The organism is Paenibacillus humicola (assembly GCF_028826105.1).
GTDB classification, from domain to species: Bacteria; Bacillota; Bacilli; order Paenibacillales; family Paenibacillaceae; genus Paenibacillus_Z; species Paenibacillus_Z humicola.
The window spans coordinates 4573052-4688394 of the sequence record NZ_JAQGPL010000001.1 but is presented as its reverse complement, the minus strand read 5'-3'; the positions used below and the strand labels follow the sequence as shown (position 1 = coordinate 4688394).

At 56.5% G+C, this 115343-nt stretch carries 107 protein-coding genes, 3 pseudogenes and 1 riboswitch (2 of these 111 running past the window's edge); of the genes and pseudogenes, 79 read left to right on the top strand and 31 right to left on the bottom strand.

The window, feature by feature from the left end; all coding sequences use genetic code 11:
- The 3 genes in view from PD282_RS21545 to PD282_RS21535 are tightly spaced (at most 44 nt apart) and all read right to left on the bottom strand, a layout consistent with a single transcriptional unit that may run on beyond the window.
- Positions 1-456: the start of a GerAB/ArcD/ProY family transporter gene (locus PD282_RS21545; RefSeq protein WP_274653070.1), read on the bottom strand. Its footprint begins 642 nt before the window's first position; 456 of the gene's 1098 nt are visible here — the first part of the coding sequence; it begins with the start codon at positions 454-456; the stop codon falls past the left edge of the window.
- Between the two features lie 33 nt (positions 457-489).
- Positions 490-2046: a spore germination protein gene (locus PD282_RS21540; protein ID WP_274653068.1), complete on the bottom strand. Its 1557-nt coding sequence runs from the start codon at positions 2044-2046 to the stop codon at positions 490-492.
- 44 nt (positions 2047-2090) lie between these two features.
- A complete protein-coding gene (locus tag PD282_RS21535; RefSeq protein ID WP_274653066.1) occupies positions 2091-2231 on the bottom strand; it encodes a hypothetical protein in 141 nt (46 codons plus the stop codon).
- A 158-nt stretch (positions 2232-2389) separates the two neighbouring features.
- Here PD282_RS21535 and lgt point away from each other — a divergent pair, with 158 nt between their 5' ends.
- Entirely contained in the window at positions 2390-3337 is a 948-nt protein-coding gene (gene lgt, locus PD282_RS21530; protein ID WP_274653064.1) for a prolipoprotein diacylglyceryl transferase, read from the top strand.
- A gap of 58 nt (positions 3338-3395) precedes the next feature.
- Here lgt and pepT read toward each other — a convergent pair whose 3' ends face one another.
- Positions 3396-4637 carry a peptidase T gene (pepT, locus tag PD282_RS21525; protein WP_274653062.1) on the bottom strand — a complete coding sequence of 414 codons (1242 nt, stop codon included), beginning with the start codon at positions 4635-4637 and terminating at the stop codon, positions 3396-3398.
- Positions 4638-4787: 150 nt separating this feature from the next.
- Between pepT and PD282_RS21520 the strand changes: the two genes are divergently transcribed.
- From PD282_RS21520 to melA, 3 genes are all read left to right on the top strand, one after another.
- Positions 4788-6734, top strand: a complete 1947-nt coding sequence (locus PD282_RS21520) for a GTP-binding protein (RefSeq protein ID WP_274653060.1) — start codon at positions 4788-4790, stop codon at positions 6732-6734.
- A 275-nt stretch (positions 6735-7009) separates the two neighbouring features.
- Positions 7010-7939, top strand: a complete 930-nt coding sequence (locus tag PD282_RS21515; RefSeq protein ID WP_274653058.1) for an AraC family transcriptional regulator — start codon at positions 7010-7012, stop codon at positions 7937-7939.
- An 83-nt stretch (positions 7940-8022) separates the two neighbouring features.
- Positions 8023-9531, top strand: a complete 1509-nt coding sequence (gene melA / locus PD282_RS21510) for an alpha-glucosidase/alpha-galactosidase (RefSeq protein WP_274653056.1) — start codon at positions 8023-8025, stop codon at positions 9529-9531.
- A gap of 142 nt (positions 9532-9673) precedes the next feature.
- Here melA and PD282_RS21505 read toward each other — a convergent pair whose 3' ends face one another.
- The 4 genes from PD282_RS21505 to PD282_RS21490 all read right to left on the bottom strand — a co-directional run bounded on the left by PD282_RS21505 (position 9674) and on the right by PD282_RS21490 (position 12309).
- Positions 9674-10147 carry a C40 family peptidase gene (locus tag PD282_RS21505; RefSeq protein WP_274653055.1) on the bottom strand — a complete coding sequence of 158 codons (474 nt, stop codon included), beginning with the start codon at positions 10145-10147 and terminating at the stop codon, positions 9674-9676.
- A 438-nt stretch (positions 10148-10585) separates the two neighbouring features.
- The gene (locus PD282_RS21500) at positions 10586-11356 is read right to left on the bottom strand and encodes a pirin family protein (protein WP_274653053.1); all 771 of its coding nucleotides are present in this window, start codon (positions 11354-11356) and stop codon (positions 10586-10588) included.
- Between the two features lie 19 nt (positions 11357-11375).
- A complete protein-coding gene (locus PD282_RS21495) occupies positions 11376-11765 on the bottom strand; it encodes a DoxX family protein (protein WP_274653051.1) in 390 nt (129 codons plus the stop codon).
- Between the two features lie 94 nt (positions 11766-11859).
- Positions 11860-12309 (bottom strand): MarR family winged helix-turn-helix transcriptional regulator, encoded by a 450-nt coding sequence (locus PD282_RS21490; RefSeq protein ID WP_274653050.1) that lies wholly within the window; start codon positions 12307-12309, stop codon positions 11860-11862.
- A 156-nt stretch (positions 12310-12465) separates the two neighbouring features.
- Positions 12466-12549: riboswitch (ZMP/ZTP riboswitch) on the top strand.
- Between the two features lie 100 nt (positions 12550-12649).
- Here PD282_RS21490 and PD282_RS21485 point away from each other — a divergent pair.
- The 5 genes from PD282_RS21485 (at position 12650) to PD282_RS21465 (ending at position 16556) form a co-directional block, all read left to right on the top strand.
- The gene (locus PD282_RS21485) at positions 12650-13516 is read left to right on the top strand and encodes a bifunctional 5,10-methylenetetrahydrofolate dehydrogenase/5,10-methenyltetrahydrofolate cyclohydrolase (RefSeq protein ID WP_274653049.1); all 867 of its coding nucleotides are present in this window, start codon (positions 12650-12652) and stop codon (positions 13514-13516) included.
- Positions 13513-14160 (top strand): cyclodeaminase/cyclohydrolase family protein, encoded by a 648-nt coding sequence (locus PD282_RS21480; protein WP_274653047.1) that lies wholly within the window; start codon positions 13513-13515, stop codon positions 14158-14160. The genes PD282_RS21485 and PD282_RS21480 overlap by 4 nt, the downstream gene beginning before the upstream one ends.
- A gap of 110 nt (positions 14161-14270) precedes the next feature.
- On the top strand, positions 14271-15305 hold the full coding sequence (locus PD282_RS21475; RefSeq protein ID WP_274653045.1) for a LacI family DNA-binding transcriptional regulator: 1035 nt from the start codon (positions 14271-14273) through the stop codon (positions 15303-15305).
- A gap of 95 nt (positions 15306-15400) precedes the next feature.
- Complete coding sequence (locus tag PD282_RS21470; protein ID WP_274653043.1) at positions 15401-15853, top strand: VOC family protein; 453 nt, start codon at positions 15401-15403, stop codon at positions 15851-15853.
- Between the two features lie 37 nt (positions 15854-15890).
- Positions 15891-16556, top strand: coding sequence for a ThuA domain-containing protein (locus PD282_RS21465; RefSeq protein WP_274653041.1), 666 nt, complete (start codon positions 15891-15893; stop codon positions 16554-16556).
- Positions 16557-16620: 64 nt separating this feature from the next.
- Here the strand turns inward: PD282_RS21465 and PD282_RS21460 are convergent, their stop codons facing one another.
- The gene (locus PD282_RS21460) at positions 16621-17334 is read right to left on the bottom strand and encodes an SDR family NAD(P)-dependent oxidoreductase (RefSeq protein ID WP_274653039.1); all 714 of its coding nucleotides are present in this window, start codon (positions 17332-17334) and stop codon (positions 16621-16623) included.
- A 449-nt stretch (positions 17335-17783) separates the two neighbouring features.
- Between PD282_RS21460 and PD282_RS21455 the strand changes: the two genes are divergently transcribed.
- On the top strand, positions 17784-18569 hold the full coding sequence (locus tag PD282_RS21455) for a TerC family protein (RefSeq protein WP_338045216.1): 786 nt from the start codon (positions 17784-17786) through the stop codon (positions 18567-18569).
- Positions 18570-18676: 107 nt separating this feature from the next.
- Here the strand turns inward: PD282_RS21455 and PD282_RS21450 are convergent, their stop codons facing one another.
- On the bottom strand, positions 18677-19423 hold the full coding sequence (locus PD282_RS21450; protein ID WP_274653037.1) for a hypothetical protein: 747 nt from the start codon (positions 19421-19423) through the stop codon (positions 18677-18679).
- Between the two features lie 349 nt (positions 19424-19772).
- On the opposite strand from PD282_RS21450, the gene coxB reads away from it, so the two are divergent.
- The 11 genes from coxB to PD282_RS21395 all read left to right on the top strand — a co-directional run bounded on the left by coxB (position 19773) and on the right by PD282_RS21395 (position 29721).
- Positions 19773-20816, top strand: a complete 1044-nt coding sequence (coxB, locus tag PD282_RS21445) for a cytochrome c oxidase subunit II (protein WP_274653035.1) — start codon at positions 19773-19775, stop codon at positions 20814-20816.
- A gap of 69 nt (positions 20817-20885) precedes the next feature.
- A complete protein-coding gene (gene ctaD, locus PD282_RS21440) occupies positions 20886-22700 on the top strand; it encodes a cytochrome c oxidase subunit I (protein WP_274655407.1) in 1815 nt (604 codons plus the stop codon).
- Positions 22697-23320, top strand: coding sequence for a cytochrome (ubi)quinol oxidase subunit III (locus PD282_RS21435; protein WP_274653033.1), 624 nt, complete (start codon positions 22697-22699; stop codon positions 23318-23320). The genes ctaD and PD282_RS21435 overlap by 4 nt, the downstream gene beginning before the upstream one ends.
- A 3-nt stretch (positions 23321-23323) precedes the next feature.
- On the top strand, positions 23324-23641 hold the full coding sequence (locus PD282_RS21430; RefSeq protein ID WP_274653031.1) for a cytochrome C oxidase subunit IV family protein: 318 nt from the start codon (positions 23324-23326) through the stop codon (positions 23639-23641).
- Between the two features lie 90 nt (positions 23642-23731).
- Positions 23732-24646, top strand: coding sequence for a cytochrome c oxidase assembly factor CtaG (gene ctaG / locus PD282_RS21425; RefSeq protein ID WP_274653029.1), 915 nt, complete (start codon positions 23732-23734; stop codon positions 24644-24646).
- Between the two features lie 58 nt (positions 24647-24704).
- The gene (locus PD282_RS21420; protein WP_274653027.1) at positions 24705-25166 is read left to right on the top strand and encodes a DUF420 domain-containing protein; all 462 of its coding nucleotides are present in this window, start codon (positions 24705-24707) and stop codon (positions 25164-25166) included.
- A 232-nt stretch (positions 25167-25398) separates the two neighbouring features.
- On the top strand, positions 25399-26124 hold the full coding sequence (locus tag PD282_RS21415) for a hypothetical protein (protein ID WP_274653025.1): 726 nt from the start codon (positions 25399-25401) through the stop codon (positions 26122-26124).
- A 17-nt stretch (positions 26125-26141) separates the two neighbouring features.
- The gene (locus tag PD282_RS21410) at positions 26142-26558 is read left to right on the top strand and encodes a GntR family transcriptional regulator (protein WP_274653023.1); all 417 of its coding nucleotides are present in this window, start codon (positions 26142-26144) and stop codon (positions 26556-26558) included.
- A complete protein-coding gene (locus tag PD282_RS21405) occupies positions 26555-27457 on the top strand; it encodes an ABC transporter ATP-binding protein (protein WP_274653021.1) in 903 nt (300 codons plus the stop codon). Before PD282_RS21410 ends, PD282_RS21405 begins: the two co-directional genes overlap by 4 nt.
- Positions 27458-27494: 37 nt before the next feature.
- Positions 27495-28397 carry an ABC transporter ATP-binding protein gene (locus tag PD282_RS21400; protein ID WP_274655405.1) on the top strand — a complete coding sequence of 301 codons (903 nt, stop codon included), beginning with the start codon at positions 27495-27497 and terminating at the stop codon, positions 28395-28397.
- A complete protein-coding gene (locus PD282_RS21395) occupies positions 28390-29721 on the top strand; it encodes an ABC transporter permease (RefSeq protein ID WP_274653019.1) in 1332 nt (443 codons plus the stop codon). The genes PD282_RS21400 and PD282_RS21395 overlap by 8 nt, the downstream gene beginning before the upstream one ends.
- Positions 29722-29758: 37 nt before the next feature.
- Here PD282_RS21395 and PD282_RS21390 read toward each other — a convergent pair whose 3' ends face one another.
- The 3 genes from PD282_RS21390 to PD282_RS21380 are packed head-to-tail and all read right to left on the bottom strand — an operon-like array spanning position 29759 to position 33247.
- Positions 29759-30847, bottom strand: coding sequence for a Ger(x)C family spore germination protein (locus PD282_RS21390; RefSeq protein WP_274653017.1), 1089 nt, complete (start codon positions 30845-30847; stop codon positions 29759-29761).
- Entirely contained in the window at positions 30838-31923 is a 1086-nt protein-coding gene (locus tag PD282_RS21385; protein WP_274653015.1) for a GerAB/ArcD/ProY family transporter, read from the bottom strand. The genes PD282_RS21390 and PD282_RS21385 overlap by 10 nt, the downstream gene beginning before the upstream one ends.
- The gene (locus PD282_RS21380; RefSeq protein ID WP_274653013.1) at positions 31916-33247 is read right to left on the bottom strand and encodes a spore germination protein; all 1332 of its coding nucleotides are present in this window, start codon (positions 33245-33247) and stop codon (positions 31916-31918) included. Before PD282_RS21380 ends, PD282_RS21385 begins: the two co-directional genes overlap by 8 nt.
- 200 nt (positions 33248-33447) lie before the next feature.
- Between PD282_RS21380 and PD282_RS21375 the strand changes: the two genes are divergently transcribed.
- The 15 genes from PD282_RS21375 to PD282_RS21305 all read left to right on the top strand — a co-directional run bounded on the left by PD282_RS21375 (position 33448) and on the right by PD282_RS21305 (position 51766).
- A complete protein-coding gene (locus PD282_RS21375; RefSeq protein ID WP_274653011.1) occupies positions 33448-34797 on the top strand; it encodes an ABC transporter substrate-binding protein in 1350 nt (449 codons plus the stop codon).
- Positions 34798-34901: 104 nt separating this feature from the next.
- A complete protein-coding gene (locus tag PD282_RS21370; protein WP_274653009.1) occupies positions 34902-35819 on the top strand; it encodes a carbohydrate ABC transporter permease in 918 nt (305 codons plus the stop codon).
- Positions 35819-36655 (top strand): carbohydrate ABC transporter permease, encoded by an 837-nt coding sequence (locus PD282_RS21365; RefSeq protein WP_274653007.1) that lies wholly within the window; start codon positions 35819-35821, stop codon positions 36653-36655. Before PD282_RS21370 ends, PD282_RS21365 begins: the two co-directional genes overlap by 1 nt.
- 821 nt (positions 36656-37476) lie before the next feature.
- A complete protein-coding gene (locus PD282_RS21360) occupies positions 37477-38631 on the top strand; it encodes a Gfo/Idh/MocA family protein (RefSeq protein WP_274653005.1) in 1155 nt (384 codons plus the stop codon).
- A 14-nt stretch (positions 38632-38645) separates the two neighbouring features.
- Entirely contained in the window at positions 38646-39881 is a 1236-nt protein-coding gene (locus tag PD282_RS21355; protein WP_274653003.1) for a DUF6807 domain-containing protein, read from the top strand.
- A complete protein-coding gene (locus PD282_RS21350) occupies positions 39878-40672 on the top strand; it encodes a Nif3-like dinuclear metal center hexameric protein (protein ID WP_274653001.1) in 795 nt (264 codons plus the stop codon). The genes PD282_RS21355 and PD282_RS21350 overlap by 4 nt, the downstream gene beginning before the upstream one ends.
- Positions 40673-40775: 103 nt before the next feature.
- On the top strand, positions 40776-43046 hold the full coding sequence (locus PD282_RS21345) for a helix-turn-helix domain-containing protein (protein ID WP_274652999.1): 2271 nt from the start codon (positions 40776-40778) through the stop codon (positions 43044-43046).
- A 256-nt stretch (positions 43047-43302) separates the two neighbouring features.
- On the top strand, positions 43303-43632 hold the full coding sequence (locus PD282_RS21340) for an ArsR/SmtB family transcription factor (RefSeq protein WP_274652997.1): 330 nt from the start codon (positions 43303-43305) through the stop codon (positions 43630-43632).
- Positions 43629-44150 (top strand): SRPBCC family protein, encoded by a 522-nt coding sequence (locus tag PD282_RS21335; protein WP_274652995.1) that lies wholly within the window; start codon positions 43629-43631, stop codon positions 44148-44150. Before PD282_RS21340 ends, PD282_RS21335 begins: the two co-directional genes overlap by 4 nt.
- Before the next feature lie 86 nt (positions 44151-44236).
- Positions 44237-44656: an SRPBCC family protein gene (locus PD282_RS21330; protein ID WP_338045256.1), complete on the top strand. Its 420-nt coding sequence runs from the start codon at positions 44237-44239 to the stop codon at positions 44654-44656.
- A 135-nt stretch (positions 44657-44791) separates the two neighbouring features.
- Positions 44792-45781 carry a carbohydrate ABC transporter permease gene (locus tag PD282_RS21325; RefSeq protein ID WP_274652993.1) on the top strand — a complete coding sequence of 330 codons (990 nt, stop codon included), beginning with the start codon at positions 44792-44794 and terminating at the stop codon, positions 45779-45781.
- Entirely contained in the window at positions 45778-46617 is an 840-nt protein-coding gene (locus PD282_RS21320) for a carbohydrate ABC transporter permease (RefSeq protein WP_274652990.1), read from the top strand. Before PD282_RS21325 ends, PD282_RS21320 begins: the two co-directional genes overlap by 4 nt.
- A 136-nt stretch (positions 46618-46753) precedes the next feature.
- Positions 46754-48505: a cache domain-containing sensor histidine kinase gene (locus PD282_RS21315; RefSeq protein ID WP_274652988.1), complete on the top strand. Its 1752-nt coding sequence runs from the start codon at positions 46754-46756 to the stop codon at positions 48503-48505.
- 101 nt (positions 48506-48606) lie between these two features.
- On the top strand, positions 48607-49938 hold the full coding sequence (locus PD282_RS21310; protein WP_274652986.1) for an ABC transporter substrate-binding protein: 1332 nt from the start codon (positions 48607-48609) through the stop codon (positions 49936-49938).
- A 214-nt stretch (positions 49939-50152) separates the two neighbouring features.
- The gene (locus PD282_RS21305; RefSeq protein ID WP_274652984.1) at positions 50153-51766 is read left to right on the top strand and encodes a response regulator transcription factor; all 1614 of its coding nucleotides are present in this window, start codon (positions 50153-50155) and stop codon (positions 51764-51766) included.
- Between the two features lie 211 nt (positions 51767-51977).
- On the opposite strand, the gene PD282_RS21300 is transcribed toward PD282_RS21305, so the two are convergent.
- The 4 genes from PD282_RS21300 to PD282_RS21285 all read right to left on the bottom strand — a co-directional run bounded on the left by PD282_RS21300 (position 51978) and on the right by PD282_RS21285 (position 55591).
- Positions 51978-52832, bottom strand: coding sequence for an SDR family oxidoreductase (locus tag PD282_RS21300; RefSeq protein ID WP_274652982.1), 855 nt, complete (start codon positions 52830-52832; stop codon positions 51978-51980).
- On the bottom strand, positions 52829-53920 hold the full coding sequence (uxuA, locus tag PD282_RS21295; protein ID WP_274652980.1) for a mannonate dehydratase: 1092 nt from the start codon (positions 53918-53920) through the stop codon (positions 52829-52831). The genes PD282_RS21300 and uxuA overlap by 4 nt, the downstream gene beginning before the upstream one ends.
- 22 nt (positions 53921-53942) lie before the next feature.
- Positions 53943-54620, bottom strand: a complete 678-nt coding sequence (locus tag PD282_RS21290; RefSeq protein ID WP_274652978.1) for a GntR family transcriptional regulator — start codon at positions 54618-54620, stop codon at positions 53943-53945.
- A 443-nt stretch (positions 54621-55063) separates the two neighbouring features.
- Positions 55064-55591, bottom strand: coding sequence for an HD-GYP domain-containing protein (locus PD282_RS21285; RefSeq protein ID WP_420832321.1), 528 nt, complete (start codon positions 55589-55591; stop codon positions 55064-55066).
- Positions 55592-55628: 37 nt separating this feature from the next.
- On the opposite strand from PD282_RS21285, the gene PD282_RS21280 reads away from it, so the two are divergent.
- From PD282_RS21280 to PD282_RS21260, 5 genes are all read left to right on the top strand, one after another.
- Positions 55629-55916, top strand: a complete 288-nt coding sequence (locus tag PD282_RS21280) for a hypothetical protein (protein WP_274652975.1) — start codon at positions 55629-55631, stop codon at positions 55914-55916.
- Between the two features lie 300 nt (positions 55917-56216).
- Entirely contained in the window at positions 56217-57797 is a 1581-nt protein-coding gene (locus PD282_RS21275) for a spore germination protein (protein ID WP_274652973.1), read from the top strand.
- Positions 57794-58900, top strand: a complete 1107-nt coding sequence (locus PD282_RS21270; RefSeq protein ID WP_274652972.1) for a GerAB/ArcD/ProY family transporter — start codon at positions 57794-57796, stop codon at positions 58898-58900. The genes PD282_RS21275 and PD282_RS21270 overlap by 4 nt, the downstream gene beginning before the upstream one ends.
- Positions 58901-58904: 4 nt before the next feature.
- The gene (locus PD282_RS21265; RefSeq protein WP_274652970.1) at positions 58905-59030 is read left to right on the top strand and encodes a hypothetical protein; all 126 of its coding nucleotides are present in this window, start codon (positions 58905-58907) and stop codon (positions 59028-59030) included.
- A 43-nt stretch (positions 59031-59073) separates the two neighbouring features.
- Complete coding sequence (locus PD282_RS21260; protein ID WP_274652968.1) at positions 59074-60285, top strand: Ger(x)C family spore germination protein; 1212 nt, start codon at positions 59074-59076, stop codon at positions 60283-60285.
- Between the two features lie 78 nt (positions 60286-60363).
- Here PD282_RS21260 and PD282_RS21255 read toward each other — a convergent pair whose 3' ends face one another.
- Positions 60364-61230: an aldo/keto reductase gene (locus PD282_RS21255; protein ID WP_274652966.1), complete on the bottom strand. Its 867-nt coding sequence runs from the start codon at positions 61228-61230 to the stop codon at positions 60364-60366.
- A 249-nt stretch (positions 61231-61479) separates the two neighbouring features.
- Here PD282_RS21255 and PD282_RS21250 point away from each other — a divergent pair, with 249 nt between their 5' ends.
- Positions 61480-62082 (top strand): sigma-70 family RNA polymerase sigma factor, encoded by a 603-nt coding sequence (locus tag PD282_RS21250; RefSeq protein WP_274652964.1) that lies wholly within the window; start codon positions 61480-61482, stop codon positions 62080-62082.
- Between the two features lie 89 nt (positions 62083-62171).
- On the opposite strand, the gene PD282_RS21245 is transcribed toward PD282_RS21250, so the two are convergent.
- The gene (locus PD282_RS21245; RefSeq protein WP_274652962.1) at positions 62172-63881 is read right to left on the bottom strand and encodes a beta-galactosidase; all 1710 of its coding nucleotides are present in this window, start codon (positions 63879-63881) and stop codon (positions 62172-62174) included.
- Between the two features lie 352 nt (positions 63882-64233).
- Between PD282_RS21245 and PD282_RS21240 the strand changes: the two genes are divergently transcribed.
- The 5 genes from PD282_RS21240 to lacZ all read left to right on the top strand — a co-directional run bounded on the left by PD282_RS21240 (position 64234) and on the right by lacZ (position 71669).
- Positions 64234-65040: a hypothetical protein gene (locus PD282_RS21240; protein ID WP_274652960.1), complete on the top strand. Its 807-nt coding sequence runs from the start codon at positions 64234-64236 to the stop codon at positions 65038-65040.
- On the top strand, positions 65037-66500 hold the full coding sequence (locus tag PD282_RS21235; protein WP_274652959.1) for an efflux RND transporter periplasmic adaptor subunit: 1464 nt from the start codon (positions 65037-65039) through the stop codon (positions 66498-66500). The genes PD282_RS21240 and PD282_RS21235 overlap by 4 nt, the downstream gene beginning before the upstream one ends.
- Positions 66500-67228: an ABC transporter ATP-binding protein gene (locus PD282_RS21230; RefSeq protein WP_274652957.1), complete on the top strand. Its 729-nt coding sequence runs from the start codon at positions 66500-66502 to the stop codon at positions 67226-67228. Before PD282_RS21235 ends, PD282_RS21230 begins: the two co-directional genes overlap by 1 nt.
- Positions 67194-68366 (top strand): ABC transporter permease, encoded by a 1173-nt coding sequence (locus PD282_RS21225; protein ID WP_274652955.1) that lies wholly within the window; start codon positions 67194-67196, stop codon positions 68364-68366. The genes PD282_RS21230 and PD282_RS21225 overlap by 35 nt, the downstream gene beginning before the upstream one ends.
- 177 nt (positions 68367-68543) lie before the next feature.
- On the top strand, positions 68544-71669 hold the full coding sequence (gene lacZ, locus PD282_RS21220) for a beta-galactosidase, LacZ type (RefSeq protein WP_274652953.1): 3126 nt from the start codon (positions 68544-68546) through the stop codon (positions 71667-71669).
- Between the two features lie 165 nt (positions 71670-71834).
- Here the strand turns inward: lacZ and yidC are convergent, their stop codons facing one another.
- Together yidC and PD282_RS21210 are read right to left on the bottom strand one after the other, a co-directional pair.
- Entirely contained in the window at positions 71835-72668 is an 834-nt protein-coding gene (yidC, locus tag PD282_RS21215; RefSeq protein ID WP_274652951.1) for a membrane protein insertase YidC, read from the bottom strand.
- A 305-nt stretch (positions 72669-72973) separates the two neighbouring features.
- On the bottom strand, positions 72974-73999 hold the full coding sequence (locus tag PD282_RS21210) for an efflux RND transporter periplasmic adaptor subunit (RefSeq protein ID WP_274652949.1): 1026 nt from the start codon (positions 73997-73999) through the stop codon (positions 72974-72976).
- A gap of 444 nt (positions 74000-74443) precedes the next feature.
- Here PD282_RS21210 and PD282_RS21205 point away from each other — a divergent pair, with 444 nt between their 5' ends.
- On the top strand, positions 74444-74590 hold the full coding sequence (locus PD282_RS21205; protein ID WP_274652947.1) for a hypothetical protein: 147 nt from the start codon (positions 74444-74446) through the stop codon (positions 74588-74590).
- A 383-nt stretch (positions 74591-74973) separates the two neighbouring features.
- The gene (locus PD282_RS21200; protein ID WP_274652946.1) at positions 74974-75108 is read left to right on the top strand and encodes a hypothetical protein; all 135 of its coding nucleotides are present in this window, start codon (positions 74974-74976) and stop codon (positions 75106-75108) included.
- An 18-nt stretch (positions 75109-75126) separates the two neighbouring features.
- Here the strand turns inward: PD282_RS21200 and PD282_RS21195 are convergent, their stop codons facing one another.
- A complete protein-coding gene (locus tag PD282_RS21195; protein ID WP_274652944.1) occupies positions 75127-76221 on the bottom strand; it encodes a GGDEF domain-containing protein in 1095 nt (364 codons plus the stop codon).
- 307 nt (positions 76222-76528) lie between these two features.
- Between PD282_RS21195 and PD282_RS21190 the strand changes: the two genes are divergently transcribed.
- Positions 76529-76651 carry a hypothetical protein gene (locus tag PD282_RS21190; RefSeq protein ID WP_274652942.1) on the top strand — a complete coding sequence of 41 codons (123 nt, stop codon included), beginning with the start codon at positions 76529-76531 and terminating at the stop codon, positions 76649-76651.
- A gap of 172 nt (positions 76652-76823) precedes the next feature.
- On the opposite strand, the gene vrrA is transcribed toward PD282_RS21190, so the two are convergent.
- A complete protein-coding gene (gene vrrA, locus PD282_RS21185; RefSeq protein ID WP_274652940.1) occupies positions 76824-77198 on the bottom strand; it encodes a VrrA/YqfQ family protein in 375 nt (124 codons plus the stop codon).
- A gap of 111 nt (positions 77199-77309) precedes the next feature.
- Complete coding sequence (locus tag PD282_RS21180) at positions 77310-77408, bottom strand: YjcZ family sporulation protein (RefSeq protein ID WP_274652938.1); 99 nt, start codon at positions 77406-77408, stop codon at positions 77310-77312.
- A 228-nt stretch (positions 77409-77636) separates the two neighbouring features.
- Between PD282_RS21180 and PD282_RS21175 the strand changes: the two genes are divergently transcribed.
- Together PD282_RS21175 and PD282_RS21170 are read left to right on the top strand one after the other, a co-directional pair.
- The gene (locus PD282_RS21175) at positions 77637-78089 is read left to right on the top strand and encodes an Hsp20/alpha crystallin family protein (RefSeq protein ID WP_274652936.1); all 453 of its coding nucleotides are present in this window, start codon (positions 77637-77639) and stop codon (positions 78087-78089) included.
- A 169-nt stretch (positions 78090-78258) separates the two neighbouring features.
- Positions 78259-78525, top strand: a complete 267-nt coding sequence (locus tag PD282_RS21170; protein ID WP_274652934.1) for a hypothetical protein — start codon at positions 78259-78261, stop codon at positions 78523-78525.
- Between the two features lie 169 nt (positions 78526-78694).
- Here PD282_RS21170 and PD282_RS21165 read toward each other — a convergent pair whose 3' ends face one another.
- Positions 78695-79861: an ROK family transcriptional regulator gene (locus tag PD282_RS21165; RefSeq protein ID WP_274652932.1), complete on the bottom strand. Its 1167-nt coding sequence runs from the start codon at positions 79859-79861 to the stop codon at positions 78695-78697.
- A gap of 304 nt (positions 79862-80165) precedes the next feature.
- Between PD282_RS21165 and xylA the strand changes: the two genes are divergently transcribed.
- The 7 genes from xylA to PD282_RS21130 all read left to right on the top strand — a co-directional run bounded on the left by xylA (position 80166) and on the right by PD282_RS21130 (position 88458).
- Positions 80166-81479: a xylose isomerase gene (xylA, locus tag PD282_RS21160; RefSeq protein ID WP_274652931.1), complete on the top strand. Its 1314-nt coding sequence runs from the start codon at positions 80166-80168 to the stop codon at positions 81477-81479.
- A 19-nt stretch (positions 81480-81498) separates the two neighbouring features.
- A complete protein-coding gene (gene xylB, locus PD282_RS21155) occupies positions 81499-82995 on the top strand; it encodes a xylulokinase (protein ID WP_274652930.1) in 1497 nt (498 codons plus the stop codon).
- A 273-nt stretch (positions 82996-83268) separates the two neighbouring features.
- On the top strand, positions 83269-83973 hold the full coding sequence (locus PD282_RS21150) for an ABC transporter ATP-binding protein (RefSeq protein WP_274652928.1): 705 nt from the start codon (positions 83269-83271) through the stop codon (positions 83971-83973).
- A gap of 226 nt (positions 83974-84199) precedes the next feature.
- Positions 84200-85501 carry an ABC transporter permease gene (locus PD282_RS21145; protein ID WP_274652926.1) on the top strand — a complete coding sequence of 434 codons (1302 nt, stop codon included), beginning with the start codon at positions 84200-84202 and terminating at the stop codon, positions 85499-85501.
- Entirely contained in the window at positions 85498-86610 is a 1113-nt protein-coding gene (locus tag PD282_RS21140) for an RNA polymerase subunit sigma-24 (protein ID WP_274652924.1), read from the top strand. Before PD282_RS21145 ends, PD282_RS21140 begins: the two co-directional genes overlap by 4 nt.
- A gap of 65 nt (positions 86611-86675) precedes the next feature.
- On the top strand, positions 86676-87083 hold the full coding sequence (locus tag PD282_RS21135) for a hypothetical protein (RefSeq protein ID WP_274652922.1): 408 nt from the start codon (positions 86676-86678) through the stop codon (positions 87081-87083).
- 187 nt (positions 87084-87270) lie between these two features.
- Positions 87271-88458 carry a cytochrome P450 gene (locus tag PD282_RS21130; RefSeq protein ID WP_420832320.1) on the top strand — a complete coding sequence of 396 codons (1188 nt, stop codon included), beginning with the start codon at positions 87271-87273 and terminating at the stop codon, positions 88456-88458.
- A 21-nt stretch (positions 88459-88479) separates the two neighbouring features.
- On the opposite strand, the gene PD282_RS21125 is transcribed toward PD282_RS21130, so the two are convergent.
- A complete protein-coding gene (locus tag PD282_RS21125) occupies positions 88480-89769 on the bottom strand; it encodes a BaiN/RdsA family NAD(P)/FAD-dependent oxidoreductase (protein WP_274655401.1) in 1290 nt (429 codons plus the stop codon).
- 177 nt (positions 89770-89946) lie between these two features.
- Between PD282_RS21125 and PD282_RS21120 the strand changes: the two genes are divergently transcribed.
- The 8 genes from PD282_RS21120 to PD282_RS21085 all read left to right on the top strand — a co-directional run bounded on the left by PD282_RS21120 (position 89947) and on the right by PD282_RS21085 (position 95275).
- Positions 89947-91632 (top strand): ATP-binding protein, encoded by a 1686-nt coding sequence (locus PD282_RS21120; protein WP_274652917.1) that lies wholly within the window; start codon positions 89947-89949, stop codon positions 91630-91632.
- 134 nt (positions 91633-91766) lie between these two features.
- Positions 91767-91916, top strand: a complete 150-nt coding sequence (locus PD282_RS21115; protein WP_274652915.1) for a hypothetical protein — start codon at positions 91767-91769, stop codon at positions 91914-91916.
- A 78-nt stretch (positions 91917-91994) separates the two neighbouring features.
- Entirely contained in the window at positions 91995-92399 is a 405-nt protein-coding gene (locus tag PD282_RS21110; RefSeq protein WP_274652913.1) for a DUF3905 domain-containing protein, read from the top strand.
- A 108-nt stretch (positions 92400-92507) separates the two neighbouring features.
- Positions 92508-92942 (top strand): BrxA/BrxB family bacilliredoxin, encoded by a 435-nt coding sequence (locus PD282_RS21105; protein WP_274652911.1) that lies wholly within the window; start codon positions 92508-92510, stop codon positions 92940-92942.
- A gap of 13 nt (positions 92943-92955) precedes the next feature.
- Complete coding sequence (gene nadE / locus PD282_RS21100) at positions 92956-93765, top strand: ammonia-dependent NAD(+) synthetase (protein WP_274652910.1); 810 nt, start codon at positions 92956-92958, stop codon at positions 93763-93765.
- Between the two features lie 83 nt (positions 93766-93848).
- Entirely contained in the window at positions 93849-94241 is a 393-nt protein-coding gene (gene acpS / locus PD282_RS21095) for a holo-ACP synthase (RefSeq protein ID WP_274652908.1), read from the top strand.
- Positions 94242-94278: 37 nt separating this feature from the next.
- A complete protein-coding gene (locus tag PD282_RS21090; RefSeq protein ID WP_274652906.1) occupies positions 94279-94935 on the top strand; it encodes a FusB/FusC family EF-G-binding protein in 657 nt (218 codons plus the stop codon).
- A 100-nt stretch (positions 94936-95035) separates the two neighbouring features.
- A complete protein-coding gene (locus PD282_RS21085; protein WP_274652904.1) occupies positions 95036-95275 on the top strand; it encodes a hypothetical protein in 240 nt (79 codons plus the stop codon).
- A 47-nt stretch (positions 95276-95322) separates the two neighbouring features.
- Here the strand turns inward: PD282_RS21085 and PD282_RS21080 are convergent, their stop codons facing one another.
- Positions 95323-95682 carry a c-type cytochrome gene (locus tag PD282_RS21080; protein ID WP_274652902.1) on the bottom strand — a complete coding sequence of 120 codons (360 nt, stop codon included), beginning with the start codon at positions 95680-95682 and terminating at the stop codon, positions 95323-95325.
- A gap of 170 nt (positions 95683-95852) precedes the next feature.
- Between PD282_RS21080 and PD282_RS21075 the strand changes: the two genes are divergently transcribed.
- The 3 genes from PD282_RS21075 to PD282_RS21065 are packed head-to-tail and all read left to right on the top strand — an operon-like array spanning position 95853 to position 98867.
- Positions 95853-96725 carry an AraC family transcriptional regulator gene (locus PD282_RS21075; RefSeq protein WP_274652900.1) on the top strand — a complete coding sequence of 291 codons (873 nt, stop codon included), beginning with the start codon at positions 95853-95855 and terminating at the stop codon, positions 96723-96725.
- The gene (mutY, locus tag PD282_RS21070; RefSeq protein WP_274652898.1) at positions 96722-98209 is read left to right on the top strand and encodes an A/G-specific adenine glycosylase; all 1488 of its coding nucleotides are present in this window, start codon (positions 96722-96724) and stop codon (positions 98207-98209) included. Before PD282_RS21075 ends, mutY begins: the two co-directional genes overlap by 4 nt.
- A gap of 25 nt (positions 98210-98234) precedes the next feature.
- Positions 98235-98867 carry a bifunctional 4-hydroxy-2-oxoglutarate aldolase/2-dehydro-3-deoxy-phosphogluconate aldolase gene (locus PD282_RS21065; protein WP_274652896.1) on the top strand — a complete coding sequence of 211 codons (633 nt, stop codon included), beginning with the start codon at positions 98235-98237 and terminating at the stop codon, positions 98865-98867.
- Between the two features lie 880 nt (positions 98868-99747).
- On the opposite strand, the gene PD282_RS21060 is transcribed toward PD282_RS21065, so the two are convergent.
- Positions 99748-100641, bottom strand: coding sequence for an AraC family transcriptional regulator (locus PD282_RS21060; RefSeq protein WP_274652894.1), 894 nt, complete (start codon positions 100639-100641; stop codon positions 99748-99750).
- Between the two features lie 420 nt (positions 100642-101061).
- Between PD282_RS21060 and PD282_RS21055 the strand changes: the two are divergent.
- The 4 genes and pseudogenes from PD282_RS21055 to PD282_RS21040 form a co-directional block, all read left to right on the top strand.
- Positions 101062-101367 (top strand): annotated as a pseudogene (locus PD282_RS21055) (Gfo/Idh/MocA family protein); the annotation flags it as partial.
- Positions 101368-101439: 72 nt separating this feature from the next.
- The gene (locus PD282_RS21050) at positions 101440-102408 is read left to right on the top strand and encodes an ABC transporter permease (protein WP_420832319.1); all 969 of its coding nucleotides are present in this window, start codon (positions 101440-101442) and stop codon (positions 102406-102408) included.
- Between the two features lie 13 nt (positions 102409-102421).
- Positions 102422-103282 carry a carbohydrate ABC transporter permease gene (locus tag PD282_RS21045; RefSeq protein ID WP_274652892.1) on the top strand — a complete coding sequence of 287 codons (861 nt, stop codon included), beginning with the start codon at positions 102422-102424 and terminating at the stop codon, positions 103280-103282.
- Between the two features lie 86 nt (positions 103283-103368).
- Complete coding sequence (locus PD282_RS21040; protein WP_274652890.1) at positions 103369-104976, top strand: extracellular solute-binding protein; 1608 nt, start codon at positions 103369-103371, stop codon at positions 104974-104976.
- Between the two features lie 308 nt (positions 104977-105284).
- Here PD282_RS21040 and PD282_RS27475 read toward each other — a convergent pair.
- A pseudogene (locus PD282_RS27475) lies at positions 105285-105467 on the bottom strand (transposase); the annotation flags it as partial.
- Between the two features lie 252 nt (positions 105468-105719).
- The gene (locus tag PD282_RS21030) at positions 105720-106556 is read right to left on the bottom strand and encodes an AraC family transcriptional regulator (RefSeq protein WP_274652886.1); all 837 of its coding nucleotides are present in this window, start codon (positions 106554-106556) and stop codon (positions 105720-105722) included.
- A 267-nt stretch (positions 106557-106823) separates the two neighbouring features.
- On the opposite strand from PD282_RS21030, the gene PD282_RS21025 reads away from it, so the two are divergent.
- The 5 genes from PD282_RS21025 (at position 106824) to PD282_RS21005 (ending at position 114142) form a co-directional block, all read left to right on the top strand.
- Positions 106824-108251 carry an alpha-L-fucosidase gene (locus PD282_RS21025; RefSeq protein ID WP_274652884.1) on the top strand — a complete coding sequence of 476 codons (1428 nt, stop codon included), beginning with the start codon at positions 106824-106826 and terminating at the stop codon, positions 108249-108251.
- Between the two features lie 34 nt (positions 108252-108285).
- Entirely contained in the window at positions 108286-109968 is a 1683-nt protein-coding gene (locus PD282_RS21020) for a type 2 periplasmic-binding domain-containing protein (protein ID WP_274652882.1), read from the top strand.
- A 155-nt stretch (positions 109969-110123) separates the two neighbouring features.
- Positions 110124-111098 (top strand): ABC transporter permease, encoded by a 975-nt coding sequence (locus PD282_RS21015; RefSeq protein WP_274652880.1) that lies wholly within the window; start codon positions 110124-110126, stop codon positions 111096-111098.
- Positions 111099-111116: 18 nt separating this feature from the next.
- Positions 111117-112022 (top strand): carbohydrate ABC transporter permease, encoded by a 906-nt coding sequence (locus PD282_RS21010; RefSeq protein WP_274652878.1) that lies wholly within the window; start codon positions 111117-111119, stop codon positions 112020-112022.
- A 98-nt stretch (positions 112023-112120) separates the two neighbouring features.
- Positions 112121-114142: a beta-galactosidase gene (locus tag PD282_RS21005; protein WP_274652877.1), complete on the top strand. Its 2022-nt coding sequence runs from the start codon at positions 112121-112123 to the stop codon at positions 114140-114142.
- Between the two features lie 1164 nt (positions 114143-115306).
- On the opposite strand, the pseudogene PD282_RS27470 reads toward PD282_RS21005, so the two are convergent.
- Positions 115307-115343: pseudogene (locus PD282_RS27470) on the bottom strand (AraC family transcriptional regulator); its annotated part runs 119 nt beyond the window's last position; the annotation flags it as partial.

The window sequence follows — 115343 nt, the reverse complement described above, 5'->3', positions numbered from 1 at the left end:
CATGATCAGCGGCGCGACCAGCTCGGAGAGTCGGCCGATGACCTCGATATCCTTCGAGACAGCGTAGGCGCAAACGAGCGTGAGCGATACGGCGAAGAAGAGGATCGGCGTTTCCGGCATGATGGCCGTCGTCAGAAACAAATCGAATTGGGCCAGCGTAATCGCCGTGAAATGAATGAAAAACCAAATATAAAGCAGGCCGACGATCCGCCCGGCTTTACCGAGCAGAACCTGGCTGTATTGAACGATCGTCAAATCCGGGAACCGTTTCCAAAGCAAATAAACGGGCACCGCGAACAGGAGGTGAAACGGAAAATTAAGGAGCTCGGCTATCCAGAAATCCCGGCTTTTCGGCGGGGAGGTCAGACCCGGAAGATAGGTCAGCGTAATAACGATCCGGCTTAAAATCAGCAAATAGACAAGCTGCGCGAAGCTGATTTTTTTCGAGACTTCCATATGGACGGACGTTCCTCCCTTCGGGCCCAGAATTCAATACGATGCGTCGTCTTCGGGCGGACGGGGCATCCGGCCTTTTGTCTGCCTGATTTTGTCCTTCGTTTCCAAGCCGAGAGGCCGCTTGCGCATCGCCCACCAGGGAGCTCTTATCCAGACATCCTTCATGTCGGATAATCTCGCAGGCGTCAGGGGAGTCAAATAAGGAACCCCGACGGAACGGAGCGAGCACAAATGCGTCAATATGCCGGCGATGCCGAGCATAATGCCGAATTGTCCGGCAAAACCGGCCAGGACGATCAGAATGAGCCTGGCGATCGACAGTGCGTCCGTAAGCGCCGGCACTACGAAGGACGAGATTGCGGTAAGGGATACGACGATGACCATCGGCGCCCCGATCAAGCCGGCCGATACGGCGGCCTCCCCCAGCACCAAAGCGCCGACGATGCTCACCGTTTGACCGACCGGCCGCGGCAGCCGAATGCCCGCTTCTCTCAGAATTTCGAAGATGATCTGCATCATGAGCGCTTCGATGATCGCCGGGAAAGGCGTGCCTTCCTTCGAGGCTGCGATGCTGATCAGCAGTCTTGAAGGCAGCAGCTCTTGATGAAAGGTCGTAACGGCCACGTAAGCTGAAGGCAGGAAGACCGAGAGCATGAAAGCGAACCATCGCAGCGACCGGATGAAGGTGGCGTAATACGGCCTTGAGTAGTAGTCCTCGCTGTTCTGGAACGCCTCGACGAACAAATAGGGAACGGTCAAGACGAACGGCGTTCCGTCGATCAGGATGGCGACCCGTCCTTCAAGCAGCTTCGCGCTGACGATATCCGGTTTTTCGCTGTTGCCGACCGTGCCGAATAAAGAAAAGGGAGCGTCCTCAATAAAGGATTCGACATAGCCGGATTCCAGGATGGAGTCCGTCTCGATCTTCGCCAGCCGCTGCTTGACCTCCCGCACAACGCCGTCGGCAGCGATGCCTTTCAGGTAGACGACATAAATGTCCGTCTTCGTAATCGTGCCGATACGCATCGGTTCGAATTTCAGGTCGGCGCTCTTGATTTTTCTCCGCAGGAGGGTCGAATTCGTCTGGATGCTCTCCACGAAGCCTTCCCGGGGACCTCTCACGGTCACCTCAGTATCGGGCTCGCCGACGTTCCGGGTTTCGCTGCCGCGAATCGATGCGACGAGGGCATTGTCCGTGCCCTCGACGAACAGCGCGGTATCCCCGTTTAATACCGCCAGCACCGTTTCCTGCAACGTTTTCGCTTCATAAAGGCCGGCGACGGTCAGGACCGATTCCTTGATATGGCGGAGCGGGTCGCCCCTGTCTTTGTCAAGACGGAGCGGGGCCTCATTCATATCCGTCATCAAGGCTCCGAGAAAATGCTCGTAAAGCAGCGATTGGTTCACCAGACCGGCGATGAAAATGACGAAGGCTTCGATTTCCGCGCCGATTTTGAATTCCCGGATGACGATATCCCCGGCGTCCTCAAAAACGGCCTGAAGTGCCTCAAGGTTGACCCGCAGGCTGCGGGAAAGGGGCTGTCCCGGTTCCGCGGAGCCGTCCTGCGACTCCCGTTTGGAGCCGTGCAAGCCCGAACCGCTTCTTTTATCCTGCCATCCTGAGAACCGCCCCATCAAATCCGCGTCAATTCCTTCCGCTTCGGCGGCTGCGGCGGATCCTCCATCCGTCCGTTCGCGATCATCCGCTTCTTGTTGTCCACCGCAAAATTTGCCGCCTCCGCCACCAGCCGGATGTCCCGAGTGCTTTTTTTCATCGAATGACAGCTCCTTCAAAATAAGACATCCTTTGCAATTTGTTATGCCCGATCTAATTTCAACCTATGCGGCGGCCCCGTGCCGGGTTGGACGCATTCCGCTTCGCGATGTGCTACAATAAAAATAAAACCGCTATATTGCGAAGGAGGTTACCGTTTTGCCTGCCGCTCTTAACCCGATCGCGTTCACTTTAGGGGCCATCCAGGTTCATTGGTACGGCATCATCATTGCCGGCGGCGCGCTGCTCGGCCTGGTCCTTGCCATCCGAGAAGGCAAACGCTTTAAGCTGACGCCCGATTTTTTCATGGATCTGGTGCTGTTCGGAATCCCCTCCGCCATCATCGGCGCGCGGATCTATTACGTGGCGTTCGAATGGGAGAATTACCGGAACAACCTGTCGGAAATCGTGAAAATATGGCATGGCGGCATCGCCATCTATGGGGCGCTGATCGGCGCCGTCATCGCGGCCGTCTTTTATACCCGGCGAAAAGGATACAGTTTTTGGCGGATCGCCGATATTTGCGCGCCGAGCCTGATCACGGGGCAGATGATCGGACGGTGGGGCAATTTCATGAACCAGGAGGCGCACGGGGGACCGGTATCGGAATCGTTCCTGCGCGGCACGCTGCATCTGCCGGACTGGATCGTGAACCAGATGTTTATCAACGGCACGTATTACCATCCGACGTTCCTGTACGAATCGGTGTGGAGCTTCGCCGGACTGCTGCTGCTGCTGGTTGTCCGCCGCATTCGCGGCCTTCGCGCCGGCGAGCTGTTTGCGGGCTACTTCATCTGGTATTCGCTCGGCCGCTTCTTCGTGGAAGGCGTGCGCACCGACAGCCTCGTCTTCAAAGGGCCGGACTGGCTCGCTTCCCTGCTGAAGACGCTTTGGTCGCCGATGAGCCCGTTCGGCTGGGGGGTCATGGAGGCGGGGAAAAATATCCGCGTCTCGCAGCTGCTGGCCGTTCTGATTATTTTGGCGGCTGTGGCGTTTATCGTGATCCGGAGACTGACGCAGAAAAATCCGGTGTATTACACCGATCCGATCGAGCCCGCCGCAAAAGCGGCGAACGAAAGCGCGGCGGCCGAAGAATCGACGCTGTAACGAAAAACCGGGCGGCCCTTCTTGCGAAGGTACGCCCGGTTTTTTGCGTGGTCATCCGTTACCGTTCGGCGCTCCGCTGCTCGAACAGCTTGACGATCGCGATGATGACCTGGACCGCTTTCAGCATATTGTCGGCCGAAACGTATTCGAATTTGCCGTGATAATTTTCCCCGCCCGTGAAAATATTCGGCGTCGGAAGCCCCATATAGGACAGCTGCGAGCCGTCCGTTCCGCCGCGGATCGGACGGATGACCGGCTCGATCCCGAGACTCTTCATCGCGTCGTAGGCGACGTCCACGATATGCTTCACCGGTTCGATTTTCTCCCGCATGTTGTAATATTGGTCGGCCATATCCAGCACAATGCGGTCTTCGCCGTATCGCTCCCGGAGCTCGCCGGCAATCGATTCGACCTTCGCTTTGCGCGCGTTGAAGCGCTCCCGGTCGAAATCCCGGATTATGTAGTACAGCTCCGCTTCCTCGACATTGCCCTTCAAGGAGATCAAATGATAGAACCCCTCATAGCCCTCCGTCAGCTCCGGCGCTTCGTCCGCGGGCAGCCGCCGGTTGAATTCCATGGCGATTTTCACGGCGTTCACCATTTTGTTCTTCGCCGTTCCCGGGTGGACGTTGCGGCCTTTAAACGTGATTTTGGCGCGTGCGGCGTTAAAGCTCTCGTACTCGAGCTCGCCGAGCGGCCCGCCGTCCATCGTATACGCATATTCGGCCCCGAACGCGGCGACGTCGAAGCGGTGCGGACCGCGTCCGATCTCCTCGTCCGGCGTAAACGCGACCCGGATCCGGCCATGCTTGACGTCCGGATTCGCCGCCAAATACGCCATGGCCGTCATAATTTCGGCAATGCCCGCTTTGTCGTCCGCGCCGAGCAGCGTCGTGCCGTCGGTCGTGATGAGCGTATGCCCTTTGTAGCCGCCCAGCTCGGGAAAATCGCGCGGCGACAGCACGACGCCGAGCTGCTCGTTCAGCACGATATCGCCGCCGTCGTAGCTGTCCACAATTTGCGGATTGACGCCCGTGCCGGTAAAATCGGTCGCCGTGTCCACGTGGGCCAGGAAGCCGATCACCGGCACCGGCTTGTCCGTATTGGCCGGCAGCGCTGCCATGACGTAGCCGTTATCGTCGAGCGTCACCTCCTGCATGCCGATCGCCTTCAGCTCATCCGCAAGCATGCGGGCGAGCGTCAGCTGTCCCGGCGTCGAAGGGTAGTCCTTGCTGTCATCGTTGGACTGGGTATCCACTTTGGCGTAAGAAATGAAGCGCTCGATCAGTTCGTTTTTCATTTTTTCCAGCATCTCCCTTCGGGATCATCTATCGTCATCATACCACGATTCGGGTCAAACTGCGCCCGCAAGCTTGCGGCCGCGCCGCGGCGAATTATGATAGTATTAGAACGGCGGATAATTTTTACTCCGACTCATGAGGTGTCAGCAATGAATAAAACGATCGGCATGTTTGCGCATGTGGACGCCGGCAAGACGACCTTCGCCGAGCAGCTCCTTTATCATACGAACAGCATCCGCCGCCGGGGGCGGGTGGATCATAAGGACGCCTATCTGGACAGCCACGAGATCGAGAAGGAGCGGGGCATTACCGTATTTGCGGACCAGGCGGTCATGGACTACAACGGCTCGGCTTATTTTCTGATCGATACGCCGGGTCACGTCGATTTTTCCCCGGAAATGGAGCGGGCGATTCAGGCCATGGATGCCGCAGTCGTGATTGTGAGCGCCGTCGAAGGCGTGCAGGGCCATACGGAAACGGTCTGGCGCCTGCTCGAGCGGCACCGGGTGCCGGCCTTTCTGTTCATCAATAAAACCGACCGTACCGGGGCGGATGCGGAGCGGACGCTTGCCGAAATCCGGAGCGAGCTGAGCGCGGAAGCCTGCGACTTCGCCCGCTTCTTCAGCGGTCCGATCGACGAGGAGACGGCCGCCTTCCTGGCCGAGCGGGACGAGCAGCTGCTTTCGCTGTATATGGAAGAGAATTTCGCGGCAGCCGACTGGTTTGCCGCCATCCGGCGCATGGTCCGGGAGCGACGGCTGTTCCCATGCATGAGCGGCTCCGCCCTGCAGGATATCGGCGTGACCGAATTTATGGCGCTGCTGGACGCGCTGACGGTGACCGAATACGACGAACAGGCGCCTTTCGCCGGACGGGTGTATAAGGTGCGTTACGACGAGAACGGCACCCGGATCACGTTCGTGAAAGCGCTCGGCGGCACGCTTCGGGTGCGCGAAGAGGTCCTGTGCGGCAGCGGTGACGACCGGGCGGAGGAAAAAGTGACGCAGATTCGCTTCTACAGCGGCAGCCGGTTTCAGCAGGCCGACGCCGCTGCGGCGGGCCAGCTGTTCGCTGTGACGGGGCTCATCTCGGCGTCGGCAGGCGACGGGATCGGGGCGCTGACGGACAAGGCCGGCTATGAAATCGTACCGACGATGATATCGAAGGTTTCGTTCGATCCGAAGCTCGGCGCGAAGGACGTGCTGCGCTATTTTCGCATGCTGGATGCGGAAGACCCGTCGCTTCGAACGGAGTGGGACGAGCAGCTGCAGGATATTCACATCCGCGTCATGGGCGCGATTCAGCTCGAGGTGCTGCAGCGGGTCGTCAAGGAGAGGTTCGGCCTGGAGGTCGAATTCGGCAGTCCGGATATTTTGTACAAGGAAACGATAACGGCGCCGGCCGTCGGCAGCGCGCATTTCGAGCCGCTCGGCCATTATGCCGAGGTGCATCTGCGGCTGGAGCCGGGCGAGCGCGGCAGCGGCATCGTGTTTCATAACGAGTGCCATCCCGACCAATTGACAACGAATTACCAGCATCTGGTTCGCCAGCATCTTTTCGAAAAGGAGCACCGCGGACTGCTGACCGGCTCGCCGGTTACCGATCTCGTCGTCACGCTCTTGAAGGGACGCGCGCACAATAAGCATACGAGCGGCGGCGATTTCCGGGAGGCGGCCTTCCGGGCCTTGCGGCAGGGGCTGGAAAAGACGGAGAGCGTGCTGCTGGAGCCGTATTACACCTTTCGCATCAAGGTCGGGATCGACCAGATGGGCAAGGTGCTGTCGGATTTGCAGCAGGCGCACGGAAGGTTCGACCCGCCGGATACGGCGGGCGGCAAAGCCGTCATTACCGGCACGGCGCCGGTGGCGACGATGCTGAACTACGGCCGCGAACTGGCCGCCTTCACGCAGGGCAGGGGAGCGATTGCGCTGGCGTTCGCCGGCTACGACCGCTGCCATAATGCGGAAGAGGTCATCCGCCGGCGGGGCTACAATAAGGATGCCGACCCTTCGTCTACGTCCGCGTCGATTTTTTGCGCGAAAGGGCAGGGGTACACGGTTCCATGGGACGAGGCGGACCGCTTGATGCACGTCTAGGCGGCAAAGCCAAGCCCGCAGCGGCAGGGTTTTGCGATTACGCTTATGAAGCGGTTCTCTTTGTCGCCTTCCTTTCGCCTATAGATTCTGAAGAAACATGTTCCGCCGCCAATAGCCGGGACAACAGCCGAAACCGGCTGCCCAAAAACTGGACTCCACATTGGCTGCAACCTTTTCGGCGTAGATGCAGTCTGATTTATCAAACAAACCATTGCGGTTATGCCGCCCATTTCATGGTGCGGGCGCAAGAACGTAGATACGGGGTGAGGGGATCGATGCAGGTTCACAGCTTGTTCGATTCAACATGGGTGACGGGCGATTACCGCCCGAGCATTAACGCCTATTATTACCGGCAGTGGGTCGACTACCAAATGGCGTTTCATGCCCATTGCGAGGTGGAAATCATGTACGTCATTTCCGGCACGTGCACCGTGGAGACGAGAGACAAACCGTTCGCGATGCGCAAGGGCGACGCCATCCTGCTTGATGCGGGCGTGCCGCACCGGCTTCTGGTCGGCAAGGACAGCCCGTGCCGGATGCTGAACGTCGAATTCACTTTCAGCGAATGCGAAGGCATTTATCCGTCGGTGAAGCAGCTGGCCGCGGCCAGCCCGTCCGTAAACGAGCTGCTTGCCTGCCGCAAGCCGTATATGCTGCTGCACGATCCGACGGAAACGCATCAGACGCTCAAAAGCCTGGTTATGGAGCTGGATGGCGCCCGGCGGGACGACGGGCTGATCAACCTGCTCATTTCCCAGCTGCTTGTGCGGGTGGCCCGACTCGCCGCCGAGAAGGAGCGCAGCGGAACGGCCCGGCAAACCGAGCAGTATGTGCGCGCGGCGATCGAATATTTGCACCAGCACTATGACTGCGACATTCAGGCGAGGGACGTCGCAGCCGCGGTCAATCTGCATCCGGTATACCTGCAGCGCATTTTCAAACGGAGTCAGCAGGTTACGATGACGGATTATTTGATCCATCTCCGGATGGAGAAGGCGAAAATGCTGCTTGCCCGCACGGAAATTCCGATCGCGGAGATCGCCGATTACGTCGGCGTGAGCAGCCGGCAATATTTCAGCGAGCTGTTCAAAAAGTCGACCGGCATGACGCCCGCCGCCTACCGGAAATCGATTGAAACGTTCCAGGGCTTCGATAAACAAGTTTCGATTCCCGACAATCCGGGGAAAGAACGGTTGCAAAAATGAAAACGCCTTCCGTCCGCCCCTGCTACAATGGGGGTATCAAGCGGTCCGATGTCCGCGGGATGAATCGAGAAGGAGGGTTTTTCATGTCGTTCAAGGTAACGTTTATCGGGGCGGGCAGCATCGGCTTTACGCGCGGCCTGCTTCGCGATCTGCTTGCGGTTCCGGAGTTCCGGGGGATCGAGGTTGCTTTTACGGACATTAATGCGCACAACCTGGACATGGTGACGCAGCTGTGCCAGCGCGATATCGACGCGAACGGGCTCGATATCAAGATTCAGGCGACGCTTGACCGCAGGGAAGCGCTGAAGCGGGCGCGGTACGTCTTCTGCGTCGTCCGCATCGGCGGGCTGGAGGCGTTCCAGCACGATGTCGACATTCCGCTCAAATACGGCGTCGACCAATGCGTCGGCGATACGCTGTGTGCGGGCGGAATCATGTACGGCCAGCGCGGCATCCCCGAGATGCTGAACATTTGCAAGGATATCCGGGAGGTCGCGGAGCCGGATGCGCTGCTGCTCAATTATGCGAACCCGATGGCGATGCTGACCTGGGCGTGCAACAAATACGGCGGCGTACGCACGATCGGCCTTTGTCACGGGGTGCAGGGCGGACATCGTCAAATCGCCAAGGCGTTCGGCCTCGAGAAGAAGGACGTCGATATCATTTGCGCGGGCATCAACCATCAGACCTGGTACATTCAGCTGAAGCATAACGGCGAAGACTTGACCGGCAAGCTGCTGGAAGCCTTTGAGCGTCATCCCGAGTTCAGCAAAACGGAGAAGGTCCGCATCGACATGCTCCGCCGCTTCGGCTACTATTCGACCGAATCGAACGGGCATCTTAGCGAATACGTGCCGTGGTACCGCAAGCGTCCCGATGAAATCATGGACTGGATCGATCTGGGCACGTGGATCAACGGCGAAACGGGCGGGTATCTGCGTGTCTGCACCGAAGGCCGCAACTGGTTCGAGACCGATTTTCCGAACTGGATGAAGGAAGATCCGGTGAAATACACGCCCGAAAATCGCGGCGAGGAGCACGGCTCTTACATTGTAGAAGGCCTCGAGACGGGGCGCGTCTACCGCGGCCACTTCAACGTCGTCAATCGCGGCGTCATCTCGAACCTGCCGGACGATGCGATCATCGAAGCGCCCGGCTACGTCGACCGCAACGGTATCAGCATGCCGCATGTCGGCGATTTGCCGCTCGGCTGCGCGGCGGTCTGCAGCGCCAGCATTTCCGTCCAGCGATTGGCGGTGGAAGCGGCCGTTACCGGGGACGACAAGCTGCTGCGCCAGGCGTTTATGATGGATCCGCTGGTTGGCGCGGTCTGCAACCCGAAAGAAATTTGGCAGATGGTCGACGAGATGCTCGTCGCCGAAGCGAAGTGGCTGCCGCAGTACGGCCCGGCGATCGAGGAAGCGGACAAGCGGCTTGCGTCCGGCAATCTGCTGCCGACGCGCGAAGGGTACCGCGGCGCAGCGCGGCTGAAGACGAAGTCGGTCGAGGAAATGATGGAAAACCGCGAAGCGGCCAAACGCAACGCGGGCGAATCGGACAAAGCGGCCGAGCGTCCGGCTGCGGCGCATTAAGCATTCGGGAACGCTCGTCATCAGGTTCTGCCGCAGCTTCTCCATGATGCGGCCAAGCGATTTCGCGCTTAAACAAAGGCAAACCTCCCGGTTCGTCCGGAAGGTTTGCCTTAATAAGCTCGTCTTGTACGAGATGTTTCGTTTAGCCGACGCGGCGCGCCGTCGTATAGTGTTTGCTCCACCAGCCGGATCTGATGCTCGAAATCGTCACGCCCGGCTTGCCGTACGTGTGCATAATTTTACCGTTGCCGATATAGACCGCGACATGGTGAATCGGCTTGTAGAAAAAGACGAGATCCCCAGGCTTCAAATTGCTGCGCGACACATAACGGCCGGCCTTGGACTGCGCTTTGGATGTGCGGGGCAGATAAATGCCTTTTTTGCCGTATATATATTTGGTAAACGAAGAGCAGTCGAACGTCCTCGTTTGGCCGACGGATGCGCCGAATCTATAAGGTGTCCCCAAATATCGTTTGCCTAAGGAAATAATACTGCTGGCTTTCGATGCGGTTGTCGCGTGCGCTTTGGGGGCTTGTCCGACCGCCGCACCTACTATCAGCATCATAAAGCTCAGCGAAAATACAATTGCGCGTGTTGTCCACTTCTTGGTGTTCATCGTTTTCCTCCCATGTTGTTATACTTGCATGCAAGTTATGAAAAACGTATCAGCGCTTGCAAAAATAGTATAACATGGGCTATGTTTTCCATGATTTACCGATGAGCGCCCCATCCTGCTTTTGACAAGGCTTTCATAGCGATTATTAGAAAAAGATTAAAAAACAGCCTTTAATTCTAATGGACAAAAGCTGGAGCTGCCATTATAATAATGGCTTTTTGGCGAAAATTTTCCTGCGGATATTCGGCTGCGCCGGGAGAAGGCATGGAGCACCTGCTTGCGGATGCGTTGCAGGCAAGCGCAAAATGGGCGTAATCCGGGGGTGAGCCTGCGCGGACGGAACGGAGAGCGAGAGACCCGGAGTTATATAGAAAGAAGGCTTCAGACCCTTGGACTGGGCCTGAAGCCTTCTTTTTCATTTACGGGGTGCAAGCCGGTTTATCGTTTCGGATACAGCGGATAATCGACCTTGGCCGGAACGTCGATCAGCAGCATGCGCACGGCGTCCGAACCGCCGGCTTTCACTGTGACTTCGGCGGTTTCGCCGGCGTTTACGACGATAAAGTCGCGGTGCTTGAAAGGCGTCGGCTCGGCTTCGCCGTTCGTCCACTTGCCGCCGCCGCGGACGGCAAGCGCCGCGAGCGTACGGCCGGCCTGGACGGGGTGGCGCCAGCTGTGGCCGGACTCGATCGTCACATCCCACATCCGGGCGTCGACCGCCAAGCGGATGGGAGAATCCCCGCCCAGCACGGTTTTGACGACGGCGCCGTCCCGCTCATCGACCGGGAACGCTTCGTGTTCGTATTGGCGGTACGTCGGCTCCGTCTGCAAGGCCTTCTCGATGTGCGGCTCGAACCAGATCTGGAACCCTTCCATATCCGGACCGATGAATCGTTCTTCGTGGCTGACGCCGGAGCCGGTCTGCATGACCTGGGCGCCGCCCGCGCCGACCGTGCTCCGCGTCCCGAGCGTGTCGCCGTGCTGTGCCTCGCCCCCGATCACATAGGTCATAATTTCGAAAGCCTGATGCGGATGGAGCGGAATGTAGCCCTCTTTGTCGGCCTCTGCCCAAGCCCAGTAGAAGAGCGGGCCGATGCGCTTCACGGCCGAGCCTTCGCCCGGGAAGCCGATCGGTTTCTGTTCGCGGATTTTGCCGCCGTCAAATGCGCCTTTTGCTTGCAGCGAAGGACCGTAAATTAACGTTTGCATGGTGCTTTCCCCCTATCGATCAGCCGATCGCGTACTCGCCTGCACCGATAAACGCAAGGGCGAGCGAAATTGCGATCAGGACCAGATTGTATTCGATGCCGTTCGAAGTGACCCAGAAGCCGTTTTTGCCGTGAACCTTCACAATCGCGCCGAGCATGAGGATTACGATCAGCGCGGCGGCCACCGGCATCCATAGACCGAGAAGGAACAACAGACCGCCGGCCATTTCGAACAAACCGACGACGAATGCAGCCATGACGCCGGGCTTGACGTTGATCGAATCGAACCAGCCGCCCGTTCCTTTCAATCCGTAGCCCCCGAACCAGCCGAACAGCTTTTGAGCGCCATGCCCGATAAACAGAATGCCCAAAATAACTCGAATGATCAATAAACCGATGGAAAGACCCATGATAAACGACCTCCAATAAATTAGTTTTAAGTTTCTTAAATTTAAGATATTTGGTCTGAAAAAGGAAGCAGCCGCCGGCCGGTTTCGTTTCCGGCTACGAGAAGCTTCCCTGGGCGGCAAGGCCCAGCTTTTTGAGCAGCGCGATCGCTTCGGCTCGTTCCTGCGGCGTCAATCCTTCCGTCGCTTTGCGTATGGCATCGGTATGCTGCGGGAACACATCGTCGAGAAACTGCCTGCCCTGCGCCGTTATTTCCGCAAAAATAACCCGGCGGTCCGTGGGGCAAGCGACGCGGCGTACGAACCCTTTTTTCTCGAGCTTGTCGACGACATACGTAATGTTGCCGCTCGACATCAAAATTTTCTCGCCGATCTGCTGCAAAGGCTGTTCGCCTTTATGGTACAGCAGTTCCAGCACGCCGAACTCGGTGGGGTTTAGGCCGTAGCTCTTAATATCCTTCTGTGCATGCGCCGCGACCCACTGATAGGCTCTCGATAATACGACGAACAGCTGCAGCGCGTTGTCCTCGGCATCCGGAGTCGCCATGGTGATCACCTCCAAACATCTTTAAATTAATTATCTTAAATTGAATATAATTCAATCCAGGAAAAATGTCAAGCGTATTTTTAATTGTCCGGTCCATTTATTATTTTGTCAAACGGTTGAATCGTAAATCGAGCTTCTATATACTAGGAGCAGATACACGTCGTATGTGACTGGCGTAACGTGGCGAACCACGGGGGAGCATACGAGCGGACGAACGTGCCGAACGCCTGGGCGAAGTATCCGGTTCAAGCAGCATTTGCGCTGCCGCCGGGTGCTTTTTTTCGTCTATAGGAATGTTTTTTGCTCGACTGATTACGCACACGTCCGGGAGGGAAAAACGATGGTTGACATGTTGAAAGCAAAGCCATTGGCCGATGCTGCGCAGTCCGAAGTCGCCGCAGGCGCAGCCAGGTGGAGGGAGAAAGGCGTCGTGCCCGGCGTCGGGGCGCTGCTGGTCGAAGGCGATCCCGCTTCCGCTTATTATGCGGGGGCCAAGCGGAAAATGGCGGAGAAGCTCGGCATTCGCTTCGAGCTGCTTGCCTTTAACCGCGGCGTGACGGAGGAGGAGCTGCTTGCGGAAATCCGCCGCTTGAACGAGGACGGCGGCGTGCACGGCATCATGCTGGAGCTGCCGCTGCCGAAAACGGTAAACCCGCGGAGGCTCGCGGAGGCGATCGACCCGCTGAAGGACGTCGACGGCATTGCGCCGGCGAACGTGCAGGCGTGTTTAACCGGAGAGCCGGGGATCTATCCGGCGACGCCGCAATCGTGTATTCGCCTGCTGCACGGTTACGGTTATTCGCTGCAGAGAGCCGATGTTGTCGTCGTCGGCCGGGGCGAGACGGTCGGCCGGCCTCTCGTCCCGATGCTGCTGCGCGAGCAGGCGACGGTGACCGTCTGCCATTCGCGCACGAAGGATCTGGCTTCGCATGTCCGCCGGGCGGACATCGCGATTGCCGCCGCCGGCGTGCCCAACCTGATCACGCCGGAAATGACCCATCCCGGGCTCGTCCTCGTCGATGCGGGAATTAATGAGAAGGCGGACGGCGGCGGGATCACGGGCGATGTCGCGCCGGAAGCGGCCGCGCTGGCTGCCGCGGTTTCGCCGGTGCCCGGAGGCGTCGGCACGCTGACAACCGTCATTTTATTCGAAAATGTGCTTCGGGCGCTGGAGCTGCAGGAGCTTGCGGGGAGGCTGGCGAAATGAGCGATACGAAGGCGGCAAGCGAATTCGATTGGACCGTCCGGACCTTTTTGCAGGAGGCGGCATCGTCCTCGCCGACGCCGGGAGGCGGAAGCGTTGCGGCATTGGCGGCTGCGCTCGCCGCATCGATGGGCTCGATGGTCGCGAGGCTGACAAGCGGCCCGAAATATGAAGGCGCACAGGAGACGGCGCAGCGGATCGCCCGCGATATGTCGCAGGCGATCGTCCGCTGCGAAGCGCTGTCCGCCGCCGATATCGCGGCCTTCGGCGGATATATGCAGGCGCTCGGGCTGCCCCGGTCGACGGAGGCGGACAAGCAGACGCGCAAAGCGGCGATCGCCGCGGCGGCGCTGACCGCGACGGAGGCGCCCATGGCGCTGATCGATCTCTGCCGTCAAATGCTTGAGGCGCTCGAGGAAGCCGCGCAGCTCGTGAACCGGAACGCGATATCCGACTGGGGCATTGCCGCCCTGCTGGCCGAATCGGCCGCCCAGTCCGCTTGGCTGACGGCACTGATCAATCTGCCGTCGCTTGCAGACGCGTCCGCAGCGGCAAATTTCCGCAAGCGCGGTGAAGAACAAGTCGCCGCATGCGTCCGCCTGAAGGATGCGGTCGTCTCGGCAGTCAAGGGGAGGCTCGCGCTGTAGAGCCGCTTCCGGCAATATTCAAGATTGACATTGGCAAATCGCGTTGCTACGATGGTGTAAACACGCGTTCGCACTAGGAGAGGCCGAATACCGAGGTGAAAGATTAGCACATGAATGCGGAACAAATCGCAAAGCTGGCGGGCGTCTCGCGCAGCACCGTCAGCCGGGTCATCAACAACTATCCGAACGTTCCGCCGGAAACGCGGGAGAAGGTCATGCGCGTCATTAACGAGCACAATTACGTGCCGAACGTGTCGGCGCAGGTATTGGCCGGGAAGAAAACGCGCACGATCGGTCTGTTCATGATCGAAAAGTCCGGCCGCGTTGCGGGGGACATCCTGACGAATATGCTGATCGCAAGCGTCATCGAGGAAGCGTCGTCCCATAACTACTTCGTGCTGACGTACATCATCCGGGGCGCAGGCTCGGAGGAGAGCGTCAAAAATGTGACCGACATGTTTTACCAGCGGCGCGTCGAAGGCGGTCTGTTCATCGGGGCGGCGAGCCGGGAGCCCTTCATCTGGCAGCTGGCGGACGAAGGCTTTGAGGTGGCGATCGTCGACCAGCGCCTGTCCGAAGCCGGCGAGAGCAACCGGATCGTCGCCGAGTTCGACAACGAGAAGGGAATGTCGCTTGCCGTACGTTATTTAGCCTCGCTCGGCCATACGGAGATCGGCGTCATCAACGGCGACATGAGCCGGCTTTCCGGGGTGACCAAATACGAAGGATTCCTTCACGCGATGGAGAAATGCTCGCTTCGAGTCCGGCCGGAATGGATCGTGCAGGCGGATTTCAACGAGGAGGCAGGCTATCGGGAGATCGGCCGGCTCGCCGATTCCGGGACGCCGCTGCCGACCGCCTTCATTGCGGCCAACGACAGCGTGGCGTTCGGCGCCATTCGCGCGCTGAATGAGCGCGGGCTGCAGGTGCCGGGCGATATCTCCATCGTCGGCTTCGACAACCATGGGCTAAGCGCGCGGTTTAATCCGTCGCTGACCACGGTCGGCGTCAAGTTCGAATCGATGATGAAACGGCTGACGGCCAGCCTGATCGGCTCGATCGAAGGCACATACGACGGCAGCCGCGTAATCGTCATCGATTGCGAACTGATCGTCCGCGATTCCTGCTCGCCGCCGAAAAGCTGACTCCTGATTCGCCCTGTACCGCGCCTCACTCGCTTGGCCTGCGCGCGTCCGTTAGGCAATGCAACGATATTTCAATCCGGAGGGTGAAGGCAAAAATGGCTAATCCGTTCGTCAATTCGCACGTCATTACGCAAATCGGAATTTTGGTTCACGATATCGAGAAAACGTCGCAGGCGTATGCCGATTTTTTCGGCATCGACAAGCCGCAGTGGTTTTGGACGGATACGGCCGATAAGGCGCAGACGGAATACCGGGGCTCCGGATCGGAAGCACGGGCCAAGCTGGCTTTCTTCAACATGGGCTCGCTGCAGCTTGAGCTGATCGAGCCGGACCGCGAGCCGAGCACGTGGCGAGAGCATCTCGACGAGCACGGCGAAGGCGTCCACCATATCGCGTTTAACGTTAAAGGAATGAAGGACACGGTTGCCGGGATGGAGCAGGGCGGAATGCCGCTGCTGCAAAAAGGCGAATATACCGGCGGACGCTACGCGTATATGGATACGTCGGACTCCCTCAAAGTGATCCTGGAGCTGCTCGAGAACGATTAAACGGTTGTGTACCCATGCGAAGGAGGCATCCGGAACCATGAAGCATATTGCAGCGATTGTCGGCGATTATTACCACGATCCCGCGCTGATCCGCGAGTCGATGGCAGGAGCGCTCGCGCCGTTTGAGCAGGCGGGGCGGATTCGTCTTACGTTTCACGGCGTCGAACAGTTTGAAAGCGTTCTATTATCCGATCCCAGGCCGGACGTTTTCATCTTGTTTAAAGAAAACCGGCTCAATCCTGCGGATGCGCAGGTTAACGAATGGATGACCGCCGCGGCGGAGGAGACGGCGTGCCGGTTCGTCGAGGAGGGCGGCGCCTTCCTGAACTGGCATTCGGGACTGGCCGGCTACGATAAATTCGAACTGCTGAACGACATGCTGAAGGGCTATTTTCGCCACCATCCCGAGCAGGTTTCCGTCCGTTACGACGGCGCGCTCCCGTCCACGATGCAGGAGGACGGCGGCCGGCCGGTGTCGTTCGAAGCGGTGGACGAGCACTATTTCGTCCATTGCCGCGAAGCCGAGACGCAGGTGTTTCTCCGGTCCTCGTCGATCCACGGCAGCGAGCCGGCCGGTTGGCTGCACCGTCATGGACGCGGCAAAGTCATCTGCCTGACGCCGTCGCACACGCGCGCGGCGCTGCTGAGCGGCGGGATGCGCAGCCTTCTGGCCAGCGCGGTGGAATGGTGCCTCGAAGCATAAACGAAAAAGGCGGCGAATCGTCACGATTCGCCGCCTTTTCGCCGGCTAGAGGAGCCCTTGCGGATTACCATGGCATCGGATTGCCTTTATAGTCGAGGTAGATCGGCGTATCCGGCCGGCCCAGCCGCGATTCCAAGACGCTCCAGATCCCCGCTGCCGAATCCGTAGGCTCAACGGTGGCATCCGTGTTCAGCCGGCCGAGCATGTACGAGCGGACGTAACCGGGATGAAAGGCAAACACCTGCACGCCGCGCGGCGAAAGTTCGTTATGAAGCAGCTTCGATTGCATGTTCAGAGCGCTTTTCGACATCGTATAGCCGAACTCGTGCGTCCGTGCGCTGTTCGCGATGCTCGCCGCCTCGGAGGAAATGTTGACAAGCTGCTTCCGGCTGCCGCCGAGCAGCAGATCGATTACCGAATGCGTCACCCGGAGCGGGCCGAAGGCGTTCGTATCCATAATGCGGCGCATATCGTCGAAATACAGCTCGCCGAAAATCGTTCCCGAGCGGTCGAGGAAAATCGCCGCATTATTGACGACGATCTCAAGACGATCGGTTTCGCGCCGGATCGTTTCCGCCGCTTCCGCAACTGACCGGTCGCTCGTTACGTCGAGCGGAACGATGCGCAGGCAGTCCCCGCTTTCCGCCTTCAATTCCCCAAGCTCGTGCCATTCGGGCATATAGCTGCCTGCAAATACGGTAAAACCGTTCCGGATCAAAATCCGGCTCAGCGCAAGTCCAAGGCCTCTGTCGGCACCGGTGACGTAAACATAACGCAAGGCTTCCCAACTCCTTCTTTCGCATCATTGATTTTATGGTAGCCCTTACATCCGCGGACGGTCAACCGGTTTTCGCAAAATACATTCGCCGTACCGGAAACGTCGGCAGCCGGGGCGTTCCTAATCCCGGCTAAGATTAATCCGCGCCGATATATAATGAAGAAACGGTAAAAGGGAAGATGGGCTGACGCTGTCTGCAGAGCCGAAAGCGCTGGGGAGAAGAAGGGACGCGAAGCGGCAGAACGAAGATTCATCATCGGAATGCCGCGGCCCATAGATCAGATGGAAAAGAGTCGAAATGCACGCTCGGAGAGAAAAAACATTATAACGGAATCCCCTTGGGCATCCAACGTTTCTTTTGGAAATGACTGCCGATCTGTGTTTTGATTGTTGTATTCGACCCTTCAGTTGAGGTATTGTTAGTTTATGAGGTTTATCCGGGAGCCGTATTGGGCAAGACAAGCCGTCTCCGGCAGGGGACGCGCTTTCACCTGCTCCGGCTGAAGGCGTTTGCGAAACGGGCGTCATCGTTCGCGGGAAGGTCGGGTGTTTCCAAACAGATGGAATTGTTTTTATTGCTGCTCGAAATCATACTGGTCAATTTGGTGCTGAGCGGGGACAACGCGGTCGTCATTGCGATGGCCTGCCGGAACCTGCCGATCGAAACGAGGCAGAAGGCCGTCTGGTGGGGGGCGCTCGGAGCCGTCATTTTGCGGATTATTTTGACGGTTGTCGCGCTTTATTTGCTGCAAATCCCGTTTATCCAAATTATCGGAGCGGCGCTTCTGTTCTTTGTGGCGGTGCAGCTGCTGAAGGACGACGGTGAAAGCAAACAGATCGAAGGAGCGGCATCGCTCTGGAAGGCGATCCGCATCATTTTGACGGCCGATTTCATCATGAGCCTGGACAACGTGCTTGCCGTCGCATCCATTGCGAAAAACAATATTTGGATTATTGCCGCGGGGATCGCGATCAGCATTCCGCTCATCGTATGGGGAAGCCAATTGATCATGAAGCTGCTGAACCGTTTTCCGGTGCTGGTCTATGTCGGAGCCGGCATTCTCGGGTATACGGGGGGCGAGATGCTGGAAGAGAGCGAACGGCTGCTGAACGGTCTGCAGGCGATCGCCGGCGGGTGGGCGGAATATGCGTTTCCGGTCGTTTGCGGCGTGGCCGTCATTGTGACGGGTTATCTGCTCCAGAAGCGGGCGCACCGGCATGTGGCGCAGGAATAGGATTCCAGTCAAAAGCAGATATATAATAGAAGAGATTTTTTTTAGCCGGCCGTCCGGGACCAAGCGCACGTTTCACGAAGCGCTTGGTCTCTTTATTTTGCTGACGGCTAGGGCGTATCGCCGATGCGGCGGATCGCTTTCCGTTTCTGGACGTCCAGCGGCTCCGGGACAAAATCACCGCCTGCAAACTGGTGCTTCACGAGCGTGTTAAACGAATCGAGCCATGGGGTCAGGGAATGGCCGAGCCTGGCTTCCTGCTGATATTGGACCAGATGATTCAGAAACTCCATGTTGGCGGAAATATGCACTTCCTGGACGACGGGAGCAAGCCGTCTGATGGTGGTGGCGATCGTCTGCTTCAGCTCGCCGGACAGCTGGTTATGATCGTTCACCGTCAAATTCGAATTGTACGGGGTGGCGATCCGCTGGTTGTTCCAATACGGGCTGCCCGTATCGTTATTGTAAACGCCCTCGGTCGTCCCGGTATTGTCCTGCTCCCGCGTGCCCGGGCCGCCGGTTCGCTTCGTTCCGACCGCCGTATGGTCGAGCGTGATGCCGACGTAAGCATTTTTGTCGGTCAGAAACACGAGCGCGCTGGCGACGCCCGGCAGATCGTAAACGTCCGTGGACAGCTGCGAGCTGTATTCGAACCAGGCGTTGTCGTGCTGGCCAGGAATGCCGCTCATCGTTCCGTACATGCGCGCGCCCATCGTTTTCGGGTCCCGTTTCTGCTGCGACCCGTAATCGAACGTGCTGTTCTGCGACCACCGCTTGTAATTGCAGCCGCTCGTGCCGACCGCCGCCGCAACGGCCAGACAGACGGCAAGCGCGCGGACTGCTGCTCGCTTTCTCATGCTGATTGGCTCCTTCCCTGATAATACTCTTAGCATGAACGGCAAATGATGAAATATGCGCCTTTCGAACATACATAAAGAACCATGGTTTTTGCGCACAATGAAGGGTAGAGATGGAGGAAAAACGGAGGAGAAGGGCAACCGAAAAAGCTGATAAAATAAGGAGTTTGACAGCTTTGAGAACAATTTGTGAACTCTTCTAGGAACATTGACAAAAAGCACCTGCAACTTTATATTTAATAAGGTGATTGGATTGCGGGAGTTGTCTGCACATCTGTGAATGAACGCAGCTGGCCTTAATAAAAGCCATCTTGGACTGCTGCGAAAACGTCTAAAGTGGGGTTGATTGATGATGAATCGGTGGCGCGTTCTAAAACGGCTTCTTCCTCTTCTGGCCGGAATGGTGTTGCTGCTGTCGGCTTGCGGACGAGCCGACTTGTCGGTGCTCAGGCCGCAGGGGCCGGTTGCCGAAGAACAATTTAAACTAATGAAACTGGCGATAATTATTATGGTTATTGTCGTCGTCGTCGTGTTTGCAATCGCTTTTTATGTTATCGTCCGTTTTCGCCGCCGTCCCGGCGACAAGACGATACCGAAACAAGTGGAAGGCAATCACAAACTGGAAATTATGTGGACCGTCATCCCGATCATTCTGCTGATCATCCTCGGCGTGCCCACGATTCAGTCCGTTTTCGGACTCGCGAAAGACTACTCGAAAGATCCGAACGCTATTCAGGTCAAAGTTACAGGTCATCAATATTGGTGGCAGTTTGACTATACAAAGCTGGGCATACATACTGCCCAGGAGCTTGTCATTCCGAATGACGCCGTGATCTCGGTCGAAACGGAAACGGCCGACGTGCTTCATTCCTTCTGGATTCCTTCGCTGGCCGGCAAAACGGACGCCAACCCGGGCGGCTCGGTGAACAGGATGTATTTCAAAGCTCCGAATACGGGTGTTTACCTCGGCAAATGCGCCGAGCTTTGCGGACCTTCTCACGCATTGATGGATTTTAAAGTGAAAGTCGTCGACCGCGCTTCCTTCGATCGCTGGGTCGCTGCCATGAAGACGCCTACACCGATGCCTTCGGATCCGGCTGTTGCCGATGTGCTGACGCAGCAGTGCCTGACTTGCCATGCCATTGACGGAACGCAGGGAGGCGCTTTCCCGAACCTGGCCGGAATCGGCGGCAAACAGGCGGTTGCAGGCATTCTGCTCAATACGGATTCTCCGAAATACCAGAACGAGGGCACCGTTGAAGACAATCTGAAAAGATGGATTCGCGATCCGCAAGCCGTCAAGCCCGGCGCAAAAATGCCGAAAGTGGACTTGACCGAACAGCAGATCGACGGCCTTGCCAAATATTTGGCGAGCTTAAAGCTTAATTATTAATTCACTTGCGGACTGAAGGGGGTACCTACCTTGGCTCATGCTCATGAGGTTAAACGGTATCGCGGCCTGATGGATTGGCTGACGACCGTTGACCATAAAAAAATCGGCATTCTGTACTTGATTTCGGGCGGCTTTTTCTTCCTGGTCGGCGGCTTGGAAGCGATTATGATCCGGATCCAGCTGTGGCAGCCGGAAAATCATTTCGTCAGTGCGGACACATACAACGAACTGCTTACGATGCACGGTACGACAATGATCTTCCTTGCGGCGATGCCGATGATTTTCGCGTTGATGAACGCGATCGTGCCGCTGCAAATCGGAGCGCGCGACGTCGCCTTCCCGTTTGTCAACGCCATCGGTTTCTGGACGTTTTTCGCGGGCGGCGTGCTGCTGAACGTCAGCTGGTTTACCGGCGGCGCTCCTGACGCGGGCTGGACGTCTTACGTACCGCTTGCAACGGATGCGTTTAACGGCGGGAATGTACACGGCGTCGATTATTATGTCGTCGGGCTTCAGATTGCCGGTATCGGGACGCTGGTCGGCGGCATTAACTTCCTTGCCACGATTATTAACATGCGTGCCCCGGGCATGAGCTTTATGCGCCTGCCTTTGTTCACTTGGACGGCATTCATTACGTCGGCGCTCATTCTGTTCGCTTTCCCGGCGCTTACGGTCGGTCTTGTGGCGCTTATGTTCGACCGGTTGTTCCATGCAAATTTCTTCGAAGTATCAAACGGCGGTAATGCCGTATTGTGGGAGCATATCTTCTGGATCTTCGGACACCCTGAAGTTTATATTCTGATTCTGCCCGCTTTCGGCGTTATTTCCGAAGTGGTCAGCACCTTCTCGAGAAAGCGGTTGTTCGGTTACAGCTCGATGGTGTTCGCCACCGTCCTAATCGGGTTTCTGGCGTTCATGGTTTGGGCGCACCATATGTTTACCACCGGTCTCGGCCCGGTTGCCAACTCGCTCTTCTCCATTGCGACCATGCTGATCGCGGTGCCGACCGGCATTAAGATCTTTAACTGGCTGTTTACGCTCTGGGGCGGATCGATTCGATTCACAACCGCCAACCTGTTCGCGGTCGGTTTCATTCCGACCTTCGTTATGGGCGGGGTTACAGGCGTTATGCTGGCTTCCGCGCCGGCCGACTACCAGTATCACGATACGTATTTCGTCGTTGCTCACTTCCACTACGTCATCGTCGGCGGCTTGATTCTGGGCCTCTTCTCGGGCCTGCATTACTGGTGGCCGAAAATGTTCGGGCGGATGCTTAATGAGACACTCGGCAAATTGACGTTCTGGTTTTTCTTTCTCGGCTTCCACCTGACCTTTTTCGTGCAGCATTTCCTCGGCTTGATGGGGATGCCGCGCCGCGTATGGACCTATTTGGACGGTCTCGGCTTTGACGATTTGAATATGATCAGTACGGTCGGCGCCTTCCTGATGGGGCTCGGCACGATTTTCTTCCTGATCAACATCGTCACTTCGGCGGCGAAGCCGCGGGACGCAGCCGACGATCCGTGGGAAGACGGACGCACGCTGGAATGGACGATTCCTTCTCCGGCGCCGGAATACAATTTCGCGCAGACGCCGCTTGTCCGCGGGTATGACGCCTATTGGAAAGAAAAAATGGAAGGCAAAAATGCGATGACGCCTGCGGAACCGCTCGGACCGATTCATATGCCTTCCCCGTCGATTCTTCCTTTGATTTTGTCGATCGGCTTGTTTATCGGCGGTCTCGGCTTTATGTATCATCACACGATCGTCGGCATCATCGGGCTGCTCATCACGTTCGGCTGCTTGTTCACGCGCTCGTTGATCGACGATCACGGATTTCATATCGAGCCGGATGAGCTGCATGACAAGGGGGTAAAAGCATGAGTGCACACTCGCACGCAGACGGACAGTGGCCCCATGAGCCCGAGAAAGCGACGCTGGAAGGACGCAATAAAGTGCTCGGCTTCTGGTTGTTTCTGGGAGCCGAAACGGTTCTGTTCGGAACCTTGTTTTCCGCCTTCCTGGCGCTTCGCCATCAGGTAGGCGAAGGCAACCCGACACCCAATGAATTGTTTGAGCTGCCGATGGTTGCCGCAGCAACGGTTATCCTGCTCGTATCCAGCTTGACCAGCGTCTTCGCCGTTCAAGCGATGCATTTGAACAAGGTTAAACCGATGCTGATCTGGCTGCTCGTTACGATTGTGCTCGGACTCGGATTTCTGGGGCTTGAGATTTACGAGTTTACCAATTACGTGAAGGAAGGCCACAAGTTTACGACCAGCGCGTTCAGCTCTTCGTTCTATACGCTGGTCGGCTTCCATGGAGCCCACGTGGCATTCGGGGTTCTCTGGATCGGCTTGCTCATTATGCAAATCGCCTTTAAAAAAGGTCTCACCGTAACGACCGCTTCGAAGGTGTATGTGGCCGGAATTTATTGGCACTTTATCGACGTCGTGTGGGTATTCATCTTCACCGTCGTTTACTTGATGGGAAAGGTGGGCTGACCGGTGGCAAACGAGCATACGGCTGCTGAAGAGCGGAGCCGGCATCAAAGGCATGAAGGCCCGCAAAAGCATATCATCTCGTTTATTCTGTCGATCATCCTGACGGTCATCGCATTCTCGGCGGTTGCCGCAGGCGAAGTGAACGAAACGTTTACGTATATTATTCTGATCGGCATGGCGATCATTCAAGTCTTCGTCCAAATGGCATTCTGGATGCACATGAAAGACCGGGGCCATGTTTTCCCGATCTTCGGCATTCTGATGGGTGTCTGCGTTGTCTTTACGATTGTCATAATGGCAGAGTATTGGGTTTGGTGGTAAACCGCATTCGAAATTGAAGAGAGGGAGGTCCTTTACGGCCCTCTCTTTTTTGCAAGTCACCAGTCTATATGGCGGAAGGGGGAATCCAGGATGCTTGGATTGCAATATTTCAGCTTTGATGCAATCTGGAGCCCGATCTTTTTGTTTGTTATGGTCGCGATTGGGATCGGCTATTTCTACCTGGCCGGACCGTGGAGGCTGAAGCATGCACCTGAAGCGCCTGCGGTAACCGCCGGCCAGAAGATCTGGTTCGTTTGCGGCGCGACGTTGTTTTATTTTGCGCAGGGCGGACCGCTCGATTTGCTCGGGCATCTGTTGTTTTCGTTCCATATGACGGATATGGCGATCTCCTATTTGATCGTGCCGCCGATGCTTTTGCTCGGCATACCCGAATTTATGTGGAGGGCCGCCTTTGGAAAGCCGTTTTGGCGAAGACTGAATCTGCTTATGCATCCCATTCTGACGCTGCTGCTCTTTAATATGCTGTTCTCGGTCTATCATATGCCGCAAATCCACGATTACGTCATGGTTCATTTTGCGGTACACCGCTTCTATTACGGCTTGCTGCTTGTCACTTCGGTTATGATGTGGTGGCAAATCGTATGTCCCGTGAAAGATTGGAACCGGTTGACTGATTTGCGGAAAATGGCTTATGTGTTTGCCAACGGCATGCTGCTCAGTCCAGCCTGCGCATTGATCATTTTCGCAGGTTCGCCGATGTATTCAACGTATAATGACCCCGAAGCATGGGCGAAAGCGATGGGATATTGCGTTGCCGGCGATCCGAGCGCGCTGCTGGCGCTATTCAAAGGCCCTTCATTCTTCAGCCTGATGTCCCCGCTGGAAGATCAGCAACTCGGCGGAATCATCATGAAGCTGGTCCAAGAAATTATGTACGGCGCGATTCTGGCTTATGTGTTCTTTCATTGGTTCAAACGGGAGCACCGCGATTCGGACGATGTATTGCCGGAGCACGGCACGACGGGTACGGCCGGCGCGAACTGACCGTTTAGTGGCTGAAAGCCGCAGCATTTTACTCCGAAAGTGAATTGGTGGGATTGGGATGTCGATTTACACCGTTTTGCCAACCATTAGTACGTCCTTCATCGTCATCAGCGCAGTGCTGGTCGCGATCGGGTGGAGCTTGGCGATTCGCAGGAAGCTGGATGCGCATAAAAAAGTAATGCTGACGGGCGCTGTCTTTGCCCTTTTGTTTTTCATCGTATATGCGTCGCGCACGGCCTTTGTCGGGAACACGGATTGGGGCGGTCCGGAAAGCCTGAAGCCCTATTATATGACGTTCCTGTTTTTCCATATTGTATTGGCAACGGTCGGAGCCGTCTTCGGCATCACCACCATTACGCTCGCCTTTCGCAGCCGGTTTGCGCGGCATCGTAAATGGGGCCGCGTGACGTCGATCATTTGGTTCTGCACGGCCATTACCGGTGTGATGGTTTACGTGCTGCTGTACATGCTTTATCCGGGCGGACATACGAAGCCGATGCTGGACGTTCTGTTCGGCTGACTTGGAATCGGGAGAATGGCCGGATGATAAGGTTTTGAAAAAGAAAGCTGCTGAGCTGTCGGGCGAATGCCCGGCAGCTTTTTTGCTTTCGGCGGCGGTTAACGAGTCCATGCTCATTACTTCGGCGGTAAAATGCGGTTAGTTAAGACATTTACCCGTTGACAAACGGAAGGGAGCGTCCTTATACTGTGTATAAGGATATATACAGTATAAAGACTGGAGTGAAGCCGGCATGACCGATTGGCAGGGCGCTTGGGCGCTGTTCAAGCACGAGCTGCGCCACTCACTATTGGGCTTGCTCATTACACTGCTGTTTTTCGTTTATATGGCGGTTGTCGTCTCGCCGCTGCTGGACGGGATTGCGGAGCATAGCGACTATTTGCGCGGGTTTGGATGGGCGGGCGATTTTGTTTATTTGACGCTCCTCCCCAACATGGGATTTATGATGAGCGCAAACCGGATGCGGTATTGGAAGACGGACTTTTTTTCCCGCAAACTCGCTTATTGGAGGATTCTTTCAATTGGGATGAACAGCATCGTAATGGCTCGGATTCTGATGCTGCTGGCTGTGATGGTAACGGTGGGCCTGTTCTATTTCACGCTTCAATATGCGATACTGAGCGAGCTGCGAAGCTTGATGAGCATGGGAGAATATGCGGCGTTTGCTTGTACTTGGCTGGGGTATGCACTGCTTGCCGGTTCAACCTATATGTATTTCGAGCAAACGTGCAAAGGCAAAGTGTATTTGATCGTTTGTTTCAGTTATCTCGGTTTATATGTCGTATTGACGGGAATATTCGCCTTAACGGGCACGTCCGTTTTGGAATGGACGATAGAGGCGGTCAGGGATGGCAACCGGGTGCCGTCGATCGTGATGCCGCTCGCGGGGTTCGCTTTCTTGGCCATAACGGGCGCCATGGTTCGAAAGCGGCTCGCGGCACGAAGCCTGTTGGACTAAAAAAGTAGGTGAGCGCGGTGTGGATACCGATCCAAATTAACGAGCAGAGCGCGGAACCGCTGTATTATCAAATCGAGGTGCAGCTGCGCGCGCTGATCGTCAGCGGACAGCTGGCGGAAGACACGCTGCTGCCTTCGATCCGAGAATTGGCGCAAGGGCTCAAATGCAGCGTCATTACGATTCGCCGGGTTTATCAGGATCTGGAAGCGGAGGGGCTGCTGCGAACGCGGCAGGGAACCGGAACGTTCGTCGCCAAGGTGGGAGGCGAGCTGCGGGATAAACACCGGCTGGCAGCCGTGACGGAGGCGTTCGAAGCTGCCGTCGACGCCGGGCTCAGGGTGCAGTGCTCGGATGAAGAGATGCTCGGCATTTTGCAGGAGCTGCTTCGTCGTAAGCGGAATCCGGATGCGGGTATGCCGGGAGGAGGGGGATGAACGTGGAACCAATGGCGGTACGTCTCGAAAACGTGAGGCAGTCGAAGGCGCATTTCGAACTCGGTCCGTTCGATCTGGAGATCCCGAAAGGAATCATTACCGCGATCGTCGGCCCGAACGGCTCGGGGAAAAGCTCGCTTTTCCGGCTCATGCTCGATTTGACGAAACCGGACGCCGGGCGGATCGAGCTGCTTGGAGAGACGGTGGGGAGCGGCGACGACCGCCTGCTGAAGCGCGGGTATGTGCCCGAACAGGCCGACGATATGGAGGATCATCTCCGGGGCGAGCAGAAGGCGGCGTTCATCCGGCAGTGGTATCCGGGATGGGATTCGGGGCGTTTTCGGGAGCTGCTGCGGTTGTTTGAAATCGATCCTTCGATCCGGCTCGGCAAAATGTCGAAAGGGATGCGCCGGAAATTCGATCTTGCGCTCGCGATGGCGCATCATCCGGAGCTGCTGCTGCTTGACGAGCCGTCGTCCGGACTCGATCCGATCGCCTGGAAAACGATGATTGGGCTGCTTCATCGCGATATGGAAGGCGGAGAACGAACGGTTCTGATGAGCTCGCATATCGTGGAAGAGGTGCGCAGACTGGCCGATTATATCGTCTTTATCGTGCAGGGACGCGTGCTGGGCCTATTCGAGAAGGATGAGCTGCTCGAATCGTGGTACGCGATCTATGCCGAGACGGACGCGGCGCCGGATTGGACGGATATGCCGGGTTATTGCGAGGCGGAGCCTGCCGGCGGCACGAGGTTCCGGCTGGTGACGAGCGAGGCCGCCCGGGCGGAGGAGTGGTTAGCGAGCCGCGGCGTTCGGATAGCGGGCAGACAAAAGCTCGAGCTCGACGAGATTTTGCTCGTTTTGCAAGAACGGGAAAGGCTGCGTATCCGCTCGTGAGCTGCGTTTTGGAAACGAGAGAGAGGGGAGAACGATGATGAAGACTTTGAAGGTGGAGCAAATTGTGAAGCAGTACGGAGACAAGACGGCTGTAAACGGCATCAGCTTCGAGGTGGAGGAAGGAGAAATATACGGCCTGCTCGGCGCGAACGGTGCCGGTAAAACGACGACGATGCGGATGGTGCTGGGCCTTATTTATCCGGACGGAGGAAGGGTTTTATACGGCGGGAAGCCTTACGGGAAGGAGCAGCTGCGAAGCCTCGGTTATTTGCCCGAGGAGCGCGGGTTGTACCCGAAAATCAAGGTCAGCGAGCAGATCGTCTATCTCGGCCGGCTGCGCGGCATGACCCGCAAGGATGCGGAGCGAAATTTGAAGCGCTGGCTCGAACGGTTCGGCGTGCCGGAGTATTACGACAAGCGGGTCGAGGAGCTGTCGAAAGGGAATCAGCAGAAAATCCAGTTTATCGCTTCGGTCATTCACGAGCCGCGCATCGTCATCATGGACGAAGCGTTCAGCGGGCTCGATCCGGTCAACGTGGAGCTGCTCAAATCGACGGTAAAGGAGCTGCGGGACGCGGGAGCGAGCATTCTGTTCTCGACGCACCGGATGGAGCATGTCGAGGAGCTGTGCCGCAATATTACGATCATGCACAGATCGAACCCGGTGCTGCAGGGCAATTTGAAGGCGATCAAGAAACGTTTTCCGCGCGAGCGCGTCATGCTGGGAACGGAAGGGGAAGTAAGCGGGCTGGAGTCGATTCCGGGCGTACTGCGGACGGTAAGGCACGAATACGGCTACGAGCTGTTCATCGAGCGGGAGGACGCCGGGCGGCGGATCCTGGAGCTTGCCATGCAGCAGACGGAAATCGGGCGGTTCGAGATTATGGAGCCGACGCTGAATGAAATTTTCATTAAAACGGTAGGTGAAAACCATGAATAACAGCTTCCGGACGGTAGTCGGATTCACGGTTCGCAGCAAAATCAAAGGAAAGCCGTTTATCATCACGACGATTATTTTGGCCCTCATCATGACGATCGGCATCAATCTTCCGTATATCATTTCCCAGTTCAGCGGCGAGCATAAAGCGGCCAGCGTAGGCTATGCGGACAACCCTGCGGACAAAGCCGGTTCGCAGCTGTTTACGGTATCCAGAATGGCGGCTTTACTCGGTGCCTATTACAGCAAGCAGGAAAAGCCGGATGTCCGGCTCGTGCCGATCCCCGCCGGCGGCACGGCGGGGGCGCGGGAGCAGGCGCTGAAGGCGGCGATCGCGGACGGGCGCATCGACGGCTATCTCGATTTCGAGTCCGGGAACGGAGGCTTCCCGGTCGTCCGCTACAAGTCGGAGGACGTAATGGAAAGCCGCATTTCGCAATCGCTCAAAACCGCGCTGCAGGCGGTGAAGACCGAGGCCGTCCTGGACGGGGCGGGGCTTACGGATGAGCAGAAGACGCTGCTGCTCGCACCGGTCGATTTCGATTCGGTGCAAATCTCGACGGCTGCCGGAGCCGGCACCGTAGGCAGCGGGAAGACGACGTCCCAGCAGGGAATGGATATGGTGGTCGTATACGCGATCGTAATCATGCTGTTTATGGCGATTATGACAACGGGGCAAATGATCGCCAGCGAAGTAACGGCGGAGAAAAGCTCCCGCGTCATGGAAATTCTGATTACGAGCGTTTCCCCGCTTACCGGCATGTTCGGCAAAATATGCGGCATGTTTATCGTCGGCATGACCCAAATCGCGATATACGCCGTCGTCATTGCCGTCAATCTAAGCATGCCGCAAAACAACAAGGCGCTCGGTAACCTTAATTTCCATGTGAGCGACATCGATCCGCTGCTGCTCGTATACGCCCTCATTTTCTACCTGACCGGCTATTTCCTGTTCTCGACGCTGTTCGCGGCGGTCGGCTCGATCGTCAGCCGGACGGAGGACCTCGGTCAGGCGGTCATGCCGGTGACGATGCTGGCGCTGGCCGGCTTCTACATCTGCATGTGGGGCGGCTTGCAAAACCCGAACTCGCTCCTTGTCAAGGTGACGTCGTTCATTCCCTTTTTCTCGCCCTACGTGATGGTCACCCGGCTCGGAATGTCGGACCCGCCGGCGTGGCAGGTATGGCTGTCGATCCTCATTTTGCTGATCTCGATTTATATTGCAGGCTGGATCTCGGCCAAAATCTATCGTGTCGGCGTGCTTATGTACGGCAAGCGTCCGAGCATCAAGGAGCTGCGCAAAGCGATGAAGGCCTATAAGCTGTAAGCTTGAACGGACATTCAGGCGTTCTCAAACGATTCCATTATGCCTTCAATTTGAGAAGCCCATCGTCCTGAATGATCGTATTGACCTTCAGGTTCAGCTGCATGCCCGGATAATAGTCCGTTCTCCAATCTTTCAGGCGGTCGCGCGGAATCCGGGTTCGGAAAAATTGACCCAATCCCAAAATATCGGCTTTTTCGGATTGGATTTTGCGGAACATCCGATTAAACCTGGCCGTCAGCAGCTCGTTGAGCTCGCGGTTGATCACGACCGCGTCAGGGGCTCCTTTGGTCTCCAAAATCGTAACTTTCAGGGTCAGCCTGCTGTTCAAAACGGCTTGTTTCCCCTCGAAAGAAGTGTGGTGTCGCAGGCTTTCCGAGACAATCATGACCGATGCGTGATTCATCACCTCGATTTTGCCCTGCGTGCTGATTCCATTAAAAGCGTTATACAGCAGGGTTTCGTCCGAGTTGATTCTGCCGACCATCTTCCCGTTTTTAATCACGGCCGAGCCGGTGCTGTCAAGGGTTGTCGTTCGGCCGGTCTTGATGATGGGAATGACCACGTCGTGCGTGTAAGAGCCGAGACTTCTGAAAATTTGCCAAACCCGCGTTTGCGCCACCTGCGGGGACCAGCCGGCGTTTTTTCCGAAATAATTATAGATCTCGAGTCCGCTGGTCGTCGAAGTAGACTTTAAGTGATCGAACAGATGCTCCAAATTTTCGTCCGTGACGGCAACGATCGTTTTTGGGGGAATGAAGCGGGAGCGCATAAAGCTCGACACGCTGTCCCCCAGCCCTCGTTCCGCGATTCCCCGTTCGAACACGACGACCTTCAAATGAAGCAGATCGACCTGCATCTCCATATTTTTGCCGATTTGATCGATAATGTCGTTGATGGTCGGTCCCGTTCCGGTAACCACTTTCGTTTCCTCCCGGCCTTGAGTCTTTTGCGGGATCAGGAGATAGATCTTATAACCTCCATCGTTATTTTCTAATCCCATCGCAATCGGCAAGGCGCGGTGATTGATATCCTTGATATCCCAGCATCCGCATAATACGGTCAGAAGTCCCGCCATCAGCAGCATGTTCAGCCCATGGCGAAGAGAATGCTTCGTCATTATGGGCATGCCGCTTCCCTCCGAACATGACGCATTCCCAGAACAAGCGTGGCAACCGGGATGACGGTGACGACATACAGGCGCAGAAACGAATTCCACCACAGCCAACGCTCGATGGAGCTCCAGTCCGGAATTTGCAAGCAAACGATAAACATAACGAGCGTCAGCAGCAGGACGGCCGGTACCGGCCGGACAAACGAAAAACCGCGCCGGAACAGCAGCGTCGTCTTCCATAGAAGCAGGGAAAGGAAGATCAGCACGAAGCCGATCAGACTGATCAGAAAAAACATCGTGACCCGATCGAACATCAGCCAGCTGACATCCACCGTATCGACCGCCGCGATGAATGGAAATTGAAACCGGGATGCTGTGCTTTCGCCGAATGTTAAAAGCGGAACATAGACCGAAATTAAAAACAAAGGAAGAAGCAGCGTGCTGGTCCACATTAGGCTGCGCCGGTTGTAATGCACGTAGGGCGGGATAAAGCCCATGAATAAGAATCCGCCCGTAAAGGCGAATTGGCTGAGCAGGAAAGGACGGCTGATCACGAACGACAGCGCAGCCGTCTTTTTGTCCATTAGCGGAAATATATAGCGCCAATCCGCATTTTGAAAGGAAAGGCAGAAGACCAGCAGCAGAACGGGAAGAAACAGAACGGCGACCAGAAGCGCCGTTCGGAAAAGCGCTTCAACGCCTAAAGCGGAAATAAATGCGGTCACGGCCAGCAGAAGCGCCATAATCGCCCAAAGCGGCGTATTCGCCAGAAATATAAGCGTCACGATTTCGGAGTAAGCGCGGACCGTTATGGTCATGACCACCAGGAAATAGATCGCGACCGGAAGCAGCAGAATAACGGCCAACATTTTGCCGGCACCGAGAAAAATTTCGATGACGCTCCGGTCGCCGAAATAGCTTAGCCCTTTCAAATAGATGCCGATCAAGGCGACATGGCTCGCATAGCCGAGCAGGATCGCGCTCCAGTGGCCGACGTCCAAGCTTGCGATGATATCCATCGGATACGTGAAATAGATAAGCCCGATATGCACCAGGAGATACATGACCATCACCTGCAAACTTTTATCCATGTTTATTCTCCCTTGCTCTCCACCAATACAGATAAGGAATACCGAACGAACGTACGCTGGCCAAATAAGCGCACACGATCACCATGCCGATGAATAGGCCGAGCACGCCGTAGATCGCCGCCAGAACGAGAAACAGATATTTGGGAATGCGGATGGAGATCGCATTATGGAACCCGATGACCGTAAAGCTCGCGATTGTCGTTGCAGCCAAAATAATAATCAGGATATTGCTGACGAGCTTGGCTTGGACGACGGCTTGCCCGAGGATGATGCCTCCCACCATCGTGATGGTGGGTCCGATCGTTTTCGGGAGGCGGATGCTGGCCTCGAGTATCAGCTCCAGGATGAGGAGAAGCAATAGCGTTTCGATCAAGGCCGGATAAGGAACGCCTTCGCGGCTGCCGGCGATCGACATGGCGAGCTCGATTCGCAGCGCCTCGGGATTTACCGATACGAGCGCGACATACAAGCCGGGCATCAGCATATTGGCCAGGACGGCCAAAACGCGCAGCAGCCGAACGGCCGACATGAGCAGCAGCGGGTAATTCCGGTCGTTCTCCGACGCGAACAGGTCCGTTGCCAAGCTCGGCAGGACGATGGCAAACGGAAACCGGTCGAGAAATAAGACCGCCTTTCCTTTTCCGAGCGCGGAGGCGGCATCCTGGGGCATTTCCGTCGTGTTGAAGCGGGTAATGAGCGTCCATACGTTGAACCCGAGCATTTTGGACAATGCGCAGAGGTCGGGAACGTCCCGGTCCAGGCAGGATTCGATTCTCCGCGTCAGCGCATTCAGCAGTGCGGCGTTTGTTTGGCCTTCCATATAGAGCAGCGTGGCGCGCCTGCGCCGGACTTTCCCGAAGCAGTACGACCGGGTGCGAAGCTTATCCGAAAGGAGGTGCTTTTTAAGCATGCCGAGATTGGTATCGAGATCTTCGTTGAAGGCGCTGACTGCGCCGCGCAGCACGTTTTCGGTCATTGGCGCTTCGATGGAACGGGACAGCGTGCGAGTGACGGGTATGATCTTGATGCATAAGCCGGCGTGTTCGGCAATAACGATTACATGACCTTCGGATATCGCCTCGATGACCGCCTGCTCGTCCGGCTCGTTCATACATTCGCCGATGCCGCTTTCCAGCGCGAACAAGGGCCGGTCTGCGGCGATGGCATTCCGGGCCTGCTGTTCAAGCAGCATTACGGTGCGCGGCAAATCGATCAGCGAGGTGTACCCTGCAAGGGTAACCGGATGATGCGTAATGAACATGCGCTGAAGAAACAAATCGGCATCGTGCCGTCTTCTTTCCCGCAAACGGTCGAGCAGCAGCAAGCAAGGTCACATCCCGGATTTTGATAATGCTTCAAGTATTTCCCGTTCACATCCCCGTTAAACTGAAAAACTCCCTTCCGCGCCGCCGAGTAGTTACGATAAGTGCAGAAATGTTGACTTCGTGTCATAGCCTTGCCGTTTGCCAGCCCCCATAATGAGTACTGTAGTACGGAATACTTTGAACTCATGGGGGTTACGAGATGAAAAGCAAACGATTGTTGACCGGGTTGATGATTGTGGCCATGTCGGGATCGATCCTGTCCGCCTGCTCGTCTTCGAAGAACAGCTCGCCTGCAAGCGGCGAAGGCCAGACGAACGCAAGCACCGGCAGTACCACATCCGGAGGAGCGGCAGCCGATCTGAAGGGCGAGATTTCGATCGCGGCCTGGAACGACGCTGCCGATTCGCTTGACGGGGAAATTGCCGGGTTCAATAAAAAATATCCGAACGTCAAAGTGACGGTGCAGCACGTGGACAGCAGCTATACGAAAATCATCCCGCCGCTGACCGCCGGCATGGGCGCGCCGGACATTATCCAGATGCAGCAGCGGGATTTCCCGAACTTCCTGCTCAAATTCCCCGACCAGTTCGTCGATCTGTCGGACAAGCTGATGGCGCACAAGGACGACTTTGCGCAAAATGCCTGGAAGACGGTCGAACAGGACGGCAAAGCTTACGCCATTCCGTGGGATATCGGTCCTTCGGCGGTTTGGTACCGGAAGGATTATTTCGAACAGGCCGGGATCGATCCGAAGACGCTGACGACGTGGGACAAGTTCATCACGGCCGGCAAGCAGCTGCAGTCGAAGCTGCCGAAGGTGAAGATGACCACCGAGGACTTCACGGCAACGGGCGACATCGACGTTTTTTACCAGCTGATGAACGAGCTGAGCGGCGGCTTCTACAACGAGAACGGCGACGTCGATTTCGCCAAGCCGGCCAACATTCAGGCGCTTGAAATGGTGAAGAAATTCAAGGATGAAGGCATCGCCCTGAACACCCCGTCCTGGGACGAGCGAGTAAGGGCGGTCGTTAACGGCGACGTGGCGACGGTCATCTACCCGGTATGGTACGCCGGCACGATCAGCCACCAGGCCGAAGACCAGAAGGGCAAATGGGGCGTCATGCCGCTGCCGGCCTTCACCGAAGGCGGGCCGAACCAGGCGAACTCCGGCGGCTCCGTGCTGGCGATCAGCACGCAGTCCAAAAACAAGGATGCGGCATGGGCGTTCCTCGAATATTCGCTGATGACGAACGAAGGCCAGGACGTTCAGCTGGAGCACGGCCTGTTCCCGTCCTGGAAGCCGTATTATAACACCGCAAACTTCAAAAAAACCGATCCGTTTTTCGGATTTCCGCTAGCCGATTTCTTCGGAACGGTGTCGACCAACATCCCGCCGCTTGATTACGGCGCGCATTTCCTGGAAATCAACACGCCGCTGCAGAGCGCGATCGGTTCCGTCCTGAGCGGCAAAGCCGACATCGAGTCGGCGCTCAAGAAAGCCGACGCGGATGCGGCCAAAGCGTCCGGATTGAAAGCCGCGCAATAACCGGCCCGGCTATGCCGCAAGTTTATTCCCCGGGGAATGGCTGCCTCGGGGAACCTTTTTTAAAGGCGACATACGTTCTTCGTGTCCAAAAGGAGGTCTCCGCGTTGCACACCGATCCGAATCAGCTGACGGCTGGCATACATCCCGCGGCAAAGCGGCGCAAAATCGGTTCGATCCTGATTCCTTATGTATTTATTCTTCCGTTTTTCATTATTTTCGCCGTCTTTATTTTGTATCCGATGATTTATTCGCTGGTGCTCAGCTTCAGCGAGTTCAAATCGGGAGCCACGACCTTCGTCGGGTTCGCCAACTACAAGCAGCTGTTTACGACCGACCTGTTCTGGAAATCGCTCCTGAACACGGGCGAGGTGCTGGTCGTCCAGGTTCCGATTATGCTGATTTCGGCCACCATCATCGCCTCGCTGATTCATTCCAACCGGCTTCGATTTCGCGCCTTGTTCCGGCTGTTCTTCTTCCTGCCGGTACTGATCGATCTGGTCACCTACTCGATTGTCTTCTCGCTGCTGTTCAGCGAAACGAACGGGCTGATCAATTTCGTGCTGCACGCCGTCGGCATCGGCGACATACCATGGCGCTCAAACCCATGGGCGGCAAAGGCGCTCATCATCATCGCCATTACGTGGCGCTGGACCGGCTACAACAGCATCATTCTGCTGTCGGGCCTGCAGTCGGTATCGCGGGAATATTACGAGGCGGCCAATATTGACGGGGCGGGGCCGATCCGGTCGTTCTTCTCGATTACGCTGCCGATGCTGAAGCCGGTGCTGCTGTTCTGCATGATTTTGTCGACGATCGGCAGTCTGCAGCTGTTTACCGAACCGTTTATTTTAACGAGCGGGGGACCCGACAATTCGACCATCACGGTCATTCAATATTTGTATCAAACGGCGTTTACGTCGTTCAACTTCGGCCTTGCGTCGGCGGGCGCGTACATCCTTACCTTTATCATCGCCGCCCTGTCCTATATTCAGATCCGGGTCACCAAGGGAGGGGAATACTGATGGTCAAAGGCATGCGCAGCCAATTTGCCGGACTCGTCACGTATCTGTTCCTGGGCCTTGGCGGCCTCGCGTCCATTTACCCGTTCTATTGGATGCTCACGGCGTCGACGCTGAAGGAAACGGATATTTTCAAAACGCCTCCGCGGATGCTGCCGGAAGGTCGGTTCTTCGCGAACGTCCACAATTTGGCGGAGCAGTGGCCGATTTGGCGGGCGCTGTTCAACAGCTTGTTTACGGCGGGCGTCGTGACGATCAGCATGATCCTGCTGTCCGCCCTCGCCGGCTATACGTTCGCCAAGTTCAAATTTAAAGGCCGGGATATGCTGTTCTATATCGTGCTTATGACGATGATGCTTCCGACGCAAATCTCGCTGATCCCGCTGTTTATCATCATGACGAAACTGGATTGGATCAATACGTATTACGCTTTGATCGTGCCGTTCATGGTCAGCGGCTTCGGCGTGTTCTTCATGCGGCAGCAGATGCTCGCATTCCCCGACGAGCTGATCGAATCGGCCCGGATCGACGGCGGGCGGGAGCTGTATATTTTCGTCCGGATCGTGCTGCCGACAATGAAATCGCCCGCGGCGGCGCTCGGCATCATTACGTTCCTGAACCAATGGGGGAACTTTATCTGGGCGCTCATTACGACGAACGACAAGGAAATGTACACGCTGCCGCTGATGCTGTCGACGATGGTCAGCCCGGGCAACGTCGTGAAATACGGCTCGGTCATGGCCGGTGCGGTAATCGGCCTTGTTCCGATCATCATTCTGTTCCTGTTCTTCCAGCGGCATTTTATTTCCGGCGTATTCAGCGGCTCCGTCAAAGGATAACGGCGGCGCACTTCCGTTCGGTCGGGAACGTCGCCGGCGTTATCGGAAGCGCGCCGCAGCAGGGCTTACGGCAGGAGGAAGATTGCGCGTTCTTCGCCGATGCGCCCGAAATTTGGATGACAGATGAAGCGTTGACCGTCAGTGAAGCTGTGACGGATCTAACCGCCCGCCTTCTTTGCGAAGCCGGGCGTTTTGGCGTTTTGGCGCGATATTCGAAAAAAGATTCCGGAAAAGTATTGATCTCATTTTCGCTCAACATGTATACTAGTCTTATCAGTGAATGAGTAAGCGGTTCCATTGCCGCTCCAGTTCAGCCGACGGGAGATGATGCTGCCAATTGCGGCGGAAAGAACGAATTGCCGAAGCGGCCGGATCGCCCATAGGCGGGCGAATTCTGTTATAACGAACGATCAGCTGTCGTATGCTTTTAAAGCGAGTTTTTGCTCGCAGGATGTTCTTCAGGAAGTATCGCAAAAACTTAAGCGTATGCTTCCGAAGCGAGTTTTTGCTCGCAGGGTGTCATTCAGGAAGTATCGCAAAAACTTAAGCGTATGCTTTCGAAGCGAGTTTTTGCTCGCAGGGTGTCATTCAGGAAGTATCGCAAAAACTTAAGCGTATGCTTTCGAAGCGAGTTTTTGCTCGCAGGATGTTCTTCAGGAAGTATCGCAAAAACTTAAGCGTATGCTTCCGAAGCGAGTTTTTGCTCGCAGGGTGTCATTCAGGAAGTATCGCAAAAACTTAAGCGTATGCTTTCGAAGCGAGTTTTTGCTCGCACGGTGTCATTCAGGAAGTATCGCAAAAACTTTTAGGAGATGAAAAAAATGATCCGAGTAGCCATTATCGGGAGCGGTTCTATTTCTTCCGCCCATATCGATGCTTATTTGACCTTCGGGGAACGGTGCAAAATCGTTGCGGTGTGCGATCTTTTCAAGGAAAGCGCCGAGAAGAAGAAAGCGCAGCACCAGCTTGACTGCGAAGTGTACGACGATATCGACAAGCTTCTGTCGCAGGATGATATCGATCTCGTCTCGGTCTGCACGCCGCCTTATACGCATGCCGATCTTGCCATCGCCGCGCTGAAAGCGGGCAAGAACGTCATCGTCGAGAAGCCGATGGCTTCCTCGCTGGCCGAATGCGACCGTATGATCGAAGCGGCCGACGCTTCCGGCAAAATTTTGTCGATCGTCAGCCAGAACCGTTTCGGCGACGCGATCAACAAGCTTAAAACCGTGCTCGATACCGGCCTGGCCGGCCGCATCGTCCATGCCCAGGTCGACTCGTTCTGGTGGAGGGGCTATACGTATTACGATCTGTGGTGGCGCGGAACATGGGAGAAGGAAGGCGGCGGCTGCACGTTGAACCATGCCGTCCATCATATCGACATGTTCCAATGGATGATGGGCATGCCGGAGAAGGTGACGGCAATCATGAGCAATACGTCCCACGATAATGCCGAAGTCGAGGATTTGTCGGTCGCTATTTTGTCCTATCCGCGCGCGCTGGCGCAAATTACGAGCTCTGTCGTCCATCACGGTCAGGAGCAGCAGCTCATCTTCCAGGGCGAGAAGGCCCGCATCTCGATGCCTTGGAAGGTGACGGCGTCTTCGGCTCAGGACAACGGCTTCCCGCTGCCGAACAATGAGCTGGAGAAGGAGCTGCAGGATGCGGCCGACAAGGTGGCTCCGCTGCCTTACGTTGGACATAAGGGTCAGATCGACAACGTCATGACCGCGATCGAGAACGGCACCGGCGACGTGATGGTCAACGGAAGGGAAGGCCGGAAAACGCTGGAGCTGATTACGGCGATTTATCAATCGGCCAGCACCGGCCAATCGGTCAGCCTGCCGCTTGAGCCGGACAGCCCGTTCTATACGCGCGAAGGCATTATGGCCGGGGCCACGCATTTCTACGAAAAGAAAAACTCGGTTAAGGCTTTCGGCAAGAACGAAATTACGGTCAGCGGCGAGTCCAAATAATGGCGGATACGGTCATGAAGACGAATTTCCGAATCAAACTGTCTCTTCCCGCCGGTACGGTGCTGCCGACGATCGTCAGGGCGGAGCTGGATGAAGCCCTGTTCGCCGGGCTCAGCGCCTTGTCGGCGGACGGAGAGCTCGTTGCCGTCAGCGAGACGGCAGGCCTCGAACTGGCCTGCCAGCTGAGCGGGGATGCCTTAACGGCGTCCCCGCAAGGGACGGACCGGGAAGCGGCGCTGTACGTGCTAGCGAAGGACGTTCCTCTGCCGCTGGACGCCGAGCTGTCGCTCGCCGTCCGGCCCCGCAGCGAAGCCGTTCCTGTCGACCGGCGCTACAACCCGTGGAGCGAATTGCCGGGAGTGCATCTCGACCATCAGGAGGACCGGGAGCGGGTCATCGTCAGCATCGAAGGCCGGCTGTTCACCCGTTATCTGTATTCGGCCGGACTTGCCAAGCCGTATTATTATCCGCTGATCGGACCGCACGGCAAGACGCTTATCCAGGACGGGCCGGACGATCATCTGCATCATCACGGCATCTGGTGGGGACATGACGATGTCAATGGGCACAAGCTGTATCATGAGTTTCGCGGCGAAGGGAAGCAGGTTCACCGCACATTTCTGACGCTTGCCGGCGGACCGGTTTTCGGCCAGATCACATCGCTGATCGATTGGCTGGACGAGGACGGGAACCTGCTGCTGCAGGAGACGCGAACCGCCCGGGTATACAATCTTCCGCCGGAATCCCGTTATACGGATTTCTCGACGCAGCTGTTCGCTTCCAGCGGCGGCGTGACGTTCGGGGACACAAAGGAAGGCGGATTTCCGTTTATCCGGGTCAACGAGCAGATCAACGGGCATCATACCGGCGTCATTACGGCGGGGAACGGAAAAGCGGGCGAAGCCGAAATATTCGGCACGACGGCGGAATGGGTCGATTACAGCGGCAGGCTGTTTGTGCGCATCAACCGCGACGGCGAGTCCCCTGAAAAGGAGTATGCCGAAGCCGGCATCGCCGTATTTACGCACCCGTCGAATGAAGACTATGCCTCGCAATGGTTCGTGCGCGACTACGGGCCGTTTACGCCGGCGAACTTTCACTTCTGCGGAGGCAAGACGATGCAGGCCGGCGATTCGCTCGCGATGCGGCACCGGGTTTACGTTCACGCCGGCGACTCCGCAGCGGGGAACGTAAAGGAACGATACACCGAGTACGTATCTCCGCCGGCAGCGGAGGTTGTATCCTCGTGAAGCCGACGGTTCAGGCTGTGATCGACGCGCTGATCGAACCGGTCGGCACGCTCGAAAAAACCGTCGATACGCTCAAGATCGGAAATCCGCATGCTGAAGTAACCGGAATCGCAACCGTTTTCATGCCGACCCAGCGTGTCATCGAGCAGGCTGTCAGCCTGGGGGCGAATTTGATTATCGCGCACGAAGGCCCGTTCTTTTCGCATCACGACCGTTCCGGGCTGGCAGAGGACGATCCGGTTTATTTGACGAAGAAGCGGCTGCTCGAAGCATCGGGCACCGCTCTCTTCCGCTTCCACGATTACATGCACCGTTACAAGCCGGATGCCGTCATGCTGGGCTTGGTCGAGGAGCTCGGCTGGGAGCCGTACGTGCGGGAGCATCAAGCGGTATCGACCGTCGCGGTTATTCCGCCGTCAACGGTGCTGGAGGTAGCGGAATATGTCAAGCGAAAGCTTGACATTCCGTTCGTCCGCATCGTCGGCGACCCCGGCATGAGCTGCGAAAAAATCGGCCTGCTGGCAGGCTACCGGGGCGGCGGGGCGACGGCGATTCCGCTCTACGAGAAGGAGCGGCTGGACCTGATCCTGTGCGGCGAGGGGCCGGAATGGGAGACGCCCGAATATGTTCGGGATGCCGTTCGGCAGGGGAGCCGCAAGGCGCTCCTTGTATTGGGCCATGCGGAAAGCGAGGAACCGGGCATGAAATGGCTGGCCGGGCGGCTCCGGACGATGTATCCCGGCCTCCCCGTCCATTACGTGAAAGAAAGGCCTTTATTTCAGGTAATCTGATCCGGCGGGCAGCCTGGAGTCGTTGTAAACGCTCCGGCTGCCCGATTTCCACTCAGGCGGAAGCATCCATTTCGCCATCCTTTCGTCAGGAGCGTGCTTCGCAATGAAGATGAACTGGTATTGCCGCATGCTGCTTTCGTATACTCCGATCTTCCTCGTGGTTGGCTCCTCCGTTATTTTTGTCCTTTTCACGGTGCTGAACAATGATTCCGAAAGCCGGTCCTCGGGTACGAACCGGACGATTGCCGAACAGGTGATGCGCAATACCGATGCCAATCTGAAGCTGATCGAGCGCAGCGTTGTAAGTGAGCTGGCGAAGGATCAGGCCATCCGGGATTTTTTCTCCGGCCAGCCCACAACGGTCTACGATGATTACGTGACGCAAAAAAACCTGGTCGATATGCAGTCGCTGTTTCCGTTCGTCAATTCGGTGTATTTGTACAACGCCTCCAAGCAGCGGGTGTTGACGGAGACGGGCGTTTACCCGATCGAATCGTTCGCCGACAAGCCGTTTCTGCTGTCCGCCTACAAGCATCCCGCCGACGGCTGGACGAACCCGCGCGTTTATGCCCAATCTCCGTTCGATAAAAGCGGGCAGAAGGTGGTTTCGCTCGCCCTATATGTACCATACGCCGCAATGAAGCAGGGCGCCGTCGTCGTGAATATTTACGCGCGCTCGCTCGAGCAGTATCTGGGCACGTTCGCCGACAGCGGCACCGGGACGATTCATCTGCTCGATTCGTCCAAAACGGCGTTCGACACCGGCGCCATGACGGACAGGCTGCCGCAGCTGTTCGCCCAATCCCCGTACACGGGATGGTATTTCTACGATGACAGCGTCCATGCAATGCCGTTTCATCGATTGTCCTTCCTCTCCAATGCGTGGGTCGTCGTCATGCTCGCCATGATCGGTCTGGCCATCGCCGGCTCCACCGTCATCACGCATATGCATTACAAGCCGATCAAGGCCATCTTCGGCAAGGCGAGCGGTTATATGGCCCGCAAAAGCGAGGAGCTCAGGCTGATTCGGCCCCGAAACGAGCTTGCTTTTATCGAAACGGCGCTTGACCATTTACTGAAGAAGTCGCTCGATTACCACAACCTGCGCAAGGAAAACCGCCTGCTGAGACAGCAGCGCCTGTTCCAGGACCTGCTCGCGGGGCATCGCATCCTAAGCGAAGCCGAATGGGAGAAAGAAATGGCTGCGCTGAACTTGCCGTATCGATTTGACCGGCTGGGCGTCGCGGCGCTCGAAATCGACCATTACCGCACATTCACGAAGACATATAAGCCGGGCGACCAGCGTTTATTGAAATTTATTTTGGAAAGCGCTTTCCGCGAGCTTGCGCAGCAGCGGGATCTGTTTGTATGGCACGCCTGGTTAAAGCCATGCCAAATCGTTTTTATCGTCCATTTGTTCAAAACGGATACGTCCACCGGCGCCGAGATGCGCGAGCTGTGCGAGGATTTCCGGACATGGGTCAACCATCACCTGCAGCTGACGGTAACGGCGGGGATTGGCGCGGAGTCGGATGCCGTTGACACGCTTGTCGAATCATGCCGGAGCGCGCAGGAGAACGTTTCCTGTAAAGCGGTATTCGGAACCGATACCGTCATCGATAACCGCCTGCGGCAGGCGAAAGCAAGCGGGGATGCCGATTTCGTCGATTTTCAGGCGATTCGCGAGTTGGCCCAGGCGTTCCGGATGGACGACAGACTGTGGAAAGAGAAGCTGACCCGCATGTTTGAGGCGATGAACGATACGCTGATGACGAAGAGGGCGATGGCGGAGTTTATCCGCGGCGTCACCCGGCAGCTGGGCAAAGAAATCAGCGTGCTGTCCGCGGATATCCGCTTCCTTTGGATGGATCAGTATCAATACCGGTTCGAGGAGCTTGCGGACGATACGGAAACATTGGCGGAGCTGAGCGAGCGGCTTACGGCCCTGATGGGAAAGCTCGAAGATGAGCTGAAGCGGGAGCGCGTCAGCCGTAAGCATCACAGCGTCGCCCTTCAGGTCAAGCAATATATCGACGAACATTACGCGGATCCAAAGCTTTCGCTCCTGCATGTAAGCGGCCGATTCGGGCTGCAGCCCGCAACCTTGAGCCATCTCTTCAAGGAAGAGCTCGGCGAGAAATTTATCGATTACGTGCTGAAGCTCAGGTTTGGCCACGCCCGCCGGCTGCTGGTGGAATCGGACGAGCCGATCCAGAGCATCGCGGAGAAGGTCGGATACAACCATGCCATCTCGTTTCACCGGGCATTCAAAAAAATGTACGATCTACCGCCGGGGGAATATCGCAGCTTGCACCGCCCCGGGCAATTAACGCCTGTATCTTCCGAGAAAATGAAGGCAAACATGAAAGGGTAAGCCGCCGCGCCTTAAAAAGGTTAAAAACGGTTCGGCACCCGTATTTTTTGGCCTTCGGCTCAAGCAGCCGGCCGGCGGATCAAACGAAATTCGGGGAACATGCACCGGTGCAGGGGGATAATGGCCAAACATACGGCTTCTCCCCCGTTCGCGCATGCTTTTTTATCCGTAAGAAATCCCGTTCAAAGCCTTTATATGCCTTTACAGTTATATAAACGGTAGGTTATAATAGCGTCAAAAAGGAGGGCAAGCCGCGATGCTCGATACGTATGCCGTAGTGGCGGAGCCTTCACGACGGCGCATTCTCGACCGGCTGCTGCGGTCCGATTCCACCGTCACGGAGCTGACCGAGGAGCTCGGTCTGTCGCAGCCCTTGGTTTCCAAGCACCTCCGGACGCTCCGCGAGAGCGGCCTGGTGCGGGTTCAGGTTAAGGCCCAGCGCCGGATTTATTCGCTGGACGCCGCACCGCTTGCCGAGATCGACGAGTGGCTGAGCGCCTACCGGACGAAGTGGAACCGGCATGCGGACGCGCTGGCCAGACACCTCGACCGGACAAAATCATTACGGGAGGAAGATGAACGATGACGTCACGCGAATTGGCAAATGTCCGCTTGTCCGAACAGGACGGCGGCTGGGTGCTTGTACTCACTCGCACGCTGGAGCACCCGCGCGAAGAGGTTTGGAACGCTTTGACGCGGGCCGACCGGATCCCCGACTGGGGACCGTTTACGACCGACAGGGATCTGACCGCCGCAGGGCCGGTGAAGCTTGCACATATCGATATGCCCGAGGCGGAAGAGGTGGAAGGCTTCGTGCTGGAAGCCGAAGCGCCGCGCCTTCTGGTTTTCAAATGGGGGACGGATATCCTGCGGTGGGAGCTGAAGGACGAGGGTGAGCGGACCCTGCTCGTTCTGCGCCACCGCTTCGCCGACCGCCCGCAGGCGCCTTCCTATGCAGCCGGATGGCATCTGTGCCTGGATGGTCTCGCCGGCACGCTGGCCGGGGAAAAGCTGCCGTCCATGGTCGGGCGCCAGGCGATGAAGCATGGGTGGCAGGAGCTTTACGAACGGTATGCGGAGAAGCTGGGAATCGACATTTCATGAATTAGCGCTCCGCTGCCGCCTGGAGGCTTTGAATCTTCTTTATTACATTCAGAGGAAGGAGAATTCTCCTGAACAATTTGACGAAAATGAGCATTCGCAGGCCCGCAGGCGATGTGTTTGAAGCGTTCGTCGATCCGGAGAAAATCGGCGGTTTCTGGTTTTCTTCGAGCTCCGAACGATGGGAGCAGGGGCGAACGGTCATTCTGCGGTACGAGGAATATGATGCGGAAGGGGAGATCGAGATCGTCGAACTGATACCCGGCAGGAAAATCGCGTTTCACTGGGGGAGCGGCGACGAGCGCCATCTCGTGACCATTACGCTGAACGACCGGGAGGACGAAAGCACGGTCGTCGAGGTCAACGAAGAAGGCTTTCGCGAGGACGATGCCGGGCTGATCCCGAAACTGGTCGGCAACAAAGAAGGATGGGTTTATATGCTGACCTGTCTCAAAGCTTATCTGGAGTGCGGCGTGACGACCTTGAGGGCGGGACTCGTCCACGGGTAAGCACGCTCGCCGCTGCATCCGATCCTTCATTTCGGATTATTTTGAAAGAATTCGTGGTTTTCTCCTCTACTTCCGGTCCGGCTGCGCTTTTATACTGGGGATACGATAAAGACATTCCGCAAAGAGGTGACCTTTATGAACCTTCCCCAAGACGCAGCCGCCGGGCGCACCGGCCGCAGCGGAGCGCAGACAAGCCTCGGCGCAGGCAGCCGCAAACGTTCCTTCCTCAGCCGGTGGGATTCGCCGATCGCCGGTTATCTGTTCATTTCGCCGTGGCTCATCGGCTTTCTCGTCCTGACGCTGTATCCGATGCTGCTGTCGTTATATTACTCGTTTACCAACTACACGCTCCTGAGTCCGATCAAATGGGTCGGATTCAACAACTACGCCCGGATCTTCACCTCGGACGACAAATTCGTACAGTCGCTCAAGGTGACGTTCGAATTTGTCGCCGCCTCGGTGCCGCTCAAGCTGATCGCCGCACTGCTTGTGGCGATGGTGCTGAATAAGGCGGTCAAAGGCATTTCCGCCTACCGGATTGCGATCTATTTCCCGTCGCTGATCGGGGGCAGCATCGCGGTTTCGATGCTGTGGCGCAACATTTTCGGCGTGGACGGGTTCATCAACAAGGCGCTGGGGGCTTTCGGCATTCAGGGCGTGGGCTGGGTCAGCGATCCGCGTACGGCGCTTTGGACGATTATTCTGCTTACCGTATGGCAGTTCGGCTCGTCGATGGTCATTTTTCTGGCGGGGCTCAAGCAAATTCCGAAGGATCTGTACGAAGCGTCCTCGGTGGACGGCGCAAGCCGATTCGTCCAGGCGATCCGTATTACGCTGCCGATGCTTTCGCCGACGATCTATTTCAACCTGATCATGGGCATCATCAACGCCTTCCAAATGTTTACGTCCGCCTACGTCATCACGAACGGCGGGCCGCTTAACTCGACGATGGTATACGCCGTGTACCTCTACGAGCGCGCGTTCAACCGGTACCAGATGGGCTATGCGTCGGCGCTCGCCTGGATTATGCTGATCATGATCGCGGTCGTGGCGGGCGCAATCGCCCTGACGTCGAAATATTGGGTGTTCTACGAGTCGGAGTCGGGAAGGGGGCGAGGGCGATGACGTCAAGCGCAAGAGGCGCGGTCCGTCACGTGCTGATGATCCTGTTCAGCCTGCTCATGATGTATCCGGTTATCTGGTGGATCGGGGCATCGCTGAAGTCGAACGCGGAGCTCAGCTCGCCGAACATATTCCCCAAGAGTCCGCTGTGGCGCAATTACATCGACGGCTGGACCGCAATCCCGGGGCATTCGTTTACCGATTTCTACGCCAACACGTTCCTGCTGGAAATCGGGGTGCTGGCGACGACGCTCATCGCCTGTACGCTGGTGGCGTTCGGCTTCGCCCGGCTCGATTTTCCGCTGAAAAATTTCTGGTTCTCGATCCTGATGCTGACGCTGATGCTGCCGTCGCAGGTGCTTATTATCCCCCAGTATGCGATGTTTTACCAGTTCGGCTGGGTCAACACGTATTTGCCGTTTTACGTACCCCACCTGCTGGCGAGCGGCGCGGGCGGAACGTTCTTCGTCTTCCTGCTTGTCCAGTTTATCCGCGGGGTACCGAAGGAGCTTGACGAGGCGGCGAAAATGGACGGATGCTCGTGGTTCGGCATTTATAGGCGCGTCATCATGCCGCTCACGAAGCCGGCGATCGTCACGGTCATGATTTTCTGCTTCCTGTGGAACTGGGACGACTTCCTCGGCCAGCTGCTGTATATCAACTCGGTGGACAAATATACGATCGGCCTTGCGCTCAAAATGTTTAACGACTCCGAGTCGGCCCAGCAGTGGGGGCAAATGCTCGCGATGTCGCTCGTGTCCATCATTCCGGCGACGCTCGTATTCGCTTTCGCGCAGAAGCAATTGGTGGAAGGCGTTGCGACGACGGGCATAAAGTAATACACTGAATACAAGATTCGGCAAAAAGCGACGAATTTCGTTGCTTTTTTGCTGTTTGAAGGGACCGAAAGGGGAAGGCGGTCGTCGATTACGTGCGATTTTAGGGTGATCGTTTTCAGGAGGGGAAGCGGCGTCGATGAAAAATCCGTTTAAAAAATACCGCGTCGATTATTTGTTTTTCGGCAGCTTCGCCGTGCTGATCATCGCCATTTTGGCGGCGACGGCCTTGACGGGCTACGGCCTGTCCTCGAAGGAGCTGGCGGAGACGACGTCCGTCAACCAGCGGAACCTGCTGGACGAGCTCAACAACGAGATCGCGTCCCGGCTTCTGACGATCGAACAGATCTCGCTGTCCACCTCGCGCGACAATAAACTGACCTCCTTTCTGACAGACTCGGACGAATTTCTGCGCTTCAAAAATTTCCGGGACGTTCAGCAGTCGCTGTCCAGCTTGACCTATTCCATCCCGCTGATCCAGGGGATCGATCTGTACATGAACAACCCGCTGTACGGCGATTCGCAGAGCTACATCCAGTTCCATCCGCTGAAGGAAGCTTACAGCCAGCGCTGGTTCGACGCGGTCCGCCGGAGCGATTCCGGCTGGTCCGACGAATATTTGATCCATGCGTTCCAGGGCGACGTCCCCGTACTCAGCTTTGCGCGGTCGATCGTCTACAACAACAGGCTGCTCGGCTATTTGGTCATCCATGTCAAGGCGGATACGCTAAAGGATATGCTGGGCGGACGTTCGGCCGACGCGAGCCGGATGATGCTGGACGGCTTCGGCCGCCCGCTGCTCAAAATCGGCACCGTGCCGACGGCGGCGGAGTGGACCCGCTGGAAAAGCGAGATGACGGGAAGCTCCGGCGTATTCCGGATCCATGAGCACAGCGGCGATTCGGGCCTGCTGCTCGTCTATTCCCGCATTCCGGATTCGGACTGGACGATGGTCGAAATTACCCCTTGGTCGCAGATTACGAAGGGCAGCCTGCGGCTTGCGGCGGCCATCGCCGCCATCGGCGCCGCCGCGATCCTGCTCACGCTCGGCGTGACGCTGATGCTCAGCCGGCAGTTTACGAAGCCGATCAAGAAGCTGGTGACCGCAATGAACCGTTATTCGCTGGACGGACGGAACGAGGAGCTGCCGCTCGATTACGAGAACGAGTTCGGCTATTTGTTCTCCGGTTACCGGAAGCAGAACGAGCGGATCGAAGAACTGATCCATTCCTTGCGCATCCGCCACGAGCAGCAGCGCAGGGCGGAGATCGAGGCGCTGCAGGCGAATATTAACCCGCATTTCCTGTATAATACGCTTGACCAGCTCAACTGGATGGCCATCAAGGCCGGGCAGAGCGAGATGAGCCGCATTCTCGAGCTGATGGGCCGCATGTTCCGGATCGGGCTCTCCAAAGGCGAAACCTTCATCACGATCGCGGAGGAAATCGAGCAGCTGACGTGCTACATCGAGATTCAGCAGCTTCGCGGCGGGCCGTCGATCGAATATGCGATCGAAGCGCCGGAAGAGCTGATGGAGCTGTACATGCCGAAAATGATTTTGCAGCCTTTTGTGGAAAATGCGGTCGTGCACGGCTTTCATCTGCGCGAGCGGGGGCGGATCGAGATCCGGATCGCGGCCGCCGACACGAGGCTGCGGATTACCGTCGACGACGACGGGGCCGGTCTGCGGGGCGGCGCCGGATTGACGCCGAGGCGGAAAACCGGCGGCTACGGCATCCGCAACGTAAAGGAACGGATCGCGGCCTATTTCGGCGGCGAATACGGCGTCCGGATTGGCCCGCGCGAAGGAGGAGGAACGAGCGCCGAGATCGTCCTGCCGCTGCTGGCCGAGAAGCCCGGAACCGCAGCCAAGGAAGCGGGGATCGGATAATATTAAAATAAATTGTGCATTTCTCTCCTATAACCGGTCCCTCCCGCTTGATACGATAAACGAGTAGAAAACGATTGCATCTAAGGGAGATGAACAAAGGGATGGTTTTTTGGAAACGAATGGCCGGTCTGACGGCGACGGCGGCGCTTGCCTTCTCCTTGGCGGCATGCGGCGGCGGCAGCGGCAGCAGCAACGGCGGCGGCTCGTCGGACGCAGGCGGCGGGAATTCCGCGCAGACGACAGACGGCGGATCCGCGCAAAACGTCAAGCTGCGCATTATGTGGTGGGGTTCCCAGCAGCGTCACGAAGCGACGCTTAACGCGCTGAACGCGTATACGAAGCTGCATCCGAACGTAACGTTCGAGCCGGAATATTCGGGCATGGACGGTTATCTGGACAAGCTGTCCACGCAGGCGGCGGCGAAAAACGCGCCGGATATTTTCACGCTCGATCCGGGCTGGGTCGCCGATTGGGCGCAGCGCGGCCAAATGCTGGACCTGACGCAGGCGATTGACCTGTCGAAGGTCGATAAGAAAGTAACCGCCGTCGGGAATGTCGGCGGCAAACAATACGGCATTCCGCTCGGCTCCGTCGCGGAAGGCATGATCTATGACAAAGCCGCGCTCGACAAGCTGGGCGTTCCCGCTCCGAAGAACGGCTGGACGTGGGACGATTTCTTCAAGCTGATGGAGCAGATCAAGTCGAAGCTTGGCAAAAACCAGTATGCGACGAAGGATTATGCCGGCGACTACTTTGCTTACAGCGCGTATCAGTATGCGCAGGGCAAAGGGCAAATCATTACGGACGACGGTAAATTCAATCTGGACCAGGCGACGTTCATCGCGTGGGCGACCGAATGGCAGAAGCTGCGCCAGGAAGGCGTTGTGCCGCCGGCTGACGTCAACGCCTCGGACAAGGAGCTCGATCCGACAGGCGACCTGATGGTGAAAGGAACGATCATTTTCCGCCTCAGCTTCTCGAACAACCTGGTCAGCTGGGACAGCATCAAGCCGGGCGCGTACGCGCTCGTCACGATGCCGCGCGCCGCGCAGGCCGGCGGCTGGCTGAAGCCTTCGATGTTCTTCGCCGTTTCGCCGACGTCCAAGAACGCGGCAGAAGCGGAGAAATTCATCAACTGGTTCATTAACGACCCCGATGCGGGTAAAATACTCGGTACGAGCCGCGGCGTTCCGGTCAACAATGATGTCGCCAAGGCGCTCCAGCCGACGCTCAGCGCGGCGGACAAAGCCGGCATCGACATGTACAACGCCACGCTGCCGGACGGCCAGCAGTGGTCGCCGGGCGCTCCGGGCTGGACGAACTGGATCGACAAGGATTGGCTGCTGGTCCGGGACGAGCTCAGCTTCGGCAAGAAAACGCCGCAGGGAGCGTTTGACGAGCTGAAGAACGCGGCCAAGGACTACGAAAGCTAAGCGGCTTTAGGTGCCCGCAGGATTGACTGGGCGTTCATCCTGCAGACGCAGGAGCGCCGGCGCCCCCGCCGGCACGCGAAGGCCGCGGCGGAACGCAGGACCGCGAAAGCATTTGCATAGCATTCCACGTAATAAGCCCGGCAGCGGTTTTCGCTGCCGGGCATCTTGGTTGCCGGGCGCACACCGGGAACAGACACCGAAGGAGGACCGGAGCATGTGGAAAATCGCAATCATCGATGACGATCGGCAGGTTCTTCAGGGAATGAAGATGGCGATTCCATGGGAAGAGCTTCGTGCAGAATGGGCGGGAGAGGCGATGAACGGCGAGGACGGCCTCCGGCTGGTCCGCGAGACGCGCCCGGATTTGATCATTACGGACATTTATATGCCGGTCATGAACGGCCTTGATATGATCGAGAGGCTGCGAGACCTCGATTTTCAGGGAAAAATCGTCATTTTAAGCGGGTATTCGGATTTCGAATACGCCCGTCAGGCGCTGCGGCTGAACGTGACCGATTATTTATCCAAACCGGTCAGTCTCCCGACCTTGAAAACGGTGCTCGGCCAGACGCTTGCGCTCATGGAGGAAGAGGACGCGAAGCGGATGGAGCGGAACGAGCTGGAGGAGAAGCTGCGGCTGTACCAGCCGTTTATTGAGAAGGAATGGGTGAAATCGGCCGTTTCCGGCACGCTGGATGTCTCGTACAAGCAGGAAAACCTGCTTCCCGAGCCGTTTCGCTTCTGGCTGGGCGTGCGGCATGTCGTGGTTGGCATCGAAATCGTGCGCGATGCCCGCGTCGAAGAAATGTCGCTATCGGATATGAATTTGTACCGCTTTGCGCTTAGCAACATCGCGCTTGAACTGGCCGCCGACATTTTTCCGTCAGCCGAATATACGGAGCTGTACGGAACCCGCTCCGCGCTCGTCCTCCATCCCGCCCCGGACGACGCGGATGGGGAGGAGCTGCGCATGCGGCTGCGGCAGCTCGGCGCCGCGCTCATCGACAGCGCAAGAAGCTTCCTGAAGCTGACGATCCATGTCGGCCTCGGCAGCCTGAAGGGCAGCTGGCGCGACATTCCCGATTCGACGGAGGAAGCGTTCCGGGCGATCGAGCTGAAGGAGCGGGCGGCAGTCAAAGGCTACGATCTGTATACGCTGCCGGAAGGCGGACGGCGGGCGACGCTCGCCAGGCCGGTGAAATTTTACCAGGAGCTGGCAGGCGCCATTAAGGCGGGCCAGGAAGCGCTCGCTCACGAAATCATTGCGGATTATTTGGAACGGCAGGAGCGGGAGGGCCTGACGGCGCCGGCCGATCTGCAGATGCTGGCGGGCGAGCTGTGGGGCGTCATCGCCTACAGTCTGTACGAGGTCGGCATCGTGCTCGACGATTTGTTCCCCGGCCGTCACGTCCAGAGCGAAATCGGCGGGCTTACGCGGCCGGGAGCGCTGTCCGTCTGGCTGAAGGAGAAAGTGACGGTCATCTGCAACAGCCGCGAGTGGAAGGGCAGCAGCAAGCACCGGCAGGCGGTCGATTTTATGCTGCAGTACATCCACGATAATTTCGCGGAGGACATTACGCTCGCCGAGCTTGCCGACAAGGTGTCCATTTCGCGCAACTATTTGTCCAATATTTTCAAGAACGTGACCGGCGATACGTTCAACAACTATTTGACCCGGGTTCGCATGGAGAAAGCGAAGGAGCTGCTCCTGGAGAAAAAAATGCTCGTTTACGAGGTGGCCGAACGTGTCGGCTACAAGAACGTCCCGTATTTCAGCACGCTGTTCAAAAAGTTCACCGGCATGAATCCGACGGAACTGGCAAAATGACGAAATGACCGGCAAGGGACAACTCCCTCGCCGGTCATTTCTTTGTCTCAACTTTTTTATCGGGACGATGCTCCGTTTCCAAATCAATCGGCGGCGGGTTCGCTTCTTCCCGCTTCCCGCCAAACAGCTCACCCGAGCGCCATCGAAGGCGGCAACAGCCCCGGCGGACGCGGCCCTGGCAAAGCGGCCCAGGCGGGAAGCGGCCCGGAAGCTACACGCCCGCGTAAGAGAGAAAGCCGCCGTCGACCGGAACGGTCGTGCCGGTGACGAAGCCGGACGTCGTGCTGTCGACGAGCCACAGCAGCGCGCCGAGCAAATCCTCCGGCTGGCCGAAACGCCGCATCGGCGTATGCGTAATGATTTTGTTCGAGCGTTCGGTCAGGGAGCCGTCCTCGTTCAGCAGCAGCCGCCGGTTCTGCTGGGTGAGGAAGAAGCCCGGCGCGATGGCGTTGACGCGAATGCCCGCTTCGGCCATATGGACCGCCAGCCACTGCGTGAAGTTCTCGATCGCCGCCTTGGCCGCGCTGTAGGCGGGCACCTTGGTCATCGGCGACGGGGCGCTCATGGACGAGACGTTCAGGATGACGGCGCCTTCGCGGCCCAGCATCTGTCTTGCGAACACCTGCGTCGGAATCATGGTGCCGACAAAGTTCAGATCCATGACATTGCGGAAGCCCTCGACGCTCAAATTGAAAAACGTCGTGATGTCCGGGTTGTCCAAATCCTCGGATTTGAAAATTTCGTTCGTCGTGTTGGCGCTCGGATGGTTTCCGCCTGCGCCGTTGATCAGAATATCGCACGGCCCGAGCTTCTCCAGCACGACGCGCCCGGCTTCGTGCGCGCTTTCCGGGTTCGTGACGTCGCAGGCGACGGCGATTGCCGTTCCGCCTGCCGCCTTGATTTCGTCCGCGACGGCGATGCCTTTGTCGAGCGTGCGGTTCAGAATCGCGACGCGCACGCCCTGGCGCGCCAGCTCGAGCGCCATGACCCGGCACAGGACGCCGGAGCCTCCGGTAATGACCGCCGTTTTTCCTTGCAGCGCATCGTGTTTCGGCAGCTGTTTCATTTCGCAACAACCTTCTTTCTTTGTTTATGTTCCACCCTTTTCAGGGAGTCCCACAAGCCCCACAAATACATGATGCCGAGCGCGCGGTCGTACAGGCCGTAGCCCGGCCGGCACTGCTCTTCCCAGATGTGCCGCCCGTGGTCCGGACGCGCGTAACCGTTGAATCCGGTCTCGTAATAAGCTTTCACGATGCCCGCGATATCGACGGTACCGTCCTCGGTGCGGTGCGACGTTTCGATAAAATCGCCGTTGTCGAACACGCGCACGTTGCGGATATGGGCGAACGGAATGCGGTCCGTAAATTCGTGAATCATCGAAACGATATCGTTGCCGGTGTTGGCGCCGAGCGATCCGCTGCATAACGTAATTCCATTATAAGGGCTGTCGACCAGCTTGAGAAACCTTCTGAAATTGTCCTGGCTCGTCATGATGCGCGGCAGACCGAAGATCGGCCACGGCGGATCGTCCGGATGGATCGCCATTTTGATGCCGTGCTTGGCGGCGACAGGGATGATCTCCTTCAGAAAATAACCGAGGTTGTCCCAGAGATGCTCCTCGGTCACTTCTTTATAAGCTTCGAACAGGCCGGCCAAATGCTGCATCCGCTCGGGCTCCCAGCCCGGCATCGTCAGCGACGGATTGACGTTGATCTTGTCGACGAGCCGCAGCGGGTCGACATCCTCGATCCGGCTTTTCTCATAAAACAGCGCGGTCGAGCCGTCGGCCGCCTCCTTGAACAGGTCGGTGCGCACCCAGTCGAACACCGGCATAAAGTTGTAGCAGATCACCTTGACGCCGACCTGGCCCAATTTCTCGATCGTTTTCTTGTAATTGTCGATATAGACGTCGCGGGAAGGCAGGCCCAATTTAATGTCCTCATGCACGTTAACGCTTTCAACCACGTCGATGTGAAAGCCGGCCCGATGCGCTTGATCGCGGATGTGCAAAATTTTGTCCATCGGCCATTCTTCCCCGGCAGGAACGTCGTGCAGCGCCCATACGATCCCCTCGACGCCCGGGATTTGTTTGATCTGGTCCAGCGAGACGGTATCATTGCCCTCGCCGAACCAACGGAACGTCATTCTCATCTTCTTTAATCCCCTCCACCTATCATTTGAAATAGTTCGGATACTTCTGCTTCAGCACCGCCAGATCCGCAATGTTCTGACTCAGGTGCTCCTTCATCAGCTGCTCCGCTCGGTCCGCGTCGTGCGTTTTGATGGCCTCCGTCATCTGCTCGTGCTGCGTCTGCAGATTGCTCCAATGATGGTCGACGGCGAGCCTCAGCACGCGGCTTCGGTTCAAATGCACATTCATCTGCTGAATGACGGCCCAAGTATTCTGCTTCCGGCATCCGTCGAAAATCGTGCGGTGAAACGCTTCGTCCAGCTCGAACATCCGTTTGTCGTCCTGATTCAGGACGCATTCGCGCTGTTCCCGGAGGTTGGCCTCCAGCTCGGCCAGCGAGGCGTCCGGAAAATGCTCGCAGGCGAGCCGGATCACCGACTTCTCGAGCTGTTCCCGCATGAAACGCGCTTCTTCGACAAGCTCGGTATCGATCAGGGAGACATACGTGCCGCGCTGGGGAAGCACCTGCACGAGCCCCTCCTGCGCGAGCCGCATGAAGCTTTCCCTGACGGGCGTGCGGCTGACCTGGAACGCGAGCGAGCTTTCTTTCTCCGAAAGCGGAGTACCGGGCGGCAGCTCCAGGCTGAGAATCTGCTCTCTCAGCTTGTAATAAACCGCGTCTCTGGCGGAAGGCTGCTGCGGGCGAAGAGTGAAATCCATCACGCACCTCCTCTCTCCTCATACTACCACACTAGTATGGTAGTTTGGAACATCGAAATAATCGATTGAACGGGCGGAAACCGGCGATTATAATAATTTTTTAATATGACTAGTGATATAAGCGAGGGCAGCGCTGAGCGGATCCGTGCGGCAGCACGCATTTCCGTTCCCCGCTTCGCCGTAGGCGGCGGCCCATGGCCATGTCCGATCAGCAATCGAGCGGGTTATGCGCAGCCACCTGAACATGTTCATCGTGGAGAAGGACGAGCTGAAAGCGAACTATCCGGGTTATTTCAAATAACCGGACGGACCGGCGCGCGGCCGCCGAGACAAGTCCATCTAGCGGGCCGCCTTCCTCTTGACCTTGACGGTCAGGGGAGGGCGGCGTTTTATTTTGTGCAAATCGCAGCTCAGCTCCGTTTTTGGGCCCCGTTTGAGCCTCGTTAAATATAGTGCGGGCGTTTAATGGAAGCATCCAGGTCGTGAATCAGGATGTTTTCCCTTTCCTCTTCCAAAATCCCGAGAAACACGTCGGCAACGACGGGATCGAACTGCGTGCCTCTGCATCTCCGGAGCTCCTCGATGACGTCCTGAAGCTCGAGGCGGTTCTCGCGGTATACCCGCTTCGAGGTCATGGCGTCGAACGAATCCGCAACGGCCATAATGCGGGCGGCGAGCGGAATTTGCTGCTCCTTCAGCCCTTTCGGGTAACCGGTGCCGTTATACCGTTCGTGGTGATGCAGCACCATATCGAGCACGCCGTTTTTTTTGAACTGCGGAATATGTTTAATAATTTCGTAGCCGATGACCGGATGCTGCTTGATGATGTCGAATTCGCTTTCGGTCAGCTTGGACGGCTTCAGCAGCACGCTTTCGCTGATCCCGATTTTGCCGATATCGTGGAGCAGTCCGCCGATGTAAATCGACTCGCGCAAACCGGGGGGCAGGTTCATCGCCCGGGCGATCTTCAAGGCGTAGCGCAACGTTGGACGAATGGGAGGAGGTATAGTGGTCCCGTTTGTCGAGGGAATTGGAAAGGGCGAGTATGAGATCGATCGAGCCCAGCTTGTTGTTGATGTAGCCTTTCATCAGTTCCTTCGCAATGATGCCGATCGCGGCCGTAAGCAAAATATGAAAAAACGTCGTTTTGACGTCTTCCATCAGCGTCCAGTTAATCGTCAGCTGCACGGCCAGAATGAGCAGGCTGATCGCAATGACCACCTCGATGCGGCGGTTCCAAAAAGAGATGCCGGCGAGGACGACGGTCAGCGTATAGAGGGAGCCGGTGGCCAATGAGGAGGAATCGTGAACATTTAATAAAACGCTTAGTAGGAGTGAAATGAGTGTGACATATCGTAAATAATTGATATTTTGCAGCCATAATCCCAACGTTTGGTACACGTTCCAATCCCTCCAAATTCCCGTTCCTATGCAGATATTCACTATTAGGCTATTATAATCGCTCCCTCGAGAGAAGTTCAATATATTGATATGTTCGCAGGGAACGCCCTTTGAGTTCGCCGAATGAAAAGAAACATTCTGGGAAATTTATAAAAAGATGCCTTGATTTTCAATGGACCGGAGGGGTGGAAGGCGATGAAATGGACCCGCAAAGGGAAGCAGCCGAAATCGGTGCGGACGCCTGATCTTTCCTTGCCTCAATTCGAACATGCCCGCTTCGGTCCGGACCTGAAGGCAAACGAAAACATGCTGCGGGAGCTGTTTCGCAACTGCTCCGACATTGTATTCCGGCCCGTTCGGATCGAGGATCATCCGGACAGGCTGCTGGTCTATGCCGAGGTGCTGGTTAACGCGGAATCGCTCGAGCCCGAGCTGCTGCGGCCAATGCTGGTAAGCGGAACGGCCGACGCGTCAAACGGGAACGAAGCTGCGGGAAATACGGCGGACGGCGGGCTTCTGAACACCCGAAGCATGAAACGGGAAGAAAGCGTGATGAGCGCGGTAAGCGATATCCTGAGAGGGTTCGCCGCCGTGCTGACGGACGGTGAGAGCAGCGTGACGCTCGTGGACCGGAGAGCGGTCAAGACCCGCGCAATCGAGGAGCCCACAACGGAGATTTCGCTCCGCGGCCCGCGCGAAGGGTTCACGGAATCGGTTCGTACCAATATAAGCATGGTGCGCCGCAAGCTCAAAACGCCCCGGCTCAAAATGGAGCACCTGGTACTCGGAAAACTTTCGCAAACGGATGTCGTGATCGCCTATATCGAAGGAATCGCGAAGGATTCCATCATAGAGGAAGTGCGGCGCAGAGTCGGCCGAATCGAGACCGACGCCGTGCTGGAATCGGGCAATATCGAAGAATTTATTCAGGACCAGCCGTTTTCCGTGTTCCCTCAGGCCTTGAATACGGAACGCCCGGACGTGGTGGCGGGCAACCTGCTCGAAGGGAAGGTGGCGATCCTTGTGGACGGCACGCCGTTCTCGCTTGTCGTCCCTGTCACGTTCTGGACCGAAATGCAGGCGCCGGACGATTATTACGAGCATTTTATATTCAAAACGTTCATCCGGTGGCTGCGTTACCTGCTGCTGACGATGTCGCTGCTGCTGCCTTCCCTGTACGTTGCCGCAACGACCTACCATCCTCAGCTCATCCCAAGCTTTCTGCTGATCAGCATCGCGGCCTCCCGGGAGGGCATTCCGTTTCCCGCCATGGTGGAAGCGTTTTTGATGGAGTTCATGTTCGAGGCGCTGCGGGAAGCGGGAATCCGGCTGCCCAAGTCGGTCGGACAGGCGGTCAGCATCGTCGGGGCGCTCGTCGTCGGCGAAGCTGCCGTCCGGTCGGGCATCGTATCCGCGCCGACGGTAATCATCGTATCGACAACCGGCATTTCGTCCTTCGTCATCCCACGGTACAACTTCGGATTTTCCGCGCGGCTGCTTCGTTTTCCGCTGCTCTTGCTCGCCGGAACGCTGGGGCTGTACGGCATCGGGCTCGGGCTTATCCTGATCGCGATTCATCTGGTCAACCTGACGTCGCTCGGTTTGCCTTATATGTCCCCGCTGGCCCCGCAGGTGGTCAAGGATTTGAAGGACGTATTGATGCGTGCGCCGATTTGGGCGATGAACCGCCGGCCGGCCGAGACGACCGGCGTCAACGAGAACCGCATTCCCGCAGGCCAAATGCCGGGAGCAAGCAAAGGGGACAACGCAACATGAAACAGCTGACGAGCTTGCAAATCTATTGGCTCAATTTTTCGTTTCAAATCGGAATGACGCTGACCGTTCTGACGACTACGATCGCCAAAGCGAAGCAGGACGCCTGGCTGTCGGTCCTGATCGCCGGACTGATCAGCATCGGGATTGCGTACATCGTCGTCCGGGCCAGCCTGCTTCACCCCGGCCAAACGTTCGTCCAGTTGAGTCAGACCATATTGGGAAAATGGCTCGGAAGGCTCGTGGTGCTTCCCTATATTCTGCTTTGGTTCGGCATGACGGGCACGGTGCTGCGCTACGGCATCGAATTTATTCATACCGCGCTGTTCCGCAATACGCCGCTGTCCGTCCTCATGTTCACCATGCTGCTGCTGGTGGCGCACGTCGGTTATTCGGGCGGCTTACGGGCTATCGCAATGTGCAGCGAATTGATGGGGCCGTTAATTTTGCTGACGATCGCCGTGCTCCTTCTGCTGAATACGACGAATATCGACTGGCGGCTGCTGCAGCCGGTGCTGGCCGAGCGGGATATGAAATCGATGGCGCTGAGCGTATTGGCGCCCATTTCGCTTATGGGCGAAGTGATGGCGATGCTCGGCATCACGGCATTTGCGGCAAAGCCCGCCAAGGTGATGGCCAGCATCATGTGGTCGATGATCAGCGTCGTCCTGCTCATCAGCATCACCGTCGTCATGATCATCGTTACGTTCGGGCCGGTCCTTTCGGCACGCATGTGGTTCGCCTTTTACGATATGGTCCGGCTCATTTCCATCGGCGAATTTATTCAAAATGTGGATGTGTTCATGCTCATTATCTGGATGTCCAGCGTCTTCATCAAGCTGTCGCTTTTCTTCTTCCTGACGTGCCATACGACGGCGCAATGGCTCGAGATCCGGGATTGGCGCAAGCTCGTATGGATTGCCGTGCCGGCTGTGTTCGCCAGCTCGCTGTTGTCCGAGAACATGCTCACGATGCTCGATTTCAATCCGAAATATCATGTCCCGTTCGGGCTGCCGATCAATTATTTTATGGTGCCCCTGCTGCTGCTCGGAGTCGGCCTGCTGCGCGGCAAAAAAACGGGAAAATCCGGACCCGGCGGGAGATGAACCGATGAAACGCAGAACGGTCAAGGCCTGGACGATCTTCGGCTCGCTCATCCTGCTGGCGATGTTCGCCGCATTTTTTTATTGGTGGAGAATCGACTTCCCTTCGCCCCTTGCCAATATGGCAAAATGACGGGCGGAGGCTAATCACGAAGCGAGGAGCAGGGATGCGAAAGATGAATCCGGTACGAACAATCGTTCACATCTTGCTGATGTTGTCCCTGCTCGTCCTCCCGGGCTGCTGGGACCGCAAAGAGCTCAACGATATTGCCATTATGCTGGCCTTCGGGGTCGATTTGGCGAAAAACGGCCAGTACCGGGGAACGGCCCAGTTCGCCGTGCCCTCCAAGCTCGCTCCTTCGGAAGGGGGCGGCACGAAGGAAAACGCCTTTTTCACGGAGTCGGGTATGGGAAAAACCATTTACGAGTCGACCGATTTTTTGCAGTCGAAGCTGTCCCGCTCCTGGTTTGCGGGTCATCGAAGGGCCTCCGTCTTCGGCGAAGAGATGGCCAGGCACGGCCTCAGCGAGCTGCTGGATGCTTACAGCCGGACGCCGGAAATCCGGATGCGGTCGGACATGTTTGTCGTGAAAGGCGGGACGGCGGAGCAGCTGCTGAAGCTTCCGTATCCGCTGGACCGCATTCCGGCCATCGCTTACGTGAAAATTCACGAAAGCCTTGGGGTCAGCTCCACGCTCATGATGAGGGATTTTCTGCTGGCCGCCACAAGCGACGGCAGGAGTCCGATCCTTCCGGCGCTGGAAATCCTTCCGGGTGCCAAGCCGAAGACGGAATCGGACGGGGACGGGCAGTCCAAGGACCCGGACGGGAAGGTGAAAATTGCCGGCTCGGCCGTTTTCAACAAATCGTTGAAGCTTGTCGGGTATATCAATAACAAGGAATCCGTCACGAGACGCTGGATCATGGGCGAGCTGCGGGCGGCTAACCTGACGGTTCCCGTGCCGGATGAAGGGACCGTCGTGCTGCGGACAAGCCGCCTGAAGAGCCGGGTCACCCCCATTCTCTCCAAGGACGGCGTGGCGTTCAAGGTGTCTCTTTCCGGGCAGGGAATGATCGTGGAGAACAATACGAAGCTGGATCTTTCCTTGCTGAAGAACGTTCGGAAGCTGGAGGAAGCACTGAAGAAAGAAACGGAAAAACAAGCGCTGCAAACGATCCATCACGTGCAAAAGCAGTTCAAAACCGATATTTTCGGCTTCGGCGACACCGTCCGCCGCAAGCATCCGTACCGCTGGAAAACGATGAAAACCCGGTGGCAGCAGATTTTTCCGGAAGCGGAAATGACGGTTAACGCGGACTTGAAGGTGAAAAGCGTAGGCCTGACAGGCCCGCCGCTTATGCTGGAAGAGGACGAAATCGAAAAGTAACGAGAGCTTCAAGGCCCGGCAAAGTCAAAACGGCCGCGCTGCTCTAGGCATGCGCGGCCGTTACATGGACGGTGACGATTATACGGCGCTGGACAACGCGGCAAAATCTTCTTCGCTCAGCTCGATGCCGGCGGCGGCGATATTTTCCTCGAGATGGGGGGTGCTCGACGTGCCGGGTATCGGCAGCATGACCTTCGAACGCTTCAGCAGCCAGGCAAGTGCGAGCTGGGACGGCTTCGCGCCGAGCCGCTTCGCCATTTCGTCCAGCGGACCGCCTTCTTTGGCCAAGGCGCCCGTCGCCAGCGGGAACCACGGGATAAACGCGATATCGTTCGCTTCCGCATATTCGAGCACCGCTTCCGAGTCGCGTTTCGCCACGTTGTACAGGTTTTGCACCGATACGATCGGGGCGGTCTCGCTTGCGGCCTTGATTTCGTCGACGCTGACCTCGCTCAGGCCGATATGGCGGATTTTGCCCTCCTCGCGCAGGAGCGCAAGTTCGCCGATCTGCTCGGCAAGCGGAACCTGCGGGTCGATGCGGTGCAGCTGAAGCAGGTCGATCCGCTCGAGCCCGAGATGGCGCAGGCTGAGCTCGACCTGCTGCCGCAAATATTCGGGACGGCCGACGGGGCGCCATACGCCCGGAGCCGGACGCGTCAGGCCCGCTTTCGTCGCAATCACGAGGTTGTCCTTGTACGGGTGGAGCGCCTTCTTGATGAGCAGCTCCGAGGTGAACGGACCGTAGGAATCCGCAGTATCGATAAAGGTGACGCCAAGCTCGACCGCGCGCTGCAGCACGCGGACCGCTTCCGCGGGGTCACGCGGGTCGCCCCATACGCCAGGACCGGTAATTTGCATTGCGCCGTAGCCCAGACGGACAACCGGCAGGTCGCCGCCGATTCGGTACGTTCCGGACGGCGCTGCGGACAGATTGGAATTGGACATCGTTTTCTCAGCCTCCTATGATTTGGACTCCAGGTTCAGTATAATCAATTGCAGGCGATCGGACAAACCTTTTGTTAGCGGCTTACAATCTGTCCTGTAGATCCGGGTGTTATCAGGCGGCTCGGCCGGGCGGTTCATAGCGGCTGAAAAAGCGCCGTGCCAGCGCGAAGTTGCGTAATGCGGCGGTCCGATTTTCCTGTTATAATGGTGAAAAGAGGATCTCACGACGGGCGGTAAAGGGGAATCGCGGTGAACGAGGCTCAATTAGTTACGCTGTCAAGGCAGGGCGATCAGATCGCATTCGGCAAGCTGATGGAAATGTACAAGGACAAAGTGTATTTCATGGCGCACCGAATCCTCCGCAGCAAGTCGGAATGCGAAGACGTCGTGCAGGAAACGTTTCTGAAGGTGTATTTGAATCTCAATCGTTTTGACGAGAACAAACGCTTCTCGACATGGCTGTTTCATATCGGCAAAAACATCTGCCTCGATCTGCTGCGCCGCCGCAAAACGCCTCCGCTTCCGCTCGACCAGCCGGTCGTCTCGCAGTCGGACAATAAGCTGTCGCTGCACGAGGTTATCCCGGCCGGCGAACCGACGCCCGAGGGCGAAGTGATCGAGCGCGAGCTGTCGCACAAAATGGCGGAGATGATCGGCAAGCTGCCCGAGAAATACCGGGACATCGTCTACCAGCGGTACGTGCTCGACATGTCCATTGAAGACATCGGACTGAAGAATAATTTGCCGGTGAACACCGTCAAGTCGAGAATTCACCGCTCCAAGGATTTCATGAAGAAACGCTGGGGCAAAACGCTGCTGATTTATTCGCTACTGATGTTCAGCTTTTTCTAAACTTTTTAAGAACGCCTGTCCGTCCCGCGGATCAGGCGTTTTTCTTGTATCGGCGGGAACGTCTCGCTTATCGCCGGGGGCTGCTCCCTTCAGCGGAACGGTTCCTTCCTGCCGAGCAGCACGTCGTAAATATCCCCGTTCGCCGCCATGACTTCGTTCAAAAACGTTTTATACGGACGATCGGCGACATTGACGAGCCCGGTATTGTAATGTTCTCCGTACAAGCCTTCGAAGAAGCGTCCTCCGGCCGCCTGGTCGACATAATCGAACCAGTGTGCGCCGACAACAAAGCCGAGCGCCGCCGCGCCTTCCACGTAACTGCGATACCGCCGGCCCCGTTCCTGTTCGGTTGCGCCGGGACCCAGCACGATCGGAGCCAGCCCCTGCACGTTAGTGCCGTAGCTCCATTCGGACAGCAGAATCGGCCGGTGGCCGGACTTTTCGTAGACGTCGCTCAGCATCGCGGTATCGAGGGTGCGGGAATAATAGTTGATGCTGATGACATCCATATATTTGCCGGCTTCTTCCGACAGGATGGCGCGTAAGTGCGGGTTTTGCACCGGATGCGAGAGCCATCTGTCGCCAAGAAGCAGATGGTTCGGATCGTATTTCTTGAACTCGGCCCGAACCGTTCTGTAGAAGGCGTCCAAATAGAGGCGGAAGTACTGCTCCAAGTCGTTTTTTGCCTGCTGCGTACGAATGGGAAGCGGCGTTTCGTATAGACCGGAGAAGCTGGTGAATTTCGTATTCCAGCCCTTGTTAAAGGAGTCGAGCGTACCGTACTCGTTCAGCAGCATCTTGACCAGCCGTTTCTTCAGCCCCGAGGTGCTGGCCTTCATTTTCGGCACGGTGCTCATGAATAAATCGTATCGATACTCGTTGTCCACAAAATAACCGATCAGATTCGGATCGTCCTTATGGGCGGGAAGCGTCTTCTTGAAGGCGTCGTCGATCGCCTTGGCCGCACCGTCCGCGAAAATGTCGAAGACCTTGATTTCCTTCGGCTTGGCCATTCCGTTAAGCGGCAGCATAAGCGTATAAGGCATGCCGCTCGCCTCCGCCTGCGGAGCGGGCGTCCATACGCCGATACTGTTGAAGCCCCATTTCTTGATCCGGTCCGCCGCCTCCGCAAAAAACTGGTTAAACGTCGGCATGGAGCCCGTTTTCCGATATTTATTGGCCATGTAGAACGAGAAACTATCTTTTCCGATAAAGGCGCCTTTGTACTCCCCGTTGATGTCCGGCACCCATTCGAACAGTTTCCTGCGTTCGCTGGAGCCGGTTACTTTCGTATACGTTTCGTTATTCGTGACCCCGTTCACGCCCAGGCTGAAAAAAACGTCCCCCTCAGGTGTCACGAGCCTCGGCTTGCCGTCTGCCCACTGAATATTGAAAAACCTCGCCGCTTTGAGATGCATGGCGGAATTGCTGTCCGAAAGCCCTCCCAAACGATCAAAATCGGAAGGCGGCTTCAGGCTGTTATAATAGGCCCGGTCGAGAGCGGCATCTTCCTGCAGCTGCCGATCATCCGTTACCTTATCCGGAAAATTGACGCCGACGACCTGACCGTAGCGGTCGATCTTGATGCCGGATTTCGGGTCGAACGGATTGCCGCGGCCGACATCCCCGTCCGGCTTCTTCCCCGGGATCGTCTGCGCCGTTATCGTTTGGGCGCTTTGCGGATGGTGGTCGTGCAGGATGAAGCGGCTGACGATCAGCAGCGCCGCTGCGAGCGGCAGGACGGCCAGCAGGCAGGACAGGATGATCTTGGTTGTACGCGGACCTTTGAACAGCTTCATCCCCCCCTTTCGTTTTGCTGGAATCCGTCGAAATGGAACGCTTCTTAATTATTGAAAAAGCTGCCGGTCAAGTTGGACCAGGCAGCCTTTCCCGCTTGTTATGAATTCGTAGGACCGGCACGGTACGAACCCGCGACCCGGCGAGAAACGTCTGTTTCGACATCCTAAGCTGCTGTCCCAAATAAAAAAAATTATAGCACGCCTGGACCGGTTTGCAAAATCGTCCCGGGACGGCAAGCGCCGCCCGTCGTCGCCGGCTTGCAGGCGATTTTTTCCGTGCGTTCATCACACATTCATATTGACCTGCTATGCTGGGAGCCGGAGAACTTGCAGAGAGGGTGAGCTTGTACCTATGAAACATTGGACATGGAAAACGGCCGCTGCCGCCGGGGCGCTTGCCCTGCTGCTTGCCGGCTGCGGGAGCAAGAACGCGGACACGGCGGCCACTGCGGGACAAGCGGGAACGGGACAAGCCGGAACCGGCCAGACCGCGGCCGGAGGCGATAATCAGGCGGCCGGCGGCGGAACGGGCCAGGCGGCAGGCGGAGCGGATCAGGCGAGTGCGGACCGTCCGCCAAGCCGGACGGCGGATATGATCGCGAAGGTCGTCAAGGCGAGTGACGGATCGCTCGTCGTGCAGGCGTCCAAGACGCCGCCGAGCGCGATGATGCGCGGCGGCGGACAGCGCCGGATGCGGGGCGGCCGCCAAGGCGGCGGGGCCGGAGGTACCGGCGGCGGGTCGGGAGCCGGCGGCAGCCAGTCGGGCGGCGCGGGCGGCGCCGGAAGCCAGTCGGGCGGTACGAGCAGCGCAAACGGGCAGTCTGGCGGCACGGGAGCCGGAGCGGGCGGAACGGGAACCGCCGGAAGCGGCGGGAATTCGGGATCCGGCGGCGGCGGACGCGCGCTCGGAGGCAGACGTCCGGGCGGCTTTTCGATGGCGTTCAGCGATACCCAAACAACCGTCGCGGTCTCGGCCAATACGAAGATCGTCTCCATGTCCTTTGGCAAGAACGGGAGGACGACCGATCATTTGAAGCCGACGGACCTGAAGGCGGGCGATATCGTCACGATTTGGCTCGACTCGGACAAGAAAACGGCACAGTACATATCCGAAAGACCGAATCCGGCGAATTTCAGAAAGGCGGGTAATCAGCAATGAAGAAATGGTGGGTGCTTGGCATCGGCGTACTCATCGTCGCAGCTGCGGTGGTCGTCTATTTTCGTTACTATCCGAAGGAAACGCAGGCTGCCGCCGGGCCGGCCGTTCAAACGACGCAGGTGCGCAAAGGCACGATTGCAGTGACGGTCGACGGAACCGGGAGCATCTCGCCGGCAGACACCGAAACGGTAAAAAGCGGAGGTCAGGGAACGATCGACACCGTCAACGTCAAGGTGGGCGACAATGTGAAGAAGGGCGCCGTGCTCGCGACGATCGAAGGGGAGGACAATTCAAGCCAGATCAAGAGCGCACAGCTCGATCTCGAGAAACAGCAGCTGCAGCTGCAGAATACCGAGGATCAGCTGAAGGGCGAAACGGACGAACAGCAGATCGCCAATATCAAGCTGAACATTCAGCAGACGCAGCTCGACATGGAGCAGACGCAGGAGCAGATCGCCGACCTGGAAGACAAGGCGAAAAATCAGACGATCGTTTCCCCGATCGACGGCACGGTGACGACCGTCTCGGCCGCTCCGGGCGACATGCTCGGCAACCAGGCGTCCGATCTGTTCACCATCGCGGACTACAAGCATTTGGAGATCGTCGTTTCCGTCGACGAGCTCGATATCGCCAAGGTCAAGACCGGCCAGGAGGCGGCCATTTCCGTCGAGGCGCAGTCGGATAAGGCCTATACGGGCAAGGTCGTCCAAATCGCCGATGAAGGCACGTCCAGCAACGGCGTCGCTTCCTTCGACGTGACGATCGCCATCGACAATCCCGACGGGCTGAAGAGCGGCATGTCCGCCGAAGCGACGATCCAGGTCGACAAGAAAGACAATATTCTGATGCTGCCGATCGATGCGGTGCAGTCCTTCGGCGGACGTTACGTCGTGTTCCTGCCGCAGGGAACCTCAGCAACCGGCGGCCAATCCGCACAAGGCGCAACCGGCGAAGGCGGCGCGAACGGCCGGGGCGAAGGCGCCCAGGCAAACGGCCAAGGCGGCGGAGCGAACGGCCAAAACGGGCAGAGCGGCGGCACGAACGGCCAAAACGGGCAGGGTGGCGCGAACGGCCAAGGCGGCGGCCGGGTCGGCGGCGGTCAGGGCGGCAGCCGCCAGGGCGGAGCCGGCGGCGCAGGCCGGGCGCGCGGCGCGAACCGTTTCGGCGGCACGCCGCAGCCGATTCAGGTCGGCATCCATAACGACGATTTCATCGAGGTCGTGTCCGGCTTGACGGAAGGCGAGCGCGTCATCCTGCCGACGGTAACCGTGCCGACGACGAACACGAACCAGCAGCAGAACGCAAGGCTTGGCGGCGGCGGCTTTGGCGGTTTAGGCGGCGGCTTTGGCGGCGGCGGAGCCGTTCGCGCCTTCGGAGGAGGAGGCGGCGGCTTCGGCGGCGGCGGCGGCCGCGGCGGCGGCGGTGCGCGTGCTGCCGGCGGCGGCGGAGGTCGGGGCTGATGGAAGCGAACCAAGAACTGATCCGCATCGATACGCTGTCCAAAGAATATAAAATGGGCGGGGAAACGGTCCACGCCTTGAGCGAAATCTCGCTTACGGTGTACCACGGCGACTTCCTGGCTATCATCGGACCGTCCGGCTCGGGCAAATCGACGCTGATGAATGTCATCGGCTGTCTGGACGCTCCGACGACGGGCAACTACTGGCTGGACGGCGAGGAAGTGAGCAAGCTGCGCGAGAGCAAGCTGGCCGAAATCCGCAACCGCAAGATCGGCTTTATTTTCCAGGGCTTCAACCTGCTCAATAAGCTGTCCGCGCTGGAGAACGTCGAGCTCCCGCTGATCTACCGGGGCGTGCCGTCGAAGAAACGCCGGGAGCTGGCTGTCGAGGCGCTCGGCAAAGTCGGGCTCGAGGGCAGGGTCGGCCACAAGCCGTCCGAGCTGTCCGGAGGCCAGCAGCAGCGCGTCGCGATCGCCCGGGCGCTGGCCGGCAATCCGCCGATTCTGCTCGCGGACGAACCGACGGGGGCGCTCGATACGCGGACCGGCGTAGAAGTGATGGAGCTGATGAAGCAGCTGAACAAACAGGGGCATACGATCGTGCTCATTACGCACGACCTGAAAATTTCCGAGCAGGCCCGGCGGGTCGTGCGCATTCAGGACGGACGAATCAGCGAGGAAGGCGGTGAGAGACGTGAACGTCAGCCAAGCCTTCAAAATGGCGTCTAAAAGCATTCTGGCCAACAAAATGCGCTCGCTGCTCACCATGCTCGGCATTATTATCGGGGTGACGGCCGTCATCGCTCTTGTCGCCATCGGACAAGGAACGACCAAGTCGGTCACCGATCAGGTGCAGAGCCTGGGCACCAATTTGCTGACCGTAAGCATTATCGGACGCGGCGCGCAGACGACGCTGGATTACAAGGACGCGCAGGACATGACGGACAAACCCGACATCGAATACGCTGCGCCGATCAACCAGCAGACCGGTTACGTCAAGACGACCGGAGATGCCATCAGCGTGAGCGTCGTCGGATCGACGCCGGATTATATGGACGTAAAGGAATATAATTTGGCGGCAGGCCGGTTCGTCTCGCAAATCGATCTCGATTATTACCAGAAAATCGCCGTGCTCGGCGCGACGACGGCGACGGATCTGTTCGGCCAGCAAAATCCGGTCGGACAATCGTTTCTTATAAACGGCGTCCGGTACAAGGTCGTCGGCGTCCTCGCTCCGAAGGGCGATTCGCTGACCGGCTCGAACGACGAAGTGGTGGTCATCCCGATCACATCGAGCGAACGGCTGTTCAAAGCGAAGGGCGTGCGGACCATCAACGTGCAGGTCGCGTCCTCCGACCTCATGGACCAGGTGACGAACGAGCTGGAAGCGGACCTGAACAAAAAATTCCGCGGGGACACGGACAGCTACCGCGTGTTTAACCAGCAGGACCTGCTCAACTCGTTCAGCAGCATATCCAATACGCTGTCGATCGCGCTTGGCGGGGTGGCGGGTATTTCGCTGCTCGTCGGCGGCATCGGCATCATGAACATCATGCTCGTATCCGTCACCGAGCGAACGCGGGAGATCGGCATCCGCAAGGCGATCGGCGCCAAGAAGCGCGACATTCTGACGCAGTTCCTGATCGAATCGATCGCCTTAAGCGGCCTCGGCGGGCTGCTCGGCATCGCCATCGGCATCGGGACCGCGCAGGCCGTCTCGAAGGCGCTGCACATGGCTGTCGTGCTGTCGGTGCCGATCATCGTGCTCGCGTTCGGGTTCTCCGTCTTCATCGGCGTCGTATTCGGGCTGTTCCCGGCCAACAAAGCATCCAATCTGAAGCCGATCGAGGCGCTGCGGTTCGAATAGTCCGGACCGCCGGCCAAATCGGCATTTCCCGAAGCCCTTTCCCGAGCCCTTTTCCGGACCTGGAAGGGGCTTCGCACTTTTTCCATATCGGGATGCGAAAATATTGCATTTACGGCGAGGGGTCTTTCCGCTACATTACTAAGGAAGAGATTCCTTCAGAAAGAGGTGGGCTTCGTTTTGAAAAAGTTTGTGTACACGCCGCCGGCCAACGGGTACCCGGAATGGAACAATAACCCGGATATTTTCCAGTTGAACCGGATGGACGCGCATGCGACGCTCGTTCCGTTCGATTCGGCCGAAGAGGCGCTGAAGGGCGACCGGGCCGCTTCGCGCAGCGTGCTGCCGCTGAACGGAACATGGAAATTCTCGTTCGCCGAGACGCCGGATAAGCGGATCGCGGATTTTTATAAAGACGATTTCGACTGCTCCGGCTGGAACGATATCGCCGTTCCCGGCCATTGGCAGCTGCAGGGCTACGACTACCCGCAATATACGAATATCCGTTACCCGTGGGAGGAATCCGAGCCGGATCTGATGCCGCCGTTTGCGCCGACGAAATACAACCCGGTCGGCTCGTATACCCGCACGTTCACGGTGCCGGACGACTGGCGGGGACAGCCGGTGCTGATCAGCTTCCAGGGCGTGGAGTCGGCTTTCTACGTCTGGGTGAACGGCGAGCTTGTCGGCTACAGCGAAGACACGTTTACGCCGGCCGAATTCGATCTGACGCCGTATTTGCGCAGCGGCGAGAACAAGCTTGCCGTCGAGGTGTACCGGTGGTGCGACGCCAGCTGGCTTGAGGACCAGGATTTCTGGCGGATGAGCGGCATTTTCCGCGACGTTTATTTGATGACGACGCCGAAGACGCACATCGCCGATTTTGCCGTCACGACCGATTTGGACGAAGCGTACCGGGACGCCGAGCTGCGCGTACGGGCGAAGGTGACGAATTATTTCGGTCAGGCGCTCGGCGGCGTAACGGTCGAAGCGCAGCTGTACGACCGCGGCAGCAGTCCGGTGCTGGCGAGCCCGCTAACGATGAAGGCGGAGCTTGGGGAGGGTGAAGCTTCAGCTGCGGTCGAAGCCGCCGCCGCCGTAGCGAATCCGCTCAAATGGAGCGCGGAGAAGCCGAATCTGTATACGCTCGTGCTCAGCCTGAAGGATCGGGAAGGCTTACTGCTGGAGACGGTCTCCTGCCGCATCGGCTTCCGAAAATTCGTGCTGAAGGACGGACTGATGCTCATCAACGGCAAACGCATCGTCTTCAAAGGCGTCAACCGGCACGAATTTTCATGCCATACCGGCCGCGCGCTCGGGTACGAGGATATGGTGAAGGACGTCAAGCTGATGAAGGCGTGCAATATTAACGCCGTCCGCACGTCCCATTATCCGAACAACCCGCTCTGGTACGACCTGTGCGACGAATACGGCTTGTACGTCATCGACGAGACGAATCTCGAGACGCACGGCAGCTGGATTTACGGCGCGAAGGAGCTCGGCCCCAAGTTCGTGCCGGCCAGCAAGCCGGAATGGACGGCGAACGTGCTGGACCGGGCGAATTCGATGCTGCAGCGCGATAAAAACCATCCCAGCGTGCTCATCTGGTCGCTCGGGAACGAGTCGTTCGGCGGCGACAACTTTATCGCGATGCACGATTTTCTGCGCGAAGCCGATCCGACACGGATCGTCCATTACGAAGGCGTTACCCTGTGGCGCGCGTCGGATGCCGCGTCGGATATCGAAAGCCGGATGTACACGCGCCCGGCGCAGGTTGAGGAGTACGCGCTTAGCAACCCCGCGAAGCCGTTCATTTTGTGCGAATACAGCCATGCGATGGGCAACTCCTGCGGCGGGCTGCATCTGTACTGGGAGCTGTTTGACAAATATCCGGTGCTGCAGGGCGGATTCATATGGGATTGGGTCGACCAGGCGATCTGGACGAAAACGGCGGATGGAGAGGGCTACATGGCATACGGCGGCGATTTCGGCGAAAAGCCGCACGACGGCAACTTCTGCGGCAACGGCCTGCTGTTCGCAGACCGATCCGTATCGCCGAAGCTGTATGAAGTGAAAAAATGCTATCAAAACATACAGCTGTCCGGCTTCGATCCGGCCAATTGCACGGTTCGGGTTCACAACCGGTTCCTGTTCACCGATCTGTCGGACTATGAGCTGCAGTGGACGGTCGCGGTCGACGGTAAGGAACAAGCCTCCGGATCGCTTGAGGCGGCGGTCACGCCGGGCGAGACGAAGGATATTGCCCTTCCGCTGCCCTCCCTCGGCAGCGTCCGCGGCGAGGCGGTGCTGACCGTCTCCTTCGTCATGAAGGAGCGGACGGAATGGGCGGAAGCCGGCCACGAAATCGCCTTCGGGCAGTTCGTGCTGCGCCCGGCCGGTCTCGCCGCGCCGGAAGCGGCCAAAGCCGAAACTGCGGCAGCAGCCGTTCGCGCCGAGGACGACGGCTCCCGGTTGAAGCTTTCGGGCAGCGGCTTTGCCGCACAATTCGATAAGGCGACGGGCGGACTCGTCTCCTTGGCAGCAGGCGGCACGGAGCTGCTGCGCGAAGCGCCGGCACCGAATTTCTGGCGGGCGTATACGGACAACGACCGCGGCAGCAGGCTCCACGAGCGGTGCGCGGTTTGGCGCTCGGCCGGCGCGGAGCGCAAGCTGGAGCGGCTGACATGGGAGACGCTGTCGGACCGCGCCGTCGTGCGTACCGTCTACACGCTTCCGGCCGCCGGCCATTCCGTTTGCGAGCTCGAATATACCGTGCGCGGAAGCGGTGAAATTGACGTTTATGTACAGCTGACGCCGGCGGAAGGATTGCCTGTAATTCCGGAATTCGGCCTTATGCTGGTGATGGACGGCGGGTTCGATACGGTGGAATGGTACGGAAAAGGACCGCATGAGTCGTATTGGGACCGGCAGAGCGGAGCCAAGCTCGGCTTATATAAGGGCAAGGTAGCCGATCAGCTGGTGCCTTATTTGCGGCCGCAGGAATGCGGGAACAAGATGGAGGTGCGCCGCGCGTCGATTACGAATGCCGCGGGAGCGGGCCTTGCGATTATCGGATCGCCGTCCTACGAGCTGAACGCCCTGCCGTATGCGCCGGCCGAACTGGAGGCGTACGATCACTTCCACCAGCTGCCGGGGAGCGATAAAACGGTTGTCCGCATCAACTGGAGGCAGATGGGCGTCGGAGGCGACGACAGCTGGGGGGCGCTGCCTGACCCGCAATATATGCTGCCGGCGAACCGCCCCTATGCGTTCCGGTTTACGCTGAACGGATTCGTATCATCTTAAAGAAGACCGCCAGCAATACGAAAAGCCACGGGAAACGGGCCGGCATTTCAGCCGGCGCCGTTTACGGGGCTTTTCTTATCGTAGCGATGGCCTCATCTTCTCATCGATTTCGATTGCGTTGAAGGTGTGCTGGATTTGACGCTTACTTGTACAACGGGTTCAATTTTATAAATCTTCTACACCGGCTGGTAATTTTTGACTCGCTGCTTTTGGCTTCGCGTACATTTTGTTGAGTATGATCGTTTGCACGATAATGAATATACCGCCAACCGCCCAATATAATGGCAGCGCGGCGGGTGCCGCAAAAGAAAATATACCCATCATGACCGGTGACAACAATCCGATGAAAGCCATTTGATTATTTTGATTTTGCTGATACTGCACGGAAACGGATTGAGACACGCGGAACTGAACGTAATACACCGCAGCGGCAATAAATGGCAAAATCATATCTGGTTTTCCCAAGCTAAACCACAGAAATTCGTGAGCTGCAATCTCTGGGGTACGACGAATGGCGTAGTAAAATGCGAGGGTGATCGGCCATTGGAGAAGCATCGGTAAACACCCCATGTTCAAGGGATTAAATTGATGCTTCTGGTAGAGCTGCATCATCTCGACTTGCTGTTGTTTTTTAGCATCCGCACTGACGTTATTCTTGTACTTCTCCTTAAGTGCGGTTAACTCCGGCTGGAGGACGGCCATCTTTTCTCTCATGACCATTTGTTTCTTGGTTTGATTCATCATGAGCGGCATGATCGCAAGTCTGATGATGAAAGTCATCAGCACGATCGATAATCCGTAGTCTCCGTGAAATGCATTGGCGAAGAATTTGATTAAGATCGAAAATGGATAAATAAAATAGTGGTTAAATATTCCTGGTGAATCGGCATTAATCGAGTGTGATTGGGATGGTGTCGAACACCCGCTGAGCACAATGATCGGAATAACCCCGATCAACATGACGAGAATGGGCTTCGCCCATTTCTGGAGCTTTTTCATCCTTGTCCTCCCTAATTGAAAGTATGGAATATCAATTTAGGGAGTCGTCTTCATCAGGTGCTTCTCTTCGTCTGGCGGTACGTATTATCCACCGCTGAATGCTGTTGGGCTGCGACAGTCTGACAGCAACAAACCAAGTTGAACCGGCTGCAGCAATTTCATGACCCCATCGTATCTCTTGTAAAGAAAAATAGGTAAATGGAAGTAACACTATGGAAGAGATGAGAGCGATCGAGAATGCCAATAGAACCAAGTCATAAAAATGCTCCAGTACAGTTCACCTCCGCATGAGCAATTAGACGGCGTCAGCCGTTCAGCACGACCTGCATCCCTTCCTCGAGCCCTTGCACGATCTCGACTCCGTCCGTCGTGCTGAGTCCGGACTCGACATCGAGTTCCTTGATCCGGCCTTTGTCCAGCACCTGGACGTAAGTGCGCCCGAGAAAATTTTTCAGCCCTGAACGGGGGATGATCAGCACGTTGTCCCGCTTCTCCACAAACAGCTTGATATCGGCGGTATCGCCGATCGGTATCGCCGGCTTCGGACCGACGAAATCGATCACGAGCGCCTTGGCGTATTTTTCCTTATCCGCCTCGCTGGCGTTTGACGGCACGGTAGCCGGCGTCTGAACCACTTTTCCTTGGTAGGTATGCTTGTCGTAAGTAATCGTAACCTCGGCGCCGGGCTTCACGGGCGCGAGCGAGTCGGGCTCGATTGTCGTATACAGCAGATGAATGCGGCTCGGATCGTCGATCGCGGCGATCGTGGACTGCGCTTCAACGGTATCGCCCGGCTTCAGGCTGGCGGCATACGTCACGAGGCCATCGGCGGGCGAATACAGCAGCGCCTGCCCGTATTGCGCTTCCAGTGAGCTGAGCACCAGATTGGCGCCGCTCAGGTCGAGCTTGGCCAGCTTTTGCGCCTCGGTATCGCCGCTCCGGAGCGTGTCCTGAAGCTCGAGCTTCTTCTGCTCGACCGTCAGCTTCTGCAGCCGGATTTGAAGCGGCAGATCGCCGGTTTCCAGCTCCGCGAGAAGATCGCCTTTTTTCACCCGGTCGCCTTCCTGCACGTTCAGCTTCTTCAGCTGGCCGCCGGCATCGGGAAAAGAAACCGAAACGCTTCGGTCGGACTCCGCCGTTGCCGTCGAGTCGATGTATCTGGCCAAATTTCCCCGCTTTACCGCCGCCGTCTCGTAGGTGTCTTCCTTCTTCTGAAAAGAGGGCGGGTCGAGCAGTTCCTCTTCCTTCGGAAGAAGCGAGCAGCCGCTTAGCAGCATGATCGCGATACCGGCCGCCGCGCACGTCCGCAGCGCTTTTCCCGTCAGGTGCAACATATTCCCTCCCATAAGCTTAAAACGAGTCTACCCTCAGGATAACGGGCCGTCCGATTCATGTCAACGTTTTCATTTCCAGATTCTAGAGCGTTTTGGGGTATCAATTAAATTTCCATAAATTGAAAATAATAGAAAAATGTATACTGTAGCTAAATCCAAGCGAAGCGTTTCAGGAGACGAGGGAACAACGAGCTTTGAGTGAAGGTGAAATCTCCCCGCGGCGTTCGATCGCGCTGCTTACGCAGATCGGGAATTCGATACTGGTCGGCTGTTCCCCGGGCTCGGCCAGCTGTACGTCGCGCGGCTGGATCTGGCGCTGTTCAATATGGTGTGGTGGTGGATTTTCGTCTGGAAATCCCGCCTGTACGATGCGGCGCTCGCCCTGCTCAACGGTGACGCAGCAGCGTCGACATCCGGCTGAACCCGCATTGGATGCAGTTTATGCCTTCCGTCTTCTCGGGGTCGGTCTATCATGCTTATTTTATCGCGAACGAGCATAACAAGCTGTTCCGGCTGGAGCAGCGGCAGTTTATGCAGGAGAGCTACCGGACGGTCCGGGTGGATAAGCTGCTCAGAATGGAGGAATAGCCATTGCTCAATCGTAGGCGCTTTTCAACATACGCTTGAGCTTGAGCACGCGCTGATATCGCTTGACAGGCTCGGGCTCGGGCCGCATTCCGTGCTGGCCGTCCCGATGGAGGCGGGCGACTCCTTTCATTCCGGCGCGCTGCTCGAGAAGCGGGACCGCAAAGCCGGGGCGTTCGAGACGGGCATGGCCTTTGCCACCGGCTTTGCGGTGGTCGGCATCAGCCGCGGCTTTCTGCTGGCGTGGGGACCGATCATCTGGGGCATCATCGCCGGCTCGTCGGGGCTTCTGCCTCGGGCTGCTGGCGTTTACGGCCTTCGCCCGGATCCGCGGAGGACGAAAGCCGGGCAGGGGAGGCAAACAGCTGCCGGAGGTTACGGTCATTGTGCGCTGCCCGGAGGACCGCAAGGAGCAGATCGCGCGGCTCCTGTGGGAGCATCAGGCGCTGACGGTCGGCATGCTGGCCGTACCCCCGCTTTCTTCGTACGATGCGATGCCGCAGCGTACGCGGGAGGCTTGACCCGCCGCAAAGCCGCGTTCAATTCGGCCTTGTCCACACCTCGAGCCGGTCTTTGCCTTCCCGTTTGGCGGCGTACAGACGGTCGTCCGCACGCTGAAACCATTCCTCCCTGGACAGGCCGGGCTCGTAGGCCGCGAGTCCGATGCTCGTCGTGATTTGCCTACCTGGCATGTCCGGAATTACGAGGCTTCGCACCGCCTCCAGGATTGCGAGGCAGTCCGCCTTCGCTTCCGCTTCCGTCTTGCCCTGCAGCATCACCGCGAATTCTTCGCCGCCGTACCGGAAGACGATATCGTCCGGGCACAGCACCGATTTTATGGCCCGTCCCATAGCGATCAGCACCTGGTCGCCGGCACGGTGACCGTATGTATCGTTGATGCTTTTGAAATTATCAATATCCAGCAGCGCGAGCTGAAAGGTCAATCCGGCAGGCACGCCGTCGACGATATAATCGGCATGCTCCTGGAACGACCGCTGGTTCAAGAGGCGCGTCAGCCCGTCCATCCGGGACAGCTGGCCGTTCAAAATATTGCGGACAAGCAGGCTCTGCTCGCGTTCGTGCGCTTCCTTAAGGCTTTCGAAGAGCGCCCGGCCCCTGCCCGTGACGATCCCGCCGATCAGCGAGGTTGCCAGCAGCGCCGCGAACGCGACGGCCGCTTCGCGACCGGTGACCGGCACGCCGCTTATTGCATTCAGCAGAAGCAGCAGCGCCGTCAGGACGAGGGACAGCAGCGTGCAGCTGAGGAGAATGCGCCGCCTGTAATAGAGGGATGAGAGCATGAGCGGCAGGCACAACAGCTCGTAGCTGTTATGCAGCCCGGGCAGCGAGACGAGCAGTGCGGTGACGATCGCCGCAGCCCAGGCGGGAACGATATCGTCGTGATTTCGCGGCGCCAGGCGGAGCGCGAGATGGCCCGCCCCCATAACGCCAAGCAAGGCGGCAGTCGGGATCAACTGATATCGCGTCAGGCTGTCGAGCCACGCGTCATTTTTCAGCAGCAGCATGATGACGTGCCCCAGCGCCGCGAAGATTTCGTAGGCCGCAATCAACCGCCAAAACATTCGAACCAGTTGACGATTCCATTCTGTGCCGTTCTCAAGATGCAGGTTCACGAATGCAGCCGGCCCTCCTTCGCAATCACGCTGTACGATTACTATAAGTGGATCAGGCCCCGTTTTCAACAGAAAAATGCGGCCCGCGAGCGCGTTTCACTAGGCTTTCCGGCGGTTCGTTCCGGCCGCTGACTCCCTTGGAATAATTTATCATATTTTAGGAAAGGGTTGGTCAATTTTGAACAAAAAGACGTACGGCGGACGAGCGGCCGGCAGGGCGTTTTCATTGGAGGGTCAAACGCACAGTCAAGACGGATGCCCCCTTCATACGATGTAACCAATCCATAATGGAAAGGAGCGCTGCAGCATGTCGTATTTGGGCGGCTGTGACTGCAAAGGCATTGGCGGTTACGGAGGATTCACGTCGGCCGGCGTCATCCTGGTTCTCTTTATTTTGCTCGTCATCATCAGCCGTTCGATTCTCTATTGAAGCGAAGCGGCGGCTTCGCGTTACCCGCAAACGCAAATCTGCGGCGAACGTCCCGGCAGCGAGCCGGCAGGCGGTCGCCGCTTTTTTGTCGCAGCCGCTGCCGGATGAGGGCATGAAAAGGCAAAAGCCCTGCGCCGGATGCTCCGTCCGTGCAAGGCTTCCGTTCCATCCGTCAGCGCCGTCCGTTCCGCTTGACCGCCTTTTTACGGGGACGGTTTGCAGCCGGACGCGGCGGATGATGCGGCTGGGGACGCGGTTTGTCGCCTGCGCTGCCCATGGACCGCGCCGGCACGTTCTGCACGGTCGCCTTCGAACCGACGAAGCTGCCGAACAGCTTGAACATCGGGGTCATCTGCTGGATAAAGCCGAATACCCGCTGAATTTTGCTCATCATCGACAGGATGCCGTCGATGCCGCCGAAGCGGTCGATCGCCGACAGCGCGCCCGAAACAGGCGAGGAAGCCGAACCGGCCGCTGAACCGGGACCGCCGGCTCCGCCTTCCGCCGGCAAAAATGCGCGTGTGTGCGCTTTTTTTTGCTGCTGCACTACGATTCACTTCCCTTTGCGATTTAGTTTCCGTCCGGTGAAAAGCGATGCGGCTTGCAGCACCGGCGCTGCAAGCCGCATCGTTTCGCTAGCCGCTTGCGGGCACGGCAATCAATAGCCGCCGATCCAGGAACGAGACACGATGACCAGCAGGATGAATAGAACGAGTATAACACCCGCGCTCGTAAATCCGCCGTAAGCTCCTCCCATGGCAAATCCCCCTTTCGTGCAACCTCATGACAATATATGACGAGCAGCCCCGATCGGTTTGGACGATCATCCCCCCATGACGAATTTGCCGGCTTAAATCGGGGGCCGGCTGCCGGGACGCCGGCGGACAAATGAAGAAGCCCGGATTTCCTCCGGCAGCCCGGGGAGGTGTGGCGGCGGTTCCGGCCTGGGCATACGATATGGAAAAGACGTAACGGAGGACCCGGGATGAATGACAATCCGAATCCATTGTTCGACTGGGGCAAGTTCATCCGGTCTTTCACCGGAGAAGAGTCGTTATTTTCGTCCCTGCACGATGACGGCAAGGTCGATGCGTATGTCGAGCAAATCGGGGAGACGGTTCGCACGGCGATGTCGAAGGCGTTTCCCGTCCGCGAGCCGGCCGTCAAGACGGCAAGCGTGTTCGAGTCCCACCGGTCCGTTTTTATCCGCTGGAAGGTTCCGAAGGATGCCGATGCGTATGCGATACGCATCCATGTCAACAGCCGGCGGGTCCGTCTGTCGAACATCAAGGGCCATCCGGATTTCTCGGTGCCGCTGCCCGTCCCGGTGACAACGAAAGGCAGCCGTGCCGGTATCCGCGGGGGAATTCTCGAGATTCGCCTGCCGAAATCGTTCAGGCGTTTGAAGGAAAAAGAAATTTTCATCCGCGACCTGTAGGCGGAGCCCAAATCCCGCATGCCGACGGCGCCGAACCCTGTCCAAACGGCCATTTCTATGAAAATCCAATCCTTTCAGCCGGAAACGCATAGATTGATAGAACAGCAGGCTGGCGGATCGCCATAAGATTGGCAAGCCTGCTCGACATCCGGGCAAGGAGGAATGGACAATGGCCGTCAGCAGAGAAAAGGCCGGCAAACTTTGCGGAAAGCGGATTTATGCGGTGAAGAAAGACGGAACGGTCGTAACGGGCAAGCTGGTCCGAATTCAGGGCAACCGGCTCGTGATCGAACAGGAAAAAGGCAAACGCGTCAAAACGAAAGCGCTGCTTCCGCTGGTGCTCTTCGATTTGCTTGCAATCGGCACGGCGCCCTATTACGGCGGCGGATATTACGGCGGATACGGACCGTACGGCGGGTATCCGGGCTTCTTCTAAAATCGCCTGCTGCCGCTGAACCGGCGGGCGCATGACGAAATGAGCCGCGCAAAAAACCTGACATCAAGTCGTCAGGTTTTTTGTCTTGCCGCCGATCGGTATATCCAAGAGAGCTCGTCCATGCGGATTTTCGGCAGGACCTTCTTTCCGGCGAGAAGCTGCCGGTCCGTTATTCGCCGCTTTCAAGCTTCGCGAAGAAGCGGCTGAGCGCGTAATAGGCGGCGCCGCGGACGGCGGACCGGTCCGCAAGCTCGGCGAACAGGATCCGCAGCTTCTCCCGGTGGTACGGCAGCGTGCGGCGCGCGACCGTCTCCCGCAGCGGCTCCCGGAGCCATCGCTCCGCCAGGCTCATCCGGTTGCCGATGATCACGACCTCCGGATTAAACACGTTGACGATGTTGGCGATGCCGACGCCGAGACATTCGCCGATCCGCGCGAGCAGTCCGGCGACCCGTTCGTCGCCGCGCTCCGCCGCCGCAAGCAGGCTCTCGAAGTCGCCGTAGCCGAGCGGCCCGGCCTGCTCCAGCAGCGCGTTCTCGGAGGCGTACAGCTCCCAGCAGCCGCGGTTGCCGCACCGGCACGGCTTGCCGTCCATTTCGATCGAGAGGTGGCCGAGCTCGCCGGAAAAGCCGGAAGCGCCCTTATAGAGCTCCTTGTTCAAAATGATGCCGGTCCCGATGCCGATCCCGACGCTGACGTAGATCTGGTTGTCGATGCCGCGGCCGGCTCCGTATTTCTGCTCGCCCTGCGCGCCGGCGTTCGCTTCGTTGTCGATGGTGACCGGCACGCCGAACCGGTCCGCGAGCAGCCGCTCCAGCTGGACGTGCGACCAGTCGAGGTTCGGCGCAAACAGGACCGCGCCTTCGCCGTTGACGATGCCCGGAACGCCGACGCCGATGCCGACCAGCCCGTAAGGGCTCGCGGGCATCTCCGCCCGCAGCGCTTCGATGCTGGCTTCGAGCTGCGGCAGGACGTCGCCTGGGCCGTGCTTGCGCAGGGCGAGCTCGCGGCTCGCGACGACTGCGCCTTCCAAATCGGTCAGCACGCCGCGGATATAGTTGACGCCGAGATCGATGCCGATCGCATAGCCGGCGTTGCCGTTGAACTGCAGCATGACGGGCTTTCGCCCGCCGCTCGATTCGCCGGGACCGTTCTCGACGACCAGATGACTGTCGATCAGGTTCTGCACAAGACTCGATACGGTCGCTTTGTTCAGCCCGGTATGCTCGGAAATTTGCGCTCTGGAAAGCGGCGCGCTGCGCAGCACCGATTCGAGCACGATGGCGGTGTTCATTTTTTTGATCATGGCGAGGTCGCCGGTCGGTTTCGGTTTCATTCCGCTTCGAAAGCTCCTGTCTGTAGGTTCGTGTCGTTTACATATACATGCCGCATCCGGAAAGGGCGGGGGCGGACGATTTTTGCGGGATAACGGTTTTTCGGCTGTGGAAGCCGATTTGCGCGAGCCGCCGCTGCCGGGGCCCGGTTCTTCTGACAGTTTACCATAAATACTTAGTTTGTTTAATAGACAAACGAAGTTTTGGTGTGATATGCTTGTGGCAGAGCGCGTGAAGAGAACGTTTTCATTTTCATGTGCCGACCAAATTTGTCTATGAATTCATATTCAAGGAGGCCGTTATTCAATGAGTTATTTCGGTTCGATCGGCAAAATTTCGTACGAAGGCAAGGGTTCCGACAATCCGCTCGCTTTCAAGCATTACAATCCGCAGGAGGTTGTGCTCGGCAAAACGATGGAGGATCACCTCCGTTTCGCCATCGCTTACTGGCACACCTTCACGGGAACCGGTACCGACCCGTTCGGCGTCGGCACGGCGGTTCGCCCCTGGGATTTCGCCAATCCGATGGATACGGCGAAAGCGCGCGTCGAAGCGAACTTCGAATTCCTTGAGAAAATCGGCGTTCCTTATTACTGCTTCCACGACCGCGACGTTGCTCCGGAAGGCAGCACGCTTCAGGAAACGAACAAAAATCTGGATGTCATCGCCGACATGCTGGAGCAAAATATGAAATCGTCCGGCAAGAAGCTGCTGTGGAACACGGCGAACATGTTCACGCATCCGCGCTGGGTGCACGGCGCGGGCACGACGAGCAACGCCGACGTCTACGCCTATGCCGGCGCGCAGCTGAAGAAAAGCCTCGAGATCGGCAAACGGCTCGGCGCGGAAAACTACGTGTTCTGGGGCGGCCGCGAAGGCTACGAAACGCTGCTCAACACCGATATGGCGCTTGAACTCGACAACCTGGCTCGCCTGTTCCATATGTGCGTCGCCTACGCGAATGAAATCGGCTTTGACGCCCAATTCCTGATCGAGCCGAAGCCTAAGGAGCCGACGAAGCACCAATACGACTTCGATGCGGCGACGACGATCGCGTTCCTGCAGAAATACGACCTGCAGAAGCATTTCAAGCTGAACCTCGAAGCGAACCATGCGACGCTTGCCGGCCACACGTTCGACCATGAAATCCGCGTGGCGGCGATCAACGGCATGCTCGGCTCGCTCGACGCGAACCAGGGCGATCTCCTGATCGGCTGGGATACCGACGAATTCCCGACCGACCTGTACGCGACGACGATGACGATGTACGAAGTGCTGCAGGCTGGCGGCATCGGCAAAGGCGGCGTCAACTTCGACGCGAAGGTGCGCCGCGCCTCGTTCGAGGACGAGGATCTGTTCCTCGCCCACATCGCCGGCATGGACAGCTACGCGTGGGGCCTGAAAGCCGCTGCGAAGCTGATCGAAAGCAAGGCGCTGTCCGGCTTCGTCGAGAACCGCTACCGCAGCTTCCGCGAAGGCATCGGCGCCGACATCGTCGCCGGCAAAGCGTCGCTCGCTTCGCTCGAGCAGTACGCGATGCAGAACAACCCGATCAAGAACGAATCCGGACGCCAGGAACGGCTTAAGGCAATCGTGAACGAAATTATTTTCAGCGTGTAAGAAGGAGGTCCTCCATCAGATGGCTTATGTGATCGGGATCGACCTCGGCACCAGCGCGGTCAAAGCGCTGCTCCTTGATAGGAGCGGCGCCGTCGCCGCCGAAGCGTCGCGCAGCTACCCGCTCTTTCACGAGCATTCCGGCTGGAGCGAGCAGCGCCCGGACGACTGGGTGGAAGGGACGATCGAGGCTCTGCAAGAGCTGACGCGGACTTCCGGCATTGCGGCCGAAGAGATTGAAGGAATCAGCTTCTCCGGCCAAATGCACGGTCTTGTGCTGCTGGACGACAAAGGAAATCCGGTACGCAACGCGATATTGTGGAACGACACCCGCACGACGGCGGAATGCCGCGTCATCGAAACGGTGCTCGGCGAGAAGCTGCTCGACATCACCCGCAATCCGGCGCTGGAGGGCTTCACCCTGCCGAAAATCTTGTGGGTGCGCAAAAACGAGCCGGCGGCGTTCGCGAAAGCGGCGCTGTTCCTGCTGCCGAAGGACTACGTCCGCTACCGGCTGACCGGCGCGCTGCATATGGATTACTCCGACGCCGCAGGTACGCTGCTGCTCGACGTGGCGGGCAAAAAGTGGAGCGCCGAGGTGCTGAACGCGTTCGGCCTGCCCGACTCGTTCTGCCCGCCGCTCATCGAGTCGCACGGGCTCGTCGGCACGCTGCTGCAAGCGCAGGCGGAGCGCACGGGTCTGTCCCCGGCGACCAAGGTATTCGCCGGCGGCGCGGACAATGCGTGCGGCGCAATCGGCGCCGGCATTTTGCAGGAAGGGCTGACGATGTGCAGCATCGGCACGTCCGGCGTCATCCTGTCCTACGAGCAGGGCAGCGCCAGGGATTACAAGGGCAAGGTGCATTTCTTCAACCACGGCAAGGAGAACGCCTTCTATGCGATGGGCGTTACGCTTGCCGCCGGCTACAGCCTCAGCTGGTTTAAAAACGCGTTCGGCAAAGGCGAATCGTACGACGAGTTTCTCGCCGGCGTCGGCGAGGTGAAGCCGGGCTCGAACGGGCTGTTGTTCACGCCGTACCTGGTCGGCGAGCGGACCCCGCATGCGGATTCCGCGATTCGCGGCAGCTTCATCGGCATTGACGGCGCGCATGAGCGCGTTCATTTCGCCCGTGCCGTCATGGAAGGCATCACGTTCTCGCTGAACGAATCGGTCGACCTGTTCCGGCAGGCCGGCAAAACGGTCGATACGATCGTTTCGATTGGCGGAGGCGCGCAGAACCCGGTCTGGCTGCAGATGCAGGCCGACATTTTCGGCGCCGACGTCGTCGCGCTGGAGAACGAGCAGGGGCCGGGCCTTGGCGCGGCGATGCTCGCTGCATACGGCTGCGGCTGGTTCGACAGCCTGGAGGCGTGCGCGGACAAGTTCGTGAAGCGCGCATCGGTGTACAAGCCGCAGCCTGCGGCCGTCGAAACGTACGCGGGGCTGTTCCGCATTTACCAGCAGGTGTACGCGCAGACGCGCGGCATGAACGAAGCGCTCAAGGCTTACCGGGGTTAACCCGCTCCCCGTGAAGGAACCGCATTGGCTGAACGATACGTATCATTCCCCGAGGGGCGACCCGCGGGGATCTTTTTTTCTCTCTGCCATCGATTGTCAGCATGAAAAATAAAGGGGATTGGCGGACGGACGTCGAATTGAAGGGATACATTTGATAAAGGGCTTTCCAGTGAAAAGGGCGGCTCACCATCCCGTGAAGCGGGGCGCCGAATCACGTCTGCGGCAGGCGCGGCCATCCGCCGTCTTCCGTCCGTACGAACGAGGAGCTTGAACATGAACAACGTACTGAGCGTCAATATCCGGAAGGCCGGCTATGAGGCGGATGCCCCCGTCATCCGCGATATCGCCTTCCAAGTGGAGGAAGGGGAGCTGGTCGGCCTGATCGGCCCGAACGGCGCCGGAAAAAGCACGACCGTCAAGTCGCTGCTCGGCATGCTGCGTCATGTCGATGGCGATATCGAGGTCGGCGGAAGCCGCAAGCGCTGGGCCTACGTCCCGGAGCAGCCGGTGCTGTACGATTATTTGACGCTGTGGGAGCATCTTCAGCTTGCCGCGTCGGCTTATGGGCTGGGCGAATCGACGTTTACCGAGCGGGCCGAGCGGCTGCTGGAGCAGTTCCGGCTGACGCACGACCGGCACCGGCTGCCGGCGGGCTTCTCGAAGGGCATGCAGCAGAAAATGATGCTGATCGTCGGCTTTATGCTCGAGCCGGACGTCTACGTCGTGGACGAGCCGTTCGTCGGCCTCGATCCGCGGGCGACCCGCGATTTTCTGGCGCTGCTGGAGACGGAGCGGCGGCGCGGAGCCGGCGTCTTGATGTCGACGCACGTGCTCGATACCGCGGAGCGCATCTGCTCGCGGATTATCCTGATCGACGGCGGCTCCGTCGTCGCCCGCGGCACGCTGGCCGAGATCCGCGAGCAGGCGGGCTGCGCGCCGGGCGCCCCGTTGACGGAATGCTTCTACGCGCTGACGTAACGCGGACCGCTATAATTGAAAGCGGATGCATGCGAGCGCACAGCGGATGCTTTCGAAACGGGTTTGACTGACGCGGTTGAGCTTCACCCGAGCATATACTTCGCAAACGAGGCAAGATTAGCTGAGATCATGTTCCACCTAAGTTTATGCTCTGCAAACGAGGGAAGATTTGCTGCGATCATGTACCACCCGAGCTAATGCCTCGCAGCACTTTCAGGAGGCCCCTATGAATGGAATACGTACGGCGGCACGCAACCCGGGAGCGGGCCGCTTGATGCAATGGACGGTGAACGGGCTGTTCCGCCGCAGGCTCGCCCGTTTCTGGACCGAGCAGTGGCGGGTCTGGCGCACGGCGCTCGATTGGACGGTTTGGCTGTATCTGATCATCCCGGGACTGTGGATCGGCGCTGCGATGTACGCCTGGCAGTGGCATCATCCGGCCGAATGGATCACGCACGTGCCGCTGATTACGATCGAACGGGCTCCGTTCGTACTCGTTTTCGCCGGCCGGCTCCGGACATTCGCCGAGGAAGCCGACGTCCTGTTTCTGCTGCAGCGAAGGGAATGGACGCGGGGACTGTATTTGCGCGGCATGCTCTATACCGCGGCTGCGCTCGCTTTCGTCACGGCGCTCGCCTACGGGCTGCTGCTGCCGTATTTGTCGGCGCTGCATCAAGTGCCGCCGGGGCGGGTCGCGCTGATGGCGCTGTTCACGGCGGAGCTCGCCTTCCTGGCGGCGGTGCAGCGCAGCCTGGTTGAGGCTCGTTACCGCGGATTCCGCCGGTATGCGGCCAAATATGGCTGCGGAATCGCGCTAGCCGTGCTTTTTGCGGCGGCGGTCGTGCCGTCCGGCCTCCCGGAGCTGCTTCCCGGCGCCGCCGCAGCGGGGCTTGCCGCCGCGCTGTGGATCGGACGGGCGAAGCTTCGCGCACGTTATACGTTCGAGAGTGACGTGCAGGCGGAGCACCGGGCGCGGCTCGCCAGCACGGAGCTGCTGCTGCGCAATGTGATTGAGCGCCGTCCGCGCATTCCGCTCGGCAAGCCGGCTGTGCTGAGGCGCTCGAAGCGGCTGTTCAAACGGTTCGACGGCGGCACGATGCTTGCGGAAGCGGCGTTAAAAACGTTCGTCCGGCGGTATGCGCTGCTGCGTATTTGGCTGCAGTATACCGCAGTCGCGGCGATCGCGGTGGCGCTGACGCCGTTTGCGCTCAAGCTGGCGCTGATCGTCGTCCTGCCCGTGCTGCTCTCCCTTTGGGCGCAGTCGCATTGGCGCAGCTTCGCCGGCGAACCGTTCATCGCCCAATTCTCTTGGACGGATGAAGACCGTAAAAGGTCGGCGGAGCTGACCCGCTTGTGGATGATTGCGCCGGGAGTGCTGCTGCTCGCCGTCATTGCCGGACTGCAGCGGTACGGCGTTTGGGGACTGCCGCTTGCCGTCCCGTCGCTGGCCGTCTGGTACGGCATCAACAAAATCATGTCCGATATTCTGCTGCTTCGGAACCATCGGGAAGGGAGGAAACCATCGTGAACGATCAATATGTGCACATTACGAATGGAGATGCCGCCGCGGAGCGGATTCGCGCAAGCGGTATTCCCGGCGAGGTGCTGCCTTGGCGGGAAAGCTGGCTTGACGGCCCGGCGGAGCCGATCTGGGAAAGACCCGACGCAACCGCCCGAAGGGCGTCCTGGCTGGAGCGGGAGCTGGGCATTCCCGCTCCGGTCTATGCGCTGCAGCGCCGGGAGCTGCTGACCGCGCTGGACCGGGCCTGGTCGGGCGAAGCCGAGATCGTGCTGTGGTTCGAATACGACCTGTTCGATCAGGCCATGCTCGCCTCGCTGCTGCATCTGCTCAGCCGCAAGGCGGAAATTCCCCGCTCCTTCGGCCGGGCCCATACACCGGCCGCCGGGCGACCGGCCGGCGCTGTAAGCGCTGCCGGTACCGGAATGCCCGGCGGCGAAGCATGCCCACGGGAGCCGGTGCCTGGCTTGTCGTGGGTGATCGCCGATTCGTTTCCCGGCGTGACGGATTTTCGCGGTCTCGGGCAGCTGACTCCCGCCCAAATCGACTCGTTATGGCCGCAGCGGACGCCCGTCCTGACCGGACAGCTTGCCGCGGGCGCGAGAGCCTGGACCGCCTTTGCTTCGCCGGACCCGTCGGCGGTCGAAGACTGGCTGGGCCGGGACGCGGCGGTGCTGCCGGTGATGGCGGAGGCGCTGCGCGTTCACCTGAAACGGCTGCCGGCGAAGGAGGACGGCCTCGGCATCGTCGAGCGCACCGTGCTCCGGCTGCTGGAGCGGTCCGGCGCCTTTACGCCCGACAAATTGTTCCAGGCCGCATCGGCCGAGCTCGCGATGCTCGGCATGGGAGATCTTACGTTCTGGGCGGAGCTGAAACGAATGGCCGGCCGGCCGGTCCCGCTGATCGAGATCGAAGGCGCGGAGCCGCTCCCGTCGTTCACGGCGCCGCATCCGGCGGACTGGTCCATGTGGCAAATCCGCGCTGCCGGCGCCGGCCTGGAGGCGCTGAAAGGAAATCCCGTCCGCCGGAAGCGGGGAGACGGCGAATTCCACGGCGGAGGTCGCTGGCTGGGCGGTTATTTCGCAGCCGATTCATTTCCGAAGCCGCCGCGGGCATGACATGTCCGGAGATGGGATATTCTAATCGGGATAGGAACATTTTAGCCCGAAAGGAAAGAACCCGCATGAATAACGAAACCGCATTATGCTTTCATTTCAACGATGCGTCGGCCGCATCGGTCGCCTCCGGTACGCTGAAGGAGCTCGGCTTCGAAGCGGTCGTGCGTCACGGCCACGATCTCCATATCCGAATGAGCGGCGACGATCTGACCTCGGCGCTGGAAATCGCCCAGGCGCACGGCGGCCGGCTGGCCGTTCCCTCCGCCGAGGGCGAGCTGACGGGCATCGCCTACGGGATGGACGGAATCCGCATCCCCGCCCATGTCGTCAACGAGGACTGGATCGCGAGCGAGGAAGGGCTGGAGCAGGACGACCCGGGGCTCCGCAACCGCGACGACGATGCCGCGGGCGAGGACGATTTTTTCCCGGACGGCGGAACCTACAATTATCTTTCCGGCGACGTCCATACGTAAGGCGTCGATAATCGCGAACGACGGCCGGGATTCCGCATACGCGGCTTTTTGGACGGCGGTTCGCCCATGCAGTCACAAAAATGACACTCCATCCGGTTTGGGATAGGAGTGTCATTTAGCTTATAATGGAAAGGAAGGGGATTTGAAGCAGCCGAAACCGTGAACCAATATAAAGGAGATGAAGCGTATGCAGGAGGCCAAATTTGCGAGCTTGCTGATCATGCCGGAGCTTGACTCCGCCGAGAAGCTGCTGCAGCCGTTCGGCATTTTGTCGGAGCTGAGAAGGAAAGGCCCGGTACGATACGATGAAGCAAGAGCTTGCTGGGTCGTGTTAGCGTACGACGAGGTGCATCGGGTGCTCAAGGACCCGAAAACGTTCTCGTCGATCCGGGGCACCGCTGCAGGGCAAAACATTTTGTTCATGGACCCTCCCCGGCATACGCAAATGCGCGATCTGGTGAACAAAGCGTTCACGCCGAGAGCCATTCAGGAGCTTGCCCCCCGGATTCAATCGATCGCGGAGGAGCTGCTGGACCGGGTCGACGGAGACGAAATGGATATGGTGCACGATTTTGCCGCGCCGCTGCCCGTCATCGTCATCGCGGAGCTGCTGGGCGCTCCGGCGGAGGACCGGGACGATTTCAAAAGGTGGTCGGACGCGCTGGTCGAAAGCGCAGAGGATCTGACGGACGAAGCGTTCCGGGCCTTGATCGAGAACCGGAAGCGGACGTTCGAGGAACTCTTCGTCTATTTCAAAAGCATTCTCGAGGTGCGCGCCGCAGTGCCGCGGAACGACCTGATCTCCGCTTTGCTTGCAGCCGAAATCGACGGGATCAAGCTGACCGAGCAGGAAATTATCAGCTTCTGCATTTTGCTGCTGGCTGCGGGCAACGAGACGACGACGAATCTCATCACGAACGGCGTGCGCATCCTGACGGAGCAGCCGGCGCTTCAGGACGAGCTTCGCCGGACGCCGGAGGCCATTCCGGGGTTCAATGAGGAAGTGCTTCGGTACTATCCGCCGGTCATCGCGATCGGCCGGGTTGCCGCTCAGGATACCGAGCTGGGCACTCACCAAATCAAGGCCGGCGAACAGGTGGTCTCTATGGTGGGGGCGGCCAACCGGGATGAGAGCAAATTCCCGGAGCCCGACCGGTTTGATATGCACCGCAAGCCGAATCCGCATCTGTCGTTCGGCTTCGGCATCCATTTCTGCCTGGGGGCGCCGCTTGCGCGGCTTGAAGCGCAAATCGCGATGCAGGCGCTTCTCCGGCGGTACAGCCGGCTCGAACGTATTCCGGACCGGCAGCTCGTTCCGATCCAAAGCGCCTTCGTTTTCGGCGTGAAGCATTATCCGGTATCGATTAACAGGTAAAGAGGCGGGCGCGGCAGCGCTTTAGGACGATCCGGATAAGCTGCCGCGCTCCGCACCAAGCTTTGCGGCGCTCATGCCGGCCGTATAACCGGTCGTAAAAGCCGCCGTAATATTGTAGCCTCCCGTATAGCCGTGGATGTCCAAAATTTCCCCGCAAAAAAACAGGCCTTCCATCAGGTTGGACTGCATCGTTTTCGGGTCGACCTCCTTCAAATGCACGCCGCCCCCGGTTACGAAAGCTTCCTCGATCGAAAGCGTGCCCGAGATTTGCGCCGGGAACGCCTTCAGCAGCGACGCCATCGCGTGCCAGGGCTGCTTGGCGATGTTCGCGAACGTCGTTTCTCCGCCGATGCCGGATTTTTTGAGCAGAATCGGGATCATGCGCTCGGGCAGCATCGCTTTCAGCACGTTTTTGACGGCTTTCTTCGGCTCGTTCGCGGCAAGCGCCAGCGCCCGGTCGAACAGCTCTTCCGCCGTCTCTCCGGGAAACAGATCGATCGTGATTTTGACGCCCGGCACGCCGAATTTCTTCTTGATCTGATGCACGAATTGGCTGCAGCGCAGGGCTGTCGGCCCGGACAATCCGAAATGGGTGAACAGCAGATCCCCTTCGTGGCGGACGGCTCTCTTGCCGCCAGGATTCCAGACCGTCACTTCAATATTCCGCAGAGACAAGCCCTGCAGTTCCTTGCTTTGGATAAAAGCATCCTTCGAGACGAGCGGCACCTCTGTCGGAAACAGCTCGGTAATCGTATGCCCCGCTTCCTCCGCCCATTTGTAGCCGTCGCCGGTCGAGCCTGTATGCGGAACGGATTTTCCTCCCGAGGCGGCGATCGCGGCGCGGCAATCGATTCTCTCGCCGGACGCAAGCTCGACGCCGGCTACGGCCCCGTTTTCATAGAGCACGCGCTTCACGGGCGCGTTCACCTTCATGACGACCCCGAGCGATTTGGCTTTCCGGATCAGCGCTTCCACAACCGTCTTCGCTTTGTCGGACACGGGAAACATGCGGCCGCGGTCCTCCTCTTTCAGGCGGATGCCGAGCTTTTCAAAGAAGTCGGCGATGTCCTTGTTGCTGAAATTGGCAAGGGCGCTGTACAGAAACCGGCCGTTCCCCGGAATATTGCGGATCAGCTCGTCCAGTTCCTTGTTGTTCGTTACGTTGCAGCGCCCGCCGCCGGAAATCGCCAGCTTCCGGCCGAGCCGGTCCCCCTTGTCGAGCAAGAGGACGCTTGCGCCGTGGATGGCGGCGGCAATGGCGGCCATCAGCCCGGAAGGGCCTCCGCCGATCACGATTACATCGTATTTTATCAATTTACCAGTCTCCTTCTCTATGCTGTAAGTTTACCCAAACACGGAATAAAACAAAAGAGTTCGGCGGCAGGCGGAGACGATGAAAACGGCTGGTATCTATTATTGTAAAATTGTAGTAACTATGTTTTAATCGGAGATAGAAAAAGTTGCTGCGCAAGGGGGGATTCGTTTTTTGTGTGGGAGCATCTTCTGCTGCAAATCATTATTGCGCTGCTGCCGACATTCCTGTTTCAGCTCTGGCACGACCGCTCGATAAAACCCGCTGCCAGCCGGGCGCGCATCGGACTGCTGTTTGGCGCATCCGTCTTCCTCAGCTCGTCTTTGTTGTCCAGCGTCGACGGCTTCAACCTCAGCTTTTGCCTCGTGCCTTTGATCATCGGTTCGCTGTATGGCGGCGGAAAGGTGATGGGGGCTCTTTTCACTGTCATTATTTTGGCAAAAACGGTTTTATTCCACAACTGGTGGGAGCTAAGCCAATCCTTTACGAAGCTGGCTGCGGTCCTTCCGTTCCTTCTGGTCTTTAGCCGCCGCTACACGGCTTCCTCCCGCCGGGACAAACATCTGTCGTTACTAGCCATTACGACCTCGATGATGATCTCGCATGCCGCTTTGCTGATCGGATACTGGCTGACGGTTCATCCGCCGCTTTCGGATATGGACGTCTGTTTTATGGCGGTACATATGCTTCTTTATTACCTGACCACATGGGTGTCGGTGTTTCTGATCGAAAATTTTTACGAAAAGCAGGCGATTTCCGGCGAGCTTCTGCGCATGTCGGACAATTACCGGATCGAGGCGCAGAAGCTGCAGCAGTTTATCGAGGAAACGCCGCTCGGCGTGCTGCTGGTCGACGAACGCGGCCGCATAACCCATATTAACGACATGGCCGTTCGCCTGTTCCCGAATTATCGGCCGCAGAACGGGAGAGCGAGTCTGATTGGACGGACCTACGATATCCTGTTCGGCGGAGCCGATGGCGGCATCCTGACGGGGGTGCTGGAGCGCGCGTTGTCCGGACAGAAGACGGAATCGGAGCTGGCGGAGCAGCAGGGGAAAATGATTTTGAAATCCGCCATCGGCATCCGCGACGCCGAATCGGGGCGGATGGCGGGCGCGGCGGTGATCCTGCACGATATAACGGAAATTACCCGGCTGCGCGCCGAGCTGGGGCGGATCGAAAGGCTGAGCCTTGTCGGGCAGATGGCGGCGAGCATTACGCACGAGATTCGCAACCCGATGGCGGTCATCCGCGGCTTCGTGCAGCTGCTCCGCGAGCGCAGCCCGGAAGGCCAGGACGAATATTTTCGCATTGTCATGGACGAGCTGGACCGCGCCAACTCGATCATTACGGACTTTTTGTCGCTTGCCCAGAACCGGGTCATCGAGAAGATGAGCTGCTCGATTCATGGCATTATCAGCGAAATCCTCCCGCTGATTTGGGCGGACGCAAATCTCCGCGGCCAGTCCGTCGAGCTGGAGCTGTCGGATGACATGCCTCCTCTTGAGCTGAACGGCAAAGAGATCAAGCAGCTGATCCTGAACCTGGCACGCAACGGCATGGAGGCGATGGAGCAGAAGGGCGTGCTTCGAATTTCCACGGCCGTCAGCGAAGATTTTGCCGAGCTGCGCGTGGCCGATACCGGCTCCGGCATCCCGAAGGAAAAGCTGAACCGGCTGTTCGAGCCGTTCTTTACGACCAAGACAGGCGGTACCGGACTGGGGCTGCCGCTATGTCTCAGCATTGTCGAACGGCATGGCGGTCATATTGCCGTCGAGTCCGAGGAAGGCAAAGGAACGACGTTCATCGTCCGGTTCCTTCGGCGCGCCGCCGAACAAGAGGCGGCGGCCGCTCTGGAATAAGCGGCGCGGCGGTCCTGCGCAGCTCCCGGTGCGCAAAGACGGCGGCTGGCCGGTCTCCGGCTCGTATGCGAAGGCAGGCGGCGGATAGCGGAATTCGCCCGGGCGCATACTAGCGTTGGAAGGAGGTGCCTGCTGTGGAAAAGAACCAAGGGCTCGGGCAGCCGGCCGGCCGGCTGCCGGCGAAGGCGGACCCCGAGGCGGAGCGCCGGCGGCACAGCGCCGCCAAACCGGAAACGCCGGCCTACGACAAAAAAACGGACGGGCCGAACCGGCCGGCCGAATAGCGCGCATCCAACCGGACAGGAGATCACGCTCGTGACGCGAAAGAACGCGACAAAGCGAACGCTGAGGAGGACGACCGCATGAACGACAACCACGACAAGCAGCCGCAGGACGCCGAGTCGACCGTTCCCGCGGAAGGCAAAGACAATCCGGAGCTCGATCCGTATGAAATCGAATTCCTTCCCGAATTCCGGGAGGGGCGCGGCCCGCGGGCGCCTTTCGTCAACAGCAAGGACGTCGTGATCGGAGACCATATGTACGACTCGCCGAATTCGCCGCTGAACAACTGGACGACCGAGACCGATCCGGAGACGATGGCCGGCGACGAATGGGTGCATCCGTTCAAGGACGTCGGATTTTTGACGGACGAGAACCGCAATTATTTCGAGAAGGGCATCGCTCCCCAGGCGGGCGTCTTCATGCACCCGGACAAAAATACGTCCTATGCCGCCGAGGAAGCGGATCCGTCCGAGGACGACAAATAGACGACAGCCTGCAGCAGCCCGGGCGGCAAGCGCTCCGGACTGCTTTTTTCTTTGCTTTCATATAATAGCGGCGGTATAATGGGAAGAAAAAACGTAGGAGTGATCACGATGTCGATGTCATTCGAACGATATATGCTGGATATGATCCAGCCGATGCGCGATGAGCTGACCCGGCTTGGAATCGAAGAGCTGCGCACGCCGGAAGAAGTGGAAGCGAAGCTGCCGGACGCGAAAGGCACCGCGCTTGTCGTCGTCAACTCCGTCTGCGGCTGTGCGGCGGGCCAATGCCGTCCGGGCGTGGCGCAGGCGCTGCAGCACGATATTACGCCGGATCACCTGTTTACCGTTTTCGCCGGTCAAGATAAGGAAGCGACCGCGAAAGCGCGGGAATATTTTGCGCCGTATCCGCCGTCGTCGCCGTCGATTGCACTGATGAAGGACGGGGAACTGGTCTATTTTATCGAGCGTCATCAAATCGAGAACCGTTCGGCCGTTGAAATTTCCGCAGACCTGACCGCCGCCTTCGACTGGTTTTGCCGTTAAGAGGTGAACGAGAATGAGCCTGCAGCAGGAAGTTATTGAGCGACTCGGCGTGAAACCGGAGATCGACCCGGAAGCCGAAGTACGCAAACGCGTCGATTTTTTGAAGGAGCATGTTCGCAAATCCGGCACGACCGGCCTTCTGATCGCCATTAGCGGCGGTATCGACAGCGCCGTCACGACGGGCCTTTGCAAGAAGGCGACCGATGAGCTGTCGGCCGAAACGGGCCGGGAATATATGACGCTGGGCGTTTTCCAGCCGTACGGCGAACAGGCGGATATTGCCGACAGCTATGCGGTCGCGGAAGCTTTCAACCTGAAGTACCGGGTGGAAACGAATATCGAGGAAGCGGTGAACGAAATCGCCCTCGAGGTCGAGCACGGCTTCAAGTCGATCGGGATGCCGAGGCACTTGAGCCGCGGCGGGAAAGGCAACGTCAAGGCCCGTACCCGGATGGTCATGCAGTATGCGCTGGCGTTCGACCTGAACCTGCTGGTCGTCGGCACGGACCACGCGTCGGAAGCGATCACCGGCTTTTTCACGAAGTGGGGCGACGGCGCAGTCGACATTACGCCGCTCAGCACGCTGAACAAACGTCAGGTCCGCCTGCTCGCCTCCCATCTCGGCGTGCCGAAGAGCGTGCTGGATAAGGCGCCGACCGCCGGTCTTTGGGAAGGGCAAACCGATGAAGGCGAGCTCGGCATCACCTATGACGCCAACAGCGATTATCTCGAGGGTAAGGCGATCGACGACGAAGCGCGCGAGAAGCTGGAAAAGCAGTATTTGAAAACGTATCATAAACGGGACCCGATTCCCGGCATTTGATTCGGCAAAGAAAAGTGATCGCCCTCGTCCGCGCGTGAAGAATGCGCGCCAGCGAGGGCGATTTTGCGGGGATGGTGTGACGTATGATTACCGGTATCGGACACGACATCGCGTCGCTTGCGCGGATCGGCAGGATGCTGGAGAGCGGCATCGGCGAGCGCTTCATGCAGCGCATTCTGACCGGGGCGGAACGGGAGCTGGCTGCGGCTTGCAGCGGGGCGCGCCTCGCCGAATTCGTCGGCGGGCGGTTCGCGGCGAAGGAAGCCGTCTCGAAGGCGCTGGGCTGCGGCATCGGCGGCCGACTGGGCTTTGCCGATATTGACATCGGCCGGGACCCGCTCGGCAAGCCGCAGTGCCGTTTGTCCGCGCAGGCATGGGCGCGGCTCGGACTATCTGAGGCGCATACGGCCATCCATCTGTCGATTACGCATGAAGCGTCGCTTGCGTCGGCTTTCGCCGTCATCGAACGCGTATAACCCATTCGGGCGGGCACGCCCGTCGAGAGGAGGAAGCATGACCCAGCCTTTTATTCGCAATCATCAATGGAATGTCATGAAACAGCAGGCATCGTTCATCCAGAATACGTGGCGGACCGTCACCGATCCGGTGATCGGCAATGCGGTTGCCGTGGAAGCGTCGCTTAAGGTGGCGCGGCTGTTCGAACGCGAGCCGGAGGAGCGGCGCAGGCTGATCGAGCCGTTTGCGGCCCTGAAAACCGAGGATGAATTTTCATCCTTTTTCGACGGCTTGAAGCCGTATATCGTACGTTTACCTCCGGTCACCGAGAAGCAGCTGCAGCGGCTGTTTCCGAAGGCGCGGAGGCTGCCGGTGCCGGATGCGGCCGCGTCGCAGCACGGCGCATTGACGTACCGGAGCTGGCTGGATATCGCGACGAACAAGTGGTATCTCATCTACGAGCTGCACGGCGAAGCGGTCGGCATCGAAGGAAGAAGCACCCCGGCCCCGAAAAAGAACATATGCACGTTTTGCGGCGGCTTCGGCGAGGTGACGTTCGTCTCGGCGGTAACCCGGGCGAAATCGTCGATTTCACCGGATTATTACAAATCGGTCGGTCACTATATTTGCGCCAGCGAAGAAGCTTGCAATCTGCGCATTACGGACGTCGGCAGCCTGGAGCGGTTTATCGGCGCCGTGCTGGCGCACGCTTGAGCTTCCGGCCGCGGCCGGATACCGTTTTCACCTTTTGCCTAAACTGGAATGCAACGTGACTAAAGGCAAAAATGCTGAAACGGAAGGGGGCTTGGCGGCGATGCTTGGTTCTGCGGATCGTGACGGTTTCAAGGGGGGAAAACGGTTTTCGGCCGGGCAGCCGGTGCCGGCTGACGGGCTGTACGACGATATCTGGGGAAGCCGTCTGCCTCTGGTGAGAGGGGACCGGTTTCCGTGCGACCCGGTGATGGGCCGCTCGAAGTGGAGGTATGCCGGACCGCTGCTCGCGGAGCCGGCGTCCGGCCGGCTCCGCGCGGGAGCAGACCCGGGCCGTGTTTGATAATTGAAGCGTCTTCCGGCTACGTATGTAAGCGTTTCCCTGGTGAGCTATTTCTTTGCCGCCAGCCAGGTTGCCAGCTTGTCGATTTCGTCCGCGCTGAGCCGGCTGCCGAATGCGGGCATGCCGCCGCCGCCGTCGCGGATTTGCGCCGCAATCTGCTCTTTCGTCATCCGCGCGCCGACCTTTTGCAGATTCGTCGCCTCCCCCATGCGGCCCTGAAGAGCGGTGCCGTGACAGGAAATGCAGTTGTTTTTTTCGAAAATGGCGACCGTGTCGGCCGGCCCTTCCAGGCTTTTGGACGAGGACCCGGAGCAGCCTGCGACCGCCGTCAGCACGATGAAGCCCGCCGCGGCTAACCCGATCGCCGATTTAGCCGATTTATTCATCCGTCTTGTCCGATTGTTCACGAATCGTTTCAACTCCCTGCAGTGGTAAATAACGCCAAACGCTCACGTTTCAAGTATATTCGCATTTTAGGGGCGGAGCAACTCGCGCGGGTTGCGATACCTTTTTTGCCCGATCGCACGTATAATGATAGGTATAACATCTTAGGGCATACATGACGTGGGAGCAAGCGATGAAACTTACCGGCAGAATGATTCTTCACAATCAATTCCGGCATTTCCAGGCGGATGTGTTTATGGCGGCGTTATCCGCTCCGGGGCCGCATTGGCAGGCGGATTCGGTTGCCGATTATAACCGGTTCTGGCTGTTTAAGAGAGGAACAGGCCTACTTACGGTCAACGGGCAGACGCACGAGGTAGCACCGGGTCAGCTGTATTTGCTTCCGAGGGGCGCCTCCGTCTCGTACGGAAACGGCGGCGAACCGGACTGCGAGCTGTATTGGTGCCATTTTCGGGCGCCGGTCGGCGATATGCGGATGTTCGACCTGCTGCAGCTGCCGGCCGGCGTGACGCCGAGTGCCGCCAGCGATGCGGAGGGCCTGTTCGATAAACTGCTTCGCGCGTACCGTTCGGAGCGGTTTACGAAAGAGCTGCGGCAGCGGGCCGCGCTGCTGGACATCGTGGCCTGCTATCTCGAATGCTGCGACTTGAGCGACGAGAAGCTGCATGCGATCGAGGCGCTGGAGACGCTCAATCCCGTGCTCGAATATATCGAGGATCATCTCCAGGAGAACATCGGCGTGGACAAGCTGGCGCGGCTGGCTTATTTGCACCCGAACTACTTTATCGGGTTTTTCAAGCATGTTGTCGGCAGCTCGCCGATTCAATACGTGAACGGCCGGAGGCTCGAGCGCGCCAAGCGGCTGCTGGAGGAGACCGGCGCCAGCATGTCGGACGTTGCCAGAGAGGTCGGGCTGCAGAGCCACTACCTGTCGCGAATGTTCAAGCAGCATACGGGCCTGACGCCGAGCCGCTACAGACAAATTTATCAGCATGCGCACGGAGAAAGCTCCGTCGCTGGCGAAGGATGTGACGAGGAGCTGTGACGACGGAAGCGGCCGGCTATTTCAGCCGCGAGCTGTTAGGCTGGTACTTGGAAAATAAAAGGGATTTGCCCTGGCGGCAAAACCGCGACCCGTACCGGATCTGGGTGTCGGAGGTAATGCTCCAGCAGACGCGGGTCGACACGGTCATTCCCTATTACGAGCGGTTTATGAACAAGTTCCCGACCGTCGCCGCGCTGGCTGCGGCGCCAGAGGACGAGGTGCTCAAGTGCTGGGAAGGGCTTGGCTATTATTCGCGGGCCCGCAATTTGCAGGCAGGCGCGCGCGAGGTGGTCGAGCGCCACGGCGGCATCATTCCGGGCGACAAGCAGGCGGTTTCGGCGCTGCGCGGCATCGGCCCTTATACGGCCGGAGCGGTCCTCAGCATTGCCTTCAACGAGCCGGAGCCCGCGGTGGACGGCAACGTGATGCGCGTGCTGTCGCGCTATTTCTGCCTGGAGGACGACATCGCGAAGCCGTCCACCCGGGCCGGACTGGAACGCCTCGCGGCTTCGCTCATCCCGGAAGGAGCCGCCTGCGATTTCAACCAGGCGCTGATGGAGCTCGGCGCCCTGGTTTGCACGCCGAAGTCGCCGGGCTGCCTGACGTGCCCGGTCGTGGCGCACTGCGAAGGGCGCGCCGCCGGCAGGGAGCATGAGCTGCCGGTGAAGACGAAGGCGAAGCCGCCGCGGCCGGAAACGCGGCTGGCGGCGCTCGTCGCCGGCAGCGGCGCCTATGCCGGCTGCGTGCTGGTGCGGCAGCGTGCGGACAGCGGCCTGCTCGCGCGCATGTGGGAGCTGCCGCATGTCGCGGACCCGCAGGGCGCGGGCGGCGAAGCTGCGCCGAAGCGTCGCGGGCGGCGCGCCGCTTCGGCAGGGGCCGGTGCCGCCGCAGGCTGGGACGGCGGCGATGCTTTTGCCGCGGCGGCTGCGGAGCGGGCCGGCGAGCCGCCGCAGCGGATCCGCGCAGCGCAGATGGATGCGCTGTGCCGGCAGCTTGCGGCCGAGGACGGCCTGCTGGTGCGGCCGACCGGCTGGTGGGGCGAAACCGAGCATACGTTCAGCCATATCGTATGGAGCGTGCAGGTGTTCGAGGCCGAGTTCGGCTTCGTCCTCGAGCAGGCGGCTGCGCTGGATGCGCCGGAATCGCCGGCAGCCCCGGGCATCTACCCGGCAGGGGGAGCTCCAGTCGGCGCGATGCTGGCCGCCGAAGCCCCGGTCGGCTATCAGGCGGGCGATTCAGGCGCTTTACGCGGCCATGATCTGGCAGACACAAGCCGGCCGGGTCATAGCCCTAGCCCGACGCTCACCGATGGGACCGCTGCCCGGGACCGGATGGACGCAGGTATCCCGCTCGCGTCCGATAACGCCGTCGCGCAGCGGCTGCCGCGCGGCTACCGGTGGATCGGTCCGGAGCATATGCGCGAGCTTGCGTTTCCAAACGTATTTCTGCGTATTTTGCGCGATTATTGGGACGGGCGCTATTAATCGAACGGAAATGGGGGAGACGGTCATGAGCGAAATGCTGAACCGGCTGCTGAAGGATAAAATCGTCGCGATATTTCGCGGCATTGAGGACAGGCATGCCGACCCGGCAGGCGAGGCGCTGCTGAACGGCGGCATTACGATGATGGAAGTGACGATGAATACGGACGGCGCGCTGATGGTGATCGCCCGCTGGCGGGAGAAATTCGGCGGCAGGGCGGCGATCGGCGCCGGAACGGTGCTTGATCTGGAAATGGCGAAGGATGCGGTAGCCGCAGGCGCACAATTTCTGATCTCGCCGAACCTGGACGAGGCGGTTGTCGCCTATGGCATCGAACGCGGCGTGTCCGTCTGGCCGGGCGTCATGACGCCGACCGAAATCGTCCGCGCCTGGAAAGCCGGCGCCGATGCGGTCAAAATTTTCCCGATGGGAGCTCTCGGATGGAAGTATTTGGCAGAAATTCGTGCGCCGCTGAACCATATTCCGATGATGGCCACGGGCGGCGTTGACCTGCATAACATCGGCGATTATTTCAAAGCGGGCGCCAGCGCGGTCGGCATGGGCAGCAAGCTTGTCAACCTGGACTTGGTGCGGGAGGGGCGCTTTGACTTGATGACCGAGCATGCACGCAAGTTTACCGAAGCGGTGAAAAGCTTTTGACCGGATAGAAACGAAGCAGGATCATCCCAAGCGCGGCTGCAGCCGCGCCTTTTTTCGTTGCCGGCCCGCGGCAATTTCCCGGAACAAAAAAAGGAGCCTGCGGCATCAGTCGCAGGCTGCAAGAGAGAATATATAATAAAGGGGGGTCATGGTTACATTATAGGACGCGATTATGAAAGGAATATGAAGGGAACATTACAGTTTCATTACAATGGTTAGAACTTTCTCAGATTGAACGTAAGTAAGTAGTGATGGAGAGAGAAAATAAAGTTCTTTAATTGCAGCATCGTTGATCGGAATAGCTTTGTCGGCTATTGCGATGATTATTATGCGACGGAGAATAGGCAGGCGAAAAATGGGGAGTATTAGTGGTAACAATTGGGCATTTATTGAAATTGGATATTCGTATTGGTACAGTATGCCACTCTCGATCCCATGAAAGCGATGATCACGCGCTTTACTGACATGGATAATAAGTAATCGGACCAGGGGAATTTTTGGCTCGATTACTTTTTTTTTCGCTGGACTAATGCAACTCTAAGCAAATGATGTGCGACCGAAAGCGCCGAAATAGGAGCGTCTGTTACAAGATTTGCATCCTCAGGGTGTTCGGAATTGGAAGTATAAAAGGAACTGCTTAACCGCAATATAGTTATATTCTGGCGCAATGCCCTGTCACTTCTGTCCAGGTTGCCTGTGATACGATTGGAGCAGCAAATCTTTGGCTTAAAACCTGGCGAAAAGAGGAGATAAGGTCATGTGCACTTCGTTGCTTGCCAAGATAATTGGACAGAAATAGAACCGAAAGGGATCATTTGTAAGCGCATGCGATTGGTGGCGTTTCGATAAATTATAACAGTTAAATTAGTATTATAGATCGTCATTGATTCGACTCGGTGGATTCAACTAAATATAACCATTTTTTGCGGTATTGATGGGGCGAAAGGCCAAATTTCTTCTTAAAGATTTTGCAGAAATATGAACAGTTTTCAAGTCCAATCGATTCGCCGATCTGAGCGACCGTGTGATTGGTCGTGGTCAAGAGTTTTACTGATTCCTGCAAACGCCGCTCATTCAAATAATCTGATAAGGTCATTCCGACCCATTCCTTAAACCGATGCGAGATGTGGTAGGGGGAGAGATGTAATTCGATTGCCATTTTATTTAAACTCAGCGGTTCAGTGTATCGAGCTTCCAGCCATGCGAGAATGCGTTCGACTTGACTGGGCGTACGGATGGCACTTATTTCGACCTGACGTTGATAGCGTTCCCACACCGACTTAAGTTGATAAAAAAAAGCGACGAGAAACAACGAAAACTCTTCTACATTCGTCTGTTTCCGATTTTCCCAGATTTGGAACACGGAATGGAATTGATCCGCTTCATCAAGGTTATATAGGCACGGAGACTGGAGCTTGCTGGTCAGAAGTCCCTTATAGAATGCAAACAAACTTGGCCATTTCTCGAAGTAAGCATCATACAGCAACGGTTCAAATTGAATGATCGAGCGGACGAAAGGGGTCTCTTCCGTCATCTCCAATTGAATATGATGCAATTGATAAGGTTGAAATACGCAAAGCATACCTGGTATCACTTCGTAGCTTTTTTGATCGACGATGAATCTGCCTTTTCCTTCATGAATGATCATGATTTCCAATCCTTGATGCGCATGGAATGTTCCTTTGTACCAGTCTGTCCCTGTGCTTTTGCGTCGATATGCATAATGAAGAAAAAATTCGTGGTAGGGGTATGTCGTTATGAAATTAGAAGGCACCGGATTCACATCCTTTCTATAACAAAGTTTACAGTAAGTAAACAATACCGACAAGAAATCGACCCACAATGTTTCCAAGGAGTGAAATGATGATGATAATAAGTGGCTCAAAAAAATCAGTGCTTGACGAAATAACCCGAGGTTGAAAATGGAAAAACATCTGCTAATCCTGTATTGTTGTAAGTCCTACCAAACAACAAAAGGAATAGACAGATGCAGACTCAGTATATCAATGAAATGCTCAACTTGCCAGAGCTAAAGAATCACCAAATTCTGTCCATCGATGTCGATGGGCTTCACATAAAAGCCCAGCCTATAGACGACAAGCAAAGGGAGCATTTCCGTTTGCGGTGATCGGACTCGATCACGGACACATTTTCGGAATGTGCAGCGGACTTATCGAAGCAGGCGGACAACAGCACGTGGGGAGACGGCCGTACGATTATTTTGGGCACCGATGGTTATATCGAATTGCGCAAATACGTGGATATAGCGAGAGAAAAGGGCGGCGGACACGTATACCTCGTTAATCATGAGGGGGAGTATCATTTCGACGTAACGGGGAAGATCGGATATCCGTTTTTCGGAGAACTGATTCTGGACTGTTTAAACCGTACGGAGATTGCGATGACGCAGGAGCACGCCTTTAAAGCGGCCGAGTTTTGCCTGCTGGCGCAGCGCGATGCCAAACTGATTGAAGGCGTAGGGCAAAACGTGAGCCAATAATATTTCCGTAACGGGAGACCGAGACCGTCCGCGGTTTGCTCGAAGGAGTTAGTAGAATGGAGGTTGTAGTTTATGCAAGCAGCGAAGAATAGTGTTGCTTTGGAAAAAAAAGATGTCGTCCAAGAGCCGGTGCAAAAAAAGAAAGGATTGTTTTACTATATAAGAATGGATTTCGTGCTTTACCTGATGCTGCTTATTCCGGTTTTATATATCGTGGTATTTAAATATGTACCCATGTACGGCATACAAATTGCTTTTAAGGATTACAACATTTTTCAGGGCGTCAGCTTGAGTCCGTGGAATGATTTTGCAACGTTCAAGCAAATTTTTTCATCACCCCAATTTTATCAAGTTGTTCGAAACACGCTGGTGCTTAACGGTTTGGATTTGATTGTGGGATTTCCAGCGCCAATCATTTTGGCGATTTTAATTAATGAACTGGTATGGAATAAGTTTAAAAAAATAAGCCAGACTATCCTGTATCTGCCGCATTTCCTTTCCTGGGTTATTATTGGCGGCATTGTTACACAGTTGCTTTCTCCTACGGGAATGTTTAACTCCTTGCTTAGCCATTTGGGCAGTGAATCGGTTCCTTTTCTCACGAACAAATATGCATGGGTTGCAACTTATTCTTTGGTTGGAGTATGGCAGAACGCAGGCTGGGGTACCATTTTGTACCTTGCTGCCATGACGGGAATTGACAGGCAGCTGTATGAAGCTGCAGATTCAGATGGAGCCGGTCGATTTAGGAAGATATGGCATATTACGCTGCCAGGGATCAGACCAACCATTGTGATCCTTCTGATTCTGCAGATCGGCAATCTGATGGCGATTAACTTCGACCGTCCATTCAACCTTCAAAACAACCTGGTTATGGATTTTGGCGACGTTATCAGTACCTATGTTTATCGTGTAGGTATTCAATCGGCGAACTTTTCAGTCGGTGCAGCTGTCGGCCTGTTCCAGTCCGTTATTTGCTTAATATTCCTGTTAAGCTCTAATTTTATTACCCGTAAATTAGGCGAAAACGGAATTTGGTGAGGAGGTACTGACCATGTCACATACGTTAAAAAATAGACTGGTTGACTTTACGGCAGCATTTGTTATTTTAATTGCGGTTTTTATCTGCCTGGTTCCATTTCTTTATATTCTTTCGGAATCCCTTAGCTCTAATAAGGCGATTATATCTCAGGCCGTTACCATTTATCCGATCGACTTTAATTTAGAAGCCTATAAAGTTGTATTCGGGGATGGAGGTATGTTGTACTCATTAGCCTATACGGTCATCTTGACGATTGTATTCGTGCTCCTTGCATTGACCGTCACCATACTGGCCGCGTACCCGCTGACTAAAAAAAGACTCAAGGGCAGGAATGCTTTATTGTTGGTGATGCTGTTTACCATGTATTTTAGCGGCGGATTGATTCCGGATTATTTGAACGTAAAGAATCTAAGCCTATTGAACACGCCATGGGCACTGATTCTTCCGGGTATGATGAGCGTCTATTATATGATCATACTGAAATCGTTCTTCCAAAGCATTCCTGATAGTCTGGAGGAAGCTGCGCGCCTGGACGGATGCAACGATCTGCAGATTTTGCTTAAGGTTGTGCTTCCGCTTTCCAAGCCGGCACTTGCCACAATCAGCCTGCTCTATGCCGTATACAGATGGAATTATTTTCAGGATGCTCTTTTCTACATTACAGACGAGCATTTGTATACGATACAGCTTAAGCTGTATAACGTGATCAATATTTCGCAGCAAATGTCCGGCGAGAATGTCAACGTAAATCTTCCTTCAGAGGCATTAAAGTCGGCAAGTATTATGTTTGGCACGGTTCCGATTCTTCTCGTGTATCCGTGGCTCCAGAAATACTTTGTATCCGGCATTATGATTGGCGCCGTGAAAGGCTGATATAGGTACGTGAAAGAGATGATGAAATCTTTTTCACGGATTTATATAAATCAATTTGCTAAATATCAACAAGGGGAGTGATTTCTTTGAAGGCAAAGGCACAAAGATTGATTTCTGTTTCTTTGGCAGCGTTAACCATTGCCTCCACATTGGCCGCCTGTCAGGGTAAGAGTTCAAACGGCGCCCAAAATGAAGGTACATCGGGATCAGGCAATACAAAACATCGAACATTAACGGTCGAAGTATTCGACAGAGGCAAACCTGGGCAGCCGGATTTGAATAATAACTACTGGACCAAGTATGTCAACGATAATTTCGGCAAGCAGTTTAATGTCACCGTGAACTACGTTACAGTTCCAAGATCCCAGGAAGTGGACAAGCTGAACGTATTGATGGCAGCCGGCCAGGCACCTGACATTTCCTACACGTACAACCAGGGTGTTGTCTATAATTATGTCCAGCAGGGTGGTTTGGCGGATCTAGACTCGGCGCTCCAGCAATATGGATCCACGCTAACCAAGTATCTGGGCGACGATGTCTTAAAGTATGGGAAATTTAGTGGCAAGCAGTATGCCGTACCGGGCAAGAGGACGGTTCTCGCTGGTGAAAATACGTTTATCCGTAAAGACTGGCTTGATAAACTGGGTCTTCCTGTGCCGACTACACCGGAACAGTTCTATGACACCATGGTTGCCTTCAAAGAGAAGAACCCTGGAAATGTAAGCGGAGTCATTCCTTATGGTTATTCCCTGCAACCTGCATATCCCGGGTTGAACTATATACCGGAAGCCTTTAGACCATCTAATCTTACGGAAGAACAGTTTGCTACACTTATGCCGCAAGCCAGCTGGTCGGCAAACTGGAGTATGCCTGGGTTTGATAAAGCGGTTCAATATATGAACAAGATGTATAATGCAGGCTTGATCAGCCCGAATTTCGCAACGGACAAGGATGGAAAACTGTTGGACGCCGATATTTCCAATGGAAAGGTTGGAGCATTCCAAACGAACTGGGATGGTCCGTACAGGACGGCTCCCGGCGACTATACCAACCTTAAAAAGAACGTTCCCAGTGCTCAGCTTATTCCTATCGATCCATGGCAAAATGATGCAGGCAAGCATCCGAAGTACGGGTACAGCCCAAATGGCATGTATATCATCATACCGAAATCAAGTAAAAATGTTGACCTTGCCATACAGTATCTCAACTGGATGGCTGATCCCAAGGTAACCCTCTTCCTCCAGAACGGTCAAGAAGGCGTAGACTACAACATGGTTAACGGTGTTCCAAAACAGACGGGAACAACAAATTCCGGCGAAAAAATGATGACGGTTGCAAATAACCTCGACTATGATATCCTATCGAACGGTATCGAGCTTGGTGATCCGAAGAAAAATACGGCAGCCGTTTCCGCTGGATATCCCGGTTATGAAACGGATGTCGAGAATGCTTTAAAGGTCGGTTTGACGGACTATTATACTTCGTATTACTATGCATTACCGAATACAGCCGATGCAAAATACAACGCAGCGCTTACAAATCTTTCAGCACAAATGCTCGCAAAACTCATTGTTGCTAAACCAGCCGATGTCGATGGCCTGTACAAATCATTGGTTCAACAGTACATGGATCAGGGCGGCAAAGCCGTTCAAGACGAATATATAAAGAATTACAAGGATCAGAATAGTAAATAATTGGACTCTTGCAAAATGGACCTGATGTAATCCCAGACGGAGACGGGTAGTGTAGACGGTCAAATCGATTTTAGGCCGACAGTCGGAGTTGGCGGAGAATGTTGAAAAGCGGCTTCTTCTCCAAAGCCTGCTGGTACGCGTAAGATTTGACAGCCAGGAGGCATGCCTGCTGTCGGGTGACAAGAACATGGTAACATTAGAAGTCGCATGTAGTGCTGATTTTTCATTTTTATGAGGTTGTCCCAAAAGGGGGGTGCCTATTTTCATGAAAATGAGGCATAAACGTGCAAAGTAGCTGATCGGGGTCGTTAGACCCGTTCAGCTACTTTGTTTTTTGGGTTTGCCGACTTCTTCAGCAAATTGTGGGCAAGGGTAAGCCACCCGACCTCAAGGCTTACTTTTGGAAAGCCTCGAAGCAGAAAACGGAAAAATCCTCGGTTATTCTTGATCCGACCAAACACGCTTTCCGGCTCGATCATTCGCCTGACCGAAGCGCATATTCTTTTTCGCTGCGCAGCAATGCTGCCCATGCTGTGGGTCCCGATCAAAATGTCATCTGTAAAGGAAGCTATGACATTCGGACGGTCCGTCATCTTCAAATGCTGCTCCAGCTCTCGGTCTTCTTCCCCGATCGAGTCGGTCGGCACTTACGCTAAACGGGCATTCCCCCTCCGGGGGAATGCCTTATAAATGTGTTTACAAATTTCTTGACAGACCCCTTAACGAGCTTGGCTTCTATTGGCTCAATTTGAGTTATTGATACGAATATTTAGATTCCGATATCTCTCAGGAGTCAACGATTCGATTTTCCTGAAAGTAGATACAAAATGACTGGTATCCAAAAAACCCACCATGGAGGCGATCGCCTTCACAGTGAGGCTTTCTTCGTTAACCAGAAACCCTTTGGCTTTCTGAACTCGCAAATGGATGAGGTATTGGTATGGACTCATCCCTGTTGTTTTTCTGAACAGGTTGTTCAAATGTTGGGAACTGACGCCGGCGAAATCCGTCATGTGGCTCAATCCAAAAACCGGGTTTGAATAATTCTCATCAAGAAATCGAAAAAGAGGCGTTAATCTGGCTGTATGTTGGGAAAAGGAACGTTGATTATCAACCTGTCCATATTGTTTCAGATCGATTAGAAAACGATAGACAAACGCAGAACCTTCCATTCCGTTGAAATCGAAATTCCGGTCTGCCAATTTTCGGCTTCTTTTATGCAGCGTAGATAATCGTGAATTTGGTTCCCAACGAATGACGGAGGATGTCGTCAATCCGAGAGCGGAAACGATGAATGGCGCAGAATTTCCACTAAACGTGACATACCACGTCGACCAAGGATGAGAAAGGGTTTTATAACGGTGCGGAACGTTGGGCTGTAACAAAATCCCTTGATTTGGCGATAGGGTCACGGTATTACCGGAACATTCAAACAATCCTTCCCCGCCGGTTGTCTGCAGCCAATGATAACAGTGGTAACCTTGCGGTCGTATAAATTCTTCCTGCCATTCATTCCAGCCCATCATTTCGATGAATATAGGCAATGTACGGTCAAGGGCTGTGACCAGCATCTGTTTCATGTAATGCTGCATAGGATCACAACTTTCATTTTTTTATATGCCATACGAATTATATAATATTTTATAAGACTCTGACAACCTATATAATTATACGTGAATTGCTGGCTGTATCAAGGAGGGCAGATACACTTGAACGGAATTCGAGGAAAAGATCAATGAATGTTAGCGTTTACATGCAATGTTCGATTGGATGCGTGAGGATTTCAAAAAACTACATCCAATCGGGTGAAGTTGAATATGGAAACAGTTAGGGGATAAGATAGCCAAATGTCTGATATTCAAAAAGCCGCTTTGGTAAAACCGTCTCAACGCCAATTAAAATGGCAGGAAATGGAGTTCTATGCGTTTATTCATTTTACCGTGAACACCTTTACCGATAAAGAATGGGGATTGGGGAACGAAGATCCGTCCATTTTTGACCCGCAGGATCTGGATACGGAACAGTGGGTGCAAGTTTGTAAAGCGGCCGGAATGCGGGGTCTCATCCTGACTTGCAAGCATCATGATGGATTTTGTCTATGGCCGAGCAAATATACCGAGCACTCCGTGAAGAAGAGCCCCTGGAAGCAAGGGAATGGCGATGTTGTAAAAGAATTATCTGACGCCTGCCGGCGGCACGGTCTACAGCTGGGAATTTATTTGTCTCCTTGGGATCGTCACGACAATCGCTATGGAACTGACGAGTACAATACGTATTTCAAAAACCAACTTCGAGAGCTCTTGACGAACTATGGGGATATTTTCTCTGTTTGGTTTGATGGAGCATGCGGCGAGGGGCCGAATGGAAAAAGACAAGTTTATGACTGGGACGGCTATTATCAAGTGATTCGGAAACTGCAGCCGGGCGCGGTCATTTCGGTTTGCGGCCCCGATGTCCGCTGGATCGGGAATGAAGCGGGACACTGCCGGGAATCCGAATGGAGTGTTGTATCCGAAACGCTGCTGGATTGTGAAAAGATACAAGAAAAATCGCAGCATGCGGATGATGCGGAGTTCCGGCACCGGATTCGAACGGAGGACGAGGATTTGGGCAGCCGGGAAGTCATATGCAGCGCGGGAAATCTCGTGTGGTATCCGGCGGAAGTCAACACCTCGATCAGACCGGGATGGTTTTATCACGCAAACGAAGACGATAAAGTAAGGTCGGTTGAGGAGCTTCTGGATATTTACTACAAATCCGTCGGCGGGAATGCAACCTTCCTCTTGAATATCCCGCCGGATAAACGAGGGAGGATCCACGAAGCCGACGAAAAAAGACTGAGGGAACTGGGCTGGATACTAAGAAGTACTTTTCAAGACAACCTTGCGCTTGGTTCATCTGCTGCTGCATCCGAAAGCATGGATGACGACCACACCGCAGCAAACCTGCTTGACGGAAATCCCGATACTTTTTGGTGTCCAAGGCCGGGAACGGAACAGGCCTCCATTGAGATCGACCTGGGGGATGAGAAGAGGTTTAATCATCTTGTGCTGAAAGAACATATCCAATCGGGACAGCGGATCGAGAGGTTTAAAATCGAGTGCCGGAAGGATTCCGGGGCGTGGAGAGAAATTTCTCGAGGTACAATTATCGGTCATAAACGCATTTTAAGATTCGACGAGATCACGGCCAGATCTATTCGAATTACGATCATGGAATCCAGATGGTATCCGACTCTGAGCAGCTTTGAAGTTTATCTCGGACCTATCGATTAGAAGGAAACAAGTCCAATAAGAAGGGGTGTTTAGAATGAAAGCGAAAAAACGGATAGCTGTTTTATTGGCGACGACTTTGGTTATGGTATTGCTTGCTGCTTGCTCGCATAGCGGGACCGGCAGCAATTCGAGTGCCGATGACAGTTCCGGATCGTCCGATTCAAAGCAGTCAGCGGATCCTTCCAAGCCTGTTACCGTGAATTTATTTGCCGGGACTTCTAGTTTCAATGGAAACCTGAATACCAATTGGTTTACGAAATACGCTGAAGACAAGTTTAACATGAAGATTAATTGGACCACGGTACCGAGCACGGATGAAAGTACGAAGCAGCCGGTTCTTCTTGCGAGTGGAGAATATCCCGATATTTTTTGGGCCGGAGCATTTAACAATTCCGATTTACTGAAGTACGGGCAGCAAGGCGTATTTATCCCTTTAAATGATCTGCTTCAAAAATACGCGCCGAATGCATGGAAAGCGATTCAGGACACGCCGGAACTAAAGCAAGGGTTATTTGCTCCGGATGGGAATATTTATGGTTTGCCTTTTTATAATTACTGCCTGCATTGTTATTACTCGCATAAATTATGGGTATATAAGCCGTTCTTGGACAAGTTTCATTTAAGTCTCCCTACAACGACCGCGGAATTTGAACATATGTTAGAGGTGTTCAAGCAAAATGGCATTTTGCCTTTAACCGGTTCTACCGATGGATGGAACTCCGATCCTACAACATTCCTTATGAATTCCTTTATCTATGACGATGGAGGCAGTCATTTTAACGTCAAGGACGGAAAAATCGAATTTTCGCCGATTCAGGATCAGTGGAAACAAGGGCTTGAGTATATTCATGACCTGTATTCGAAAGGTATGATAAGCAGCGCGGCTTTCACGCAAACGAATGATGTCTTGAGCAAACAAGCGATAAACCATGAGGTCGGAGTGGTGCCATGGGGTTGCATGAATTGCGTGGTTGGTGCCGATCATTTGAGCGATATCGTCAATTGGGAGACCATACCTCCCCTTGTTGGCCCAGACGGAACCCACTTTGCTTCATTTGGCGGAAATGGTGTAAGCGGAGCGGTGTTTGCAATTACGAATAAAGCCAGTCAGGATGAAAAAATCGCGGTGATGAAATTACTGGATTTCATGTGGACCCCGGAAGGAACGACGATCGCCGATTACGGTCCGGAAGGTAAGTTCTGGTCGGGGGCAAAAGAAGGAGAAAAGGGCTTGATGGGTACCCAGGCATTGTTCAATGTTAACACCCAGCCGCCAAGTCCATTTACTTGGGGATGGGATCAGTTGGGTCCGTTCTATCAGTCGGAAGAATGGAGAAACGGCATTGTTGCTAAGCCCCCCTTCGCGAAAGACGGGTCCGGTTCGGAGGCATTGCTTCAATATTATACGCAGAAAGATTACGCAGGCAATCAGCCGAAAGAAGTTGTGCCTGCGTCCGTTTGGATCAAGCCTGCCGATTCGCAGCAATACGCTCAGCTGCAGACGAATATAAACGACTTTGTAAAACAATGGACCGCCGGTTTTATTGTAGGGAACAAGTCGCTTTCCAAAGATTGGGATGACTACGTCTCCGGCGTTAAGAAGCTGGGACTTGATCAATACCTCAGCATCACCCAGTCTGCCATGGTGAAGCCGTTTGATACGGGCAGTTTCCAGAAAGATGAAGCGGATATTAAGTTTCTTGAGTCCCTGAAGTAATACGAACAGAGTTGGCCAGTCGATCAAATTGAATTGCATGAAAACTCACATCATCCTCTTAAGGGGCTTTGGGAGGATGATGCAGGTTTTTGCAGACTATTTCCGAAAAAAAACTGCTGCCGTTTTAAGAACACTTGAGTGAAGGAATGAGGGGAATGAGATTGGTTTCTCAAGAAGAAAATCAACCGGATTCCATGTCCATATCGATTTCCGAGACGAAACGGAATGCGATGAGAAGGAGCTTCGTTCGGCATTGGCCGTTATATGCGATCATCGCACTGCCGACAGCCTTTTTGATCGTTTTCAGTTATTGGCCGATGCTGGGGGTTCAAATCGCCTTTCGCAACTATAGTCCAGTACGGGGAATTTGGAATAGTTCGTGGATTGGCTTACAGGAATTTCATTCGTTTTTTTCGTCCCCCTATTTTTGGCCGCTTGTTAAAAACACGTTGACATTGAGTGTTTACTATATCGTCGTTTCCATTCCCTGTGCCGTCATTCTCGCCGTGGCATTGAACGAGGTGCGAAATGAGCGTTTTAAAAAAGTCGTTCAAATGTTTACTTATGCTCCTTATTTCATTTCAACAGTAATCCTTGTAGGCATGATGCAGATTATCCTTTCTCCCACAAGCGGACCGCTAGCGTTACTTTTTCATGAGCTTGGCAGATCCAATCCTCCCAATATATTGGCAAGCGCGAATGGATTTTCTTCCATTTATGTGTGGTCCGGGATATGGCAGGAAACCGGATATGGAGCCGTCATCTATCTCGCTGCGCTCGCGGGAGTTAATCCGGAATTATATGAAGCCGCACGAATTGACGGTGCATCCCGGCTGCAGAAGATTCGGTATATAGACCTTCCTGGCATTAGTCCAACGATGATCATTTTGTTGATTTTAAGTGTCGGAGGACTGTTAAGCGTAGGTTTTGAGAAAGTATTTCTTTTGCAAAATAATTTGAATTTGAGTACATCGGAAATCATCTCAACCTATGTCTATAAGACCGGGCTTATTAACGCCGATTTCAGCTTTGCCGCTGCGATAGGACTGTTTAACTCCTTAGTTGGTTTGATTTTAATTTCCATCGTTAATTTTGCGGCTCGCAAAGTTTCGGACAACAGCCTGTTTTGAGAAAGGGGAGGAGCCTCGTTGTATAAGGCCGCAACGATTCGGGAGTCTGGACAAGACCGCATATTTTTATTGTGCGTATATATCTTTTTAAGTATCATTCTCGTTTTGGTGTTCTATCCGCTCCTATATATCTTAAGTTCTTCTTTGAGTTCTGCTGCTGCTGTACAAGGAGGAAAAGTATGGTTATGGCCGGTTGATCCCACTTTGGATGGCTATATCGGCGTTTTTAAGTACAACGAGGTTTGGACGGGCTTCCTGAATTCCTTCATCTACACAGTCAGTGGAACTGTTCTAAGCGTAAGCCTGACGATTATGATGGCATATCCCCTGTCGAGAAAAGAAATGTTTGGGCGAAGTGTGTGGATATGGGCGATCCTGATTGCGATGTTGTTTAACGGCGGTCTAATTCCCTTCTATCTCGTTGTAAAAGATCTGGGAATGCTGAATACCCGCTCAGCGATCATCGTTCCAACCGCCCTTAACGTATTTTCCGTAATCGTTGCGAAGACATTTTTCCAAACCTCAATGCCTAAAGAACTCTACGAAGCGGCACAACTTGATGGCTGCGGCGATTTTCGATTTCTGACGCGTATTGTGCTCCCTCTCTCCACGCCCATTCTTGCTGTCCTGGTTCTCTGGTCGGCAGTCGGTCAATGGAATGCTTACTTCAATGCCTTAATTTACTTAAATTCACGTACCATGTATCCATTGCAGCTCGTGCTTCGTGAGATTCTGGTAGAGAATCAGATCAGCTTTACGAACATGTCTTCAATCGATCCGAATAAGCTTGTATTGATGCAGAATATGGAAACCCTGCTTAAGTATTCTTTGATTGTGATCACGACGATCCCAATCCTTGTCATTTATCCGTTTGTACAAAAGCATTTTGTGAAAGGTGTGTTTGTAGGCTCCGTAAAAGAATGATTTTCGAATTGTTCTCGAATATCGGCGTCTTGACGAACGCTCAGTCTTTGACTTTTAGAAAATTATCCAACATGAATATGTATACGGAGGTTCACCTCATGTTATTTGCAGGAGCGAATTACCATCCGCATGATTGGCCCAGTGAAAGATGGCGGCAGGATATTTCTCTTATGAAGGAGGCTTCTTTTAATCTGGTCCGTCTTGGTCATCTGTGCTGGGACAGCTTTGAGCCATCCGAGGGATACTTTACCTTTGAATGGTTCGATGAGGTTATGCAATTGTTCGATGAAGCCGATATCAAGGTGGTGCTTGATATTGCTACACGCCCGGCCCCCACATGGCTGCATAAAAAATATCCTGAAATCGATATTACCGACCGGAATGGTATTAGACTGCAAGCACATAGCCGCTACATGGAGGATACCGGTCATCCCGTTTTTAGAGAATATGCTTATCGATTTGCCGAAAAGCTGATTTGCCGTTACCGGAATCATCCGACGTTGTTGGCTTTCGGCCTGTGCAACGAGTTGGGGTCCGGCATGCCCTCCTATTCAAATTCCGTTAAGGAACGCTTCGTATCCTGGTTAAAAAATAAATATGGGACCGTGGAACATTTAAACCAGGCGTGGTCGACTCAACGGTGGTCACGTAAATTAAACAGCTTCCATGACGTCGTTCTACCGGTATCCGGGAATGTGCAGGGCGCCCCGGAACGAATGCTTGATTTATGGAGATTCCATTCGGATGAAACGCTCGATTATATGCTCGGATTAAGCCAAATTGTAAAACGTTTGGCTCCGAATGTGAGGGAGAGTACCAATCACTGGTCCGAGAACCCTCACTTCGGTTTCGACTACTTGAAACGGTATCGAGAAATTGTTGATATTCCCGGTATCGGCTTTTATCCCGGTACAAATCCCGAGGATCAAAAAGCATTGATTGGAGCCTGTTTCATTATGGATCATCGAATTGGAGAACTGGACAAGCCCATCTGGTGCCTCGAATTCCAGACCGGCGATTTTGGAGGTTATGGTTCGCCACGCAAAGCCATGCGCATGTACGCCTACTTGTCGTTGTTATACGGAAGTCAGGCAGTTTGTGCATGGACGTGGCGTTCGATGCTGGGCGGAGAAGAACAGTATTTGTTTGGCTTGGTCGATCATGACGGAACTCCAGGATGGAAGTATACCGAATTCAAACAAATTGCCGAAGAATTCAAGCTGCTTCAAAATTACGCGCTGCCGCGAAAACCCAACCCCCATATAGCTCTTGCTTATTCATTCGAAAGCCTGAAAGTCATGAACGGCAATTCGGGCTTTTACAAAACCGGATACATGGAGCAGGTGCTGCAGGCCTACGAAGCGATTATGCGCGATAATCTGGATTGCAACGTTGTCAATTTACGCGGCATTCACAGCAATTACAAGCTGCTCGTTATTCCGGGGCACGCCATCATGGACGAAGATTCCGCGGCTGTGGTCCGCACGTTTGTTGAGAACGGCGGGACTGTTGTGATGACCGCGTATTCGGCTAAGGTCGATGCCAATAACCGGGTTTTCGATTCGCCGATGCCCGGAGAATTGAGCGATGTGTTCGGTATTCGCGTCGGAGCATTCAACCGGACATGGAGTCATACGCCTGCCGAAAATGCCGGCGGTGTAGAGAAAACAGAAATGAACATCGAACGGGAGAAACCCTCTCTAGTATTTGACGGAAACGTATTTAAACCGGAAATTACTTATTACGAAATCATTGAGCCCATTACTGCGACTGTAACTGCTTATTTTTCCAATACATTTGAAGAATCGCCGGCCGTTACTCAAAATCGTTACGGCAGCGGCGAAGCGATCTACATCGCAATTCCGGCCGATGCCGCTTTTCTGCGAGCGGTTTTAACTTCCCTATATCCTTCGTTAGGCATTAACCTTGGGCCTGTGACTCCAACGGGCGTATTCGCCCGCCATCTCGAAGACGGCACCGCGTTATATGTCAATACGACCAACAAGGAGCGGACTATCAAACTGGACAGTCCGGCGAATAGTGTGTTATCGAATTACAGGTTTGAAGACACGCTAACACTCGGTGCTTATGAGGCGGAGTTCATTTACCGCGGAAATTAAAACAAGCAACTAACAATCTTGAAAACAGGGCGGGACTTGCACTCCGACCATGTATGAAACTGCATCTGTCTTTTCCTGCTGTTGTGCATGGATCTGCAACAATGGAAGAAGAGCGGATGCTTTTTTTAGTTTTTAGGCAAACTGTCTCGGCGCGACTTGGGTTGAAATGATCTAAACAGATGATGTTGCTGTTGCCGGCCTCATCTCGGGGATTGGCGACATCCATCGCTTTCCGAACCAAATCAGGCGAGAATAGAATAATGTTGGCTCTAGAATATTGTTGATAGCGCTTTCGTGAACCGAGGATCGGTCATCTCCTTAGCTTCAGGGTCTTTCTACTAGTTGCAACTGGGGTCAGCCCCTTCGCAGGCAGCCAATTATCTCCTTAAAATGCTCTATCTCTCCACGATGGACGTCGTCCGCAAATGGACAGGCCGTTTTGTTCAAAACAGGGGTTAAATGCTGCTCCAGCTCTCGGTCTTCTTCCCCAATCGAGTCGGTCAGCACTTACGCTAAACGGGCCAATTTTCCCTCAGGGGGAATTCCTTCTATAAAGCGCAGTAACGGAAAACAACTGGCCAAATATGTTCGTGTACAAAGGAATATCTGATCTTTATAGCATGAATCAGCTGGTTTTACCCTGACCAGTTCTTCTACAGCCTGCAACTTATTAATGAGCCTTGTCACGCCCTCGTGGGTATGCAGGAAACGAAATGCCTTCTGAAAGGGCTTCCGCTCTAGAAGAATGTAACCTTCATTCACCAGCCGAATTCAAGGTGCAGGTTTTGGACGAGACCGTGCGTGCGAATCGATCGTATTGGTACAGTATGACACTCGCGGTCCCATGAAAGCGATGATCACGAGCTTGGCCGACATGACTGAAGGGTACGATAAATTCCGTAACCAATTAGAGTCAATGTGACGACCAGGCCAGAGTGTTCTGAAATTGGAAGTATAATGGGAACTTCTTAACCGCAATATAGTTATATTCTGGCGCAATGCCCTGTCACTTTTGTCCAGGTGACCTGTGATACGATTGGAGCAGCAAATCTTTGGCTTAAAAACTGGCGAAAAGAGGAGATAAGGTCATGCGCTATTTGTAAGCGCATACAATTGGTGGCGTTTCGTTAAATTATAACAGTTAAATTAAATGTTATAGCATCGTCATTGATTCGACTCGGTGGATTCAACTAAATATAAC

Bases quoted from the DNA above. Each gene is read 5' to 3' on its own strand.
- PD282_RS21375 (WP_274653011.1), top strand. From the start codon at position 33,448: ATGAAAAGCAAACGATTGTTGACCGGGTTGATGATTGTGGCCATGTCG.
- PD282_RS21480 (WP_274653047.1), top strand. From the start codon at position 13,513: ATGAGCGATACGAAGGCGGCAAGCGAATTCGATTGGACCGTCCGGACC.
- PD282_RS21505 (WP_274653055.1), bottom strand. From the start codon at position 10,147: ATGAACACCAAGAAGTGGACAACACGCGCAATTGTATTTTCGCTGAGC.
- uxuA (WP_274652980.1), bottom strand. From the start codon at position 53,920: ATGAGAATGACGTTCCGTTGGTTCGGCGAGGGCAATGATACCGTCTCG.
- PD282_RS21290 (WP_274652978.1), bottom strand. From the start codon at position 54,620: ATGGATTTCACTCTTCGCCCGCAGCAGCCTTCCGCCAGAGACGCGGTT.
- PD282_RS21450 (WP_274653037.1), bottom strand. From the start codon at position 19,423: ATGAGAAAGCGAGCAGCAGTCCGCGCGCTTGCCGTCTGTCTGGCCGTT.
- PD282_RS21235 (WP_274652959.1), top strand. From the start codon at position 65,037: ATGAAGAAATGGTGGGTGCTTGGCATCGGCGTACTCATCGTCGCAGCT.
- PD282_RS21355 (WP_274653003.1), top strand. From the start codon at position 38,646: ATGAAGACGAATTTCCGAATCAAACTGTCTCTTCCCGCCGGTACGGTG.
- PD282_RS21300 (WP_274652982.1), bottom strand. From the start codon at position 52,832: ATGAAACAGCTGCCGAAACACGATGCGCTGCAAGGAAAAACGGCGGTC.
- melA (WP_274653056.1), top strand. From the start codon at position 8,023: ATGTCGTTCAAGGTAACGTTTATCGGGGCGGGCAGCATCGGCTTTACG.
- PD282_RS21500 (WP_274653053.1), bottom strand. From the start codon at position 11,356: ATGCAAACGTTAATTTACGGTCCTTCGCTGCAAGCAAAAGGCGCATTT.
- PD282_RS21465 (WP_274653041.1), top strand. From the start codon at position 15,891: ATGAAGCATATTGCAGCGATTGTCGGCGATTATTACCACGATCCCGCG.
- PD282_RS21230 (WP_274652957.1), top strand. From the start codon at position 66,500: ATGGAAGCGAACCAAGAACTGATCCGCATCGATACGCTGTCCAAAGAA.
- PD282_RS21400 (WP_274655405.1), top strand. From the start codon at position 27,495: ATGAAGACTTTGAAGGTGGAGCAAATTGTGAAGCAGTACGGAGACAAG.
- PD282_RS21535 (WP_274653066.1), bottom strand. From the start codon at position 2,231: ATGAAAAAAAGCACTCGGGACATCCGGCTGGTGGCGGAGGCGGCAAAT.
- PD282_RS21020 (WP_274652882.1), top strand. From the start codon at position 108,286: ATGAAAGCGAAAAAACGGATAGCTGTTTTATTGGCGACGACTTTGGTT.
- PD282_RS21470 (WP_274653043.1), top strand. From the start codon at position 15,401: ATGGCTAATCCGTTCGTCAATTCGCACGTCATTACGCAAATCGGAATT.
- PD282_RS21265 (WP_274652970.1), top strand. From the start codon at position 58,905: ATGAAACGCAGAACGGTCAAGGCCTGGACGATCTTCGGCTCGCTCATC.
- PD282_RS21170 (WP_274652934.1), top strand. From the start codon at position 78,259: ATGGCCGTCAGCAGAGAAAAGGCCGGCAAACTTTGCGGAAAGCGGATT.
- PD282_RS21130 (WP_420832320.1), top strand. From the start codon at position 87,271: ATGCAGGAGGCCAAATTTGCGAGCTTGCTGATCATGCCGGAGCTTGAC.
- PD282_RS21325 (WP_274652993.1), top strand. From the start codon at position 44,792: ATGAACCTTCCCCAAGACGCAGCCGCCGGGCGCACCGGCCGCAGCGGA.
- PD282_RS21495 (WP_274653051.1), bottom strand. From the start codon at position 11,765: ATGGGTCTTTCCATCGGTTTATTGATCATTCGAGTTATTTTGGGCATT.
- PD282_RS21345 (WP_274652999.1), top strand. From the start codon at position 40,776: ATGAAGATGAACTGGTATTGCCGCATGCTGCTTTCGTATACTCCGATC.
- PD282_RS21255 (WP_274652966.1), bottom strand. From the start codon at position 61,230: ATGTCCAATTCCAATCTGTCCGCAGCGCCGTCCGGAACGTACCGAATC.
- PD282_RS21305 (WP_274652984.1), top strand. From the start codon at position 50,153: ATGTGGAAAATCGCAATCATCGATGACGATCGGCAGGTTCTTCAGGGA.
- PD282_RS21475 (WP_274653045.1), top strand. From the start codon at position 14,271: ATGAATGCGGAACAAATCGCAAAGCTGGCGGGCGTCTCGCGCAGCACC.
- PD282_RS21150 (WP_274652928.1), top strand. From the start codon at position 83,269: ATGAACAACGTACTGAGCGTCAATATCCGGAAGGCCGGCTATGAGGCG.
- PD282_RS21030 (WP_274652886.1), bottom strand. From the start codon at position 106,556: ATGAAACAGATGCTGGTCACAGCCCTTGACCGTACATTGCCTATATTC.
- yidC (WP_274652951.1), bottom strand. From the start codon at position 72,668: ATGAAAAAGCTCCAGAAATGGGCGAAGCCCATTCTCGTCATGTTGATC.
- pepT (WP_274653062.1), bottom strand. From the start codon at position 4,637: ATGAAAAACGAACTGATCGAGCGCTTCATTTCTTACGCCAAAGTGGAT.
- PD282_RS21085 (WP_274652904.1), top strand. From the start codon at position 95,036: ATGCTTGGTTCTGCGGATCGTGACGGTTTCAAGGGGGGAAAACGGTTT.
- PD282_RS21520 (WP_274653060.1), top strand. From the start codon at position 4,788: ATGAATAAAACGATCGGCATGTTTGCGCATGTGGACGCCGGCAAGACG.
- PD282_RS21025 (WP_274652884.1), top strand. From the start codon at position 106,824: ATGTCTGATATTCAAAAAGCCGCTTTGGTAAAACCGTCTCAACGCCAA.
- PD282_RS21330 (WP_338045256.1), top strand. From the start codon at position 44,237: ATGAGCATTCGCAGGCCCGCAGGCGATGTGTTTGAAGCGTTCGTCGAT.
- coxB (WP_274653035.1), top strand. From the start codon at position 19,773: ATGATGAATCGGTGGCGCGTTCTAAAACGGCTTCTTCCTCTTCTGGCC.
- PD282_RS21320 (WP_274652990.1), top strand. From the start codon at position 45,778: ATGACGTCAAGCGCAAGAGGCGCGGTCCGTCACGTGCTGATGATCCTG.
- PD282_RS21175 (WP_274652936.1), top strand. From the start codon at position 77,637: ATGAATGACAATCCGAATCCATTGTTCGACTGGGGCAAGTTCATCCGG.
- PD282_RS21415 (WP_274653025.1), top strand. From the start codon at position 25,399: ATGACCGATTGGCAGGGCGCTTGGGCGCTGTTCAAGCACGAGCTGCGC.
- PD282_RS21245 (WP_274652962.1), bottom strand. From the start codon at position 63,881: ATGAAGCTGTTCAAAGGTCCGCGTACAACCAAGATCATCCTGTCCTGC.
- ctaD (WP_274655407.1), top strand. From the start codon at position 20,886: ATGGATTGGCTGACGACCGTTGACCATAAAAAAATCGGCATTCTGTAC.
- PD282_RS21180 (WP_274652938.1), bottom strand. From the start codon at position 77,408: ATGGGAGGAGCTTACGGCGGATTTACGAGCGCGGGTGTTATACTCGTT.
- PD282_RS21365 (WP_274653007.1), top strand. From the start codon at position 35,819: ATGGTCAAAGGCATGCGCAGCCAATTTGCCGGACTCGTCACGTATCTG.
- PD282_RS21310 (WP_274652986.1), top strand. From the start codon at position 48,607: ATGGTTTTTTGGAAACGAATGGCCGGTCTGACGGCGACGGCGGCGCTT.
- PD282_RS21395 (WP_274653019.1), top strand. From the start codon at position 28,390: ATGAATAACAGCTTCCGGACGGTAGTCGGATTCACGGTTCGCAGCAAA.
- PD282_RS21515 (WP_274653058.1), top strand. From the start codon at position 7,010: ATGCAGGTTCACAGCTTGTTCGATTCAACATGGGTGACGGGCGATTAC.
- PD282_RS21090 (WP_274652906.1), top strand. From the start codon at position 94,279: ATGACCCAGCCTTTTATTCGCAATCATCAATGGAATGTCATGAAACAG.
- PD282_RS21065 (WP_274652896.1), top strand. From the start codon at position 98,235: ATGAGCGAAATGCTGAACCGGCTGCTGAAGGATAAAATCGTCGCGATA.
- PD282_RS21405 (WP_274653021.1), top strand. From the start codon at position 26,555: ATGAACGTGGAACCAATGGCGGTACGTCTCGAAAACGTGAGGCAGTCG.
- PD282_RS21015 (WP_274652880.1), top strand. From the start codon at position 110,124: ATGAGATTGGTTTCTCAAGAAGAAAATCAACCGGATTCCATGTCCATA.
- PD282_RS21335 (WP_274652995.1), top strand. From the start codon at position 43,629: ATGACGTCACGCGAATTGGCAAATGTCCGCTTGTCCGAACAGGACGGC.
- PD282_RS21190 (WP_274652942.1), top strand. From the start codon at position 76,529: ATGTCGTATTTGGGCGGCTGTGACTGCAAAGGCATTGGCGGTTACGGA.
- PD282_RS21110 (WP_274652913.1), top strand. From the start codon at position 91,995: ATGAACGACAACCACGACAAGCAGCCGCAGGACGCCGAGTCGACCGTT.
- PD282_RS21105 (WP_274652911.1), top strand. From the start codon at position 92,508: ATGTCGATGTCATTCGAACGATATATGCTGGATATGATCCAGCCGATG.
- PD282_RS21435 (WP_274653033.1), top strand. From the start codon at position 22,697: ATGAGTGCACACTCGCACGCAGACGGACAGTGGCCCCATGAGCCCGAG.
- PD282_RS21385 (WP_274653015.1), bottom strand. From the start codon at position 31,923: ATGGATAAAAGTTTGCAGGTGATGGTCATGTATCTCCTGGTGCATATC.
- PD282_RS21240 (WP_274652960.1), top strand. From the start codon at position 64,234: ATGAAACATTGGACATGGAAAACGGCCGCTGCCGCCGGGGCGCTTGCC.
- xylB (WP_274652930.1), top strand. From the start codon at position 81,499: ATGGCTTATGTGATCGGGATCGACCTCGGCACCAGCGCGGTCAAAGCG.
- PD282_RS21340 (WP_274652997.1), top strand. From the start codon at position 43,303: ATGCTCGATACGTATGCCGTAGTGGCGGAGCCTTCACGACGGCGCATT.
- PD282_RS21275 (WP_274652973.1), top strand. From the start codon at position 56,217: ATGAAATGGACCCGCAAAGGGAAGCAGCCGAAATCGGTGCGGACGCCT.
- PD282_RS21485 (WP_274653049.1), top strand. From the start codon at position 12,650: ATGGTTGACATGTTGAAAGCAAAGCCATTGGCCGATGCTGCGCAGTCC.
- PD282_RS21145 (WP_274652926.1), top strand. From the start codon at position 84,200: ATGAATGGAATACGTACGGCGGCACGCAACCCGGGAGCGGGCCGCTTG.
- PD282_RS21135 (WP_274652922.1), top strand. From the start codon at position 86,676: ATGAATAACGAAACCGCATTATGCTTTCATTTCAACGATGCGTCGGCC.
- PD282_RS21315 (WP_274652988.1), top strand. From the start codon at position 46,754: ATGAAAAATCCGTTTAAAAAATACCGCGTCGATTATTTGTTTTTCGGC.
- PD282_RS21165 (WP_274652932.1), bottom strand. From the start codon at position 79,861: ATGAAACCGAAACCGACCGGCGACCTCGCCATGATCAAAAAAATGAAC.
- acpS (WP_274652908.1), top strand. From the start codon at position 93,849: ATGATTACCGGTATCGGACACGACATCGCGTCGCTTGCGCGGATCGGC.
- PD282_RS21260 (WP_274652968.1), top strand. From the start codon at position 59,074: ATGAATCCGGTACGAACAATCGTTCACATCTTGCTGATGTTGTCCCTG.
- PD282_RS21360 (WP_274653005.1), top strand. From the start codon at position 37,477: ATGATCCGAGTAGCCATTATCGGGAGCGGTTCTATTTCTTCCGCCCAT.
- PD282_RS21390 (WP_274653017.1), bottom strand. From the start codon at position 30,847: ATGCCCATAATGACGAAGCATTCTCTTCGCCATGGGCTGAACATGCTG.
- PD282_RS21420 (WP_274653027.1), top strand. From the start codon at position 24,705: ATGTCGATTTACACCGTTTTGCCAACCATTAGTACGTCCTTCATCGTC.
- PD282_RS21045 (WP_274652892.1), top strand. From the start codon at position 102,422: ATGTCACATACGTTAAAAAATAGACTGGTTGACTTTACGGCAGCATTT.
- xylA (WP_274652931.1), top strand. From the start codon at position 80,166: ATGAGTTATTTCGGTTCGATCGGCAAAATTTCGTACGAAGGCAAGGGT.
- PD282_RS21050 (WP_420832319.1), top strand. From the start codon at position 101,440: ATGCAAGCAGCGAAGAATAGTGTTGCTTTGGAAAAAAAAGATGTCGTC.
- PD282_RS21490 (WP_274653050.1), bottom strand. From the start codon at position 12,309: ATGGCGACTCCGGATGCCGAGGACAACGCGCTGCAGCTGTTCGTCGTA.
- PD282_RS21205 (WP_274652947.1), top strand. From the start codon at position 74,444: ATGCCTTCCGTCTTCTCGGGGTCGGTCTATCATGCTTATTTTATCGCG.
- nadE (WP_274652910.1), top strand. From the start codon at position 92,956: ATGAGCCTGCAGCAGGAAGTTATTGAGCGACTCGGCGTGAAACCGGAG.
- PD282_RS21005 (WP_274652877.1), top strand. From the start codon at position 112,121: ATGTTATTTGCAGGAGCGAATTACCATCCGCATGATTGGCCCAGTGAA.
- PD282_RS21075 (WP_274652900.1), top strand. From the start codon at position 95,853: ATGAAACTTACCGGCAGAATGATTCTTCACAATCAATTCCGGCATTTC.
- ctaG (WP_274653029.1), top strand. From the start codon at position 23,732: ATGCTTGGATTGCAATATTTCAGCTTTGATGCAATCTGGAGCCCGATC.
- PD282_RS21270 (WP_274652972.1), top strand. From the start codon at position 57,794: ATGAAACAGCTGACGAGCTTGCAAATCTATTGGCTCAATTTTTCGTTT.